We start from the raw sequence: 89,336 nt of genomic DNA on the forward strand, positions 1-89,336 counted from the left end.
GTGATTACAGAAGAGGACTTCCTGCCGATCAGCCTGGTGCTGCACACCGCATACTGTGAGCGTCGCACCTGGCTCGAGGCAAACGGGGAAACTACGTTTACTCAGCAGATGCAGGCAGGCGACGTGGCTCATCAGGCGGTAGATAACGCAGCGAACTCTCGGTCGCAGCGCCTCACGTCGTATCCGCTTCGATGCGAAGCGCTCGGACTCGTTGGGAAGGCAGATGCTGTCGAGTTTCTTGACGAGCACGAGGTGGCTTTGGTGGAGCACAAAGCCACACCAGTGCGCAGGCGAGCGGTTGTGACGCCAGCGAACCGACTGCAGCTTACGTTACAGAGGGAGTGCCTGCGCGAGGCGGGCTTCTCCGTCGTTGATCAGGCGATTTACTTCACTGATCATCGGCGACGCGTGAGCGTGGAGCTCACCGAGGACGATGTGGACAACGCAGCTCGCATGGTTGCAAGGACGCGGGACATCGTTGACTCTTCGCATGCTCCGGTGCCACTTGTGAACGACGAACGCTGCGCGCGTTGCTCCCACTTTTCCGTTTGTCTGCCGGATGAATATAACGGAGGAAACCCCCGACGCAGAATCCACGCCGCGGACCCCGATGGGCAGGTGCTTCACCTCACCACACAGGGTTCTCGTGCGAGCATTCGGCGGGGCAGAGTGGTCGTCGAAAAGGAAGGAGAAAAGCTTGCCGACGCCCCGCTAGCGCGCATTCAAGGCGTAGTAGTCCACGGCAACATCGACCTATCCAGCGCGTTGCATCGAAACTTGCTCTGGAACGACGTTCCGGTTGTTTGGTGCTCATCTACCGGGCGGGTCTACGGAATGTCGCAGCCCGCCGACGGCCCTAATGGAGCAGCGCGCGTGGAGCAACACGTCCGGAGCCACAACGGGGATCTCACCATCGCGCGCGGGATGATCACAGCAAAGATCGCCAACCAAGCAACGCTGCTTCGACGCAACGGCGATGCACCCGATGCAGTGCAGTTTCTCCTGAACGAGGCAGAGCGCGCATCAACTGCGGGTGACATTCCCGAGCTCTTCGGTATTGAAGGCGACGCAGCTGCTGCGTACTTCAAGAGCTTTCCAACAATGCTCAGTAGCAAGCGCATGGAGGCACTCGAGTGGGAGTGGCCCGGAAGGCATGGCAGAGGAGCTGCCGACCCCATCAATATCTTGCTGAACTACGCCTACGGGCTGCTCCGTACGGAAGTGATCCGAGCGATCCTCACCTGCGGGTTAGACCCACACGCGGGGTTTTTGCACAGCAGTGGGCGAAACAAACCGGCGCTCGCCCTAGATCTGATGGAGGAGTTCCGTGCTCCTATCGCGGACTCGGTGGTGATCTCAATGATCAACCGCCGAGAGATTAAAGCAACGGATTTCACTTACATTCAGGACGTTGCTCGGTTACGCGACAGCGCGAGGAAGAAGGTGATCGCCGCGTTCGAACGCCGAGTGCAGACCAGTATTCAGCACCCACTGTTCGGTTATGACGTGACGTGGCGCCGAGTCATTGAGATCCAAGCCCGGATGATTCTCGGGGTGCTCACTGGTGTGCAGCCTTCCTACGTTGGAGTGACAGTCCGATGAGCAGAGACGACGCACGCAGAACGCTTATCTGCTACGACATCATCCACGATCGTCGCCGCGGCCGCGTTGCGACCACCCTGCAGGAATACGGCGATCGAGTGCAGTACAGTGTATTCATCGTGGACATCTCACCCGCCCGATTGTTGCAGCTCAAGTCCGAACTGGAACAGCTCATTGATTCGGACGAGGACTCCATCCTCTTCTGCGATCTCGGAAGAGTTGCCGAACTCAATGAGCAACGCTTCGGGTACCTTGGGAAGTCGCGGGAGGTGACCGACAACGATGTCCTAATTTTGTAGGTCATGCTTGTCCTGCGAGCGCTCCGGTGTAACGAAAACCCCAGGGTACGCTCGCAGAAGGAAACCGCATGTCAAAGGTGAGAACTCAATAGTGAAGGCAAAAGATCAACCTCAAAACTGCTATTATTCCTATTGCGCTCGGAACCTCCAGCAAACCCGCTGTATATGGCCCTATTTTTCCGGGGTCTCCGCCGCTCTTTCGGGAGCGGCCTTTCATTGAGGGGTGCCAACTCAAAACCGGGAACGTCCTCAAAAGCCGCGTCCGCCGCTCTTTCGGGAGCGGCCTTTCATTGAGGGTGCCCAACGGCAAATCATTGGCGACACGTTCTTCGAGCCGCCGCTCTTTCGGGAGCGGCCTTTCATTGAGGGGAGCTGCAAACTGCCCTGGACGCCAAGGCCAACAAGCCGCCGCTCTTTCGGGAGCGGCCTTTCATTGAGGGTGGACGCTGACGATGCTGCGATTAAGATCCGCGAACCCGCCGCTCTTTCGGGAGCGGCCTTTCATTGAGGGTCGCTGAACCCGACGAGCTGCGTGACCTATGGGCGCCCGCCGCTCTTTCGGGAGCGGCCTTTCATTGAGGGGAAGACGCATGAGCGCCGTGAGGTGGCTGTGCCCCGTCCGCCGCTCTTTCGGGAGCGGCCTTTCATTGAGGGGTGCGCGGCGGTTTCATGGAAGCGGTACGACACGCCAACCGCCGCTCTTTCGGGAGCGGCCTTTCATTGAGGGTCGAGTGGCCCCCACTGGGAGCGCGGGTAGTAGTGCACCGCCGCTCTTTCGGGAGCGGCCTTTCATTGAGGGACCACCACCACCGAGCACACCGCCGGAAGCGAAGACCGCCGCTCTTTCGGGAGCGGCCTTTCATTGAGGGTTCGATCCCGTCTTCGACTACGCCGCCGCATAAGAAGTCGCCGCTCTTTCGGGAGCGGCCTTTCATTGAGGGACGCAAACCATCAACCGACGAATCCTCAAAGTCTCTGGGTCGCCGCTCTTTCGGGAGCGGCCTTTCATTGAGGGTGCGCATCAATGGCAAGGTTGCCAGCTTCGACCTTGGCGTCGCCGCTCTTTCGGGAGCGGCCTTTCATTGAGGGACGCTTGACCACGCGCGGGGTATGCCACACCCCGTAGGGTCGCCGCTCTTTCGGGAGCGGCCTTTCATTGAGGGCCATTGCGTTCACTCCATTCGTTCAAGATGTCGATCGTCGCCGCTCTTTCGGGAGCGGCCTTTCATTGAGGGGCGTGTTGGCACGTTTGCTGATGGTGGCATCGTGTCTGGTCGCCGCTCTTTCGGGAGCGGCCTTTCATTGAGGGTTCTTCCATTTGCTGAACCCCGCGACCAGGCTAGCGGTCGCCGCTCTTTCGGGAGCGGCCTTTCATTGAGGGAGGGCGTGCTCGATGTGCTTCTCCCACGACACCCGGGGTCGCCGCTCTTTCGGGAGCGGCCTTTCATTGAGGGATCGAGGGTGACATTTACCCCAGCGAGTAGGTAGGTCGCCGCTCTTTCGGGAGCGGCCTTTCATTGAGGGTGGAAGAACGGCGTGAAAAGCGCGACCAGTTGTTCTGGGTCGCCGCTCTTTCGGGAGCGGCCTTTCATTGAGGGCCGACATTGCGCCGGAGCAGTCGCCCCAGTTGCCGAGGTCGCCGCTCTTTCGGGAGCGGCCTTTCATTGAGGGCCCTCATACGTCGACAAGACAGCGAACCTCACACTAGAGTCGCCGCTCTTTCGGGAGCGGCCTTTCATTGAGGGGTGAAGCCGCGCGCCGAGCTCGCCATCGCCGGTGGTCGCCGCTCTTTCGGGAGCGGCCTTTCATTGAGGGGAGTGGGAGGACTTGGACGCCTGGCGTTACCGCTAATGTCGCCGCTCTTTCGGGAGCGGCCTTTCATTGAGGGGCCAGAGACCACCCCGGATGGTGATGCGACGGGTGGAGTCGCCGCTCTTTCGGGAGCGGCCTTTCATTGAGGGTCCGTTGGGGGTGGGGCGCATGATGACCCCGGAGGTCGCCGCTCTTTCGGGAGCGGCCTTTCATTGAGGGGCCGAGACGGTAGCCGCCAGCGAGGCGGTACCCGCCGTCGCCGCTCTTTCGGGAGCGGCCTTTCATTGAGGGGTGAAGCCGCGCGCCGAGCTCGCCATCGCCGGTGGTCGCCGCTCTTTCGGGAGCGGCCTTTCATTGAGGGGAGTGGGAGGACTTGGACGCCTGGCGTTACCGCTAATGTCGCCGCTCTTTCGGGAGCGGCCTTTCATTGAGGGGCGAAAGCCATCGATGGGGTGTGGGATTTTTCGACGGTCGCCGCTCTTTCGGGAGCGGCCTTTCATTGAGGGTGCAAGCGTGGTGTTTCTCACTACGATCTCTGCGTAGTCGCCGCTCTTTCGGGAGCGGCCTTTCATTGAGGGATCCCGTATGTGAAGCGGGGAGTGAGCGTTTGGGCGTCGCCGCTCTTTCGGGAGCGGCCTTTCATTGAGGGGAATGGAAACTCAAACCCGGCGCAGACGAAGACATCTACGTCGCCGCTCTTTCGGGAGCGGCCTTTCATTGAGGGAGTCGACGCACCTTCTCAAGCTCGTCCGTCGGATCGTCGCCGCTCTTTCGGGAGCGGCCTTTCATTGAGGGTGCCCGCGCACGCGAAGCGATTCAGCGATAGCCGGTCGCCGCTCTTTCGGGAGCGGCCTTTCATTGAGGGGAGTGTGACGGTGCGGGGTGAGTCCCCACGTGGGGAGGTCGCCGCTCTTTCGGGAGCGGCCTTTCATTGAGGGGATTCAGTTCGATTCAGCGCCCCGGTTCACATTCAGCATGTCGCCGCTCTTTCGGGAGCGGCCTTTCATTGAGGGGAAGTCCGCGCCGTGGACCTGTTAGAGGTCTCCGTGTCGTCGCTCTTTCGAGAGCGGCCTTTCATTGAGCGAAATCCACGCTGGCCCACGAGCTGGCGCACGCGACGTCGCCGCTCTTTCGGGAGCAGCCTTTCATTGAGGAGTCGCCAAAAAGGAGGATTGCAATGCCTGACTATTCGGTCGCCGCTCTTACGGGAGCGGCCTTTCATTGAGGAGGGGGCACTCCGCCGTACTGCCGCACCGCCCCAGGTCGCCGCTCTTTCGAGAGCGGCCTTTCATTGAGGGACCGGCGCGTGGTACTGGGAGCACATGCCAGGCGGGTCGCTGCTCTTACGGGAGCGGCCTTTCATTGAGGGGACCAGATGCGCAATGGCTCCGGCCAAACCGCCGCAAGTCGCCGCTCTTTCGGAAGCGGCCTTTCATTGAGGAGTCTTGAGCTTGTCGCCGTCGACGGCCTTGAGCACGTGGTCGCCGCTCTTTCGGGAGCGGCCTTTCATTGAGGGACGAGCTCAGGGAGCGTCTGGTTGGCAAAGGTATTGGTTGCCACTCTTTCGGGAGTGGCCTTTCATTGAGGACAGGGAGATTGGGAACTTAACCCAAGCCTAGGTCGGCAGGGTCGGCACTCGGTTTTCCGGGTGCCGACCCCTTTCTCTTAGCAGTACTTCACTGCCTTAGCCTAAGCTTCAGCCCCCACCTCCCCATCGGCAGCCCCGGTCCCAGCCGCCCTACGCACCTGCAACGCGCCGACGAACCCGAGGGCGAGGAAGGCGGTGGCGGCGAGGAGGGACCAGCGGGCGGCGTCGGCCATGCCCTCGCTGAGGGCCTGCACAACGACTGCGGTTTGGTCGCCGAATGCGCTGGCTGTGCCCTCCATGCGGAGTTGGGTGATGGCGGAGCCGGCGGATTGGCGGGTGGTGGAGGAGGTGGCGTCGGCAAGGGGGCCGGTGATGCCGGCGGCCGTGAGGGTCTTGGGGAGGGTGATGGCGAGGGCCATCGAGAAGACGGAGCCGGAGACCGCGGTGCCCAGGGCTGAGCCGACTTGGCGGACGGTGCTTTGGGTGGCGGAGCCCTGGCCGGAGCGCTGTACCGGAATATCCCGGAGCACGGTGCCGGTGAGCTGCGCCGATGCCAAGCCCAGGCCGAGGCCGTAGAGGGTGAGTGGGGCGGCGATGAGCCAGCCGCTGGTGTCGGCGCCCATGATAAGGGCGAGGATGACGACGCCCACAACCTCGAGGGCGAGGCCGATCAGGACGGTGCCCGGCGCGCCGAAGCGGGCGGCGACGTGGCGGGCGGCCGCGCCGGAGAGGAACGCGCCGACGGCCATCGCGGCCAGGACCAGGCCGGCGGACATGACGGACAGGCCCAGCGCATTAATAAGGTAGAGCGGCAAGATGAAGATGATGGCGAACTCGCCGATGGCGACGGCTCCGGCGGTGATGTTGCCCCAGGAGAAGGTGGAGTAGGAGAACAGACCCAAGTCGAGGAGCGCGGAGCGTTCCACGCGTTTGCGGTGCTGCTCCCAGCGGATGAAGAGGAAGAAGGCCACGGCGGAGATCGCAAGTGCCACGGGGACGGGGGAGACCGGGGCGGTGGTGGGCCAGGTCCAGCCGAACACGGTCAGGGGCTCCTTGGGGGTCCACCAGCCAAGGTCGGGTGCCTCGATGATGGCGAAGACGAGGGTGCCGAACGCGATGGCGCTGAGCTGGGCGCCGTCGACATCGATGCCGGGGAGCTTGTCGGGGCTGCGGGTCTCGCGGACGGTGAGCACCGCGCCGATGGCGACGATCACGCCGATTGGCACGTTGACCAGGAAGATCCAGTGCCAGGACACCCACTGCGTCAGCGCACCGCCGGCCAGGGGACCGACCGCGGCCGCGCCTGAGATCACGGCGCCCCACACGCCGAAGGCGGCAGCGCGGTACTTGCCGCGGAAGACCGCGTTTACCGTCGAAAGCGTTGACGGCATGATGAGGGCCGCGCCCACGGCTTGCACTGCACGGGCGGAAATGAGGGTCGAGGCGGACGTCGAAAAGCCGGCGAGGACGCTGCCCGCGACGAACACCCCGAGGCCCGCGAGGAAGGCGCGCTTGCGGCCCCACGAGTCCGCAATCTTGCCCGTGGACAGCAACAACGCGGCGAGCAGCACCGCGTACAGGCTGTTCACCCACTGTGCCTGAGTGAGGTCCAGGCCGAGGTCAGTAATTATCGACGGCAACGCCACGCCAACGATCGTGCCGTCGAGAACGATGACCCCGAGCCCCACCGAGAGGACGGCGAGGCTGATCCAATCGCGACGCGTTGGCGTGGTGACCTCTACTTCGCTCATCACTAACGCCTTACTGATTCTGGCTCAACAGACTTGAGTGCACGACCGAGCGCCGCCATGAACAGACCCAACGCAACCGTGATCGCAATGTGGCCCAAGCCCGCGATACCTGCGATCATCGCCGTGGACTCCTTGCCCTGCACCGTGAGAATGCCGTGCCAGACCATCATGCCCGAGGTCATGAGCACGCCGACGTTGTACACCCAGAAGAACCACGTGAACAGCTTGCCGGACCGCGAAACCCGGAACAGTTTCTCCAACACCAAGAAAATCAACGACATGACGAACCCGAGCACCAGCAAGTGCGTGTGCGTCACGCCGAGCTGCGTGAACTGGCCCTCCGGGAAATCATTCGCGCGGGTGAACTCGCGGTAGAACAACCCCGCGCCCAGACCAAGCACCAAGTACAACACTGCTGCCCTGTACAACTTCTGCACCTTGCACACTCCTTCTGCAACCGCCAACACGGGCGGGAAATCCATTGACACCATCAATGGTGCTGGAGCGGGCGCAGAAAGTAATCGCGCAGCAGGTTGAACATTGCGTCAACCGAACGGTTGAGTGGGGTTAGCGCTTGAGCCCATCCACGAACTGCGCGATCATGGGCTCGCCCAGCAGGTAGGCACCGTAGAGGCCCAGCCCTGCGATGCCGATCACGATCGACAGCGTGAGCCCAAGGACCATGTCCTCCTGCTGTCGGCTCAGGGGTTCCCCGGCCTTGATCTTCGAGGACAACACCTCGAACTCGGTGGCTACTCGCTTCATCCAGGGCTGGCCGGGTGGGCGCATTCTGGTGACGGGTGCGAGGAGACCGGGGGCGTCGTCGTGAATCCCGCACGACTCGGGCTGCGTGCGCGTGTAGGAGGGAACTTCCGTGCTGGCACGGCAGGACTTCGCGGTTACGGAGGTGAGTTTCCACTCGTACCAGGGCTTACCCTGCGGAGTTTCGGTAGTGCTGGTCTGCGAGATCACGCCAACGAATGAGAGGGGGTTGCCGGAGTCATCGACGAGCCAGGCGGGCCCGCCGGAGTCGCCCTGAATGAGGGTGTCATCGGATTCGACCTTAATTACGCCGTCGCCGGCGCCCTGGATATGTCCACAGACGACCTTGCGTTGCTTCACCGAGTTGGCGCACACCTTCATGTCAGACTCCAGGGTGCCGTAATCCACGACGGCATCGCCTGAAAACACATTCTGGCCTGCGATGACATCCTCGTAGAGCCTGACGGCCATGACGTCGTCGTTTTTGAAGCGGGCGTCGATAAGCCCGGCGCGAGTGCTGTAGCCCACCGCTTGACTGTTCTTATACAGGACCTCTCCTGGGCTCTGGGTGAAGCAGTGGCGCGCGACGTACACCGTTTTCGACGCCGCATCGACGTAGCCAACCTGGCACTTCGTGATACCGACCTCAACAATGTCGCCTTGGTTCACCACGACGCCGGCGGTGTAGCGCACGGAGCTGAGGTCCGCAGCAGCGTTGGGAGCGGCGGCGCCCGCTAGCGCCAGCGTTACTGCTAGCGCTGCAGCTCCGAGTTTAGTTGCGCGTCGCACCTGCGCTCCTTTTGGGTGAAAAACAACATAGTTAAAGACATCTTAGTCTAGTCCACCGCCACGTTTCCCATGTTTCACGTGAAACACACCGGGGTTAACCCATAGACCCGGGCGCACCACAGCTGTACTATGGGGTCAATCTTTAGGATGATGAAAGGAAAATCGTGCAGGGACAGCCAACAACCGAGGAAATCTTCGCAGCTCACGAGGGCGGCAAGCTCGCCATCCAATCGCGGATGGAGGTGAACACCATGCGCGATCTTGCCATCTGCTACACGCCGGGGGTAGCGGAAGTGTGCGAGGCGATCGCGCAGGACCCCGCCCAGGCGCGCCGCTACACGGGCGCGGGGAACACCGTCGCCGTCGTCACCGACGGCACCGCGGTCCTCGGGCTCGGGGACATCGGCCCCCAAGCATCGCTGCCCGTCATGGAAGGCAAAGCCCAGCTCTTCCAGCAGTTCGCCGGGCTGAACTCCTTCCCGATCGTCCTCGACACCCAGGACGTCGACGAAATCGTCGACACCGTCGTGCGCATCGCGCCCTCCTTCGCGGCCATCAACCTCGAAGACATCGCCGCGCCACGCTGCTTCGACATCGAACGGCGCCTCGACGAACGCGTCAACATCCCCGTCATGCACGACGACCAGCACGGCACCGCCGTCGTCATCTATGCAGCACTGCGCAACGCCGCGCGCGTCCTCGACCGCACCCTCACCGACCTGCGCGTTGTCATCTCCGGCGCCGGCGCCGCGGGCATCGCATGCGTCGACATGCTTCTCGACGCCGGCATCCGCGACATCATCGTCCTCGACTCCCAAGGCCCCATCCACGCCGACCGCGCCGGCCTCACCCCCATCAAACAATCCCTCGCCGCGCGCACCAACCCCCGCAACATCCACACCACCGTCGACGACGCCCTCCGCGGCGCCGACACCTTCATCGGCCTCTCGCGCGGCCACATCACCGAAGAGCAAGTCCTCCTCATGGCCGAGGCACCAATCCTGTTTTCGCTGGCCAACCCCACCCCGGAAATCGACCCGGAAGTCGCGCGCAGGCACGGAGGGGTCGTCGCAACGGGGCGCTCAGACATGCCCAACCAGATCAACAACGTCCTCGCGTTCCCCGGCATCTTCCGCGGCGCCATCGACGCCGGCGCCACCCGCATCACCCGCCCCATGCTGCTCGCCGCCTCCGAGGCCATCGCCTCACTTATCGACGCCCCCACCGCCCACAACATCGTCCCCCAAGCACTCGACCCCCGCGTGGCACCGGCCGTCGCGAAGGCGGTCGCGGAAGCGGTGTAACAGAACAGGCCAATCAAGCAGTCCCTCCTGCAGGAACTGAACAAGCACGCCAACCTGGTGACCGGTGCCGGCGTCTACGCCAAGGACCAAGCCGTCTTCGATCCGAACGCCAACCTGGTCACCTTCCCCCTCGACGTCGCTGACACCCGCCTCGACGCCAACGGCAACGGCGTCCTCCACTTCGACGGCGAACTGAAACTGCACGGCACCGTCGCCCCCAAGGTCGACATCGACGACATCAAAATCACCATCACCGGCACCAACGCCACCATCACCGGCGATATCGAATCCGGAACGGTCATCGAACGCGAACACAACGACGTAGTCCTGGGCACCTTCCAACTCGACAACGCCATCGACCCTTCGCAGCCCAACTTTGCCGCCAAGGCCCGCCCTGTCACCTACGGCGTCGGCATCACGCCACTCGGCCTCAAAGCCGGCGACACCCCGTCCGACGCCAAGGCTGACCTCAACCTGACCTTCGGCAAGGCGGACCTAAGCCCCCGCCTCGACATCGACACCGAGGACAAGCTCAAAGCCGCAGGCATCGCCCTCGGCGTACTGGCTGCCCTCGGTGCCATCGTGGCCGTCGTAGCAGGGCCACTCAAGGACCTACTGCCGTTCGACCTGCCTGTGAAGCTGCCGTTCTAAAACAGTGGTTCACCCACCGGGTGCATCTCACCGCCACCCTGCAACGGCCACGGGAAGAACCCAACGTGGCCGTAAAACAGGGTCAGGCCGAGGAACACCCACATCATGCCGATGATGAACGTCACCGGCACAAACACCTTCCGGGCAACCGGGCTGGTCAGCACGAACGGGGAAAGCAACGCCGAAAGCCCCGTACCCACATACAAGGTAAACACCATAAACGGCTCAAGCATCGAGCCCGCCAACAAACGCGCAATCGGCTCAACCTCTGGTGGACGCCACTGACCAAAATGCATCCCGGCGATACCAAACATGATCAGGCCAAACCCACCGACCGCAGCCACATACAGAATCGGGCGGAGCGTAGCCACCCAGTCCAAATCGCGGATACCACGGTCAGCGCGATCCTCTGCGCGAAGCACGGCAACACCAACGATGAGTGTCATCACACCGTAAAATGCGGCCGGTTCACCAAACGTCACATTATCGACCGCACAACAGAACACACCCTCGATCTGTTCCAGCGGCCACGTGAGCATCATATGCACACCCGTCATCCCGAGAAACGCACCGAGGAACACGAACGCCCAGCCAAACCCAGACACTGAGCGGTCTCCGGCTTTCTGCAACGCACGCATGAACAGCGGCACCATCAGCATAATTACACCGACGACCAGCCCCATCGTCGTGTTGTACGTAATACCTTGCATCAACATGGCCCTAGCTCCTCTCCGCCAACAAGTACTGACGAATCGTCATCAACGCAATCATCGAGCAAAAGGCAATCGTCCACGTCAGCGCGCCAAGGTCCTCACCCTTCACGCCGCCCATGACCCAGAAAAACAGCCCACCGACGACCAAAAAGATCGTCAATAGCACCCAACTCGCCGTGAGAAGTTTCGACGCCCACCCCTGCGTCTGATCATCAACCGGCACCAGCTCTTTGCCTACATGCATAGTTGTCCTACTTTCACTCAAGAACTGCAGTACGCACGTACTGCTAAAAAATGAGGATATCCTAATTATGGCGTTTACCTTGGAATATTTGCTCCTTTTCCCGCGGGCTTTACAAGGGAGAAAACTTGGCTATAATAAATGTCGAGCCTCCTGCCCACGGATTCCCCCCGAGTCCGGTTGAGCACTCAACACCCCCCCATTTTCGAGTGCGAGAGCGCAGGGGGTTCACTCTTTGCGTTTTTATGTTTGAGGCCCTTGCAGGCAGGCCCCGGCCCCGCACCAAATTCCTGGATTTTCCCTAGGTGGGAAGTGGCGTTGGCAAAAGCCCAGGTCGGGGGTCGGCCAGGTGGGAATGTGGTGCGTACACAGAGGCCTCAGTGCCAAGAGACGCATGTTTGAATTCCGGCCTCCGCATTTCCGCAGTTCATAAATGTGCTAGAGGTTATCGGTTGCGTTGTTTGGCACTGGCACGCCGAGATACGACACCACATTCCTGGATTTTGGGAAGCGGCGTTGGCAAAAGCCCAGGTCGCTGAGACTGTGTGAGGGAATGTGGTGCGCACCAAGCACGGACTGACACCAAATTCCTGGATTTTGGGAAGCGGCTTTGACAAAAGCCCAGGTCGGAGGTCGGCCAGGTGGGAATGTGGTGCGTACACAGAGGCCTCAGTGCCAAGAGACGCATGTTTGAATTCCGGCCTCCACATTTCCGCAGTTCATAAATGTGCTAGAGGTTATCGGTTGCGTTGTTTGGCACTGGCACGCCGAGATACGACACCACATTCCTGGATTTTGGGAAGCGGCGTTGGCAAAAGCCCAGGTCGCTGAGACTGTGTGAGGGAATGTGGTGCGCACCAAGCACGGACTGACACCAAATTCCTGGATTTTGGGAAGTGGCGTTGGCAAAAGCCCAGGTCGGGGGTCGGCCAGGTGGGAATGTGGTGCGTACCAGAGGCCTCAGTGCCAAGAGACGCATGTTTGAATTCCGGCCTCCACATTTCCGCAGTTCATAAATGTGCTAGATGTTATAGGTTGCGTCTTCTGGCACTGGCACGCCGAGATACGACACCAAATTCCTGGATTTTGGGAAGTGGCGTCGATAAAAGCTTAGGTCGTTGAACCTGCGTGAGGGAATTTGGTGCGCGGGGAGGGGCGGGTTCGGGCATGGGGGTGTCGGTGGGTACACTGCTGGCGTAATCGCAACCCCTAAGAAGGAGTCTTTTCCTATGCGTCACCACGCCGTAGCCGCAACGTTGTTGACCGCAACACTGCTGGTCACCGGGTGCACCGCCGAAAACTCAGCAGAAAACACAGCCAAGACTGCAACAGAGACCACAGCGACCACCACCCAGGAGGACACGACCCGCCTGCTCACAGACATCGACGGCACAGACGTGCGGGTGCCGAAGCAGGTGACCCGGTTGGCGGACACGTGGGACGTCAATAATCAGTTTGTGCTGATGCTTGGTGGCGGGGACACCCTGGTGGCCACCACTGAGGAAGCGAAGCGGCTGCCATGGCTGACGAAGATCTACCCGCACGTCACGGAACTGCCGACGCCGGCCTCCGGGACGCGCCTCAACGTCGAAGAGCTGAAGGAAATCAACCCAGAAATGCTCCTAACCTCCTCGAAGGAACAGGTCGAGGCGGCACGTGCGCAGGGGATCCCGGCGGCGAGGGTCGACTTTGATGACTTTGAGCAGCTGATGAAGTCCGTGCGCATTACGGCGAACGCGCTGGGCACCGAGGAGGCCGACCAGAAGGCGACCGAGTACGTGACCTACATGGAGCGCAACCTGAAGATGGTCGCGGACCGCCTGGGCGGCATGCCGGGGGAGAAGAAGCCGAAGGTGCTGCATATCGTTGGCGGGGAGGACGTCACGCAGGCGGACGGGCCGGACTCCCTGGTGGGGGAGTGGATTGCAGCGACGGGGGCTCGCAATGTGATCGAGGAGGTTGTGGACGTCACGACCGTCACCCCGCAAGACATTGTCGACGCCGCTCCGGACTTCATCATCGTGGGCGGTATGGAGGCGCAGCTGGGCGTCGATAAGCTGGTGAATGATCCTGCACTGGCGAACGTGCCTGCGGTGAAGCAGGGCAACGTGGTGAAGAACCCGGTGGGGACGTCGAACTGGGGCCGCTACTCGGCGGAGGAAGCGCTGCAGCTGCTGTGGGCAGCGAAGCTGTTCCACCCGGAGAAGTTTGAGGACGTCGACCTGGTTGCTGAGACGCAACAATTCTACTCAACGTTCTACGGATACGAGCTGAGCACCGAGGACGCGCAGCGGATCCTGGACGGCGAGGGCCCGGCGGCTTAAAAAAATTCTAAGAAGGCAAAGAAAAACCCGGCACCTCGTGTTCTAGGTGCCGGGTCTCTGCTTCGAATTTCTCTACTTGGGACTATACGGAACCAGCTGCGAAAAGGGGAATACCCGTGAGAAAATCGGCCTAAACTTTAAAGACAGGGGACAACGAAGGTTTCTTAACTTTCTCTTAATTTCGCGCTGACCTTGGGGTATTCCAAATAGAAAAAAGTTTGAAAAACGGGGACACGTCACGCAGTTCAGCCCCGTACGGGGGGAGGATGTAACGGGGGTAGCGGGAGTGTGACTCGCGACATAGCGAGTATGGGCTTGTGATTCCAGATGGTAGGTTAAGGGAGTACCTTATCCCCACTACGGAACGTTCGGCACGTACCTGCCGATGGAGGACCACATGGCATCAGTAACTTACGACAACGCAACGCGCATCTACCCGGGTGCGACCACACCGAGTGTCGACAAACTCAACCTTGAAATCGCGGACGGGGAGTTCCTCGTCCTCGTCGGCCCGTCCGGCTCCGGTAAGTCGACCGCGCTGCGCATGCTCGCCGGTCTCGAGGACACCAACGAAGGCCACATCCGCATCGGCGACCGCGACGTCACCCACGTCAGCCCGAAGGACCGCGACATCGCGATGGTCTTCCAGAACTACGCCCTGTACCCGCACATGACCGTGCGCGAGAACATGGGCTTCGCGCTGAAGATCGCCGGCATGGACAAGGCCGAGATCGACAAGCGAGTGGAAGAGGCTGCAAAGACCCTCGACCTGACCCAGTACCTCGACCGCAAGCCGAAGGCACTGTCCGGTGGTCAGCGCCAGCGCGTGGCTATGGGCCGCGCCATCGTGCGCAAGCCACAGGTCTTCCTTATGGACGAGCCACTGTCCAACCTGGACGCGAAGCTGCGTGTGCAGACCCGTACCCAGATCGCGAACCTGCAGCGCCGCATGGGCGTAACCACGCTGTACGTCACCCACGACCAGACGGAAGCCCTCACCATGGGCGACCGCATCGCCGTCCTGAACTTCGGCGTCCTGCAGCAGGTAGGCACCCCGCGTGAGCTCTACGATCACCCGAACAACGTCTTCGTCGCAGGCTTCATCGGCTCCCCGGCCATGAACCTGTCTACCTTCGACGTCGACCTGACCGAGAAGGTGGCCAAGCTCGGCCGCGCCTCCATCCCACTTTCCGACGAGCACATCTCCCACCTCACCGTGGAAGACGACGGCCAGGTCATCCTCGGCTTCCGCCCAGAGTCCCTGCAGGTCGTCGACGAGACCGCGAAGCACTCCATCCCGGTCGAGATCGACTTCGTGGAAGAGCTCGGCTCCGACTCCTACCTGTACGGCCACCTCGCAGGCGGCGGGTGGAAGGAAGAGGGCCTCGAGGAGGAGACCTCCGGCCAGATCGTGGTGCGCACCGCGCCGCTGTCCGGCATCATGAAGGGCGACGTCGTCCACGTCCAGATCGTTGACGGTGGGCTCCACGTATTTAGCAAGGCAACCGGCCAGCGGATCTAAGGACACACATTGCGCGAGAAACTCAGCGTTGTCTCGCCCGTCTACGCACCGACGTTGCTGAAAATGCCGTGGGCGCAGCCACTCGAGGACTGGTCCTCCGACCTCCTCGCGGCGCTGCCCCGCGGCATTTCGCGACACACGGTGCGCCTCATCGAAGCCGACGGGCTAGTTTTCGCAGTCAAGGAAATCGGCGGGGAAGTCGCCTACCACGAGTACAACATGCTCCGGAGGCTCCAAGAGCTCGACGCCCCCTGCGTCGTCCCCGTGGCCGTCATCACGCACCGCGTCGACGAAAACGGAGAGGAACTCACCCCCTGCCTGGTCACAGAGCACCTGCGGTTCTCACTCCCGTACCGCGACGTGTTCTCCCGCGACATCACCGTCGACACCATCAACAAGCTAGTGCGCGCCCTGGCGGTGCTGCTGGTGCGCCTGCACCTGCTCCACTTCTACTGGGGCGACGTCTCACTGTCCAACACCCTGTTCCGCCGCGACGCCGACCAGTTCTCCGCCTACCTCGTCGACGCCGAAACCGGCGAATTCCACGACCCCATCTCCGACGGACGACGCCTCTACGACGTCGACGTCGCCCGTGTCAACATCATCGGCGAGATGATGGACCTGCAGGCAGGCGGCTACCTCAGCGAGGACGTCGACGTGATCACCCTTGGCAACGATATCGCCTCCACCTACAACGAACTGTGGGACCTGATGACAGGGGAGCTCATCGTCGAAGGTGATGCGTTCGGGGCGATCGCTGGGCGCGTCGCAAAGATTAATGAGCTGGGCTTCGACGTCGGCGAAGTCGAGATCGAACACGACGGGGAAGACACCTACCGGGTGATCATCGAGCCCGCCGTGTTCTCCACAGGCTTCTACCAGAAAAAGCTGCTGCGACTCACCGGGCTGGAGGTGCAGGACCGGCAGGCACAGCGCCTCCTCGGCGAGATGGAGGTCTACCGCGCCGTGCGCTACGGCGGCAAGCTCCCCCTCGAAGCCGTCGCGCACCGCTGGATGGTGAAGAACTACGAACCCATCGTGGAACTCATCCCGCCGCAGCTGCGCGAGAAGCTCGAACCCGCGCAGATTTTCCACGAAATCCTGGATCACCGCTGGTTCATGAGCCAAAACGACCAACGCTACGTCACCTTGGCCGAGGCGGCGCAGTCCTATTTCGATCATGTGCTGCCGGGGCATCCGGACGAAGCAATCGTCTATAAATTACCCCCGGAGATGTGACGCGGGCCATAATGTTTGCCGTGCTCCATAAATGGTCACTATGCTGAGGTAGTACCTTATAACGCGCCGTGAACCGCATCGGGTAACGCTGGCAAGGAGCACGGCTACACATGAAGGATGGCCCATGAAGAAATTCACGCGAGCTTTTGCCTCAACCGCTGTCGCAGCACTGGCAGCATCCGCCCTCGTCGCCTGTGGCGGCGGTGGCGACACCGAAGGTCCGAACGTCTACTTCCTCAACTTCAAGCCTGAGCAGGACGCGACCTACCAAGCAATCGCCGAAGAGTACACCGCAGAAACTGGCGTCCCAGTCAAGGTCGTCACCGCGGCATCCGGCAACTACGAGCAGACCCTGCGCACCGAGGTCGGCAAGTCCGACGCTCCGACGCTCTTCCAGATGAACGGCCCAACCGGCTTCAAGACCTGGAAGGACTACACCGCAGACCTGTCCGACTTCTCCCTCGCGCAGGACCTCAACGAGGACGTCACCCCGCTCACCGCGGAAGACGGCACCGTGCGCGGCATCCCGTTCGCAGTTGAAGGCTTCGGCATCATCTACAACGAGGACATCACCGATAAGTACTTCGCACTGCCAAACCCGGCAGTCGCCTCCATGGACGAAGTCAAGAACTTCGAATCCCTGAAGAAGCTCGCCGAAGACATGCAGTCGAAGAAGGACGAGCTTGGCATCGACGGCACCTTCGCCTCCACCTCCCTCACCAGCGGTGAGGACTGGCGCTGGCAGACGCACCTGGCCAACGGCCCAATGCACTACGAGTTCGAGGACCTCGGCACCACCGACGCAGAGGACGTCACCTTCAAGTACAACAAGGAGTTCAAGAACCTCTTTGACCTGTACCTGAACAACTCCACCATCGCGCCGACCCTGGCACCGTCCAAGGCAGTCTCCGACTCCATGGCAGAGTTCGCACTCGGCCAGGCAGCCTTCGTCCAGAACGGTAACTGGGCATGGTCGCAGATCGCCGACGTGAACGGCAACGTCGTGAAGGAAGACAAGATCAAGTTCCTCCCGATGTACATGGGCCTCCCAGATGAGGAGAAGACCGGCATCAACGTCGGCACCGAGAACTACCTCGCCATCAACGCCAAGGCTCCAGAAGAGGACCAGCAGGCCACCAAGGACTTCCTGAACTGGCTGTTCACCTCCGAGGCAGGCAAGAAGCACGTCATCGAGGACCTCGGCTTCATCGCGCCGTTCAAGAACTACACGGAGACCGACGTCCCGGCAGACCCACTGGCACGCCAGGTGCAGGAGGCAATCTCCAACACCGAGCTGACCACCCTGCCATGGGACTTCCAGTTCTTCCCATCCCAGCAGTTCAAGGATGACTTCGGCGGCAACCTCGCCCAGTACGCATCCGGCAACATGGAGTGGGCAGACGTCGTCGCTAAGTTCAGCGAGGACTGGAAGGCCGAAAAGGGCTCCAACTAAGCACTGAACATGTTGTAAACCAGAGCGCGGGGTGTGCGAACAGCGCACTCCGCGCTTTTTATTCCCCAGATAGGCACCACAAATGCAGCAATCACTGAAGAAATATTTCCCAATCTTCGTACTGCCGACGCTGCTTGCGTTCTTGATCGCCTTCCTTGCCCCATTCGTCATTGGTTTCCTGCTGTCATTCACCAGCTTCCACACCATCACCGACGCTACCTGGGTAGGAGTCGACAACTACGTCCAAGCGTTCCAAGCACGAGAAGGCTTCGTCCGAGCGTTCGGATTCACCGCCCTCGTTTCCATCGTTTCCATCATCACCGTCAACGTCTTCGCGTTTGCAATCGCTTGGACACTGACACGGAAACTCAAAGGCACCAACTTCTTCCGTACCGTATTCTTCATGCCGAACCTCATCGGCGGCATCGTCCTCGGCTACACATGGCAGTCCATGATCAACGCCGTGCTCGCCCAATACGGCACCACGATCGTCTCCGACTGGAAGTACGGCTACCTCGGCCTGGTCATCCTCATTAACTGGCAGCTCGTCGGCTACATGATGATCATCTACATCGCCGGCCTGCAGAACGTGCCACCAGAGCTCATCGAAGCAGCAGAACTCGACGGCGTCTCCAAGTGGGAAATGCTCCGCCACGTGACCATCCCAATGATCATGCCGTCCATCACCATCTGCCTCTTCCTGACCCTGTCCAACACCTTCAAACTCTTCGACCAGAACCTCGCGCTCACCAACGGTGCACCAGGCGGCGCAACCGAAATGGTCGCCCTGAACATTGTCAACACGATGTTCCTGCGCAACAACGTCGAGGGCGTCGGCCAAGCAAAGGCCGTCATCTTCGTCGTAGTGGTCGTCGTCATCGCAATGTTCCAGCTGCGCGCAACACGCAGCAAGGAAGTGGAGGCATAACCCATGGCAACCAAAACAAAGGCACCCGTCACCGCCTCCGAGGCGAGCGTCAGCGGCCCAGCCAAAATACTCATCTACGCGGTGCTGGTATTCCTCACCGTGGTCTTCCTCGGACCAATCGTGTTCATCTTCCTGAACTCCTTCAAACAGAAGTTCGCAATCTCCAACAACCCATTCGCCATCCCACTCGGCGACATGTGGGCCGGACTCGAAAACTACATCACCGGCGTCCAAGGTGAAGGCTTCGCGTGGGCCATCGTGTGGTCATTTACCATCACGATCCTCTCCGTCGCCTCCATCGTCTTCTTCTCCTCGATGACCGCCTACTACATCACCCGCGTGAAAACGTGGTGGACGTCCACGCTGTACTACCTGTTCGTGTTCTCCATGGTCATCCCGTTCCAGATGGTGATGTTCCCAACCGTCACCATCGCCGACCGCCTCGGCCTGGCCAACCCGCTCGGCATGGTAGTGCTCTACACCGGTTTCGGTGCAGGCCTGTCCGTCTTCATGTTCGCCGGCTTCGTCAAGTCGATCCCGCTCGAGATTGAAGAAGCAGCAACCATCGACGGCTGCAGCCCACTGCAAACGTTCTTCCGCGTCGTCCTCCCGATGCTCAAGCCAACCGCAGTGACCGTCGCCATCCTCAACGCAATGTGGGTCTGGAACGACTACCTGCTGCCATACCTCGTCATCGGCCTATCCACCCCATACCGCACCATCCCAGTGGTCATCCAGCAGTTCGTTGGGTCCCAGGGCAACCGCGACATGGGCGCAATGATGGCAATGCTCGTGCTCGCCATCGTCCCGATCATCATCTTCTACATGTCTTCCCAGAAGCACATCGTAGAAGGTGTCGCAGCTGGCGCCGTGAAGGGATAACATTCTGGCGTGAGCCTTTTCAATCCCGATTCCCGATTTATGTCCGCCTTCACCTTGATGGCGGACATTGTCATTGTCAACATGCTTTTCGTCCTATCCAGCCTGCCAATCGTGACGGGCGGCATGGCGATCCGCGCGGCGAACGTCGTCACCGGTTACATGGTCGAAGGCCGCGGCTCCCGCTACGGGCTGCACTACCTCCGCGAGTTCCGCTACGGCGGCGGCAAATTCGGCGGCGCCTCCACGCAGTGGTGGGGGATCCTCGTCGCCATCGCCCTCGGAGTCATCTACCAACAGTGGGTCATCTTCCAAGCAAGTATCGACGGCCACCTCCTCAACCTCACGCAAGGGCTCACCCTGTCCGGCATCCTCATCATCGCCGGCATCAGCGTGTGGTTCTTCGCCCTCCAGGCGCAGCTGGACCTCCAGACAACCCCAGAAGGGCAGCAAAAAGCGCCCCTGGGCGAAACCCTGGGGCGCTCCGTGATCCTCACGTTCCAGCAACTGCCACGCACCCTCGGCGCACTCCTGTGCATCGGGGCGGCGGCATCCCTGCCGCTGTGGACCTCAGTTGCCGTGTGGATCCCCGCCTACTTCTTTTTGGTGCCGGCGCTCACGCTGTTTCTTGTACAGCTGCTCGTCGCGGCACCGCTCGGGCGGGGACTCGCTAGCGACTAGGCGTCCTGCGCCTGAATCTCCTTGGCGCGTTCCATATCCTGCGTGACGATCTTGCCCTTCGCGAAACGGTTCACAATCATCGCGATCGCGCCGTCACCCGTCACGTTCGCCGCAGTGCCGAAGGAGTCAACCACAATGTAAGCGGCGATCATCAGGGAGATCATCGACTCGTCGAAGCCCAGGTTCGCCTGCAGCAGGCCAACCGCGGCCATGATCGCGCCACCAGGCACGCCCGGCGCAGCGATCATCATGATGCCAAGCAGCAGCACGAAGCCGACGACAGCGCCGCCCGAGATCGGCAGCTGCGCCATGAACACAATCGCCAGGGCGTAGAGCGTAATCTTCATCATCGAACCAGACAGGTGAATCGTCGCGCACAGCGGCACGATGAAGCCCGCCACGTTCTCGTCCACCTTGTTCTTCAGGGTGGACTGGTAGGTGACCGGAATCGTCGCCGCGGAGGACGACGTACCCAGCGCCGTGAAGTACGCCGGCAACATGTTCTTCAGCGCCGTGAACGGGTTCTGACCAGCCACCGCACCCGCGATCAAGTACTGGCCCAGCACGATCACGATCGTCATGCCGACCGAGAGCAGCAACACCACGCCGAACGCGGCCATCGTCGAACCGAAGTTCTCGTTCATAGCCAGGTTCAGGAACGTACCGAAAATGAACAACGGCAGCAGCGGAATGACGAAGCTCTGAACCACCTTCATGATCACGTCACGCAGCTCGTTGAGCACCTCGTGCATCGTGCGGGACTTCACCGTGGTCATCGCGATACCAATCACGAACGCGAGCAGCAGCGCCGACATCACCTCAAACGGTGCAGGCATCTCCACCTCGAAGAACGGCGACAGGCCGCCCTCGGAGGGGTCGTCGATATCTGTACGCAGCTGCGTACCAGCCAGCAACGTTGGGTAGAGTGCTGAAGCCACACCCCAGGCAATCAGGCCGGAAATGATCGTGGATCCGTAGGCGACCCCGGCCGTGATACCCAACCACTTACCCGCGCCCTTGCCCAGGCCCGCAATCGCGGGGGCGATCAGGGAGAAGATGAGGATTGGGACGAAGAATCCCAGGAAGTTCGAGAACAGGCCGTTGAACGTCACGAAGACGCGCGCGAGCCAGTCAGGAAAGAAAAAACTGCACAGAAAGCCGGCGACGATCGCCACGACAATCCAGAAGAGCAGCGAGCTCAACACTTTCGATTTCATTGTTGCACCTTTAATACGAGGCGATGGACAGATCCACAGGTGAAAAACCTGTGATGGTTATGCTATACGGTATGTTGCTTGCACAGAGCCCCAATGGGCCATTTTCTGACACAAGTTCCATAAATACTATCATTGGGATACTCCTTATAGTATTCACTGTGGCGCTTCTCATACCGGGCATCCTCGCGACTGCCGGGAAGCTCCCCGGCAACGGCGTCATCGGGCTGCGTGTCCCAGAAGTTCGCAAGCACGAGTCCACTTGGCGCCAGGCCCACCGCGTCACCGGCCCCTTCTGGGTGCTCGCCGCAGTCGCCTTCGCCATCGGCGCCGCCTTTGCATTTATTGCATACGGGTGGATGTGGATACTCGTGGCCGTGGCAGTCATCGCCGGGTTCGTGAGCATCTCCGTCGGCGGCAACTTCGGGGCCCGAGCCGCCGCGCTTGTCGACGCCGCCCTGGACGCCTCAGACTCAGACTCCTCAGACGAGCCCGCCGTGGACCTTGGCGCACTACGCAAGGCTGCCGGGAAGGCGGACGAACAGCAGTAGCCGTTTTATATTCACGCTGTACGCAGGGAGTTTGGTGGTTCCGCGTACAGCGTTCGATCTCTCCGCTACCTTTACACCTATGACTTTCACGACTCAGAAGAACTGGTGGTGGCTCCCGAACACGGCGAGCCGCCTCTTCTAGTACGTTCTAGAGTCCCAACAACGGCCCGCCGGCTTGTAACCACAAGCACCGCGGGCCGTTTGCTTTGGCTCACACGCCCTCGGTGTACCAACACACGAAGGACGACCATGAGCACACACACCACCCGCCGCGTGAAGTACCACGCGGACGCCGCCAGCCTCTTCGCGCATCTCGGCGGCACCACGACCCGGGACACCGTCCTGCTGGAATCCGCCGACATCACCACCCGCTCCGGTATCCAATCGGTCGCGGTGCTGCGGGCCGCGGTGCGCGTCACCTGCTCGGGCAGCCATGTACACGTCGAGCCGCTGACCTCCTTCGGGCGCACGGTGGCCGATCGCGTACGGGAGCAGCTGGGGGAGTACCACGTTGGAGAGAACGTCTACGCGTTTCCGCCTGTTGCCGCTGCTGTTGTTGCGGACGAGCGCGAGCGCCTCACCGCCACCTCCACCGTCGAGGTACTGCGCGCGCTCAGCCGCTTCGGGTTCCTCGCCGGCGGGTTCGCCTACGACTACCTCGAAACCTTCGAGGAGCTCCCGGCCGTCGCCGACGGCGCCAACACCTACCCCGACTACCAGTTCGTCCTCGCCGAAGTGCTCCTGCGCATCGATCACCAATCACAGACCGCGACGCTCAGCGGAGTTGGGATTGACGCGCTCGCCGAGCGTATCGACGCCGCTTCGCCCACACCATTACGTTCCTCGGAGGAGGCCGGCGGCACCCTGGTTGCTCGCGCCGACATCCCCGATGCCACGTTCTGCGCCGACGTGGAGCGACTCAAGGAGCACATCTACAACGGGGACATCTACCAAGTCGTGCCCGCCCGCAGCTTCATCGCCGACTGCCCGGACGCGTTCGCCGCGTACCTCCAACTGCGCGCGACTAATCCTTCGCCGTACATGTTTTACCAAAGGGGCGTCGATAAGCATGGTGACTCTTTCGAGCTGTTCGGCGCCTCGCCCGAGTCCAACCTGAAGTACACCAACGCCGACCGCGAGGTGCAGCTGTACCCGATCGCGGGGACGCGGCCGCGCGGGCTCGCCGAGGACGGGACGGTCGACCACGAGCTGGACACGCGGATGGAGCTGCAGCTGCGCACCGACGCCAAAGAAGTCGCCGAGCACACCATGCTCGTGGACCTCGCGCGCAACGACGTCACCCGCGTTGCGGAGCCCGGCACGCGGCGAGTTGCCGAGTTGCTGCAGGTAGACCGGTATTCGCGCGTCATGCACCTCGTGTCCCGGGTCACCGCGCGGCTGGCTGGGGACCTCGACGCGCTCGACGCGTACCGGGCGTGCATGAACATGGGCACGCTCACCGGGGCGCCGAAGCTGCGCGCGACCTCGCTCATCCGCTCGCTCGAGGGCGCGCGGCGCGGGTCTTACGGCGGAGCAGTCGGCTACCTGGACAGCAACGGCGACTTTGACACCTGCATCGTGATCCGTTCTGCGTACGTCACCGGCGGGAAGGCGATCGTGCAGGCAGGCGCTGGAGTCGTGCGCGACTCCAACCCGCAGTCCGAAGCCGACGAGACGCTGCACAAGGCGTACGCGGTACTCAACGCGATCGCGCTGGCCGCTGGCGCAGAACTGGAGGTCATCAAATGATTGTGCTGCTGGATAACCAGGACTCGTTCGTTTACAACTTGGTGGACGCGCTTGCTGAGTATGAGTCAGTAGTGTTCCGTAACACTGTTGACGCAGACTCAATACTGGCGCTAGATCCTTCTCTGATCGTGCTCTCACCCGGCCCCGGATACCCGGCCGACGCCGGCTGCATGCCCGAGCTGATCCGCCGGGCGCAGGGCAGCGTGCCAATGCTCGGCATCTGCCTCGGGTACCAGGCCCTCGTGGAACACTTCGGCGGCACCGTCCAGCCCTGCGGTCCCGTACATGGGGTCTCGGACACCATGAGACTAACCTCGGAGGGCCTTGCGTCCGGACTATTCGACGGCATGACCGGCCAGCTCAGGCGCGACGTGCCGGTCGCGCGCTACCACTCGCTCGGGGCAGTGTCGCTGCCTGCAGAGATGCACGCGCTGGCCCGGACCGGGGACATCGTCATGGCCGCCGCAACCGACGACGGCATGTCCATCGGACTGCAATTCCACCCCGAATCGATCCTCACACCCGCAGGCCCGACGATGCTGCGCCGGTGCGTCAATAAGCTGAAGAAAGGAAACTAACCATGGCAACCGAACGATCCCTCACCATCCTCAAGCGATTCCTGGACAACCGGGAGCCGACCCTCGAGGAAGCCATCGAGGCATTCACCCCGCTCACCGTCGGCGACTACGACGACGTCCACATCGCAGCACTCCTGGCCACGATCCGCACCCGCGGCGAAACCTTCGCCGACATCGCCGGCGCGGCACGCGCGTTCCTCGCCGCAGGCCGACCGTTCCCGGTGACGGGGGAGGGGCTGATGGACACCGCCGGCACTGGCGGCGACGGCGCCAACACCATCAACATCACCACCGCGGCATCGTTGGTGGCTGCCGCAGGCGGGGTGCCGATGGTCAAATGCGGCAACCGCTCGGTGTCCTCGAAGTCCGGCTCCGCCGACGTCCTCGAGGCCCTGAACATCCCACTCGACCTCGACCCTTCGCGCGCGGTGCGACAGTTCGAATCCTCCAACTTCACGTTCCTCTTCGCGCCGGCGTACAACCCGGCCATCGCGCACGTGCAGCCGGTGCGCAAGGCGCTCGGCGTGTCCACGCTGTTTAACACGATGGGACCGCTGCTCTCGCCGGCGCGGCCGGAATACCAGATCATGGGCATCGCCAACCCGGCGCAGGGACGCGTCATCGCTGAGACGATGCGCGAGCTGGGGCGGGGGCGCGCGCTCGTCGTCCACGGCGCAGGAACCGATGAGCTGGCGGTCCACGGCCAATCGCAGGTCTGGGAACTGGGCCGGGACGGTTCCATCACCGAGTACGTGCTTACGCCGGAGGAGCTCGGCCTCAAGCGCTGCTCACTCGAGGGCCTGCGCGGCGGCGACGGCGTGGAGAATGCCGCCGCCATCCGCGCGACGTTCGCGGGGGAGGGGCCGGAGGCGCACCGCTCGGCCGTCGCTGCTGGTGCGGGTGCCATGTTCTACCTGAACGGCACAGCGCCGACCATCGCCGACGGCGTCACCCACGCCCTGAACCTGCTTGCCGACGGCACCGTCCACGCATGGTTGCAGCAACACGAGGAGGCTGATTACAGTGCCTAAGCAATTACCCACCGTGCTCGAAGGGATCGTGGCAAGCCGACGCGGCGATTTGGCAGCGATCCGCGAGCGTCTTGCCCACGTGAATGTCGCTGCACTCCCACGCTCGGAGCGTTCACTCTACGACAACCTGAAGCGCGAGGGCACCAGCTTCATCATGGAGTGCAAGTCCTCCTCGCCGTCCCTCGGCCTGATCCGCGCCGACTACAAGCCCGGCCAAATCGCCTCGGTGTACTCGCGCTACGCCGCCGGCATCTCCGTGCTGTGCGAGCCCTCCCGCTTCGGCGGCGACTACGACCACCTGGCCACGGTCGCCTCAAGCACGCACCTGCCCGTGCTCTGCAAGGACTTCATCATCGACGAGGCCCAGGTCTACGCCGCGCGCTACTTCGGCGCCGACGCCATCCTGCTCATGCTCTCGATTCTTGACGACGCCAGCTACGCCTACCTCTCCGGCCTCGCCGAGTCCCTCGGGATGGACGTGCTCACCGAAGTGATTAGCGAGGAGGAGGCCGTGCGGGCTGGTCGACTCGGCGCGCGGATCTTCGGCGTGAACCACCGGAACCTCCACGACCTGTCGATTGACCTAACGCGCTCCGCCCGGTTGGCGCGACTCGCTCCTGCCGAAGCGGCGGTGGTGTCGGAGTCCGGCATCCGGTCCGTGGAGACTGTGCGTCAGCTCGGCGGGCACTCGGACGGGTTACTGGTCGGGTCGCAGCTGACCGGCCAGCCGGACATCGACCTGGCCGCCCGGAAACTGGTGTACGGGCCAAACAAGGTGTGCGGGCTGGCGTCGTGGAGCGCCGCGCAGGCCGCCAAGGCGGCGGGCGCCGTGTACGGCGGGCTCATCTTCGAGGAGTCGAGTCCGCGCAATGTTTCACGTGAAACATCGGCGGACATCATCGCACACGAGCCGGGGCTGCGGTACGTCGCGGTTTCCCGCCGCACGTCCGGGTACGGCGAACTGATCCAGCCCGGCATCCACGCCGTGCAGGTGCACGCGCCGTATCAGGGATCGCTCGAGGCCGAGCGCTCCCTGGTCGAGCGGGTGCGCGCAGAGATCGGGGAGGGCGTCGAGCTCTGGCGGGCGGTCTCCATGACTGCGGATTCTGGCGTGGATGTTGCGCTCGGGATCCGAGGGGGCGTCGACAAGCTGGTGCTCGACGCGCGCGACGGCGGCTCCGGCGAGACCTTCCGCTGGGCCGACATCCCGGACGAGGTGCGCGGCGACTCGCTCCTCGCCGGCGGGCTGCACCCCGACAACCTCCGGGAGGCGCTCGGCGTCGGCTGCGCGGGCGTCGATCTCAACTCGGGCGTCGAATACCCTGCTCAGGCCGGGCGTAAGGACGCGGGCGCGCTGCGGCGGGCCTTCGAGATCATCGGCAACTACCACTACCCAAGGACAGAAAATGACTGATTACACCCACGGCGGCAGCACCATCCTGCCCGCATACTACGGCGAATTCGGCGGGCAATTCGTCCCCGAATCGCTCCTGACGGCGCTTGACCAGCTCGAGCGAGCGTTTGTCGACGCCCTCGCCGACGAAACCTTCATGGCCGAATACCGCGCCCTCCTTCGCGACTACCTCGGACGCCCAACCCCGCTCACCGAATGCCGCAACCTTCCCCTCAACGGCGCGAACGCGCGCATCTTCCTCAAGCGCGAGGACCTCGTGCACGGCGGCGCACACAAGACGAACCAGGTGATCGGACAGGCGCTGCTAGCGAAGAAGATGGGGAAGACGCGGATCATTGCCGAGACCGGCGCCGGCCAGCACGGCACCGCGACCTCGCTCGCCTGCGCTTTGCTGGGTTTGGATTGCGTCATTTACATGGGCAAGACCGACATGGCGCGGCAGGAGCCAAACGTTTACCGCATGCGGCTGATGGGTGCTGAGGTAGTGGGCGTCGACTCCGGCGCCGGCACCCTGAAAGACGCCGTCAACGAGGCACTCCGCGACTGGACCGCCACCTTCCACGAATCCCATTACTTGCTCGGCACCGCGGCGGGGCCGCACCCGTTCCCCAAGATCGTCAAGGAGTTCCACCGCGTGATCTCCACCGAGGCGAAAGCCCAGATGCTTGAGCGCACCGGATGCCTGCCGGACGTCGTCTGCGCCTGCGTCGGCGGCGGCTCCAACGCTATCGGGATGTTCGCTGAGTTTATCGACGAGGAGGGCGTCGAACTCGTCGGCGTCGAACCCGGGGGAGAGGGCGTGGGCGTCGGCAAGCATGGCGCTGCCATTGCTGCCGGGACCGTCGGCATCCTGCACGGGACGCGCTCCTACCTGATGCGCGACAGCGACGGCCAGGTCGCTGAGTCTTACTCAATATCCGCCGGCCTGGACTACCCCGCGGTTGGACCCGAGCACGCACACCTTGCCAAGACGGGCCGAGCGAAGTACGTTCCCGTCACCGACGAATCCGCCCTGCGTGCGTTCCAGTTGCTGTCACGGCACGAGGGCATCATCCCGGCGCTCGAGTCCTCGCATGCGTTGGCGTACGCGCTGCAGCGCGCGGCGTCCCACCCGGCTGACACGGAGGCGCTCACAATCCTCGTTTCATTGTCCGGCCGCGGCGACAAAGACGTCGCACACGTCCGCGCGACACTCGCCGAACACCCGGAGTGGGTCGAAAATTCACCGAAGGAGACCAACTAACATGTCCGCCCCTACAACGTCACGTTACGCAAGACTCTTCGCCTCGCTGCATGAGAGGGGAGAGGGAGCCTTCGTCCCATTCATCATGCTTTCCGACCCAACTCCCGACGACGCCCTCCAAATCATCGACGCCGCCGTCACCGCCGGAGCCGACGCCCTCGAACTCGGCGTCCCGTTCTCCGACCCCGTCGCCGACGGCCCCGCCATCCAGACGGCTCACGTGCGGGCACTCGATGGCGGAGCGACCGTCGATAAGGCACTGGCACAAGTTCGGACGATCCGCGAGCGATACCCCGACCTGCCGATCGGCATGCTGATCTACGCCAACGTCGCCTACGTACGCGGTCTTTCCTCGTTCTACGAGGCGTTCCGAGAGGCGGGCGCAGACAGCGTGCTGCTCCCGGACGTCCCTGTGCGCGAATCGGCGCCGTTCAGCGAAGCTGCTCTTGCCGCGGGTGTCGACCCGATCTACATCGCCCCTGCCAAAGCCAGCCCGCAGACTTTGGAGGGCGTCGCCGCGCAATCCCGCGGCTACATTTACGCCATCTCCCGTGACGGCGTGACCGGCGCCGACAAGGAAGCCTCCGTCGACGGCCTTCGCGAGGTAGTGGACAACGTGCAAGCATACGGCGGCGCCCCGGTGCTGCTCGGGTTCGGGATCTCCACACCGCAGCACGTCGCGGACGCAATCGCAGCCGGGGCAGCAGGCGCCATCACCGGCTCCGCGATTGCGAACATCGTGGCTAAATACACCGAACACACGCACCCGAATCCCGCGCGCATCACGGACATCGACGCGCTGACCGCCGAGCTGTCCTCCTACGTCGCGGCAATGAAACAGGCTACTATCAGGGCATGACTTGTTCACGACGCATGTTCCTCCTCGGCACCGCCACCACTTTCGCCGGCGCGTTCCTCGCCGCCTGCGGATCTGAACCAACCGCCGAGGTAGCCAAGACCCAAGTACCCGTCGGCAGCGCCGTCATCCTCGACGGCTTCATCATCGCCCAACCGACCGCCGGCGAGTACGTCGCCTACTCCCAAACCTGCCCGCATCAGGGCCAGAAGATCACCAAGGTCGATGGGGACACTGTTCGCTGCACCGGCCACGGCTCCGTCTTCAGCATTATCGACGGCTCCGCAGTCTCCGGCCCAACACAGAATCCACTGACCCCAGCGCAGCTGACAGAAGCGGGCGAGACGCTGAACGCGTCGATGTAAGGCTGCTGATTTCTCAGCCTGCCTGGCGTGGCCCGCGTGGCTATCATGTGTGCATGCCAGGTTTTCTTCGCCGTATTGACCCCTTGCTCCTCGGCATCATCCTCGCCGCGGTACTCGCGTTCATTGCGCCCGCCCGAGGCTCGTTTGCCGAGGGCTTTTCCATTGCTGTCAAACTTGCAATCGGTCTGCTGTTTTTCCTCTATGGTGCGCGTCTTTCCACCCGCGAGGCGCTGCAAGGTTTGACGAATTGGCGCCTGCATTCGGTCATCCTCGCCTTCACGTTCATCGCGTATCCTTTGATCGGCCTGGCCATGCGCCCCACAACCGCGTTCATTTCCGCCTCGGTGTACCAGGGGATCCTCTATCTTTGCCTGGTGCCGTCGACTGTCCAGTCCTCGGTTGCACTGACAGGCATCGCGCGTGGCAATGTGCCGGGAGCGGTGGTGGCGGCGAGCCTGTCGTCGATAGTTGGTGTCGTCGCGACCCCGGTCCTCGTCATGGTGCTGATGGGTGCCGACAGTGACATTCATATTGATGCATCTGTGTTCCGGAATGTTGCATTACAGTTGCTCCTTCCTTTCGTGCTGGGTCAGGTCGCTCGGGCGATGGTGCCTGGTGTTGCTGGCTTCGCTGCGCGGAAAGCTACCAAGCTTGTTGACCGCGGGTCCATTTGGATGGTCGTGTACTCGGCATTCTCAGCCGGTGTTGTTTCTGGCGTGTGGTCGAATGTTTCTGCGCTCGAGTTGGTCTTCCTCTCTGCGTTCGCTCTGGTTCTGGTTTGCGTCATGCTGTGGGTGACGCGGGTTGTCCCGGAGGCCTTGAGGTTCTCGAGGGCGGACACGGTAGCGATCCAGATGTGCGGTACGCAGAAGTCGTTGGCTGCTGGGTTGCCGATGGCGTCGGTTATTTTTGGTGGCTCGCAGCTCGGTGTGCTGATCGTGCCGTTGATGATCTACCATCTGATTCAGTTGATGACGTGCTCCGCGTACGTCTCGCGCCTTGCCCAAACCACAGCTTCGAAGGAGTAGTTTCACGTGAAACATTACGTCCGCATTCATTACAGCGCCCCGGATCTTGGGGGAGAGCTTCTCAATATTGCCGAGCTTGAGGAACTGAACTCTCGCGAATGTACGATGGTTCGGATGATCGAGCTGGACCCGAGCGAGACCATTACTGGCATTTATGCCGACGGCAAAGTGGTTGGTCAGGCGAATGAGCCGATGTCTATCGTTCCGCACCCAGACCTGTACGCACAGTTCGAGGGCATTTCTGCGACAGCCATTGCGGTAGAGGAGTTCGAGGCGCTGTGGGCTGAGGCTTGTAGTCTGCTGGGGCATGCTTAAACCTTGGGTGTGTCCCAATCCCACGTCGGTGCGGCTTCATCCGCAAACGAATCCACACCCCACCCATCCAACTCAATCTCGGCAGCATCATCGCGATACCCCACCCGACCAGGCTCACACACCCACTGCTCACCACTGGCAAACCGGAAATACAACACAGGTCCCGGCTTGACCACCCGAATAAACCCATCCGTGACCAACGAATGACACCTCGAGCACAACGGCACCAAATTCTCCAAATCCGTCGCACCACCTTCAGCCCAATCCCTAATATGATGCATCTGCAAAAACCTGGTATGCCCACACCCCGGCACCGCACACTTATGCCCCCACATCCCCAACAACACCTGCACCTGCTTGCTACTTGCCAAACGGCGTTTGCGCCCAAACCTAATCACCTGCCCCTGGGCGTCATAGAGCACACCCATCAAATCTGCATGATCTACCAAGTTGGCAAGCCGTGCGGCAGGCGCCGCCATGTGATTCGGTAAAAACGCTCGCCCATCTGATGTCATATGCACCATCACCTGTGCCGCCGGCGCCATCGTGGCGTGTGTGGCAGCCCCGGTGCGCACCATGTGCACCATCCCCATGAGTGATTGCAGCATTAATCGTGCCGGTGGCAGCCCGAAGGTCGAGCGCATCATCTGCGCATCAGCCTCATCCACCGCGTTATCATCCGCATAGGCGTGTGCGCCTGCACGCAGGGCTGCTTGAAAGGCCACACCGTCGGTAGCGTTCATGCAAAACCAGCCGCGTACGTATTGGCCATCTTCGCGGATGGTCAGCCCGCAGTGTGCACCAGCATCCTGAGGTTGTTTCTCGGTGGGGGTTGCGCCTGCCAGGGCATGTACGAGGCCTTGGTAGCCGGATTCGGCGGCTATCTCTACGAGTTCGTGTTGGTTTGTGTCGGTGGCGTAGTCGAGCATGTAGCGCACACTGGTGTAGTCGATGCTTCCTTGTCGCAGCGCGTCGAGGATGGTGGGAAAGGCGGTGAGTTTGCGTGCGACGGCGGCGTATTCGTAGGCGCGGGTGCGTTTCATTTTTAACACTCTGGCAAGCCATGCCCCGGTTGAGGCACACCCGTAGGCTTCGGCAAGGTTGTGGGTGTCGAATTCGGCGATCGCGGTCAGTATTTCCGCGTGCGAGTATGCGAACAGGCGTGCGCTTTCTACGATGGTGTTGATGATGGTGTCGGCGTCGATGGTGGTGTGCATGGTTCCCCCTGGTGTTTTGGTTGTTGTTTAGTATACGTGTTCGAATGGTGGTGTCAAGAGGTTTATTCAAATATTTGTTGGTGGGTGTCCGCGCGGCGGACACCTTGATGCAATCGTTGGGGTCTTGAGCTGAACTCGCTCTGTCCGCGCCGCGGAATGCGTGCTTCGCCGATGCAATTCGCGAAGTGGTGTCCGCCCCGCGGAAAGTGAACAATACTGGGTTGCAACAACGGCGAGTTGTCCGCCCCGCGGAATATCGAAACACGCAATCACCTGTCCGCCCCGCGGACAATCGGAGCCGTTCGACGGCCCCATGGGAGTAGCAAGTTCTCAACCCACTCTGACCTATTGGTCCGAGCCCGCGCAGGGCAGGGGAGCGCTGTTCCCAAATCACCTCTCGGAATCATTTGATCTCCGAAGTAACGCACAGGACGTTCCGATCGATGTTAGTTGCAGACATGCCAAAACTTTGGCGAGTCCCTAACTTTAACCGATCCCACAAAGGAGCTACCCATGAAGCGTTTTACCTCCGTAGCAGCTGCTGCAACTCTGTCCCTGTCCCTGGTCACTGGCCCTGCATTCGCGGCTGAGGCTCAGCCTTCCGACAAGGATGCCAAGGTTGGCTCCTCGGTTGCCTACGCGCAGTGCAAGGTCAAGGCTGAGGCCGCAGAGAAGGAAAAGGAGGCTAAGGCAAAGAAGAAGGCAGCTGAGGCACAGACTGCTGGTGACATCGCTAAGAACAAGGCTGATCAGACTCGTCAGGAGATCCGCGAGGAGCTGACCTCTTCTTCTGACGAGCTGGATTGTGTCAAGGAGCTGATCAACGACAAGGATTACAAGGCAGGCATTCTCGGTCTCCTGATCGGCGTTCCGGCTGCGCTCGTTGCACTTCTTGGTGTCGTTGCTGCAGTCTCCGGCGTCATTCCGGGCATTCAGCTTCCAGCGCTGCCGTTCTAATTCACTTATCGACGCCACATTCTGACCCAGCCTCTCGTATAAGGCTGGGTTTTTCAATTTGATTGGCGCCTATTAATTCCCAGTCAATAGCTCGGCCCCATCAACCCGCTCATGGATCATCTCAGCCCCACACCACACTGTTGAGTGACTATAAATATAGGCACAACATCCCCTGGGGACGCTTCAGACCTGGCAAGTAAGTGGCAGAAATTGAAGCTTCGCCCCTACCAAGACTATGGACCAGTCTAACGTATGTGACGTTATTAAACCCTGTGGCATATACGCGAAAGCGCCCGGCCCGAAACCCGAGCCGAGCGCAAAATCTTGAAATCTACTTTGCGTTCAGTGCCAGAAACGCAAGACCACCAAGAGCCGCAACACCGAGCAAGGAACCCCAGATGATGTCGAAGGTGCGGCCGATAGGCCAATCCTTTTCACGGTCATTGTCGAAAGAGCTTTGCAGTGCAGCGAGACCGAACTCAGCCTCGGCGATTGCCTTCTTGGCGTCAGCTTCGTTCTCGGCAGCGCCAATCTTACCGATCTGCAGAAGGGTCAACGCTGCGACAGACGAAGTGACCTCGTCTCCGCTCGAAGTCTCCCCAGCCTGTGCCGGTACAACAGCGAGCGAGAAGGCAGTGGTGGCTGCGATGGCAGCGGTAGCGAAACGCTTCATGGGAATCTCCTGAATAAATGTTAGAACGGAAGCTGAATGAGGCCTTGCTGAGCAGCGATGCCGCCCACCAAGGCAAGAATGGCGGCAGCAATACCGGTACCGACTAGGATGTCGTAGGTAGTCCCGAGCTTGTAGCCGTTGTTCGCGTCATTCTTATAGGACGACAAGATAATGGCATCGGACTTTTTATTGTTCTCCCCAGCCTTGGTCTTGAATACGCCTGCTTCGGAGGAGCCCTTGAATGGCGCTGACATGCCGATGCCCGGCTTAGCAAACTCAGCTACAGCCAGCAAAACTGCGTAACCGACTGCCTCATCTTCAGAAACCTTCGAAGAAGAGTCATATCCAAAACCCGGAGGGGTCTTATCACCTGCGTTAACAGCACCCGCCGGAACAACAGCGAGCGAAAGGGCAGTGGTGGCTGCGATGGCAGCGGTAGCGAAACGCTTCATGGGAATCTCCTGAATACAGAGGGCGATATTGCCAGGCTTTTAACAACAACCGCTAATGTATCAGGCAGTTTCTAACTCAGCAACACTTCTATTCACAAGACAAGGTTGACGAGCGCCACGTACAACCCCGTGCCGACCAGGATGGAGAGGGCGGGGGAGCGTCGCCAAGCGTGGAGGGCGAGCGTCACGAAGCCGACGAGCACCCCGGTCCACACGGGCTGGTCGGAGCTGGTGAAGGTGTACAGCACGAGGACGATCATGACACCGACGGGCATGTAGAGGCGGAGGAAGTCGAGAAGGGGGCTGCCGTCTAGCCACCCGAGGAAGGCGAAGGGCAGGGCACGCAGAAGCACGGTGACCACGGCGATCGGCAAGATGACGGCCCACACCATGGGCAGATCAACGCCGGCGGGAAGTCCGTTCATCGCTTCCACTCCAATCGCTTATCGACGCCAGGTACCCAGAACCGAACCAGCAGGACCAGGAAGTACGCGATGAGCGCTACCATCAGCATCTGTCCGGGGACGACGAAGGCTGCAACGAGCGCGATCCCAGCGGCGATGAGCACGGCGCTCATGTCGCGGGATGCCTGGAACGCCTCGTAGGCTAGGACGATGAAGAGGGCGGTGAGTGCGAAGTCCATGCCCTCGATTGTGCCGGGAAGGCGTTCGCCGGCGAGCGCGCCGACGAGACCAGACACGACCCAGAGCGCCTGGCACATCACGTGGATGGCGATGAGGCGCGGGCCGGTGTAGCGCGTGGTCTGCTGTCGGGCGCTGATGACGGCGTAGGCTTCGTCGGTTAGTGAATACATCGAATAGAGGCGGCCGAACGTCGAGCGGATCGCGTCCCGCGGGTAGGTGAGGCCGTAGAAGAGGTGTCGGAAGTTCACCATGAAACCGGTCATCGCGGCGGAGGCGGGGCCGACGCCGCCGAGTACCATCGGGATTGCGAGGAACTCGGTGGAGCCGGCGTAGATAAGCATCGAGAAGACCGGTGTCCACCACCAAGCGAACCCGGATTGCACCATGAGCAGCCCAAACGCTAGCCCGAGGGGCACAACGCCGAGCCCGACGAGCCACATGTCGCGCACTCCGAGGCCGAATTCTCGCAATGTTTCACGTGAAACATTCATCTAGTTGTCCTCGATGTCGGATGGGAAGGTGGCGAACAGGGGTAGGGGCATGGGTTGGCGGCGTAGGACGTCGGCCCACAAATCGACACTCGCGGGTGTGATGACGTCGGAGGGGAGGGCCGGGGCGACGTACCAGTCGCCGCGTTCGATCTCCTCGTCGAGCTGACCCGCGTCCCAGGACGAGAACCCGGCGAACAGGCGGAAGCCCTCCAGCAGCCCAGTGAACTGCTCAGCCGACGCATGCATGTTCACATGCACAAGCTTGTTCGCGAGGCGCGTCAGAGTAGGGTGCTCGGCGATATCAACATCGTTGCGCGTGACGCCCAGGCCAACGGCAGCGTTCGGGCTGACGGGTCCGCCGTAATACATCACCGCCGGCTCGCTGGCGAGCGACTCCCACTCGGGCAGCACGTTTACAACGGCGGCGTCGGAACGCCGGTTCAAGATGACGCCGAGCGTGCCCTGCTCGCCGTGCTCAATCACGAGCACAACCGTCCGAGCAAACTCAGGCGAGTACATCCCCGGAGCGGCGACGAGCAGCATACCGCTGTCGGGTTCCGTGCGCTCGAGTGACGTAAACAGGCGGTCACCGAAGAAATACTCAGGCATTACGTTCCTCCCACCAAGACTTCAGCGCAGCGACGGCCTCGTCGTGCTCGAGTTCGCCGCGCTCCAGACGTAGTTCCTTCATATACTTCCAGGCCTCGCCGACCTCCGGGCCGGGCTTAAGATCCAGGATCTGCATGATTTCGTTGCCGTCCAGGTCAGGGCGGATGCGCGCAAGATCCTCCTGCTCGGCGAGCGTCGCGATTCGCTCCTCGAGGTTCTGGTACGCACGCTGCAGGCGGCGCGCCTTGCGTGGGTTTCGCGTGGTGCAATCGGCGCGGACGAGTTTGTTCAAGCGGCCGAGGAGGTCGCCGGCGTCGGTGACGTAGCGACGCACCGCCGAATCGGTCCACTTGCCTTCGCCGAAACCGTAGAAACGCATGTGCAGGAAAACCAACTGGCCGACGTCGCTGATCACGTGCTTCGGGTACTTCAGCGCACGGAGGCGCTTGCGCACCAGCTTCGCGCCAACGACCTCGTGGTGGTGGAAGCTCACGCCGCCGCCTTCTTTGACGGCGCGGGTGGCGGGCTTGCCGACGTCGTGAAGCAGCGCGGCGAGCCGCAACTTGAGGTCGGGGCCGTCGTCCTCGAGCTCGGTCGCCTGGCGCAGCACCGTCAGCGAGTGTGCGTAGACGTCCTTGTGCTGCATGTGCTCGTCCTGCTCAAGCTGCAGCGCGGGCACCTCAGGCAGCACGAACTCGGCGATGCCGGTGCGAACCAGCAGGTCAATGCCCTCCCAGGGGGCGATGCCACACATCAGCTTGTCCAGCTCGGCTTGGATCCGCTCGACGGTGATGCGCTGAATCTCACCTGCCATGTCGCGCATCGCGTCGAAGACGCGCGGGGCAACCTCGAAGCCGAGTTGAGAGGCGAAGCGAGCAGCGCGCAGCATGCGCAGCGGGTCGTCGCGGAAGGAAATCTCGGGGGCCTGCGGGGTGTCAAGGCGGCGTTGGAGCAGGTCACTGATGCCATCCACGGGGTCGTGGAAGATTGGGCGAAGTGCGCCGTCGACCACATCGAGCTCGATGGCCATCGCGTTGCAGGCGAAGTCGCGCCGAATGAGGTCGCCGTCGAGGGTGTCGCCGAAGGTCACCTCGGGGTTGCGTGTCACGCCGTCGTACAGGTCGGAGCGGAACGTCGTGATCTCCACCTGCTGGCCCTCGCGCACGGCGGCCACGGTGCCGAACTCAATGCCGGTGTCCCAGGTGGTTTCGCCCCACTCGTCGAGAATTTCCTGCACAGTTGGGGGCAGGGCGGACGTCGTGAAGTCGAGGTCGTGCCCGAGCTTGCCCAGCATCGCGTCGCGCACGGGCCCGCCGACAAGGTAGAGGTGCTCGCCGCGCTCCACGAAGCGCTGGGCGAGGGGCGTCAGCAAGCCACTGAGCTTTTCGACGCCCTCTTCAGCCCGAACCTGCAACGCCGCGACGGCGTTCGGGTCGGAGGGGTCGGGGAGGTCGAACGGGCACCGGTGTGTTTCTTCAGTCTTTGTCACCTCTCACACGATACTTTGCTTCCCTGGTGCTGTTAAGTACCACAAAGGTGGCCAGTACGGATACCATGAATTGAATGACTGAGAACACTCGGCCGAAGCCGGTTCCTCCGTCGGAGCGGAAGTCTTCGCACTCTGGCGGGAAGGGGCGCGGGGACGGCGCTAACTCGAAGGCGGGGGGTGACTCCCCGAAGCGGCGGCGTGGCCGTCGGCGTGGTTCGCACGCCAAAAAGCGGGGGTCGCAGCAGCAGCGTCGCCGCGGGTCGAACCGGCGGGGGCGGGGCGCGTCGGCACGGAAGAGGCAGCAGCGGCCGGTGGATTCGTCGCTGGAGACCCGGAACGAGACGAGCGCGGGCGGCCTGGTGGTGTCGGGTATGGCGGAGGCTGTGGACCGGCACGACAAGGTGGACTTGTCGAAGATTTACGTCGCGCTAATTGGGCGGCTGGACCGTCGGGGGCGTCTGTTGTGGTCGATGCCGAAGGGCCACGTTGAGGAAGGCGAGGAGCAGTGGCGCACCGCGGAGCGTGAGGTGTGGGAGGAGACCGGGATTACCGGCGAGGCCTTCAACACGCTCGGTGTGATTGATTATTGGTTCATTTCTGAGGGTGTCCGTATTCATAAGACAGTGCACCACAACTTGTTGCGCTACGTCGACGGGGTGTTTAACGACGAAGACCCGGAAGTCACGGAAGTCGCGTGGGTGCCGATGAACCAGCTGATTGAGCGCCTGGCGTACGCGGACGAGCGCAAGCTCGCGCGGATCGCGGTGAACAGGATGCCGGACTTGGCGCGCAAGGAGGCCGCGGCCGGAAGGTTGACACCGCGATGAGCAGCGTGCGTAGCGGAGCCGCGGCGATTGCGGTGGCGGCGCTGGGTCTGCTCCCGGTCACGGCGGGCGCCCTACCAGCGCCAACGTCGCCCGAGGACCCGGCGGTGGCGTCGCAGTGGGTGAACCCGGCAGTTCGTCCGGGGGAGGGCACCCGCGCGTCCATCACGCTTGTCGACGCCCCCTCGGCACTCAACGCCGGCGAAATGTTTCACGTGAAACTTCGCATCCACAACAACACGGACGCGCCGCTGGCGAACCTGCGCGTGGTCCCACGGCGTGGCCCGGCCACGGGTTCCGTGCTGGACCAGCGCGCGGCGGCGGTCGCCTCGGTGAGCGAGTACGGCCCGGTGGGGCGCGGAGTGGACGTCGATAAGGAGTTGGGCGCGGGGGAGTCGGCAGAGGTCGAGCTGGATGTTGAGCTGCCGGGCGCGGGGACGTACCCGCTGCTGTTCGAACTCAAACAGAACCTGACCTCGCTGGACACTGAGCGCTTCCACATCTCGGTGCGCGGCGAGCCGTCGGAGGACCCGGCGCCGGCTATGACCGCGCTGTACCCGATCACCGCGCCGATTGACATCGTGCCTGGCGAGACTGGGGAAGCCCCGGAGCGCTCCCCGCTGCTGCTGAAGTCGGAGACGTTGGCGAGCCAGCTCGCGCCCGGCGGGAGACTCGAGCGGCTGCTCAGCCAGTACGAGGACGCCGTGGAGGAGCCGGGCGTCGGCTTCGCCACGTGCGTGGGGCTGGACCCGGCGCTCGTGGACACGGTGGCGCGGATGGCAGAAGGCTATCGCGTCACCACCACGCGCCCGCCGGTTGCTGAGGAGCCCAAGCGACTCCGCGACAGCTGGAACACCGACGACACCACCGCCCAGGGCGAGATAGGCAAGGGACAAGCGGACGCGCAGGCGTGGCTGGCTCAGCTGCGCAGCGTCGCAGCGAAGGGCTGCACCGTGGCGCTGCCGTGGCAGAATGTAGACGTCAACACGCTGGCCCGCACCGGGGATCCGTGGCTGATGCGTGAGGCGTTGGAGCGTGGCCCGTTCGTGCTCGAGCGGGAGCTCGGCACGGCGGGAACGCTCAACGCCGTCATCCCCGGCGCCGGCTACATCACGCCGGACGCGGCCCCCGCCTTCGGCTGGGCCAACCACATCGACTCCGCGATCCCGGAGCACGGGCTGCAGGGGGAGTGGGAGGCGGCTCGGGCGGAGCGGGCGTCGACAAGTGGGGACGGGCAGGCTGCGCTCGACCGCAACGAACTGCCGGACCCCGCGGACGTGTTCCCGGCGGCGCCCGCGCACCCGGTGCACGTGCTGGCGGCGCGAAGCAGCGTCGACCACCCGGGCCCCGGCAACGCCGCGTGGGTGGCGCCGGGGGTGATGGCGGTACAGTTCCAGGACTCGCTGGCCTCGGTCTTAGCGACGGTCGGCTCCGCCCCCGCCACCGTCGGCTACTCGAATGACGCGCTGCGGTACCGCTACGAGATGGACTCCCAACGGGCGCGCGCGATCAACGCGGCGTCCGCGCTGCGGCTGGCGGTGCAGGAGGCGACGCCGGAGGAGCCGGTGTTCGTGAACCCTCCGGCGAGCTGGGACGCGGACTCGGCGGCGATGCTGCTGGGGACGGTCGCCGAGCTGGTCCGGGATGGCAAGGCGACGCCGATGAGTTTCGGAGACTTCCTGAACACGCCCGACCCGGCGGAGGTGCCGGCGGCGACGCGCGTGGGCACGCTGTTTCCGGATCCGACGGTGGTCTCGGACGCGGAGGTGCTGACGGCCTCCCAGCAGGCCGAGTTCACAGATGACTTGACGCAGTTGCTCGCGAACGACCCACAGGTGGCGCTGACGCGTTATGGGTTCACGCTGCCGCTGCGCCGCGATGTGCTGGCGGCCCTGAGTATGCAGGAGCGGCAGTCGCTGTCGCGGTACGACGCCGCCGTGCGCACCACGGCCGAGCGGTTGCGGGGCAGCCGCGACGTACTGCAGGCGCTGCGGGCGTCGGTGACGCTGATTCCACCGGGCAACGTGTACACGCGGACCTCCCCGTCAAGCCCGCTGCTGATCGTGGCGCAGAACGGGATGCCGCTGCCGGTACAGACGACCATCCGGTTCCAGGCGGCGAGCGGCCCAATCACGCTGCACGTGCCAACCACGATGCGGATCCCGGCCCGCGGCTCGCAGACGGTACAGATGACGGCGGACTACCCGGAGGACCAGCGCAGTATTGACCTGCAGCTGTACCTGGCGGGTTCCGATGGCAGCCCGATCTCGCAGCCGGTGAACATTTCTGTGCGCACGGCGGGCGCCGCCGTGGAGGGCTGGGCGCTGGTCACCGGGCTCGGCGTGCTGGTGGTGCTGATGCTGATGTATTCGGTGGGCCGCCGCCGCCGGGCGCGGGCAGCGCCACGCAGCCCAACAACACCGCAACGTTTGGACAATGAACACCCACCTTTGATTGGAGACTGACGTGGTTGAGCAACCTCGGGCTGGTACGCGTGGCCGAATCGTGCCCCCTGCGCCGCCGGCGCCGGTGCCCACCCCGCGAGAGAACCCAGAGCTTATCGACGCCACCGAGGCCGAGGCCCCGGACCGTTCGACGCTGACCGCGGACCCTTCGGCGGCGGTGCCAGATCCCGCCCCGGAGAGCAATTCCGTGGTGCGGGCGACGGGGTCGATGGCGATCGCGACGCTGATTTCGCGCATCACGGGGTTCATCCGCACGGTGCTGATCGGCGCCGCGTTGGGCCCGGCGGTGGCGTCGGCATTTAATACGGCGAATACGCTGCCGAACATTATTACGGAGATCGTGCTGGGGTCCGTGTTGACGGCCCTGGTGGTGCCGGTGTTGGTGCGCGCGGAGAAGGAGGACCCGGACCGCGGGGAGCGCTTTATCCGCCAGCTGTTCACGCTGACGCTGACGCTCCTGACGGTGGTGACCATCATCGCGGTGGCCGCCGCGCCGTTGCTGACGCGCATCTTCCTCGACGATGAGGGCAAGGTGAACGTCGCGCAGTCGACGTCGTTTGCGTATTTGGTGTTGCCGCAGATTTTCTTCTACGGCATGTTCTCGCTGTTCATGGCGGTGCTGAATACGAAGGAGCATTTCCGGCCGGGTGCGTGGGCGCCGGTGGCGAACAACGTGGTGTCGATTGCGGTGCTGCTGGGGTACATGATGTTGCCGGGCAGTTTGAATCCCGCGGCGCCGGCGTCGATAGCGAATCCGCATGTGCTGCTGCTGGGCGTCGGCACGACGTTGGGTGTGGCGGTGCAGTGCCTGATTATGCTGCCGGCGCTGCGGAAGCTCGGCATTAATCTGCGGCCGCTGTGGGGTATCGACGACCGCCTCAAGGTGTTCGGCGGGATGGCCCTGGCGATCGTGACTTATGTGGGCATCAGCCAGGTCGGCTACATCGTGACCACGCGTATCGCGTCGATGGCGAGCGACGCCGCCCCGATTATTTACCAGCAGCACTGGATGCTGCTGCAGGTGCCCTACGGCATCATTGGCGTCACGTTGCTGACGGCGATCATGCCGCGCCTGTCTCGCAACGCCGCCGATGGTGATGACGCCGCGGTGGTCCGGGACCTGACGTTGGGCACGAAGCTGACGTTCATCGCCCTGATCCCGATCATTGTCTTTATGACGGCGCTCGGCCCGGACATCGGGCACGCGCTGTTCGCCTACGGCAACTTCGACGGCGGCACGGCCCGCACGCTGGGCCTGACGGTGAGTTTCTCCGCGTTTACGCTGATCCCGTACGCCCTGGTGATGTTGCACCTGCGCGTGTTCTACGCGCGGGAGGAGGCGTGGACGCCGACGTTCATCATCGCCGGCATCACGATTACGAAGGTGGTGCTGTCGTACCTTGCGCCGCTGGTTGCGGATTCGACGCAGTCCGTCGTGGTGCTGTTGGGCGCTGCGAACGGCTTCGGTTTCGTCGCCGGCGCGGTGATCGGCGCGCTGCTGTTGCGTCGGAAGTTGGGCACGCTGGAGGCGCGTTCGGTGCTGCACACGTCGCTGTGGGCGACGGCCTCGGCACTGATCGGTATCGCGGTGATGTTCCTGGTGCGCTGGCTCGTGCGCGATGTCGCGGGTATCGACGCCCCATCCTTCCTCGGCGGCCTCATCGGCTTGCCGTCGCTGGGCTTCCTGCTTGAGGTGATGGTCCTCGGCGTGCTGTTCGTGGTGGCGACGGGTCTGGTCCTGTCGCGCTCCGGGCTGCCGGAGGTGCAGAACTTGGGTCGTGCGTTGGCGCGCATCCCGGGCGTGGGCCGCTTCATCCGCCCGGACGAGGACGCCGCGATCGAGGTCGGCGAGGTGGATCTGCGGGATGTGTCGCAGCAGTTCCTCGCCGCCGATACGTTCAATGCGTCGCCGGTGCCACCGCCGATGTCGGCTGGTGTCGTGCGTGGTCCGCGTTTGGTACCGGGTGCGTCGGTGTCGGATGGCCGCTTCCGCCTCATCCGCGATCACGGCTCTACCACGGGTGCGCAGTTCTGGCAGGCCCGCGAGGTGTCGACGGGCCGGCCCGTGGCGCTGACGTTCGTCGATACGACGGGCATGGCCCCGATGGCTCCGGCGACGCCGCGCCAGGCCGCTATCGACGCGGCGGGTGTGTCGCGTCGCACGCGCAAGCTCGCGATGCTGCGCCACCCGGCGCTGCCGGAAAACATCGAGATCGTGTCGTATCGCACGGGTGCCCTCGTGGTCGCTGACTGGGTGGAGGGCTCCTCGGTCCGCGCCGTCGCCGAGTCGGGCCAGACGTTGCACACGGATGCGGTGGCGAACGCGCTTGCCCCGTTGGCGGGCGCGATCGCCGCAGCCCACGAGGCTGGGGTACCGCTCGGGTTGGATAACCGCCAGCGCCTCCGTATCGACCGCGAGGGCCACGTGCGCCTCGCGTTCCCGGCAGTCCTGCCGGACGCCTCCGCAGCCGACGACGCCGACGCCTTCGCCTCCGCGCTGCAGCTGCTGACCACCAACGTCGACTCCGATGACCTCGCGGATGTCGCCAGCACCACCCGCGCCCTCGTCGACGCTGACGCCATCGAGTCCCACGACTTCCGCGAGCTCGAGCGCCAACTCACCCGCGACGAAGCCGAGGACGCCCCCGCCGAAGCTATCGATCCCGTCGAGCCGGTGGAGGAGGAGCCGGAGGAGCCGAAGGACCTGCGCGGCGGTTTCGGATCCCGCCGTTACGGCCCGGTCACACTCGCGGTGTTGCTGTCGCTCGCGGTTGGCGCGGTGATCATCATCGCGGCGCTCACCGCGTACCTGGTCGGCTTCCTCTCCGGCGACGACACGAACGCGCCCGTCACGGTGGACTCGGTCCAGACTGGGGTAGAGGAGGTCGAGGAGGAGGTCACGGGCCTGCCCGTGTTGCTCACCCCGATGCGCGCGACCATCGAAGGTGCTTCCGCGCCCGAGCTTGTCGACGCCGACCGCTCCACCACCTGGACCGGCTCAGACAACGTGAGCGTCGAGCTCCGACCCGCCAAGGGCGCGACCGCCCGCAAAGGGTTCACCCTGGAGCACGTGATCGTCGACACCCCGTCCAACGGCGATACCTTCCGGATCTACGGCCTGCCCGCCGGCGCCTCGTGGAACGGCGACGTCGCAGACCTGCCGCTGCTTAAGGAGGGCACGTTCCTCAACGGCGAAAACGGCATCGACGTGGAGGACTCACCGGAACTCACCGGCCTGGTCCTCAACGTCTCCGGCCAGGACATCATCCTCCGGGACGTCACCCTCATCGGGCGCACTAGCCTCCGATGATGTCCACCATGGTGGACAAGAAACGCTTCCTCTTCCGGCGCTGATGCATCACACTGGATGCATCAGCAATGGGAGGGTGCATCATGCGCAGAAAAACGGACCACCAACTCGTCCACGAATACATCGCAGGCGACATCCACGCCTTCAACCTCATCGTCCGGCGCCACGAACGCAACATGCTCGGCGTCGCCCTTCGCTACTCACGCAATGAGTGCGACGCCGAAGACATCGTCCAAGACGCCCTGCTTAAGGCGTCCCGCCACCTGCACGGCTTCCGCTTCGAGTCGAAGGTGTCTACCTGGCTATACCGGCTGGTCGCCAACGCAAGCTTGGACCACCAGCGCCGACGCAAGGCCGAGTACACCGTGTCCCTCGACGACAACGATGAGCTCTCCCAGGACAAGGATCCCCGCCTGGCCCACGACCCGACCGCTCACCTCGACCGCCTTATCGCCGTCAAGGACGCGCTGCGCGTCGTACCGGAGGCGCACCGGAAGGCTGTCTTCCTCATCGATATCATGGGCATGTCCCTGCAGTCCGCCGCCGACACCTGCGGCGTCCAGCCCGGCACCATGAAGTCCCGCCGCGCCCGGGCACGCGCCATGATGCTCGAGCACATGGAAGGGGTCTGTTAGCTCCTCGCTGGGGACTCGCACCACATTCCAGGATTTTGACCATCCCCGAGGCGTTTCCCCAGGTCGCGTGCTTCGCGTGGGGGAATTTGGTGTCCAGGAAACGGGGCGAGTGACAAAAGACGCAATTCGAAAAAACGCGACCTACATACCTGCAGGTCGCAAAAGGGCTAGGCAACAAGGGGTGTGTCTTTTGGCACTGGGTCCCATCAAGGAGACACCAAATTCCTGCTTTCCCCTTAGTGCCAGGATGGTTGTGAACGTCAATCCATAGGAGGTTTTGTTCATGACCGACCCACAGTTGCCTGAGTTGGTGCCGTCAGCGTTGACGTCACCACCGACCGTTGCAACCCCGGTAAGGACCCACGGGGGCAAGACTAACTCCCTGATGAATCGCAGGGCGGACGCGAAGACTTCGTGCGTCATACAGATCTGAGATCGCGTTCTTAATATTGCTGAAATCCATTATTCGCTCCTACTATTCGTTTCTGCTTGCGCTGCGGCGGTGAGAAGGGCGTTCCACACTTCCACGTTCGCATTCGACTTCTTGGTTCGTTTTTGGACGGCGGCATCGTTAAAGAGAAGGTACAACAGCGTCTTGACAATCGGCGCGTCATTGAGCGAGCCCCTGCCAGGATTGATGAGTTTGCGGTACTTCGCGTTGATGTAGATGCAGTGGTTGGGCTGATCGATTTCGACGAAATCGTTGCCCGGAAGCTGCTTGTATTTGATGTCGATTGGGTCGGTGAAGCGGAGGCGCGCATGCTCCTCAACTGCGCGTTTCACCTCCGGGGCGATGCCGACGCCTGCCTCTGAGATCTGATCGGCGTTTCCTGACTTCTGGTTGGACTCCCGGAGGACGTCGCGCGCGTCGGCGCAGACGTCATCGAACGTATGTTCCGAATCTTCGACGTCCCGGAGGGAATCGATGAACCTGTGGAAGCCCTCACTCAGGCGCACGGAACGCTTCTGTGGGCTCACCATGACGTACTCGTTGATCACTTGTGGGTCGTCGATAATGATGCGAAGCAGCTTCGTGTCCTTGCTGTTGCGGCGGAAGCCGCTCCAGCCGCCGCTGGTGAGGAGGCGGTCGGCGTCGTAAAAGTAGAAGCCCTGGTGGCCCATCGCATCTTTGCCTTCGAGGATGAACTCGTCCTTCGTGGAGCGGTTGGTCCAGATGTGGGCGGTCACACCCGGGGCGCCTGGCTTCCCGCCGACGGTGAGTGTGCGCGGGTAGTCTTTGCGCGCTGGGCGGCTGTAGCCGACGGGGTTGATCGGCTTTACTGCGGGGTTCGGCGCCCAGTCTGCGTCGTCCCAGCGGGTGAACATGGACACGTTGAGGTCGCCGCGCTCGAGGAAGCGGTGGTACCGGATACCGATGTGGCGGCGTACCTTCTCCAGCGTGCTGGAGATGAAGCCGAGGCCTTGCGCTTCGTCCTCACCCCGGTACACGTCGGTGAGGCTGTTCCACACGATGCTGGTTCCGTGCTTGAGCGTGAGCATGTCTGCGCGGAGGTTCCAGACGTCCATGATGGAGCGCTCGCCCAAGACGCCGGCATCGAAACTTCCTTTGCGCAGCTCGTAGCCGGCCGAGTGCTGGCCGCGTTGGCGCGACACCACGGTGACGATCTCCGCGTTACTGAACGAGCCCTCTTTCATGCCCATCCCGTACCGGCCGATGTTCTTTTTGTTGCGTGCCTGGTGCCCGCCGAGACGCAGGATCTCCTGCATCTCCTGCAAGGACATGCCGGTGCCGTCGTCGTGGATGCCGATCTGCACCAGGCGGAACCCGTCGACGTGGAAGTGCAGCACCACGTTTTGGGCGTGCGCGTCGATGGCATTATCGATCAGCTCATCGAGGCCCGTCACCAGGTCATGGTTCGCCCCGAGGGCGTGGTGGATTCCCTCGGTGGGTGGGAGGGCAACGACGTGTTCAATGTCGTTCGAGATCTCTCGGGAACGCATCCGTGAACTACCTCAGCCCCTCCACGATCCGTACAGTTTCCACCGCGACGCGCGTGACCTTACCAATCAGGTCAACGATGTAGCGCGGGTTGCCCACCTCATCGGACCAATCATTCGGGTCATTCACAATCCCGGACGCCTTATCCCGCTTCACCTGGTAGCGGTCAATCAACCACGCCAGCGCAGAGCGCGACCCAAGCATGTACTCGTCAGCCTCAGCTGGAATACCGGTGATGGTCACGCGCTTGTTGTAGATCAGCTTGGTTACGTCGTTGACGTTCTTGCCCGTCTCCGGGTCCTTCTTGCGCGCCCACTTCATCTTCAACACACGCCAGGTATCCGGGTCGGACTCGTCGCCCTGGACCGCGATGTCCAGCGGGTACGGCTCCACATCCTCATACCCAACGTGCAGGTCCATCAGTTCCTTGCCGACGCGCGCAAACTTGTCGAACTCTTCCCGCGAACCTGGCGTCTCGATGTGTGGCAGCATCTTCTTCAAATCCGCCGCGTACGTCTCCCGATAGTTCGGGTCGTGCAGCTTGCCGTAGACAAAGTGGAAGATATCGTCACCAGTGACATCCGCGCCCAGCGCGTCACGGTAGAGCGCCTTGATCTCGTCAGTGATGTTGTCCTTGCGCACATACCCAGCAACAACCTCACCGACCTGCCCATACATCGAGGACTCACCCTCGCTTATCGACGCCCCTTCGCCAAACAACCCGCCATCTTCAGCAGCCACGGGTTCCCAGGTGAACCGGGGGAAGAACTGCACTGGATCCACGAAAACACTTAGATTAGGCAGCAAGTCTGACGCAATCAGAGAAAACGGAGTCCTTGTGGAGGCGGTACACACTCCAAAACCAATGTTTTGATGCGCTGGGGTCGGGAACATCGACGGCATCTGTGATCGCTCGTGGTTGAGTACCGCATCAAAGTACAGGAATTGTGATGAAAATGGGCGATACAAGGAAGGAATGATCTGTTCTTGATGGACTTCCACGGATACGCCCTTGGACGCAGCGTTTCGCAAACTCCTGCTCCACTTCACAAATGAAGGGTCAGAGTACTGAGGATTCTGCTTCAAGAACTCGGCAACCCGTGCCTCACCACGACCCGCGTAATTTGAAGAAACTGAAGAAAATGCTTCGACAACTTCGTTGTAATTCTTGCTGAGCTTCGTAACCTGATCATTTAGTTTGTTCTTCGCATGCGAGTACATCCAAGCATCTCTTGAAGTTTCTAGGCCACGGGAATGAACTGAAAAGAACTTAGCCGAAGTTCCCTTCTTCTCACCGATGACAGGCCAGGTTGCAAAATCATCACTGCGCTGGTTCAACCAATCACCGTGCTTGTTCGGGGTAATTGAACGCCATTCAATATTCCCAATCGTCGACGAATCGACAATTGCAAGCTTTTCCTCTGCCGACAGGTAATCTCCAATGTCGCGGTAATGCAACTCGAACCCCGACTTCTTCGGATCCTTGACCCCGATGGTGATCGCAACGGTATTGCGCGACCCAGAACCGAATACCTTGCCGCCCTCCTTGCGCGACTGTTCACCTGCTGTACGCTGATTCCCCCTCAGGTTGAATACGTACACGTCGTTGAAGTCTTCAGCGAGCGACAGACGGATTCCGTCACCAGTATTGGCATCTACCCAGCCACCGTTCGACACAAACGCCACAACACCTTGATCCCCAATCCGATCCGTCGCCCACCGGAACGCGCGCAAATACGAGTCGTACAGGGAGTTCTTATTCGTCGCCGTTGACTTCGCTGCGTACGTCTCCGCGATGCGTGCATCCAGCGTCGGATATTTCACATTCGCGTTGTTATCGTTCGCACTCGTCTGACCTACCGAGTACGGCGGGTTGCCCAAGATGACATTGATGGGGGCTTCCTTCTGCCGGACGATGCGCTCGTTGTTGTTCTTAAATACCGTCAGATCCAGGATGTCGCCTTCCTCGTGGATCTGGAACGTATCTGCAAGCGCGATGCCCTCAAACGGCACATACTCCGGCTCCGGCAGGCCTTCGCGTTGTGCGGCCTCGGCCTGCAACGCGTTAAACGTCGTCTCGATATTCACCGCCGCCACGTAGTAGGCAAGCAGCATGATCTCGGTGGCGTGCAACTCGTTGGCGTACTTGCGCGCCAGATCCTTCGGATCAATCAACCCGGATTGCAACAGGCGCACCATAAACGTGCCCGTGCCTGTAAACGGATCCAAAATATGCACGCTCTCATCGCTCAAGCCGCGGCCGAAGTGTTGCTTCGACACATCGTCGGCGGCGCGCAGGATAAAGTCCACGATCTCTACCGGGGTGTAGACAATGCCCAGCTTGTCGGCGTCGCGCTTGAACGCTTTTTGGAAGAAGCGCTCGTAGAGCTCCTTGATCACCTGCTGCTTCCCGGACGCGCTCGTGACCTCGGAGGCGCGCACACGCACCGAGGCGTAGAACTTCTCCAGCGAATCAGTCTCAGCATCCAGGTCACTATCGTCGAGCGCGTCGACCATGCGCTGCATGACCTGGGAGACCGGGTTGTGGGCGGCGAAGTTGTGCTCGCTGAACAGCGCGTCGAACACCGGGGCGGTAATCAGGTGCTGCGAGAGCATGCTGATTGCCTCGTCCTCAGAGATTGAGTCGTTGAGGTTGCCGCGCAGTCCCTCCACGAACGTGTCGAACTCACCGCGCAGTTTCGGGCTCGCGTTTTCCAGTAATTTGTTGATGCGAGTGATCTGGTTCTCCGCGATCACGGCGACATCGTCGGCCCAATCCTCCCAGTAGGTGCGGGTGCCCACCTTGTCCACCAGCTTGGTGTAGATCGCCTCCTGCCACTGCTCAAGCGAGAACAACGCGATCTGCTCCACAACGTTCGAGCTGTCGTCATACGGCTGGGCGTCATTCTCGTCGAGTTCTTTGACCTTGTCGTTCGGCTTTGTCACGTGATCAACGTCGAGGGGAAGCTCCGAAATGTTGCCCTCGTTGAAGCCAATCGAGTTCACCTTGGCGTTGAAACGATCATCGTGCGCACGCAAGGCGTTCAGGATCTGCCACACGACCTTGAAACGCTGGTTATCGTTCAGCGCCTCCGACGGCGACACCCCCGGCGGCACAGCCACCGGCAAAATCACGTAGCCGTAGTCCTTGCCCTCCGACTTCCGCATGACGCGGCCCACGGACTGCACCACGTCCACCATCGAATTACGCGGGTTGAAGAACACCACCGAGTCGAGGGCGGGGACGTCGACACCCTCGGAAAGGCACCGAGCGTTCGTCAGCACACGGGTCTCATTCGCCGGAATATCCGCCTCTAGCCACGAAATCTTATTGCCCCGCTCCAGCGCATTCATGCTGCCATCCACATGCTGCGCCGCAACCTCCAAATCCACATTGTGCAGCGAAACATCATTCAACACTGCGTGCTCCCGAAGCAGCTGCTGATGCGAGGACACCAACGCCGGGAAACTCTCCGCAATCAACTTCGACGTTTTAATATCCTTCGCGAACGCCACCGTACGACGCATCGGCTCCGCATCCTCATCAAAGCCGCCCTTCTTGCCCTGCAAACCCCCCGAACGCTTCGCCAAACCATTCCACGCGCCGATCATCGCAGAGGCCGTCGTCAAGTTCATGCCCTCATGCGTGCGCAACGCCATCGCCTCAGCCGCGACATCCTCATCCACCGTCATCACAAGCACGCGATAATCCGTGAGCAACCCCTTCTCGACGGCCTCCCCGAACCCCAAACGGTGCAACTCAGGGCCATACACAGCTTCATCGTCCATCGACGCCAACTCCGCCGAATGCTGCACCGCCTTATCCTTCACGCTCTCATCGAACAAGCGCGGCGTCGCCGTCATATACAAACGCTTCGACGCACGAATGAACTCCGGATCATGCACCTTCACAAAGTTCGACTCGTCCTCGCCGGCCAGCGTCACACCCGTCGTGCGGTGCGCCTCATCGCAAATAATAAGGTCAAAATCCTCCAACCCCAGCTGCTGCGCATCATGCACCGCCTGAATCGACTGGTACGTAGAAAACACCACATTCAGCGCCTTCGCACGCTTCCCCCGCTCATACCGCGCCGCAATATCCGCCCCAGAAGTAGACACCTGCACTTCCAAATCATGCGCCGCAATATCCTCCGCCTGCTTCCCCGCCTTACTATCGGAGCACACCGCGAATGCCTTCAAATCCATCGTCGCCTGCGCCGTCCACTCCTTCAACGACTGCGACAACAACGCAATCGACGGCACCAAGAACAAGATCCGTGCCTTACCGTTATTCTCCTGCGCAACACGCTCCGCCAAGCGCAACGCCGTAAACGTCTTCCCCGTACCACACGCCATAATCAGCTTGCCGCGATCATGCGTCTTGAACCCCTCCAGCGTCTTCTCAATCGCTGTCGCTTGATGCGGACGCGGCTCAAACGTCTCCCGGCGCGTCAAATGCACCTCAATCTCCGAACCAGGAAACACCACATCCCAATTCACCGGAGAATGCTGAATATCCGAAAACCCAATACGGCTCACCGGAATCTGCTGATTCCGCAACGCCTCCTCAGCATGACTCGACCACAAATCCGTCGTCGAGATAATGTAACGCTGAGCAAAAAACTCAACGCCCTTCTCCGTAGAAAACGAACGCCCCGACGCCTCAAAAAACGAATCCAGCTGCCCCTTCTGAATATGCGTCGTAGGCAGGTAAAACTTACACTGAATAGCCACCCACCGGCCGTCCTCCACCCGGCGCGCAACCAAATCAATCCCCGTATCCGCCTTGCCCCCATTAAACGGCCAATCAACCCAGCGGTACACCTGATCAAACTCCGGCGCCAACGTCGGATCCGTCCGGAAGAAATTCACCATCAACTTCTCAAACGCAAGCCCATACTTGCCCTGCGGCTGATTCTCACGGAGCTGATCAAGAACGTCGCTAAAGGTTGCCATTAGGAATAACCTGCCAAATCTGAACGGGAACGTGGGAACTAGGTGGACGGCCTGGGAGCAGAGCCCGTGGGGCGGAGCCCTCTGCAGGAGGGGTCCGCGTATTAATCTAGCTGGTTTGGTGGGGAGATATAGGCATCAAGACAAGAGTCGGGATTTTGTGAACAGAATTGCAGATGGGAGTGGTGGGGTGGGTCGTCAAAAAGCTGAGGCCCTAGACATTGGCAACGTGATTATTGGCGGTGCCCGTACTCGTATTCAAATCTCCCAAGAACTTGGATCAGCGACAGCGCGAGACGCTTCGCGGTCAAGGACCCACCGATTGCCAGAAACCCCTCCGTTTCCAACTGCAGGGCTGAGACCCAGTCCAGAGTTACCGGGGCCAGTTCCGGGGAAATCTCTTCGCGCATCAATTTCAGAAGTGCAAGGAATTCTTCATCTGACGGGTATTTGGAGGAATCCACAAGAAACACCTTTCGAATCATGCTCAACAGGCAACGTGCGCCGAAAACGTTCGCTGCTTTGGTAGCGGTCCCGGTACCGACAAGTTTTGTTTGAAGCCGAGAATCCGTGGCTCACACTGAGTTTCTTCCGTGAGCAGTAAGGTCCATGCCGTTCGTCGCCTCGATGCGAAGAAGCTGGACGCTTAACTCAACTCACCTGCATTTGAATGCTAGCATCGGGTCTGCAAATGGGAATCACGTAACTGCTCATGCCCGGTGCTCTCACCGAAACATACTTTTACCTGTACTCCCATTCCTCTTTTAAAGGCGTTCCCTCCGAGGTATATCGAAGGGAGCGTCCTTTTCCCATGGCGCCCACCGCATGGCCTATACTCATCACGACAGAAACCCCCTCCGAGCTTCCCGTCAGAACAGCGTCATATGAGAGGGGGGCTTTGATTTTTGGGCGAAGCCGGCGCCGAAAAGCAGTCCACCGTTGATCTGCAGAACGTTGGCAAGCAATGCAGCACCGCCCCACCAACCCAAGAAGGGCGACACCCAATCCCTTGGGTGTCGCCCGTCGAGGTTCTGGCTGTTAGTCGAAGTCCGTTAGTCGAAGTAGTGCTCGACGTCGATGGAGCCGCCTGCAGCTTCGAATTCGTCTTTCACTGCCTTGCGCAGGTCAGCGTCAGTAAGGAAGTCCAGCGCGACTTGAGCCAGCCCGTAGGCGCCGTCGACTGCACCGCGGTCGCCCTTCTCGGTGCCGACGGATGCCTCGAACTCGCGGGTGTGCAGCGCCTGGTCCTCGTTCGCGACCTTGATCAGCGGGTGGATGCCCGGCACGCGGTACGAGACGTTGCCGAAGTCCGTCGATGCGGCCAGGATCTCGGACACGACGCCACGAGGCAGTGGCTCGCGGCCACGGCGACGCTGTGCCTCGACCCAGCGGGAAACCAGTTGGTCGTTCGCACGAACGCCGAGGGTTGCGGGGCTGTAGTCCCATTCGATGTCGACGCCACAATCGGTCATCTGCGCGGCACCCTTCACCACGTTTTCGACGCGTCGCGAAAGGTCCTTCAGCGTGTCTGGGTACTTGGAGCGGACGTAGAACTTCATCTCCGCTTCCTCAGTGATGATGGATTGGCGGGTGCCGCCCTTCGTGATGATCGCGTGGATCCTATCTGATGGCGGAACCTGCTGGCGCAGCACCGCGAGGCCTTGGTACGTCATTGCTGCAGCGTCAAGCGCATTTCGGCCCATGAACGGCTGCGAGGAAGCGTGGGCGGCAACGCCATGGAAGGTGACGTTCAGTACGCGGCGTCCGAGCCAGACCTGGTCCGCCAAGTCGTAGCCGTAGGAGTGGACCATGATGCACGCATCCATATCTTCTGGTTTGAATGCGCCGCCGCGGGCCATGACTTCCTTGCCCGACGAGCCTTCCTCAGCTGGGGTGCCGATGTACTTCACGGTGCCCTTGAACGCATCCGGGTTCTCCCGGACGAGGGCTGCCAGGGCAAGGTAGGCGCCCAGGCCGGTCGCAGCCATCACGTTGTGGCCGCAAGCGTGCCCGATCTCGGGGAGTGCGTCGTACTCGGACAGGATCGCGATTGTTGGGCCATCCCCGTTGACGAGGTGGGACTCGAACGCGGTCTCTACTCCGTAGACGCCGACCTCGACGTCGAGGTCGTGCTCCTTGAGGATCTCAGCGATGCGCTTCACCGAACCGTATTCCTCAAATGCGGTTTCTGGGTTCGCGTGAAGATATTGAGACAGACCGATGATGGTGTCGGAGTGGGCGTCGACAAGCTCTTCGAGCCGATCGCACAGCTCCTTCGGCGCACCTTCAGCCGTCGGCGCATGGTAGCGCATTGTCTCCTTAGCGATCTGCGTCTCTGCAGCGAGATGCTGCGTAAATGCCGGGTTCGGGGGAGTTGGTTCGTGCATATCGCACATAATGATTCCTTTCTTTTAACCAAATATGGAGCCAAGTGCCATGCCTGTAGCGACAGCGGCGACGATCGCCACTACGCCCGGCAGCATGAACGAGTGATTGAATACAAATTTTCCGATTCGGGTAGTACCAGTCCGGTCGAAGTTGATCGCCGCAACGATCGTGCCGTACGTCGGCAGGAAGAATGCGCCGTTGACGGCCGGCCACATACCAGCCAACAGACCCGGCGCGAGCCCAAGGGAAAGACCAAGCGGCATCAACGTGCGTGTTGTCGACGCCTGCGAGAACAGCACAATCGAGCACGCAAACAGGGCAATAGCGAACATCCATGGGTACTGCGAAACAAGACCCTCAAGACCGCCGACGATAAAGTCTTCATTCGCCTCAATAACTGTGAGGCCCAGCCACGCGAGGCCGAAAATACCCACAATCGCGATCAAACCGGTCCTCGCAATAGAAGAGGTAGCAACCGCGCCGACCTTCACGTGCGTCACCGCAACCATGATCGCTGCTGCCGAGAGCATCAGAATCTGCAACAGCACCGCAATACTCAACGGCTTTCCTTCCTCCCCTGGAGGACGAAGTGCTGGAATTGCGCCAAAGAGCACGACAAGCACGACTGTTACCAGGAAGATCGCAGCAGTGATCCGCGGGGAACCCGGCCGTGCACCATTCTTCTCAGCGGTGACGTCCTCCTCGAGACGGCCGTCGGCACCAATACTTGCCGACGCCCCTTCGGTCTCCTCAAGCACCGCCACGGAGCCCTTTGAGGAAGCCAGGATCTGATCCTTCGCCTGCTCAACCGAGATCTTCTCCCGCTTTGCCTTACGCTGCGCCTTCACGAGAAGCGGGATGTCCTCAACCTCACCAGCTGCCACACGGCGTTGGAACTCCGGATCATCCTCCAACTCCTTGCCGTACCGCAACATCACAAGCGAAGCGACCAGCACACCGACGATCGTCGCCGGCACCGCGATCAGCATAATCTTCGGAAGTGAATAGCCCGCGCCCTCAACCACCACAATGAACGCAGCCATCGCAGCCGACACCGGGGACGCAGTAATGCCCTGCAAACTTGCAACAACACTGACTGAAATTGGACGCTCGGGGCGGATACCGTTGCGAAGCGCCGTATCGTGAATAACCGGCAACAGTGGGTACAAAATGTGGCCGGTACCAGCAGCGAACGTGAAAATATACGCCACCATCGGAGCAATAAACGTGATGCGCTCCGGGTAACGCTTAATGATCTTCTCCGCCATCCGGACGAAGAAATCAATACCACCAGCAGCTTGCATCGTCGCTGTCGCGCACGTGACTGCCAGGATGATCAGCATCACGTCCACAGGCGGCTTTGCCGGTGTCTCTCGAAAAACAAATGTCAGAATGAGAAGGCCGATGCCTCCCCAGAAGCCGAGGGCGATGCCACCGTGCCGTGAACCCAACCAGATGCACGCCAGCATTACCGCAAGTTCGGCAAGTAAAATCCATGCCATAAGAATCTCCTTAGCGGTATGTCATATATTTATCTATCTTAAGTTTGAAATAGGCAAAATAAATATTTATTCAGAAACTAATTACATGAGAAAAGTCACACCAATGAATGGCTGGAGAGTGGTATTTTGCGCGCGCGGGCGGGGCTGACGGCGATCTTTAGGCTCGGCCGCTGACCGGCCCAAACTTGACAAATGATTGGGGGGTTAAATAAAGGCGATCTGTATTTTTCCCACTAATTCACTGAGGAGTTCCTATGAACGTGAAGCGCACTATCGCCGTTGCGGCCGCCGCAGCGTCCATTGCCGGAGGCATCTCCGCTGCGCCAGCAAACGCCGAGATTTTCATCCCAGACACTGAAGGCGCAATTGCATCGTCCCTAAAAACGATCAACGGCTCGACGAACGCGGGCTCAAGCGTTGAGGACGCCTACAACTGGACTCAGTTCGGCTGGTTCGTGCTTTGGGCAACAGTCGCCGCAAGTGGCCTGGGCATCATCGGCCTGGTTGCACAGGCTGCGGGTGTCCTCCCTGCCGGCACCATCCCGCTGCCACGCTAAACCCACAAACTGCCCACAAGTAATTCACGACACCAACTAGGAGAACGCAATGAAGCGCATCACCGCAGCAACCCTCGCTGCCGCAACCGCCATGTCCCTCGCAGCAGCGCCAGCACAGGCGGAAGAACAGGACGTTGCGTATGAAGTAGGTAAACTCATTGGCCTTTGGGCCGTCAATGGAACTGGCCCCGTCCCTAACACGGAAGGTGCTGGCAAGATGGCTGCCGGCTCACTCAAGGCCGGATCCTCAGGCGAGGAAGCATATAAGGCTACGTAGGCAGGCTGGATCATCACCTGGATCGCCGTCGCGGCAACCGGCCTGGGCGCACTGGCCTTCGGCGCGAAGCAGGTAGGCCTGCTGAAGTTCTAATACACTTCACAAACTCCCCTCCAGGGTGCTGGTAGGGGAGTTTTTCGTGTTCCGGCTTGGGTTTGGCCGGTGGCGCACCAAAATCCGGGTTTCCTGTTTGCCGACGTTCTATTTGCCCAGGTCACTGCCGTCACGTCGGGGATTGTGGTGCACAGCTAATGTTCAGGAAGCCCTCTTAGCCACTCTGGTACTTCGGGTGCCCTCTCGAGCCGGGTTAAAAGCGTGGGCTTTAAGGAGTGCGACGCTGGTCGGCGAAAATCGGCCGGGCTGGGTGAGAAAGCACGACCTGCATCGCACGCTTCTAATCGAACGCTTTGAATGCACAGAGGTCGTGCCGTTCGTGTTTGTGGGGTTGCCGTGGTGAGCTGCCAGGGGTGAGCTACCCCTTGAACGCCCGCACCGCGTCGGCGAGTACGGCTGCCGACCAGGCGCGGATGCGGGCAGTCAGGCTCAGGCTGATGTCCGGGGTGAGCTCGCGACGAAACACTTCCAGGTTCCGTGGACCAGGACGACCAGATGGCTGCGCATACGTACAAGCCACGATGTATTCGGGGCGATCGGTGGCCTGCGGGTTGGCGAACACGCTAAAGTTCGCGGTCACCTGGGAGCCGGAAGATGAGGTTGGCGTGAGGGAGAAGGAAAAGCCGTCAGCGTCGGTCCAGGTTGGGGTGGTGCAGGTGCGGGCGATGGTGGCGTCGAAAAGAGGGTGCTGGAGTGCACCGAACTGGCGCTCGAGCTCCGTGAACACCATGTCCGCGAGGCGGAGCGCGGAGGCATCGCCGAGGTCAGCGAGGGCGGAATCGACGTCATCCGTGCCGCCGAGTTCGACCATCGCGACGTTCATCGTGTCAATCGCCCGCTGCTCAATGAAGTCAATGAACGGGCGGAACACACCCGCATCGGCGCTCTCGAGGGCGTCGTAGTAGTGGTGCTTTTGGTCGTCGAAAATGACGAGGGGGATGCCGGGATCCCGGTACAAAAACACCGACGCCAACGCCCGCGCCACACGCCCATTGCCATCAGCAAACGGGTGCACGCACACAAACGCATAATGCGCATACGACGCCTGCACCACCGGATGCGCCGCCACAAACTCATCCGAACGACACTGCTCCACCAGCCGCCGCATCTCACTCGGCGTCTCCTCCGGGGACGCATACACATGCTGCGAACCATCCGGGCGCACCGGGGAATTCTGCTGGGACTTATACACGCCACGCTGCAGTGGCTGCTTCTGGCGACGAAGCTCACCAGCAACCAGCACCCTGACCTCATATTCGTCCTGGCTCGCCATGATCGTTTCGTGCAGGCGACGGATCAACGACTCCGTCAACGGCCAACGGCCCGTAGCCACATCAAGCGCCAGGTTGTAGCCGTCCATCGCCGCTTCAAACGACGGCCGCACATGGACACCGCGCTCCTCCATCGCCGATTCCCAACCATGCGCCTGCTTCGCCACGGAATACGTAAAACCACGATCCGAACGAAACACCCCCTCAATCGCATTCGTATCGACGGCAGCAAAGCGCGTCGACTCACGCGAATAGCGAGCACGCTGCTCCGCCCCAAAACGCCGAAACTCGGCAGCAAGTCGCTCAAACGCCCCATGCCCATTCGCCTGGTTGGACCACTCAGCAAACGTCGGAAAAGGAGCGTACGCAGCAGATTCGTCCACTATGCGCCTCCCCAAACTCGGCGTGTCCTCATTGGCACAGACTCTAACACGAACACACCCCCACGCCAGCCCCCAGAAGGTGAACAACCGGCGGACGGGCTGGGAAAAGGCCTGGTGGGAGGTGAACAATAGGTAAAAAGTGGAAAAGAGTTTCATTCCCGGCGGGGGAGGAGAATAATGCCAGGTTGTGAGTATCACTATCCTTCTGATTCTGATTATCGCCGTGGCACTGTTCTTCGACTTCACGAACGGTTTTCACGACACGGCGAACGCGATGGCCACATCCATCGCGACGGGGGCGCTCAAGCCGAAAACGGCGGTGGCGCTCGCGGGCGTCCTTAATTTAATAGGTGCGTTCCTGTCGGTGGCGGTGGCGAAGACGGTGGCGAGTGGCATCGTGAAGTTGGACGGGTTCGACCTGACCGACACCATCGAATCCGAAAAGCTGCTGCTCGTGGTGTTCGCCGGGCTGACCGGCGCCATCATGTGGAACCTGTTCACGTGGCTATACGGGATCCCGTCCTCGTCCTCGCACGCGCTGTTCGGCGGACTGATCGGCGCGGCGATCGCGGCAATCGGGTGGGGAGGCGTCGTCTGGGAAGGCGTCCTGGACAAAATCATCCTGCCGGCCGTGTTCGCGCCGTTCGTCGCGGGGATCATCGCGGCCGTCGCGACGTGGCTGGTCTACCGACTCACCGCCAACGCCGAACACGAACACCGCGACACCTACTTCCGCTGGGGGCAGGTCGGCACCGCGTCGCTCGTCGCGCTCGCACACGGCACGTCCGACGCCCAGAAAACCATGGGCGTCATCTTCCTCGCCATGGTCGCCGCCGGGCAATTCGACGCCGACCACACCATGCCCTTCTGGATCCAAGCAGCGTGCGCCCTGGCCATCGCCATCGGCACCTACTCGGGCGGGTTCCGCGTCATCCGCACGCTGGGCAAAGGGCTCGTCGAAATCCACCCGCCACAGGGCCTCGCCGCCGAAACATCCTCCGCGGCAATCATCCTGACCTCCTCCCACCTCGGCATGGCACTATCGACGACCCACGTCGCCACCGGATCCATCATGGGCTCAGGCCTGACGGGCCCGAAAGGTGAAGTGCGCTGGGGAGTCGCCGGAAGGATGGCACTCGCCTGGATCACCACACTGCCGATCGCGGCAGCCATCTCCTTCGTCACGTGGTGGGTGGCGAAGTGGGCGTCGACAATTGGAGGCGACCTCGTCTGGGGAGGCATCCTCCTCACCGTCATCCTCGCAATTGGCGGCGGCTACATGTTCTACCGCGCGCAACTGCAGCCTGTGCACCGCGACAACGTCAACGACGACTGGGACCCAATCGACGGCCCCGAAGGCCCCCAAACCGGACCGACCGGGCCCGCGCACATCGTCGACACCACCCACGGACTCAACCACCACCTGGGCAAATAGGAGACACCAATGCTGAAATCACTACTCATGGTCCTCGGCGTAGGCATGCTCCTCGGCGCCGGACTGCCGACTCTGTTCTCCATGGCCATCCACTTCCTCTCCCCGGACGAAGACGGCACGGCGGCGAGCGGGGTGCGGCGTTTCGTTGGGTGGGCCTTTTTGGCCGTTGTGCTCGTGGCCGTGGTGGCCGCCATTTTGCTGATCGCGCGCGAACGGATCGAATACTTCACCGGGTGGGACCCGTACCCGTTCCTGTAGGTTTTCGTTCCGGTCGAGGTGTTAAAGGGCAGGGCCATGCTGGTAGCCAGAAACCGTCCTTGGCCAGTGCGAATGCGCGACCTGCATCGCACGCTTCTAATCCCACGCTTTAAATGGGTTGGGAGGTACTTCTGCGGTTCAGCCGTAGATCCTGACTGCACGAGAATGAGGGAAGGTCCGGAAAGCAATCGGTGCGATTACGATCCGGACCTTTATGGCGTTAGTGGCCAACTCGCTAGTCTCACGAAGCCCTTCACTTTGCTTGCCGGCGGGTGAGGGGCTTCGCCTTTACGCTGACATGGAGGCGTTGGGCGACTTCATGTCATACCCCATTATAGACGAGTTGTTGCCCTTCGGTTCAAGCCTGGGGAAATGAGTGTGCTGGCCACCGGGACTCGTTCCAGAAATACCTGCGACACGCCAATAGTGGGTGTTGACAAACTAATTGTGTGGCCCTAGAGTTACCTCAACGTGAACAGAAGGTTAACAACCTTCACACTTTGAAAGGAGGGACCCACATGATGCAGTTGATCAACCAAATCCGCACGTGGTTCCGCGACGAGAACAACGGCGTTGCCACCGGCATCGACGTGCTACCGCTCGCAGTCCTTCCACGGGCATAATTGCAAATGGGTTTGAGCCCGCACCCCTAGGTCTTTATGGCTGGGGGTGCGGGTTTTTGTGTTGGTGAGGGAGTGCGCACCAGATTCCAGGATTTTGGGAGGGCACCTGGGCAAAAGACCAGGTCGCAGGTTGGGCGGGAGGGAATGTGGTGTCCCCCAACCGAGTGAGTGCCAAAGGACGCAACCCCTTTTTCGCGACCTGGGCTTTTGCCGGATCTGGCAGATGGAATTGCGTCCTTTGGCACTGCCGCGAGGAGGCGCGCACCAGATTCCAGGGTTTTAGGAGGGGCCGCGTGGAAAAGCCCAGGTCGCCGCAATGGCCAAAACCGAAAGTGGTGCACGGGGAACGCACAGGCAACTCACAGGCGCGCCGAAAGCAAAGAAAAAGGCCCCCACGCTAGCAGCGAAGGGGCCCAAACGTCACAGCAAACAGCCCAAAACTAGTGGGCGACGGTGTGGCCGGCCTCGCGTTCGTTGGAGGAGCTGGTCATGGAGGCGAGGACCTCGCTGATGTGGAGGTCGCCGATGGGGGCTTGCTCGGGGTCGTCGAAGAGTTGGTCGCCGAGGATGTTGTAGACGTAGTCGAGGTCCTTGTCGCCGCGGCCGGACAGGTTGACCAGCAGGTTGAGCTCGTGGCCGTCGGCGTCGGCGACTTCGGCCAGCTTGAGGGCGTAGGCCAGGGCGTGGGAGGACTCGAGGGCGGGGATGATGCCCTCGTAGCGGGAGAGCAGGCGGAAGGCCTGGAGGGCGTCTTCGTCGGTGACGGCGACGTATTGGGCGCGGCCGATCTCGCGGAGGTAGGCGTGCTCGGGGCCGACGCCTGGGTAGTCCAGGCCGGCGGAGACGGAGAAGGACTCTGGGAGGACTTCGCCGTCCTGACCTGTGACGATGTAGGAGCGGGAGCCGTGCAGGATGCCCAGCTTGCCGTGGTTGAGCGGCGCGCCGTGGCGGTCGGTGTCCAGGCCTTCGCCGGCGGGTTCGACGCCGATGAGTTTGACGTCGGCGTTGCCGGGCTCGTCCTTGAGGTATTCGGCGAAGGCGCCGATGGCGTTGGAGCCGCCGCCGACGGCGGCGATGACGGCGTCGGGGAGTCGGCCGGTGTCCTCGAGCATCTGCTGGCGGGACTCGCGGGAGATGACGGACTGGAACTCCTTGACCAGGGTCGGGAATGGGTGGGGGCCGCAAGCGGAGCCGAGGACGTAGTGGGTGGAGTCGATGTGCTCGACCCAGTCCTGCAGGGCGATGTCGATGGCGTTGGACATGGAGCCGCCGGTGTCGTTGGTGACGGGGACGACGGTCGCACCCATCAGGCGCATGCGGCGCACGTTCGGCTGCTGGCGAGCGACGTCCTGCGCGCCCATGTAAATCGTGCACTCCATACCCATCAGCGCTGCGACCATGGCAGTGGCGGTGCCGTGCTGGCCGGCGCCGGTCTCCGCGATGAGACGGTTCTTGCCCAGCCGCTTCGCGATCAGCGCCTGCGCCAGCACCTGGTTGCCCTTGTGGGCGCCGCCGTGCGCGAGGTCCTCACGCTTCAGGAAAATTTTCGACGACCCAACCCTCGGCAGGTTGGCACATTCATAGACCGGAGTCGGTCGGCCGAGGAACTTCGCTTGGAAGCGCGAGAGCTCGTCGAGAAACTCCTTGTCCTCGCGGGCCTCGACGAAGGCGCGCTCCAACTGATCGAGCACCGGGTAGAGCGGCTCGGGAACGTACTGCCCGCCGAACTCTCCGAAATATGCAGGTAGAAGCGTGTCGCGCTCAATCTTTTCCACATCGGTCATGGTGAATTTCCTCCGCGTTTGTGAACCTTTGTTGTGCGACACTCTACCTCCAAAACAGGTAGTGTGGGGGCTTTCTGAACCCGAACGAAGGAGCAATCATGAAACGCACACTGACAGTCTTGGCCGCGGCGGCACTGCTCGCTGGCTGCTCGAACGGCGGCACTGAGGCGCCAGCAACGAAGACCGTGACGGAGGCTCCGGAGACCACGGTGGCGACGACGACCACGGCTGCGGCGTCGGAAAGCGCGGGCGAGGCCACCAACGACGCCGCGTACGAGGCAATCGAGGCCGCGCGCCCATTCGGCACCGTCATCTCCATCGACCGCGAGGACAACACCAACGCCTTCGAGGTCAAGGTCGCGGCAGAGGACAAGATCGTCGAGCTGCATGTCGACGGCAACCACGTCATGGAAAAGGAATCCGAAACCGACGCTGAGGACGTCGCGAAGGCGGACCAGGCAACCGTGGCGATCGAGGACGCGATCAAGGAGGCGCTGGGCCAGCACGACGGCATCCTGGATTCCGCGGAGCTCGACGAGGACAACGGCGTGCTGCAGTGGGAAGTCAGCATCGATAACCCGGACGGCTCCGACCTGGCCGAAGTGAACGTGCCGGCGAAGTAAGGATTACCGCTACCGGGGTCAAACCCGGGTGGGTGCAGCAACGCACCCGCCCGGGTTTTTGCGTTGGTGGGGGAGGGGTGGCGTCGATAATTAGTTGGATTTTGTAGCTACAGCAACATGCAGCGCGTAATGTGTGCCGCGTCACTAATTGGAGTTGAAGGGAGTGAACATGGGCATCGTTGCGTTGATAGTGTTCATCGCGATCACGGTTGTGTTCAATGTTTTGCTAAAGCGCAATATTGCAGAAGCGCTGCTGATCGGCCTGGTCGGCGTGGCGCTCGTCGGCGGAACGAGGGCGCCAGAGCTGCTATGGCTGGGAATTAAAAAGGCCGTCTCCTCGGAGGTCACGTTCGCCGGTATGGCGTTCGTGTTCATGGGGATCATTGTGCAGTCGACGGGCTTGATTGACAGGCTGATTACCATCCTGAACTCGATCTTCGGCCGGCTGCGCGGCGGGGCGGGCTACGTGTCCACCCTGGCCTCGGCGATGATGGGCCTCATCGCGGGATCGACCGCTGGCAACTCCGCCACGGTCGGCTCCGTGACCATCCCGTGGATGAAGCAGACCGGCTTCTCCTCCAACAGGGCAGCGACCCTTGTCGCAGGTAACTCCGGCCTGGGCGTGGCGCTGCCGCCGAACTCCACCATGTTCATCATTCTGGCGATGCCGGCGGCTGCGGCGTCGTCGGCAAGCCAGGTGTACGTGGCGCTGGCCTGTGCCGGTGCGTATGCGGTGCTCTACCGCCTGGCGGTCGTGTTCTTCTGGACCAAGAAGGACCGCATCCCCAAGACCCCGAAGGACCAGATCGTGCCGTTCGGGCAGGCGTGGGCGCAGGGGTGGCGCTCGCCGTCGATCTTCCTCGGCATCATCATCCCGGTGCTGCTCACCATCGGCCCGCTGGCCAACTGGTTCAAAAACTCCACCGGCGTCGGCGAGGACGGCATCAAGGCCATCTCCATCATCGTGTGGGTTCCGGTGTTGATCACGCTCATCGCCCTCATCGAGGGCGCCGGCCGCATCCGCCGCAACAACGCCCAGTTCAGGGCGCAAATCGTCCGTGACCTACCGAGCTTCGCCACCGTCGGCATCTCGCTGTTCGCAGCGCTCGCGGCCGCGTCCATCATGGAGGAACTCGGCGTGGGCGACCAGCTCTCCAACACGCTCGGGGCGATGGACCTGCCGAAGTGGGTCATGATCCTCGTCGTCGGCGTGCTCGCCGTCGTCGTGGCAACCCCGCTGTCTTCCACTGCGACGGCAGCCGCCATCGGTGCCCCGGCAGTCGCGGCGCTCACCGCGGTGGGCATCGACCCGACGGTGGCGATCGTCGTCACCCTGCTGTGCACATCGACGGAGGGGGCGTCGCCACCCGTGGGCGCGCCGATCTACCTCTCGGCCGCGATGGCGGAAGCCAACCCGACCAAGATGTTCATCCCGCTCATCATCTACTTCGTCCTGCCGATGATCCTGCTGGCGTGGCTCGTCGGCATGGGCATGGTCCCCGTCTACGTACCAGGAGCGTAAACCCATGAACCCAATCTTCAAGCTCTTCTACATCCTGTTCTACCTCTTCCTCGCCGCGTTCCTCCTCGGCGGACTCGCACTCGTCGGCATTCAGGCAGTCGGTCTTGTCACCGGCAGCGGCGACACCATCACCGGCGCCAAAGCGGCGCTCGCGCCATGGGTCTTCGGCGCAGCTACACTTTGTGCAGTATCCGCATTCGTGCTCGGCTACCGCCCAGAAGCGCTCCGAGCACAACGCGAACAACGCAAACGCGACAAAGAAGTGCAGTTCCACGAGCACCGCGACCACGACCGCGACCGCAACGAAAACAGCGCAGAATAATAGAGGACACGCATGAACACCACGCCACACGCCATCCGGGCCAAGCTCCGCAAAGACATGCCAACCCGGGCCGCCTACTCCTCTGACGCATCACTCTTCCGACGCGTCCCGGCGGCAGTACTCGAACCCAGCAGCGCACAAGACGTGCTCGGCGGCATCGCCTACGCACGCGAACGCGGCTGGTCCATCGTGGGGCGTGGTGGTGGATCCTCCGTGGCGGGCAACGCCATCGGCGACGGCCTGGTCATCGACACCTCCCGCTACTTCAACCGCATCCTCAACATCGACCCGGAGGCCAAAACGGCCACCGTGGAACCCGGCGTCATCTGCGACCAACTCCGCGACGCCGCCGCACCATACGGCCTGACCTACGGCCCCGACCCATCCACCCACTCCCGCTGCACCATCGGCGGCATGGTGGCCAACAACGCCTGCGGCTCCCACTCGGTGGCCTACGGTACCTCCGCCGACAACCTCGTCGACATCACACTCGCGCTCGCCGACGGCAGGGAAGTCACCTTCAGCGCCGACGGCTGCGACGACCCCACACTTCACGACGCCCTCTCCGACCTCTACACCCGAAACCAGGAACTGATCCAGCGGGAACTCGGGCGCTTCCCGCGCCAAGTCTCCGGGTACGGGTTGCACTACCTGGGCACCGACATGGCCAAAGCCATCGCCGGGTCCGAAGGCACCCTCGGGGTGATTACGCGGATGACCGTGAGGCTCGTCGATAAGCCGAAGTACACCGCACTGGCCGTGCTCTCCTTCGCGGACGTCTTCGCCGCCGCCGACGCCGCCCCCAAACTGCGCCAACCCGGTGTGGCCACCATCGAAGGCATGGGCGGCGACCTCCTCGACGCGCTACGCAGCAAAAACGGGCAAGAACACGCCGGCGAGAACCTCCCCGGCCAACCCCACGCCGGCGGCTGGCTCTACTGCGAAACCGAAGGCGACACCCTCGAGGAAGCCATCGCCGCCGCCGAAGCGCTCACCACCACCGTCGAACACACCGGCGCCGTCGTCGTCAGCGACCACGCCGAAGCCCGCGCGCTGTGGCGCATCCGCGAAGCCTCCGCAGGCACCGTCACCCGCCTCCCGGACGGCGGCGAAGCCTGGCCCAACTGGGAAGACTCCGCCGTACCGCCCGAAAACCTGGCCAGCTACCTGCGCGGACTCTACGCCCTCATGGACACCTACGGCTACCGCGGCATCCCATTTGGCCACTTCGGCGAAGGCTGCGTCCACGTCCGCATCAGTTTTGACTTCCACTCAACAGAGGGCATCACCAACTTCAACAACTTCATGAACGACGCCGCCACACTCGTCACCAAGCATGGCGGGTCCCTGTCCGGCGAACACGGCGACGGCCGCGCACGCTCATCCCTGCTGCACACCATGTACAGCCCCGAAATGCGCGCCATCTTCGAAGAATTCAAACTGCTCTTCGACCCGCAACGCATCATGAACCCCGGCGTCCTCGTCTGGGCCGACGCCGTCACCGACGGCCTGCGCATGGAACCCGCCCAACGCACCCACGAAATCACACCCGTCCAACTCTTCCCACGCGACAACGGCAGCTTCACCGACGCCGTCAACCGCTGCGTCGGCGTCTCCGCCTGCCGCTCCATGGACGGCTCCATGTGCCCCTCCTTCCAAATCACCCACGACGAAATCCACTCCACCCGCGGCCGCGCCCGCATCCTCTCCGAACTCTTCCGCGGCGAAACCATCACAGGTGACGACGCCACCACTGCCCTCGACCTGTGCCTCTCCTGCAAAGCGTGCGCCTCCGAATGCCCCGTCAACGTGGACATGGCCACCTACAAAGCAGAGTTCCTCAACGACCACTACGCCGGCCGCGTCCGCCCACGCGTGCACTACCTCATGGGCTGGCTGCCAATCCTCAGCCACATCGCCCACAAACTCCCGCTCGTGCCACGCATCACCAACTGGGCCCTCCACGCCCCCGGCGTCTCGACGGCCGTCGCGAAACTCGGCGGCGTGGACACCGGGCGGCCGCTCATCAGCTTCGCGCCGGAGTCGCTGCAGAAGTGGGCGCGGAAGCGTTCGGGGGCTGCTGGTTCGGGAACTTCGCGTGAGCGGATTGTGCTGTGGCCAGACAGCTTCAACAACAAACTCAACACCGGCCCGGCGCGAGCGGCCGTCGAAACGCTGGAGATGCTCGGCTACGAGGTCATCATCCCCGACGGCTTCGTCTGCTGCGGCCTGACCTGGCACTCCACCGGCCAACTCGCGATGACGCGGCGCGTGCTCGAACACTCCGCGCACGTGCTTAAGCCGTACCTGGACCAAGGGCTGCAAGTTGTCGCGCTGGAGCCGTCGTGTACCGTCATGCTGCAACACGACGCCACCACCCAAACCGCCGACCCCGCCGTCCGCGAACTCGCCGAAGCCACCCACACCTTCGCCGAAATCGTCGCGCCGAAAATCCAGGAGCTCGTCGCCGAGGGCAAGGTGCGCAAGCACAGCGGCAGCATCCTCACCCAGGTCCACTGCCACGAGAAGTCACTCGGCGACCCGCAGCAGTCCTCCCTGATCCTGGCGGCGCTCGGCTACGACGAGGAACAGATCCAAACCGGGTGCTGCGGTCTCGTCGGCAACTGGGGCTTCGAAGACGGCCACGCCGAAATGTCGCTGGAGCTGGGAGAACGCGAACTGTTCCCGCGCGTGAGGGAACACGACGGCCCCGTCGTCGCCGACGGCTTCTCCTGCCGCACCCAAGTCGAGCAGGGCACCGGCACCCAGGCGCAGCACGTCGCCGAAATCGTGCGCGATGTGCTGCGGGAGGAGCTCGGGTAGCCGATTTCAAGTAGCGTGTGGGCATGAACCACACCATCGAACACCAGCTACAGCACAGGACGATCCGCGAGTTTGAGCGGAGGGGCGTCGATAAGGAGGTGCTGGACCAACTGTTCGAGGTCGCGATGCGCACCGCCAGCTCGCGTGGCCTGCAACAGGCCAGCATCATCCACGTCACCGACGCCGACCTGCAGCGAAGGCTGGCGGAGATCGGGCAGCAGGAATATGTCGGGCGCGCACCCGTCTACCTGCTGTTCATCGTGGACACTGCGCGCAACGCGGCACTGCTGGAGGAGCCTTCGGCGGCCGGGCACACCCGTCCATTCGTCGAAGGGTTTACCGACGCCTGCCTCATGGCTCAAAACGTTGTCAACGCGGCGGAATCGCTCGGGATGGGAGCCAACTACCTCGGCAACATCCACAACGACCTCCAAGCCGTCGTTGACCTGCTGGAACTGCCACGCTTTACCTTCCCAGTCGTCGGGCTGACCCTGGGCTGGCCCGCCCAAGAACCGCAGCTCAAGCCACGCATCCCGGCGCGGCTTCGCGTCATGGAAAACACCTACCAGGCCCCCGCGAGCTGGGAGGAGGCGCTGGGGGAGTACGACCAGGAGATGACCACCTACTACGACCTCCGCGACCAAAACCGCAGGTCAGACAACTTCTTCCGCCAAGTCCGCGCAGGGCTACCCACGCACGCCGTGCCGCAGGACGGGTCCCTGGATGTCGCGCGGCGGCAGGGGTTCGAGATCTAGTTTTTTGGGAGCGAGTGCCAATAGACGCAATTCCTGTTGGGTGAGGGGGTAAAAGCCCAGGTCGTGAAGAGGGGGTTGCGTCCTTTGGCACTGAGGTGAGGGAGAGTGCACCAAATTCCCTCACTTGGAGTTGACGACCTGGGGAAACGCCGAGGGGGTCTGGCGGAAAACGGGAATGTGGTGTCCCATCGGGAGGGAGTGAGTGAGGCTAGAGGCCTGTTTGTGCGCTGAGGATCTCCTCACGCAGACGCTCGAAGGACTCGCACCCCTCCAAAAAGCTCACATCGGTAAGTGCCTCCACCCAGCGGGACCGGTCCGTCGTGAAGCGGGAATCGTGCTTTCGCTTTCGGCGCCCGCGGGTGGCGAAGTGGGCGTCGTGAAGCTGTTTTAGCCGATCCTTCGCCGCGATATTCGGGATAGTTTTCCTGGCTGGCAGATCCTTCGCAGGAATGTTGATCCCCAGCTGTGCCTGATACTGCGGACTGTGCAGTGCGTGGAGCACCCACGCCTCAGTCATTTTCACCGGCACAACGGGAACAACCGCGAACTCCGGGCTGACCTCTTCGGACGCCTGGTGGACTTCAAGCTCACGGCGCTCATAGCCGTCATTGTCTGCATCCCGATGAACAAAAACAATGTCTGGTGTTTGACCCTGATCCACGATGAGCTGAAGGACATCAGCCGTGCGCTTCGACCCCGCGAAAGGCTGAGCAACAATTTGGGAGTCAGCCCCGAATCCGAGATCGATGAGGAGCGCCTTGAGCGGGCTCATCAAGCCATCGTCGCTGGTGCCCTCGCGAACGAGCAAACAGTACAGCGGCCTACTCATCGATCCCCCTCATCGTCTGCCACAAAGAGCTCACGGAAGCTGAGCTCCGGGAACGACTCGCGAAGAAGCTCCTCAACGTTCGCAGCCGAAGCCTTCACCTTCGACTTCCTCCAGCTCCCCTCCGCCACCACCGGGGTGAGGACCAGCGAGCCATTCATCGGATCCTTCGACCCCAGCAGTAGCTCATCGAAATTGTCTTTGTGCAGCGCTAAAAATGCTGGTGAATGGGTATTCACGATGACCTGACGAAGCGGATTCTCCGACCCGATTGCTTCCTCAGGGTCCACGCTCAAATCGTGCAACAGCCAATACATCGCCTGGATCTTTAACGGGTGAATGCCGTTCTCGGGCTCTTCGAAGCAGATCAGGCGACTCCCACCGGAGTCAAGCAAGATCGTGCCTAGGACCAGAAAGCGCAGCGTCCCGTCAGAAAGAGAACGGGCAGACACCACACCGCCATTACCGACCTGCGCCTGCAGCGTAAACACCTGGCGTGCCTCGTCAAAGTCCACCGTAACGCTGCGCACATCGACAAGATCTCCGACGATGTCAGCAAGCTCCGCAAGCACATCATGATCCGGCGACTGTCCCACAAGACGATCCAACGTCTTCGGCAGGTTCCCGCCCTTCGCACTAATAAAGTCGGGAGCCAACGCCTCGCTCGGCGCGCGCATGGCACTCGGCTCAAGGGAAAGGTACATCCACGCATCCAGCTCCCGGCGCGCCGCCATAATCACCGGATACTGGTCCTGCTGCCCATACACCGACAGCGCAGTACGGGCCGGCGCATCCCCGCTCAGCGACACCAACGACGGCCTTCCCTGACTTCCATGCCGCACATGGATTTGTCGTTCCTGCTCACTCGTCTCAATAAACGCTTTTCGACGTCCGCCCATGATCGCAGACTCAACAAAGCTTTTCTTTGCCCAACCCAGCTGATCTCGAGCATCCGCCTTCGTGAGCGGTTTTAGCTCCTCACGGGTGACAACAATGCTGGAAACGTTCCTATTGTTGCCAACAGTCACGTCCCGCAGCTCAAGATCAACCTCATACCGGAGATACGTCTGATCAGCAGTAATCGACTTGCCGAAGGAATCCTCAAACTCCTTCTCCGTAATCATCTCCGCAGCAAACGACATCTTGCCACCCGGCGCGAAAATATCGCGCACGTCGCCGCCATTGCCCCGGATCTTGATGGCAGCCTCATTCAACGTCCGCGACCCAGTGAGCGCTAGGAACTGGAGGGCGTCGAAAAGATTAGATTTACCAATAGCATTCGCCCCGGCGACACACGTGTAAGGGCCGAGGTCGATAGCAAGGTTGCGCAGGTTCTTAAACCCATCAACTTCAAAGTGGGTAAGCATACCGAAATACTAACCCACGCCTACCGAGTCAAAGACGCGATGGAACCAAAGCGCGCGACGCAGCGTCAAACTCTTGAAGAACCTGAACCATCAGGTTCCCCGACAGGAAAGGACACCACATGAAGCGAATCATTACTTCCGCAACCGCCGTAGCCCTGTTGGCTACGACCGCAACACCAGCACACGCAGCGAACGTTGAGTACCGGAATGGCACCTGCACGTTCACCCTGTTCGACGACGAACTTCCCAGCCTCAAAGCAAGCACCATCGCACCCAAGAAAGCACTTTCGGAGGATGGGTTACGCGAGGCATTCGCGCTGGTAACGCCACAAGAAGCATCCGAAAAGCTGGCGCTCCTCGATCAGGAGGTCACCGCACTCACCAAGCAGCGCTCCGAACTTCTCGACGCCACCACCATCGGCACAGCCGACGAACAACAACTTAAACAGCTCAACTCCCAGCTCAAGTTCCTTCGCGCTTTCGAGCCTGCCCTGAAAGCCTGCTCTCAGCGCGAAAATCACGGGAAATGGACAGTTAAGACCACAAGCCCACGGCCAAAGCAAACTGCACCAAAGCAGACCGGGTCAATCGGCAACAGCGAAGGAAGTAGCATTAAAGATGTGAGCCCAGCAGAGATGCGCGATTGGCTCAGCGTCGCTGGCCCACTCGCCGGGATCTTCCTCGCAGTAGTGCTCGGCGCGGCCGCACTCGTGACCGTGGTATTCCCAACATTGGCGCCGAAGCTGCCGTTCTAGGCGCACCTATTTCGGGGGTAGTTAGGGGATGAACTCCAAACATTTATCGAAAAACTGTTTCCCGAATAGTGGGGATTCAATATATTTTCGAGCTAGGTAGTTCACCTAAAGCCCCTTATTTCTTACCCCTGAAAAGAGGTTCACATGAAGAAGATCATCACCGCCGCAGTTGCTTCGGCAGTCATCGCTGGTGGCCTGGCCGCTCCAGCACAGGCAGCTGACAACCAGCCACAGGAGACCAAGTGCAAGATCACCTACCCGGTTGCCAAGGAAGGCGACAAGGCCGAAACGAAGGAATTCACCAAGGCTGAGGCTGACGCACGGCTGAAGAAGGACATCGAGGCTTCGGCCAAACTGGTCAAGGAGCGCGCTGAGGTCGAGGCACAGCTCAAGGACAAGAAGATCAAGCAGAAAGACGCCGACAAGAAGTTCAAGGAGATCGACGCAAAGCTCGCCACCCTGAACGCCACCGCCCCAGCACTTCGCGCTTGCGCAGCTGGCAAGGACCTCTCCCCATCCAGCTCCAAGATCGAGTCCACCCTCAGCTCCATTGACGGCAAGCTGAACAACTACGGCATCGGTGCCGTAGCTGGTGGCTCCGTTCTCGCGCTGATCGCCCTGATCGCAGTGGCCCTGCCACAGGTTGCACCGATGCTGCCACCAGCAGTGCGCGACGCGCTTCCTTTCTAAGAAGCATCTCACCGATAGATGTGGGCGACCCATGTGGGTCGCCCATTTTTTATGCGCTTGGGCTAGAAGCCTAGGGGGCGCGCACCAAATTCCAGGATTTTCGCAGGCGGGTTTGGAAAAGACCAGGTCAGCTAGGGCGCGGGAGGGAATGTGGTGTCCCATCGGGGGTGCCAGTGCCAAAGGACGCAATTCCTGGTGGGGGTGAGGGCAAAAGCCCAGGTCGTGAAAAGGGGGTTGCGTGCTTTGGCACTGGGGTGAGGGGGAGCGCACCAAATTCCCCCTCGTGGAGTTGGCGACCTGGGGAAACGCCGAGGGGGTCTGGCGGAAAACGGGAATGTGGTGTCTGGGCGGGGGACACGCGCACCAGATTCCTGGTTTTTCGGCGGCCAGGTTTGGAAAAGCCTAGGTCGGCGGGGGTACGGGAGGGAATGTGGTGCGCGCGACAGGGGAGTGAGTGCCAAAGGACGCAATTCCTCGTGGGGGTGAGATCAAAAGCTCAGGTCGGCTGCGAACCGGAAGGGAAGTAGGCGCGCAGTTCAGGCAGTGGGGGTGAACTTTCGGGCGAAAAGCACCCGAGAACTATACAAAGTGTGGGCCAGGCCACTAACCTGCCCGATATGACACACAGCACATTCACTGCCCAGAGTGGGTCGGGCAATAGCTCCAGTGAAGCCATGATTGACCTAGCGGGCGTACAGAAGCACTTCGGCGACTACCACGCGCTTCGAGACATCAACCTTACTGTGCCGAAGGGCCAGGTAGTGGTGGTGCTCGGGCCGTCGGGGTCGGGGAAGTCGACGCTGTGCCGCACGATCAACAGGCTCGAAACGATTGACGAAGGCACCATCACCATCGACGGGGTCCCGCTGCCAGAGGAGGGCAAGGCCCTTGCGAAGTTGCGGGCGGACGTCGGGATGGTGTTCCAGTCCTTCAACTTGTTCCCGCACCTGACCATCAAGGACAACGTGACGCTTGGTCCGTTGAAGGTGCGGAAGCAGGGGAAGGGGGACGTCGAGAAGCGGGCGATTGAGCTGCTGGACCGCGTGGGCATCGCGAATCAGGCGGACAAGTACCCGGCGCAACTGTCGGGTGGGCAGCAGCAGCGCGTCGCGATTGCGCGGGCGCTCGCCATGTCACCCAAAGTCATGCTTTTCGACGAGCCCACCTCCGCCCTCGACCCCGAAATGGTCAATGAAGTGCTTGATGTCATGGCCAACCTCGCCAACGAGGGGATGACGATGCTCGTGGTCACACACGAAATGGGCTTCGCCCGGCGCGTCGCAGACCGCATCATCTTCATGGCAGACGGCGCGATCATCGAAGACGCCACACCCGAAGAGTTCTTCACCAACCCGAAGACCGACAGGGCGAAAGACTTCCTGGCCAAAATCCTGGCCCACTAACCGAAAGGACAACACCATGAACATCCGTTACGCCGCACTCACCGCCGCGCTCTCCGCTGCTGCCGCAACCCTCGTCGCCTGTGGCGGCGGTGCCGGCGAAGGCACCGACCTCCTCGGCCAGATCGAATCCGGCCAGGTCACCCTGGGTACCAAGTATGACCAGCCGGGCCTCGGCCTGCGTAACCCGGACGGCACCATGTCCGGCCTCGACGTCGACGTGGCGACGTACGTGGTCAACCACATCGCGAAGGCGAACGGCTGGGCAGAACCGACCATCACCTGGCGCGAAAGCCCATCCGCACAGCGCGAAACCCTCATCCAGAACGGCGAGGTCGGCGCCATCGCGGCGACCTACTCCATCAACAAGGGCCGCTCCGAATCCGTCAACTTCGGCGGACCATACCTGGTCACGCACCAGGCGCTCCTCGTCAGCAACGACAACACCGACATCAAGGGCCTCGAGGACCTCGACGGCAAGATCCTCTGCTCCGTCACCGGCTCCACCCCAGCCCAGAAAGTCAAGGACGCCTTGCCAGGCGTGCAGCTCCAGGAGTACGACACCTACTCCTCCTGCGTTGAAGCACTCCGCCAGGGCAACATCGACGCCATGACCACCGACGCCACCATCCTGCTCGGCTACTCCGCCCAAACCCCAGGCGACTTCAAGGTCGTCGAAATGACCAAGGATGGCAAGCCATTCACCGACGAGTACTACGGCATCGGCCTGGCAAAGGGCGACACCGCAGGCACCGACGCCATCAACAACGCACTCAAGGAACTGCAAACGTCCGGAGAGTTCGACGCCCTCGTCGATAAGAATCTTGGCGGCGACGACGCAGTCTCCGCAGGCACCCCCGGCGACCTCTCCTTCATCGAACAGTAAGACCCCCTAAGGCAGGAACATCATGTCCACACTCTGGTCCGACCTGGGCCCGCAGCTCTGGGCGGCCTTCTGGCTGACCATCAAGCTCACCATCTACTCCGCAATCGGCTCCATGATTGTGGGCACGATCCTCACCGCGATGCGAGTCGCACCCATCCCCGTGCTGCGCGCGATGTCGACGTTCTACATCAACGTCGTGCGCAACACACCGCTGACCCTCATCATCATCTTCTGCTCCTTCGGGCTCTACCAAAACCTCGGCATCACGCTTGCCGATAGAGAATCCGCGACGTTCCTGGTAGATAACAACTTCCGCCTCGCCGTACTCGGGTTCATCATTTACACCTCGGCATTCGTCGCGGAATCGCTGCGCTCCGGCATCAACACCGTCCACTTCGGGCAAGCCGAAGCCGCCCGATCCCTCGGCCTCAGCTTCGGCCAAACATTCAGCAACATCATCTTCCCCCAAGCCGTCCGCGCAGCCATCGTGCCACTCGGCAACACGCTCATCGCGCTGACGAAAAACACCACCATCGCATCCGCAATCGGTGTCGCCGAAGCATCCCTCCTGATGAAATCCACCATCGAAAACCACGCCAACATGCTCTTCCCCATCTTCGGGATCTTCGCACTCGGCTTCATCATCCTCACCCTGCCAACCGGCCTCGCCCTTGGCGCCCTCTCCGAACGCATGGCGGTGAAAAAATAATGAGCGTCCGCGCAACAGTACTTTACGACGTCCCCGGCCCCAACGGCCGCCGCACCAACCGCATCCTCACCGGCATCAGCCTTGCCGTCTGCCTCGGCATTGCCGCATGGGTCTTCTGGAAGCTGCAGGCCAACGGACAACTCGCCGCGGCGAAATGGACCCCGTTCCTCAACTCCCAAACCTGGACCACCTACATCCTCCCCGGCCTCATGGGCACCCTCAAAGCAGCAGTGGCATCCATCCTGCTCGCGCTGGCCGTCGGCATCCTCCTCGGCCTAGGCAGGCTCTCCCGCAATCGTTTTGTTCGTTGGGTATGTGGCGTCATCGTCGAGATCTTCCGAGCCATCCCAGTGCTCCTCCTCATGATCTTCGCCTACCAGCTCTTCGCCATCTACCACCTCGCCCCGCCAAAGCACCTGGCGTTCGCCGCCGTCGTCTTCGGACTCACCATGTACAACGGGTCCGTCATCGCCGAAATCCTCCGCTCCGGCATCAAAAGCCTCCCCAAAGGCCAAACCGAAGCCGCCGAAGCACTCGGCCTCACCTACGGGCAAACCATGCGGACCATCCTGCTGCCCCAAGCCATCGCAGCGATGCTGCCAGCCCTGATCGCCCAAATGATCATCGCGCTCAAGGACTCCGCACTCGGCTACCAGATCGGCTACGTCGAAGTGGTCCGCTCCGGCATCCAAAGCGCATCCGCCAACCAGAACTTCCTCGCCTCGCTGGCCGTCGTGGCCATCATCATGATCCTCATCAACTGGGGACTCACGGTGCTTGCCCAACGCGTCGAACGCCAACTGCGCGCCGGCCGCGCCCGCCGCAACATCTTCGCCAAGGTGCCCGAGGAAGCCGACCAAGGGTTGGACACCAAGGACAACGTCAACGTCGACTGGCACGACCCCGACTACGTGGAGATCCGGAACCCGGACGAATAGTTGCTGAGGACTCCAGTGCCAAAGGACGCAATTCCTGTTGGGGGGAGGGGGTAAAAGCCCAGGTCGTGAAAAGGGGGATGCGTCCTTTGGCACTGGGGTGAGGGGGAGTGCACCAGATTCCCCCTCGTGGAGTTGACGACCTGGGGAAACGCGGAGGCGCCCTCTCAAAAACGGGAATGTGGTGCGCGCCTAGGCGAGGAGGGCGTCAACCAGGTCGAGGGCGTCCTCGACGGAAAACTCCTCGGGGCGGTTCGCTTTGTGGGTGGAGTAGGCGTCGATAATCTGGCGCCACCTGCGAGGAATCCCCTCCTCCTCGTACACCGCGCCCAGGAACGCGCCGGCGATCGCGGCGTTTGTGTCCGTGTCGCCGCCCATCCCGACAATCGCGACGAGGTCCTCCTCGAAAGAGGTACCGTTCGCGACGAAATAGCACACAATATTCCAGGCGAACTGCACGTACCCCATGCGATGGCTATAAACATCCACGGGAAGGTACTGCATGAACTCCCTAATTGTCGACGCCTCATCCCCAGCCGCCGCGAGCAGCGCCTCGCGAGGATCCTCACCACTGATCGTGCGTGCGAGCGCCTCACAATACATACCGTTGATGGCCACCGGGTACTCGTTGGGGTGAGTGAGGCGAGCGTCGGCGCGGGCGTGGTCGCCGGCGAGCTGCGGGTCGTGCGCGTACGCGATGGCAATCGGGCTGACCCGCATCAACGCACCGTTCGACTTGCTAGCTGAGTTCGGCTCAAACGGTGGCCGAAGCGCAGCCGCACACGTATTGCCGATATCCGGCGGGAACGACGCCGCCCACCGCACATACGACTCGAACACGTCCTTTTCTTCATACCCGCCGCAGCGCACCATGCTGCGGGCAAGCGCCAGCGCCAGCTCAGAGTCGTCGGTGGCCTGGCCCGGCGCGACATTGAACGGGCCGCCACCAGTCAGCTCGCGGACACCATCCGGGAAATTGCGCCGAATCTGCGCGGGGGAAGAGAACTCGACGATCGCGCCGAGGTTATCGCCAATGATCTGGCCGTACATAGCGCCGCGGGCCCGCGCGCGTAATGACTGATCCATGATGGGTTCCTTTCTCTGGTGGTTGCTGGGGGTCATTGGGGGTTGCAAGTATCAGGATACGAACGGGACCGACACGGCAGGCGTATGAGGCGAAATTATGTTCGGGGTGGGGGTGCCAGTGCCAAAGGACGCAATTCCTGTTGGGAGAGGGGGTAAAGGCCCAGGTCGTGAAAAGGGGGTTGCGTCCTTTGGCACTGAGGCGAGGGGGAGTGCACCAAATTCCCTCACTTGGAGTTGACGACCTGGGGAAACGCTGAGGCGCCCTCTCAAAAAACAGGAATGTGGTGTCTGGGCGGGGGACACGCGCACCAAATTCCTGGTTTTTCGGCAGCCGGGTTTGGAAAAGCCCAGGTCGGCGGGGGACAGGGAGGGAATGTGGTGCGCGAGGGGCCTCAGCGGGCCCACCGAGGAGGCTAATCCTCGGAGAAACCGGCCTGGTTGAGCTCCCAGTAGGCGCCACGGCGGGCGAGGAGGGAAGCGTGATCGCCCTGCTCGACGATGTGGCCGTCCTGCATGACCAGGATGAGGTCGGCGTCGCGGATGGTGGAGAGCCGGTGGGCGATGACGAAGCTGGTGCGGTCGGCTTGGAGGGCGGCCATGGCGTGCTGCACCATCAGCTCGGTGCGGGTGTCCACGCTGGAGGTGGCTTCGTCGAGGATGAGCAGCGACGGCTTCGAGACGAAGGCGCGCGCGATGGTAATCAGTTGGCGCTCACCGGCGGAGAGGGCGCCGCCGTCCTGGTCGATGACGGTGTGGTAGCCGTCGGGGAGGGTGTGCACGAAGCGGTCGACAAGGGTGGCTTTGGCGGCGGCGATCACGTCCTCGTCGGTGGCGTCGAGACGGCCGTAGCGGATGTTTTCCAGGATGGTGCCTTCGAAGAGGGTGGCGTCCTGAAGCACCATGCCGACCTGGCTGCGCAAGTCCTGGCGCGACATCGACTGCGTATCGACGCCATCAAGGAGAATCTGACCCGAGTCGATGTCGTAGAAGCGCATCAACAGGTTGACCAGGGTGGTTTTGCCCGCGCCGGTGGGCCCGACGATGGCGACCTTCTGGCCCGGTTGCACCTCGAGGTTGAGGTCCTGGATGAGGGGAGTGTCGGTGTAGGAGAAGTGGACGTCGATAAATTGGACGTGTCCGGAGGCGCGCTCGGGGGTGGGGTGTGACTCGCGGGGTTCTTCGGGGGCGTCGAGGAACTCGAAGACGCGCTCGGCGGAGGCGACGCCGCTTTGCACCATCTGGGCCATGCCGCCGAGCTCCCCGAGCGGCTGGTTGAACTGGCGCGAGTACTGGATGAACGCCGTCGCCGCGCCGAGCGTCAGCGAACCATTCGCGACCTTCAGGCCGCCGAAGACCGCGATGAGGACGTAGGACAGGTAGGAGATGAACTGCATGACCGGCATCATGAGCCCGGAGAGGAACTGCGCGGAGGCGGAGGCGGTGTAGAGGTCGTGGTTGCGGGCGTCGAAAATTTCTTGGGAGGCGTCCTGGCGGCCGAAGAGCGTGATCACCTCATGGCCCGAAAAGGACTCCTCGATGTGCCCGTTGAGCTGGCCCGTTGCGCGCCACTGCTGCTTGAAGTGCCGCTGCGAACGCTTACCGATCACCCCAACCACCAGCGCCGTCAGCGGAATCGAGACGAGGGCGAGGAGGGTGAGTTGCCACGACACCGTAAACATCATCGCCATGATGCCCAACACCATCAGCACTGACTGCAACGCCTGCGACAACGCCTGCTGCAACGTCTGCTGCACATTATCGACGTCGTTCGTGGTGCGCGACAGGATATCACCGCGCTGGCCGCGGTCGAAGTAACTCAGCGGCACCCGGTTCAGCTTCGCCTCCACCTGGGCGCGCAGGCGGTAAATCTCGCGCATGACCATGCGGTTGAGCAGGAAACCCTGCAACCACATCAGCAGGCTGGCACCGACGTAGAGCGCCAACACCGCCAGGATCAGCTCGCCGAGGCGCGAGAAATCGACGCCCACACCAGGAGTCACATCCATCCCGGACAGCATGTCCGCGAACGTGTCCTGGCCGCCCGCGCGCAACCCCTCAATCACCTGCTCCTGGGTGGCGCCGGCGGGCAGGTGCGCGCCGATCGCGCCCGAAAAGATGACGTCCATCGCGTGGCCCATCACGCGCGGGGCGTACACATTCAGCCCGACCGACACGCACACCAGCGCCACCACCAGGGCAAACAACGCCTTGTGCGGGGCCAGCAGACCGACCAGCCGCTTCGCGGACGGCCAGAAGTTCTTCGCGGAGCGCGGGGCGCCGCCGAAGTGGCCGTCCATGGAGCCCTCGAGCTGTTGGATTTCCTCGTCTGTGAGTTCGACTTGGTCTTTGGCTTGGTTGTTAGCCATTATTTTGCCTCCACAGTCTGCTGGGACCGGACAATTTCCTGATACGTCGGCGAGGACTGCAGCAGCTCATCGTGGGTGCCGCGGGCCACGATGCGGCCGGCGTCGAGCACCAGGATCTGGTCCGCGTTCTGGATCGAGCTGACACGCTGCGCCACCACGATCACCGTCGCCTCGGCGACGTGCTCGGCGAGCGCTGCGCGCAGCCGGGCGTCCGTGGTCATGTCGAGGGCGGAGAAAGAGTCGTCGAACAGGAGGACGCCACGCCGCTCCACGATCGCACGCGCGATGCAGAGGCGCTGGCGCTGCCCGCCGGACACGTTCGTGCCGCCCTGGGAAATCGGCATCTCGAGGTCATCCACGAAGGTGGCCTGCGCGATCTCGAGCGCCCGCCACAGCTGCTCATCCGTCGCATCCGGGCTGGCCACGCGCAAATTCGACGCCACCGTCCCCGAGAACAAATACGGCTTCTGCGGCACCATCGCCACCGCATCCACCAGCTGCCCACGGCGTAACGACGCCACATCCCGACCACCAACCAGCACCCGACCGCCCGTCGGCGCGTAGAGGCGCGGAATCAACCCCAACAACGTCGACTTGCCCGAACCCGTCGAACCGATAATCGCGGTCGTCTCACCAGGATTGGCCTGGAAGGAGACGCCGTCCAGCACCGGTTCCTCTGCGCCCGGGTACGTGAAGGTCACGTCCTCGAAGGTGACGGTGCTGTTTGCCGGGTCGCTGGCTGCGCTGGCTGTGCTGGCGTGCGGCTCGGTCAGCGACGGCTCGTGCTTCAGCACCTCCGTGATACGGGTGGCGCACACCAGGGCACGCGGGAGCATCATCGCCATGAACGCGCCCATCATCACCGCGGCGAGGATTTGTAGGAGGTACTGCAGGAACGCCGTCAACGACCCGACCTGCACCTCACCCGCATCCACACGGTGGCCGCCAAACCACAGGACCGCCGCCGTCGCCAAGTTCAGGATGAGCATGATCACCGGGAACATCATCACAAACAAATTGCCGATCCGCAGACTCAACCGCGTGAGGTCGGCGTTGGCGGCGTCGAAACGCTCGGACTCGAACTCCTCCCGCGTAAACGCGCGGACCACGCGCACGCCCGCGATCTGCTCGCGGAGCACGCCATTAATACGGTCAATCTTCGACTGCATCGTGCGGAACAACGGAAGCAGCAGGCCGATCAGCGCCGCCACAACCACCGCCAACACAAGCACAGAGACCGCGACCAGCCAGCTCATGCCCGGATCCTCCCGAACCGCCATGACCACGCCGCCAACCATCATAATCGGCACCGCAACCATAAAGTTCAAGAACATCAAGAACACCTGCTGGACCTGCTGCACGTCATTCGTCCCGCGCGTAATCAGCGTCGCCGAACCGAAGTGCGACATATCCTCCGCCGAGAACCGCGACACCCGACCAAACACCTCCTCGCGGATATCGCGGCCCGTGCCCATCGCGGCCCTCGACCCAAACCAGACCGCCGCGCACGCCGCGATCACCTGCACAAACGCCACGGCAAGCATCACGCCGCCGGTACGCCAGATGAAGGGGACGTCACCTTGGGAGACGCCTTCGTCGATAATTTTTGCGTTCAGGCTGGGCAGGTAGAGCGTCGCCGCAGTCGTGATTGCCTGCAGCAACACCACCGCGAGCATCGCGCCGCGGTACGGGCGCGCGTGCCTGCGCAGGAGCCTTACGAGGTCCATGGGCGGTCCTTTACAGATTGTGGAATTGGAAAGTTTGATTGTAGGCGTCATTTTTTGGGGGGACAGGTAGTGATGATGAGTTTGCTCGAGATTTTGTGAACAGAATTGCGTTTTTGCTTGCGCCCCACTTTTCCCTTTCCGACGCCCACTTCGCCCCCACCGCGCCAACCGGGTACCATGGAACGCGGTCAGTCACCATTGCCTGTCACATTGCTAGTCTCTGCTGACAGCAACAGCGTGACGACCTCCTTTCGGGTCTGGTGGGGCCCGAACCTAAAGGGCCTGGTGGGGCCCATGGTGGGGCAGCCCGCGCGGTACTACGGTACGGCGCGGGCTGTTTTGGTTGGGGGTGGGGCGGTTGCCCCCAGACCGAGCCGACGAGAAAGTTCCCAATGTTTTTTGAAAACCGGGAACGTTCTTTGTGGACAGGCGTCTCCACCTGGGGAAATACCGCGGCTGGTCGACCGGAACAGGCCCGAAACCCAAAATGGTTCCCGGGCGCGGGAACAATTTGTGTTGGGGCGGTAGTGCGTATTGGATATGAAACGGATAGGCCGTATACTGACGGGAGTGAAACGGGAAAACGCCCGTACTATACAGGTCCCAGGCCCTCACCGTCGTGAGGGCCTGCCCTTTTTGTTGGGGTGGTCGTACTCACCCCCAACCCTTCCTTCCTGGGCTTAAGGGACATTTTGTGTGTTTTTACGGCGTGTCGCGATAAGGGACATTTTGTGTGTAACTAGCCGCGTCCAGCCCACCCTCTTCTCACGCCTAAGCTGGGTTCCACTGATGATCAATGCCGGTATCGAATTCTTTCGGCCCGTCGACCTCTTCCCGTCGACCTACTCCGGTTTACCAACGCAGGTCAGCGCAAAATCGGCAAAATAGCCCCAAAATCATCCAAATCACCGCTGACCTGGGTTGGTCGACGCAATGAGGTCGACCGGAACCCCCGATACCTCTATGCGACCAGAATTGTGCACGTCAAGGGCTTTGCTCGTCCCCTTGGCTATATGCGACCGCCCAACGCACAGGCGGCTGGTTCTAGTCCCCCCTAGAGCACTCGATCTCGCTGGGGTCCCTGCGCTACCCGCAGACTTCATACCACACACCAGACGTCATTTGGTGTTGGTTTCTCGAAACGGGCGAATGGAACTGTTTTGAAAACCATATCTGGTTGTTGTCCGAGGTCATCCCAGGAAACCAGATAGATTTATACACACAAAATGTCCCTTAAGCCCCTTCCTGATGGATACGAATAGCTATCAACTAGCGCGAGTTAATTCTTGACCTCTGGAAGCCTCCAGATGCGATTGCCCAGGGGCGTGACTTTGACCCCCCGTCGAATCTTCATCATGAAGTCTTCGTCCTCTTCTGTTCTTGGTATGTAGGCAAAACCAGGTGTGCTGGTCAAGCCCATGATGGGTGGGTACTCGGGGTTGTAGTCGAGCACCACGTTGAACGTGCGAAGCCGGTTAAGGAAACTTTCAGCACCCGACATTAGTTTAATTTCTCCCAGAAACCGCTTGGAAATCCTGCTGACAATGCATTCACTTAAATATACTCGCTGTACAACGCACTCCAATACAAAACCGTCTATTTAGCTTCTTGATACAAGCATCACGAGGAGTAACGCCGACTCCGCATTCTCTCCTCCTTCATCTTTCACGATTGGGTGGGGTAGCCTTGGAGTTCGTCACGCGGCCTTTCATTGAGGATCTCTCTCCGCTTGGTGAAGTGAAAACACTCGTACTCCGCCGCGTGGCTTACCCCAATTAACTCTACTCTCTGTCTGCTTGGTGCAGTAGCTCTTGGGGATCATATTTCTGATATGCTTGCAATCAGCCGACAAACGTTGGTTTCCAAAGTGCTTTCCCAAAGCATAGAAATGCCTCCGGACATTAGAAGCGCGGGTTTGCACATATTTTCGAAAGGATCACTTATGTTGAATCTAGAAGAGCTTCTCGAAGCATGTAAGCCTGGCGGCCCATCAGTTTGGTCATCCGTCACAGAGCTCTCTGCAGCGGCTGGGTCGCACGCATCCATCACTCCAGCAAAGTACGTGCAGGGGAGCTCGCCTTGCTTCGCATTCGAAACCAGGTACATCAATGGCGAACCAACAGAAGTTGTGGTTATTGACAGCACTGCGTCGTCAACCAACCGCGGCGAGCAAGGCATCAGCAACTCTATTCTCGATGGCGACCCACTGATCTCCCGCATTCCACGCATTGCTTTGTCGTACGGCGACGAGACATTCACCGATATTGACCTGCCACACCGTTTCGCTGATGGACACATCCGCGCCGGCAGCTACGAGGGTGAGCCCGTTACACAGGCCGATTGGTACCGCGAGATTCGAGACTCGAAGCCACGTAACTACCGAGCACTCCTCAACACCGCGCCAATTGCAATCCTTTGCGGTGGTTGGGATTCCGTCCGTCCAGAGAACCAAGTTCGAATTCGACGCTCGATCACCGGAGAGACCATCGGCGTCCTCGCCGATCAGGCCCGTCCAGGCTCCGAGCAGCAGGGGGCTCGCAGTGGCGCACGCGTCGACCCAGTCGGGGCATCGGTGCAGCTGGACCCGGCTGCCTTCAAGAAGATCATCGATAACCAGGCCGATGAGATTTCTGCAAGCAGGCTCAAGAGCATCCATGACAAAGTGAAGAAGGCCAAGAAAGATGAGACGTTCTCGGGTTCCGCAGTCGGTGTAGGTGCACTGGCCCCTTCACTCGATCCGCTCGGAGGAGTGTCCTGCTCCCGCGTGATTCGCTCCTGGGTACTCAGCTTCACGGCGTTGCGCCAGATCAGCTTCGGTGGCACCCCTGAAGAAAACGTTGCTGGCCGTGCACTCATCGCTGCCCTCGGCTTTGCGCTCATCGCCCGTGCAGAGCAAGAACTGTACTACCGCTCCAACTGTGATCTCGTTGAGGTTGCAGCGCCCGTCGTCAAGCTTGACCAGCGTTACGGTGAGCACAAAGAGCTACCACCGCTGTCCATTGAGGCTGCTGACGCGCTACTCAAGGAGGCGCTCGACCACGCTGAGGCCCTTGGAGTCGCTGACTGGCACGGTCAGATCCGCGAAGTCATCGGCAACCCCGATATCTACGCCGGAGCGGCCGAACCAAGCGAAAAGGATGAGTAATCATGGCCCAATTGACGTTGAAAGCGTCGCTTCCTTTGGGCACCTACTACGGGCATCGGAATGACGGGTCCGTCGAAAACTCGCCGTCACCCCTACGACTACATGCTGCGCTTCTCGCTGCTGCTGGTCAGGGGCCTACGTCCGAGGATGGTCAGCCGTCTGATGCGTCGCTCAAAGCACTGCGATGGCTTGAAAAACACCCACCAAACGGGCTGTACCAGCCTGAGACACTGCTCCTCAATCGAGGTCCCCACCGGATTGGGTATAGAGATGTAGGAACATTCGACGCTACGAAGAACTCGATTCGCAAAAAGGTGGAAGCACGCCCGATTTCTGACGGCGTCGCAGTACGTGACTACTACGGCTTCATGTGGCATGACGTGCCAGAGGATGTTGCTAAGACACTCACAGTTCTTGCTGAGGATGTGCCGTACCTCGGCGAGAGCCACAGCGTAGTCACGATTAGCGCCGAGCGCTTTGAACCGAACCTGTTGCTTTCTCCGACGGCGAACTGCTTCACGCGCGAGGCTCACTCGCGCTCTGTGCCAGCCGAAGGCCGAACTGATGCGCTGATCGCTGCGTTTAACGCGCGGTTTAAAGCCAAACCACCATCGCTGAGCCGTGACAAGTTCTCAAAGGGGCAGAAGCCGGCGAGTGAAAAGCCGTCAGAGGCTTCAACCGGTGAAACTTGGTACGAGCCCGTTGAAGGCGAGCCAGAAACAGCGCCGTGGGCGACGGCGTATTTGTTCAATCTCGATCGAGAAGTCGACAAACGCGACCGCGTCGCACTGTGTCTCAGCATGCATAAGGCACTGATTTCGCGGATTGGTTTTGGCGCTGCCCCCCTGATTACCGGGAAATACAACAAAGGTGTGTTGCCCCCAGCAAACCGGCTTTCCATCCAGTACATCCCGACAGAGCTTGCCCAACTGCTTGGAGAAAATGGCCCTCTACTAACGCTTTTTGTACCCAACGGTGCTTCACCAGAAGAACTGCAGCAAGTACAGGAAGCGGTACATATCCAGCATCTATGGTCAAGCAGCTTAGGGAAAATCGGTGTATCCTTTGCAAACACCACCAGATCTGGAACCCGGTTCTGGCCGGCACCGGCAGCTGGCAAGCACCGTCTCTGGGCGACCGAGATGCCCATCGTTCCTGAGCTGCGGCGGATCCGCGATAAGGACTCGGAATGGACTCTCGCGGATTCAGCGCTGGTCTCTACAGGATTCGTATGGCGTGACAGGTTCAGCATAGAAGGGAAGGGGCCGAAGCGGTACATCTCTCTTCGTGACCAGGTTGCACAACACAACGTCGTTGTAGCCAAGACGCAACTCGTCACCCGCTCCGTGCGTAAGTTCGCGCACCATTCGCCGGAGGGCGTCCCCGTACAGCCGTACGATGCTGTTCTCGACTTGGGGCGGTTGCACCATCCGCAAGCAGCGATAATGCTCGGCCAGTCACGTCACCTTGGTGGGGGACTGCTGTATCCCCTCGACATCGAGCTTCCCGTTCCGGAACAGACAGAGGAGTCATGATGGAACCAATACAGTTACATGATTTCGACGAGTTTTTTGCCGCAATGAATGGCGGGCACAAACCATTCAGTTGGCAACGTGCACTCGTCGGCCACGTCGCGCAACACGGAGTGTGGCCAGACCAAATCGTCGCCCCAACAGGCGCCGGTAAGTCTTCGGTCGTCGATGTTCACGTTTTCCTCAACGCGCTGAGTGCGTGTGGGAATGCGCCCAGGATTCCACGTCGACTACATACCGTTGTGAACCGGCGCGGCCTTGTGGACAACCAGTACCAGCGGGCACTCTCTATCCAATCAATGCTCAAAGAGGCGCTGCGGGACCCTGCAGCAGCATCGGATGTTGTTCTTCGAGTGGCATCTGCACTCCAGACATTCAGCGGCAACCGGCAAGGGCATCCTTTTGTTGCGTCAGTGCTTCGTGGCGGTCTGACCTCACGTTCACTGCCTGTTAGCGACTTCTCGAGCTGCGCCGTCATTGCCTCAACGCCGGATATGTGGGGTTCACGCGCGCTCTTCCAGGGTTACGGTTCAACGCTGTATGCGCGTCCACGTGAAACCGCGCTCATGACGATGGACTCCGTTGTGGTACTCGATGAAGCACACCTCAATAGGCAGCTGCTGGTAACGGCGCGACGTATTCGAGATATCCAACAAGCAGGAGCTAAAACGGGGATTCCGGAACTCCAGGTAGTCGAGACGACAGCGACGCCGTCTACGCACAATACCGAGTACTCCTCTATCGGAGTAGATCCCAATGACCTTGAGTTTCCCCGCGACGACGCTCTTCATCAGCGCCTTCACGCCACGAAGCGCATCACCCATGAGCAGCTTCCGAAGTGGAATGGCAAGATGGGGAATCGCGCCGTCGTCGATAGTTCGATAGCCCGCATTGAGCAGTGGCTCGACGACGAAACCCGGACGGGAACCATTGGTTGCATCGTGAACCACGTGGACACAGCAATCAAGATCTCCGCTGCGCTGAAGAAAGCAGAGGTTCGTGCAGTACTTCTGGTCGGTCGTTTGCGGCCGCACGACCTAGAAGGCATCGAGAAGAAATACCCGGGGATCTTCACCCCCCAAGGCCATCCTGACGTTGATGTTGTCGTAGCAACGCAGACGCTCGAGGTAGGCGTTGATGTTGACTTCCAGTACATGGTGACAGAGCTTGCCCCAGCAACAGCAGTTCAGCAGCGTATTGGCCGACTCAACCGGCTCGGAAAGTACGATGACGCTGAGCTGGTCATTCTGCAACCAACAGAGGATGCAGCCCCGAAGCGGGACTGTCCCCCATATACAGCAGAAGATTTACGTAATGGGCTTGCATGGATCAACCAGTTCAAGGACGGACAGGACATCAATCCAGCTAAGGTAGGCGAGCACCCTGCACCCGCAACGGATCCGCGGCGCCTGCTATACCAGCGTCTCGAGTTCCGCGATGTAGAGCTCCTGGCAAAGTCCTCCGAGCGTCTCGCCCACCCAATGGAACTCGAGTTTTGGCTGCGTGACGATCTCTCCGACGAAACTCCGCAGGCCGGGGTAGTGGTTCGTCACACTGTCGCCCAGACGGCGGAGGCCACCATCGAGCTTCTTCGAACAATCCCTCCGACTGCTGATGAGGTCTTTCCTGGAAGCATCACTACGGTCAGGGAGGTCGCTTCAAAGGTAGCCGAAGCATTGGGCCCCGACCCTACAATTCCCCAGCTTGTCTATCGTGCCGGCGAGATTGAAGTACTGGAGGAGGTCAAGGACCTCAAGCCTGGCGACGTCCTCATTGTCACCGCTGATATCCCAATCACTACTGAGCAGGTCTTATCGGTCCCTGCAGGAGATAAGAGGACACCCGAGGAAGCAGGTATCGATGGGGTTACAGTGTATCTACCAAAGGATCAGGGAGAACTCGACCTCGAGTTATTCCGTGCCGCGCACGAGCTGACGCCGGCGGAGTTCACAGAGCTGTGGTATTCCCGGTTCCCTGACGACGAAGCACAGGCACCGAGTATCGAAATCTCTACCTCTATCGTCGAGGATCCGCGCGGCGACATGGCTGCCTGGATCATCCGGCGCGAGTCGAAGATACTGCGAGCAGACTCCGAAACGATTCAGGAGTGGACACCTCGCGTGCAACCAGGCGGCAAAGTGCCTCCGACGCTTGCGGATCATCAACGTGACGTCGCCCAACGCGCGCGTGAGATCTGCGATGGTCTCGGGGTGGAGAGCTCCTTTGCTCAACACATTATCACCGCTGCTGAACTGCATGATGAAGGAAAACGGGATCCTCGATTCCAGCGCATGCTGAAGAACCCTGATGTCACACACCCCTGGGCAAAGAGCCTCACTCGGAGCCGTCAGGAAATCCTTCGTTCGAAGGCAGGCTCAGGGCTGCCTGTCGGTTGGCGTCACGAACAACTTTCAGCAGTGATTGCTGAGGAGAAGCGGCTGTCCGGCGATGAGCGCATCAACAAGCTTGTCGTCCACATTGTTGGGGCAAGCCACGGCAGAGGACGCGACCTCTTCCCGCAAACCGCCGAAGAGCTCGCTCCAGGGTCTGAAACTGCTCACCGACTGTTTACAGAAGGGCAGTGGGAGAGCAACGTCAGAACCCTCACGCGGAAGTTCGGCGCTTACACCCTCGCGCTGTGCGAGTCCCTTGAGCGGGCTGCAGATGCTCAGATTTCAGGAGAAGGACGATGAAACACTCAATCACAGTCGCAGGCGATATCTACTCGGGGTTGACGCACTTCGCTCTTGCAGGTCTTAGCCTCATTGCAAGGTCGCTCACTGATGGAACAGTAACCACCCATTGGAATAACGACCCAACTCCGAAAGGCGTCCTCGAAATGGAGGACGTCACTCCGCTTGAGCTTGCCGAAGCAGCAGCGCAGATCAGCCAGAGCTGGCATGACGGTTGGGCTACAACCCAAGTCCAGTACGGCGAAGGGACATTCTCTCCTTTCAGTCCACGCTTTAAAGCGATCAATCCCACCAAGTTCCCCGAGGACTGGACTCGCCACCAGGAGGCTCGATCGAAGGATCTCGACCAGCTGCAAGAACAGTCAGACATGTTGGGACTACAGTTCATTCAGGCTCTCGGTGAGGCTGCCTACTGGAGGTTCAACGGCAAGGACCCTCGTCCTGATAACGGGGCGTCCCGCTGGGAAATGAAGACCCGCAATGCTGGCGAGGAATTCGTTTCCCAGAAACTGTCGAAGTTCGTGGAAGAGCTCGCAGCATGGGATCCGGAACGTGTGTTGGCAGGTTGGCAAGGGGACAAGATCGAAGATCCCTTTGGCGCCGACGCCTCCCGAACACCATCGGGGTTCACCCCTCCCGGAGAAACTGATCTGGCGCTCGCATTTGCTGCGCTCGTAGGCATCGGTCAGTACCCAGTTGTTCCCCGGATTTCGCACGTGACGTTCACACCAGGGGCCTACCCGGATACCGCCCATCATCCGCAGTTGGCTGTATTACCAGTACCAACTACGCCGATAAGTCCAGAGCGGTTCGAAAGCATCGTGTTGTCTTCTTCGTGGAGTGGCATAGTCAACGCCTTCGGCGCCCAGGCTGAAGGGAAGACGGAGGAAGGCATCCTCCCGGAGCAAGCGATCGCGTCCTTGCGCGCATACGGTGTGCCAGCAGCTGCAACATTCCGCATCTATGTAAGTCCGGCAAAGGCCCCCGAACGCTACTTCGAGCGAGGAAGGGTCCAACTACT

71 protein-coding genes and 1 CRISPR repeat array are annotated in these 89,336 nt (G+C 61.5%); of the genes, 45 read left to right on the forward strand and 26 right to left on the reverse strand.

Annotated features, from left to right (window positions below):
• Together cas1 and cas2 are read left to right on the forward strand one after the other, a co-directional pair.
• Positions 1 to 1,602, forward strand: a 1,602-nt coding sequence (gene cas1, locus ACXIUA_RS10565) for a CRISPR-associated endonuclease Cas1 (protein ID WP_457976804.1), incomplete at its 5' end; no start/stop codon positions are given.
• Positions 1,599 to 1,901, forward strand: coding sequence for a CRISPR-associated endonuclease Cas2 (gene cas2, locus ACXIUA_RS10570; RefSeq protein ID WP_457976805.1), 303 nt, complete (start codon positions 1,599 to 1,601; stop codon positions 1,899 to 1,901). The genes cas1 and cas2, both read left to right, overlap by 4 nt.
• A 187-nt stretch (positions 1,902 to 2,088) precedes the next feature.
• A CRISPR array of direct repeats spans positions 2,089 to 5,082; the repeat unit is 36 nt; unit sequence GTCGCCGCTCTTTCGGGAGCGGCCTTTCATTGAGGG.
• A 320-nt stretch (positions 5,083 to 5,402) separates the two neighbouring features.
• Here the strand turns inward: cas2 and ACXIUA_RS10575 are convergent.
• The 3 genes from ACXIUA_RS10575 to ACXIUA_RS10585 form a co-directional block, all read right to left on the reverse strand.
• Entirely contained in the window at positions 5,403 to 7,052 is a 1,650-nt protein-coding gene (locus ACXIUA_RS10575) for an MFS transporter (protein WP_457976807.1), read from the reverse strand.
• 2 nt (positions 7,053 to 7,054) lie between these two features.
• Complete coding sequence (locus ACXIUA_RS10580; RefSeq protein ID WP_070478651.1) at positions 7,055 to 7,489, reverse strand: DUF2871 domain-containing protein; 435 nt, start codon at positions 7,487 to 7,489, stop codon at positions 7,055 to 7,057.
• A 130-nt stretch (positions 7,490 to 7,619) separates the two neighbouring features.
• Positions 7,620 to 8,603: a hypothetical protein gene (locus tag ACXIUA_RS10585; RefSeq protein WP_457976808.1), complete on the reverse strand. Its 984-nt coding sequence runs from the start codon at positions 8,601 to 8,603 to the stop codon at positions 7,620 to 7,622.
• A gap of 164 nt (positions 8,604 to 8,767) precedes the next feature.
• Here ACXIUA_RS10585 and ACXIUA_RS10590 point away from each other — a divergent pair, with 164 nt between their 5' ends.
• Positions 8,768 to 9,907, forward strand: coding sequence for an NAD(P)-dependent malic enzyme (locus tag ACXIUA_RS10590; protein WP_457976809.1), 1,140 nt, complete (start codon positions 8,768 to 8,770; stop codon positions 9,905 to 9,907).
• A 57-nt stretch (positions 9,908 to 9,964) separates the two neighbouring features.
• Positions 9,965 to 10,558 (forward strand): hypothetical protein, encoded by a 594-nt coding sequence (locus ACXIUA_RS10595; protein ID WP_457976810.1) that lies wholly within the window; start codon positions 9,965 to 9,967, stop codon positions 10,556 to 10,558.
• On the opposite strand, the gene ACXIUA_RS10600 is transcribed toward ACXIUA_RS10595, so the two are convergent.
• Entirely contained in the window at positions 10,555 to 11,274 is a 720-nt protein-coding gene (locus ACXIUA_RS10600; protein WP_256005789.1) for a DUF981 family protein, read from the reverse strand. The genes ACXIUA_RS10595 and ACXIUA_RS10600 overlap by 4 nt on opposite strands.
• Positions 11,275 to 11,278: 4 nt before the next feature.
• Entirely contained in the window at positions 11,279 to 11,515 is a 237-nt protein-coding gene (locus tag ACXIUA_RS10605; RefSeq protein ID WP_457976811.1) for a hypothetical protein, read from the reverse strand.
• Between the two features lie 1,226 nt (positions 11,516 to 12,741).
• On the opposite strand from ACXIUA_RS10605, the gene ACXIUA_RS10610 reads away from it, so the two are divergent.
• The 7 genes from ACXIUA_RS10610 (at position 12,742) to ACXIUA_RS10640 (ending at position 20,538) form a co-directional block, all read left to right on the forward strand.
• Complete coding sequence (locus ACXIUA_RS10610) at positions 12,742 to 13,836, forward strand: ABC transporter substrate-binding protein (RefSeq protein ID WP_457976812.1); 1,095 nt, start codon at positions 12,742 to 12,744, stop codon at positions 13,834 to 13,836.
• Positions 13,837 to 14,233: 397 nt separating this feature from the next.
• Positions 14,234 to 15,358, forward strand: coding sequence for an ABC transporter ATP-binding protein (locus ACXIUA_RS10615; protein WP_256060237.1), 1,125 nt, complete (start codon positions 14,234 to 14,236; stop codon positions 15,356 to 15,358).
• Positions 15,359 to 15,367: 9 nt separating this feature from the next.
• On the forward strand, positions 15,368 to 16,597 hold the full coding sequence (locus ACXIUA_RS10620; RefSeq protein ID WP_070478637.1) for a DUF4032 domain-containing protein: 1,230 nt from the start codon (positions 15,368 to 15,370) through the stop codon (positions 16,595 to 16,597).
• 124 nt (positions 16,598 to 16,721) lie between these two features.
• Entirely contained in the window at positions 16,722 to 18,050 is a 1,329-nt protein-coding gene (locus tag ACXIUA_RS10625; RefSeq protein ID WP_256008432.1) for an ABC transporter substrate-binding protein, read from the forward strand.
• Between the two features lie 82 nt (positions 18,051 to 18,132).
• Positions 18,133 to 18,978, forward strand: a complete 846-nt coding sequence (locus ACXIUA_RS10630; RefSeq protein WP_070361626.1) for a carbohydrate ABC transporter permease — start codon at positions 18,133 to 18,135, stop codon at positions 18,976 to 18,978.
• Positions 18,979 to 18,981: 3 nt separating this feature from the next.
• Positions 18,982 to 19,860, forward strand: a complete 879-nt coding sequence (locus ACXIUA_RS10635; protein WP_457976813.1) for a carbohydrate ABC transporter permease — start codon at positions 18,982 to 18,984, stop codon at positions 19,858 to 19,860.
• 9 nt (positions 19,861 to 19,869) lie between these two features.
• The gene (locus tag ACXIUA_RS10640; RefSeq protein WP_457976814.1) at positions 19,870 to 20,538 is read left to right on the forward strand and encodes a MusI family membrane protein; all 669 of its coding nucleotides are present in this window, start codon (positions 19,870 to 19,872) and stop codon (positions 20,536 to 20,538) included.
• Here ACXIUA_RS10640 and ACXIUA_RS10645 read toward each other — a convergent pair.
• A complete protein-coding gene (locus ACXIUA_RS10645; protein WP_256001278.1) occupies positions 20,535 to 21,755 on the reverse strand; it encodes a dicarboxylate/amino acid:cation symporter in 1,221 nt (406 codons plus the stop codon). The two genes, ACXIUA_RS10640 and ACXIUA_RS10645, sit on opposite strands and share 4 nt — an antisense overlap.
• A 158-nt stretch (positions 21,756 to 21,913) precedes the next feature.
• On the opposite strand from ACXIUA_RS10645, the gene ACXIUA_RS10650 reads away from it, so the two are divergent.
• From ACXIUA_RS10650 to ACXIUA_RS10695, 10 genes are all read left to right on the forward strand, one after another.
• Complete coding sequence (locus tag ACXIUA_RS10650) at positions 21,914 to 22,303, forward strand: SdpI family protein (RefSeq protein WP_457976815.1); 390 nt, start codon at positions 21,914 to 21,916, stop codon at positions 22,301 to 22,303.
• Between the two features lie 249 nt (positions 22,304 to 22,552).
• On the forward strand, positions 22,553 to 24,052 hold the full coding sequence (locus ACXIUA_RS10655) for an anthranilate synthase component 1 (RefSeq protein WP_457976817.1): 1,500 nt from the start codon (positions 22,553 to 22,555) through the stop codon (positions 24,050 to 24,052).
• A complete protein-coding gene (locus ACXIUA_RS10660) occupies positions 24,049 to 24,630 on the forward strand; it encodes a glutamine amidotransferase-related protein (RefSeq protein ID WP_256042361.1) in 582 nt (193 codons plus the stop codon). Before ACXIUA_RS10655 ends, ACXIUA_RS10660 begins: the two co-directional genes overlap by 4 nt.
• A 2-nt stretch (positions 24,631 to 24,632) precedes the next feature.
• Positions 24,633 to 25,661, forward strand: coding sequence for an anthranilate phosphoribosyltransferase (gene trpD / locus ACXIUA_RS10665; RefSeq protein WP_457976818.1), 1,029 nt, complete (start codon positions 24,633 to 24,635; stop codon positions 25,659 to 25,661).
• Entirely contained in the window at positions 25,654 to 27,075 is a 1,422-nt protein-coding gene (gene trpCF, locus ACXIUA_RS10670) for a bifunctional indole-3-glycerol-phosphate synthase TrpC/phosphoribosylanthranilate isomerase TrpF (protein ID WP_457976819.1), read from the forward strand. The genes trpD and trpCF overlap by 8 nt, the downstream gene beginning before the upstream one ends.
• A complete protein-coding gene (gene trpB / locus ACXIUA_RS10675; protein ID WP_457976820.1) occupies positions 27,068 to 28,318 on the forward strand; it encodes a tryptophan synthase subunit beta in 1,251 nt (416 codons plus the stop codon). The genes trpCF and trpB (ACXIUA_RS10675) overlap by 8 nt, the downstream gene beginning before the upstream one ends.
• A gap of 1 nt (position 28,319) precedes the next feature.
• Entirely contained in the window at positions 28,320 to 29,177 is an 858-nt protein-coding gene (gene trpA, locus ACXIUA_RS10680; RefSeq protein ID WP_457976821.1) for a tryptophan synthase subunit alpha, read from the forward strand.
• 14 nt (positions 29,178 to 29,191) lie between these two features.
• Complete coding sequence (locus tag ACXIUA_RS10685; RefSeq protein ID WP_256008439.1) at positions 29,192 to 29,539, forward strand: Rieske (2Fe-2S) protein; 348 nt, start codon at positions 29,192 to 29,194, stop codon at positions 29,537 to 29,539.
• Positions 29,540 to 29,592: 53 nt separating this feature from the next.
• Positions 29,593 to 30,567 carry a bile acid:sodium symporter family protein gene (locus tag ACXIUA_RS10690; RefSeq protein ID WP_457976822.1) on the forward strand — a complete coding sequence of 325 codons (975 nt, stop codon included), beginning with the start codon at positions 29,593 to 29,595 and terminating at the stop codon, positions 30,565 to 30,567.
• A gap of 6 nt (positions 30,568 to 30,573) precedes the next feature.
• A complete protein-coding gene (locus tag ACXIUA_RS10695; protein WP_457976823.1) occupies positions 30,574 to 30,882 on the forward strand; it encodes a hypothetical protein in 309 nt (102 codons plus the stop codon).
• Here ACXIUA_RS10695 and ACXIUA_RS10700 read toward each other — a convergent pair.
• Complete coding sequence (locus ACXIUA_RS10700; RefSeq protein ID WP_457976824.1) at positions 30,879 to 32,099, reverse strand: HNH endonuclease signature motif containing protein; 1,221 nt, start codon at positions 32,097 to 32,099, stop codon at positions 30,879 to 30,881. The two genes, ACXIUA_RS10695 and ACXIUA_RS10700, sit on opposite strands and share 4 nt — an antisense overlap.
• A gap of 513 nt (positions 32,100 to 32,612) precedes the next feature.
• On the opposite strand from ACXIUA_RS10700, the gene ACXIUA_RS10705 reads away from it, so the two are divergent.
• Complete coding sequence (locus tag ACXIUA_RS10705; protein ID WP_457976825.1) at positions 32,613 to 33,056, forward strand: hypothetical protein; 444 nt, start codon at positions 32,613 to 32,615, stop codon at positions 33,054 to 33,056.
• A 331-nt stretch (positions 33,057 to 33,387) separates the two neighbouring features.
• Here the strand turns inward: ACXIUA_RS10705 and ACXIUA_RS10710 are convergent, their stop codons facing one another.
• The 6 genes from ACXIUA_RS10710 to ACXIUA_RS10735 all read right to left on the reverse strand — a co-directional run bounded on the left by ACXIUA_RS10710 (position 33,388) and on the right by ACXIUA_RS10735 (position 37,339).
• Complete coding sequence (locus ACXIUA_RS10710; RefSeq protein ID WP_070478334.1) at positions 33,388 to 33,729, reverse strand: hypothetical protein; 342 nt, start codon at positions 33,727 to 33,729, stop codon at positions 33,388 to 33,390.
• A gap of 20 nt (positions 33,730 to 33,749) precedes the next feature.
• A complete protein-coding gene (locus ACXIUA_RS10715; RefSeq protein ID WP_070478332.1) occupies positions 33,750 to 34,181 on the reverse strand; it encodes a hypothetical protein in 432 nt (143 codons plus the stop codon).
• 92 nt (positions 34,182 to 34,273) lie between these two features.
• Entirely contained in the window at positions 34,274 to 34,606 is a 333-nt protein-coding gene (locus ACXIUA_RS10720) for a branched-chain amino acid transporter permease (RefSeq protein ID WP_457976826.1), read from the reverse strand.
• Complete coding sequence (locus ACXIUA_RS10725) at positions 34,603 to 35,316, reverse strand: AzlC family ABC transporter permease (protein WP_256005813.1); 714 nt, start codon at positions 35,314 to 35,316, stop codon at positions 34,603 to 34,605. The genes ACXIUA_RS10720 and ACXIUA_RS10725 overlap by 4 nt, the downstream gene beginning before the upstream one ends.
• Positions 35,317 to 35,925 (reverse strand): YqgE/AlgH family protein, encoded by a 609-nt coding sequence (locus ACXIUA_RS10730; RefSeq protein WP_256008417.1) that lies wholly within the window; start codon positions 35,923 to 35,925, stop codon positions 35,317 to 35,319.
• Positions 35,918 to 37,339, reverse strand: coding sequence for a CCA tRNA nucleotidyltransferase (locus ACXIUA_RS10735; RefSeq protein WP_457976848.1), 1,422 nt, complete (start codon positions 37,337 to 37,339; stop codon positions 35,918 to 35,920). The genes ACXIUA_RS10730 and ACXIUA_RS10735 overlap by 8 nt, the downstream gene beginning before the upstream one ends.
• Before the next feature lie 149 nt (positions 37,340 to 37,488).
• Here ACXIUA_RS10735 and ACXIUA_RS10740 point away from each other — a divergent pair, with 149 nt between their 5' ends.
• The 4 genes from ACXIUA_RS10740 (at position 37,489) to ACXIUA_RS10755 (ending at position 44,648) form a co-directional block, all read left to right on the forward strand.
• Complete coding sequence (locus tag ACXIUA_RS10740; RefSeq protein WP_083433288.1) at positions 37,489 to 38,241, forward strand: NUDIX hydrolase; 753 nt, start codon at positions 37,489 to 37,491, stop codon at positions 38,239 to 38,241.
• Entirely contained in the window at positions 38,238 to 40,703 is a 2,466-nt protein-coding gene (locus tag ACXIUA_RS10745) for a DUF6049 family protein (protein WP_457976827.1), read from the forward strand. The genes ACXIUA_RS10740 and ACXIUA_RS10745 overlap by 4 nt, the downstream gene beginning before the upstream one ends.
• 1 nt (position 40,704) lies before the next feature.
• Positions 40,705 to 44,013 carry a murein biosynthesis integral membrane protein MurJ gene (locus tag ACXIUA_RS10750; RefSeq protein WP_457976828.1) on the forward strand — a complete coding sequence of 1,103 codons (3,309 nt, stop codon included), beginning with the start codon at positions 40,705 to 40,707 and terminating at the stop codon, positions 44,011 to 44,013.
• A gap of 83 nt (positions 44,014 to 44,096) precedes the next feature.
• Positions 44,097 to 44,648: a sigma-70 family RNA polymerase sigma factor gene (locus ACXIUA_RS10755; RefSeq protein WP_457976830.1), complete on the forward strand. Its 552-nt coding sequence runs from the start codon at positions 44,097 to 44,099 to the stop codon at positions 44,646 to 44,648.
• A gap of 462 nt (positions 44,649 to 45,110) precedes the next feature.
• Here ACXIUA_RS10755 and ACXIUA_RS10760 read toward each other — a convergent pair whose 3' ends face one another.
• From ACXIUA_RS10760 to ACXIUA_RS10780, 5 genes are all read right to left on the reverse strand, one after another.
• A complete protein-coding gene (locus ACXIUA_RS10760; protein ID WP_457976831.1) occupies positions 45,111 to 46,610 on the reverse strand; it encodes an ATP-binding protein in 1,500 nt (499 codons plus the stop codon).
• A 7-nt stretch (positions 46,611 to 46,617) separates the two neighbouring features.
• On the reverse strand, positions 46,618 to 51,564 hold the full coding sequence (locus ACXIUA_RS10765) for a DEAD/DEAH box helicase (protein WP_457976832.1): 4,947 nt from the start codon (positions 51,562 to 51,564) through the stop codon (positions 46,618 to 46,620).
• A 230-nt stretch (positions 51,565 to 51,794) separates the two neighbouring features.
• On the reverse strand, positions 51,795 to 52,025 hold the full coding sequence (locus ACXIUA_RS10770) for a hypothetical protein (RefSeq protein WP_457976833.1): 231 nt from the start codon (positions 52,023 to 52,025) through the stop codon (positions 51,795 to 51,797).
• A 588-nt stretch (positions 52,026 to 52,613) separates the two neighbouring features.
• Positions 52,614 to 53,957 (reverse strand): M20 family metallopeptidase, encoded by a 1,344-nt coding sequence (locus ACXIUA_RS10775; RefSeq protein ID WP_457976834.1) that lies wholly within the window; start codon positions 53,955 to 53,957, stop codon positions 52,614 to 52,616.
• Between the two features lie 15 nt (positions 53,958 to 53,972).
• On the reverse strand, positions 53,973 to 55,451 hold the full coding sequence (locus tag ACXIUA_RS10780; protein WP_457976835.1) for an anaerobic C4-dicarboxylate transporter family protein: 1,479 nt from the start codon (positions 55,449 to 55,451) through the stop codon (positions 53,973 to 53,975).
• Between the two features lie 254 nt (positions 55,452 to 55,705).
• Here ACXIUA_RS10780 and ACXIUA_RS10785 point away from each other — a divergent pair, with 254 nt between their 5' ends.
• Positions 55,706 to 56,008, forward strand: coding sequence for a hypothetical protein (locus ACXIUA_RS10785; protein WP_457976836.1), 303 nt, complete (start codon positions 55,706 to 55,708; stop codon positions 56,006 to 56,008).
• 49 nt (positions 56,009 to 56,057) lie between these two features.
• The gene (locus tag ACXIUA_RS10790) at positions 56,058 to 56,285 is read left to right on the forward strand and encodes a hypothetical protein (protein ID WP_256042061.1); all 228 of its coding nucleotides are present in this window, start codon (positions 56,058 to 56,060) and stop codon (positions 56,283 to 56,285) included.
• A 472-nt stretch (positions 56,286 to 56,757) separates the two neighbouring features.
• On the opposite strand, the gene ACXIUA_RS10795 is transcribed toward ACXIUA_RS10790, so the two are convergent.
• Positions 56,758 to 58,053, reverse strand: a complete 1,296-nt coding sequence (locus ACXIUA_RS10795; RefSeq protein WP_457976837.1) for a Fic family protein — start codon at positions 58,051 to 58,053, stop codon at positions 56,758 to 56,760.
• Between the two features lie 187 nt (positions 58,054 to 58,240).
• Here ACXIUA_RS10795 and ACXIUA_RS10800 point away from each other — a divergent pair, with 187 nt between their 5' ends.
• Positions 58,241 to 59,488, forward strand: coding sequence for an inorganic phosphate transporter (locus tag ACXIUA_RS10800; protein WP_284818149.1), 1,248 nt, complete (start codon positions 58,241 to 58,243; stop codon positions 59,486 to 59,488).
• Positions 59,489 to 59,497: 9 nt separating this feature from the next.
• Positions 59,498 to 59,746, forward strand: coding sequence for a hypothetical protein (locus ACXIUA_RS10805; RefSeq protein WP_256021861.1), 249 nt, complete (start codon positions 59,498 to 59,500; stop codon positions 59,744 to 59,746).
• Between the two features lie 1,063 nt (positions 59,747 to 60,809).
• On the opposite strand, the gene trpB (ACXIUA_RS10810) is transcribed toward ACXIUA_RS10805, so the two are convergent.
• Entirely contained in the window at positions 60,810 to 62,153 is a 1,344-nt protein-coding gene (gene trpB, locus ACXIUA_RS10810) for a tryptophan synthase subunit beta (protein ID WP_457976838.1), read from the reverse strand.
• Positions 62,154 to 62,251: 98 nt separating this feature from the next.
• Between trpB (ACXIUA_RS10810) and ACXIUA_RS10815 the strand changes: the two genes are divergently transcribed.
• The 5 genes from ACXIUA_RS10815 to ACXIUA_RS10835 all read left to right on the forward strand — a co-directional run bounded on the left by ACXIUA_RS10815 (position 62,252) and on the right by ACXIUA_RS10835 (position 68,198).
• The gene (locus ACXIUA_RS10815) at positions 62,252 to 62,776 is read left to right on the forward strand and encodes a PepSY domain-containing protein (RefSeq protein ID WP_256008601.1); all 525 of its coding nucleotides are present in this window, start codon (positions 62,252 to 62,254) and stop codon (positions 62,774 to 62,776) included.
• A 169-nt stretch (positions 62,777 to 62,945) separates the two neighbouring features.
• On the forward strand, positions 62,946 to 64,298 hold the full coding sequence (locus ACXIUA_RS10820; RefSeq protein ID WP_256005759.1) for a TRAP transporter large permease subunit: 1,353 nt from the start codon (positions 62,946 to 62,948) through the stop codon (positions 64,296 to 64,298).
• Positions 64,299 to 64,302: 4 nt separating this feature from the next.
• Positions 64,303 to 64,620, forward strand: coding sequence for a hypothetical protein (locus ACXIUA_RS10825; RefSeq protein WP_457976839.1), 318 nt, complete (start codon positions 64,303 to 64,305; stop codon positions 64,618 to 64,620).
• A 12-nt stretch (positions 64,621 to 64,632) separates the two neighbouring features.
• Positions 64,633 to 67,443 (forward strand): FAD-binding and (Fe-S)-binding domain-containing protein, encoded by a 2,811-nt coding sequence (locus ACXIUA_RS10830; RefSeq protein ID WP_457976840.1) that lies wholly within the window; start codon positions 64,633 to 64,635, stop codon positions 67,441 to 67,443.
• A gap of 23 nt (positions 67,444 to 67,466) precedes the next feature.
• Positions 67,467 to 68,198, forward strand: coding sequence for a nitroreductase family protein (locus ACXIUA_RS10835; RefSeq protein ID WP_457976841.1), 732 nt, complete (start codon positions 67,467 to 67,469; stop codon positions 68,196 to 68,198).
• 208 nt (positions 68,199 to 68,406) lie between these two features.
• On the opposite strand, the gene ACXIUA_RS10840 is transcribed toward ACXIUA_RS10835, so the two are convergent.
• Both ACXIUA_RS10840 and ACXIUA_RS10845 read right to left on the reverse strand, forming a co-directional pair.
• Entirely contained in the window at positions 68,407 to 69,027 is a 621-nt protein-coding gene (locus ACXIUA_RS10840) for a hypothetical protein (protein WP_288857762.1), read from the reverse strand.
• Complete coding sequence (locus ACXIUA_RS10845; RefSeq protein ID WP_457976842.1) at positions 69,024 to 70,391, reverse strand: AAA family ATPase; 1,368 nt, start codon at positions 70,389 to 70,391, stop codon at positions 69,024 to 69,026. Before ACXIUA_RS10845 ends, ACXIUA_RS10840 begins: the two co-directional genes overlap by 4 nt.
• A gap of 119 nt (positions 70,392 to 70,510) precedes the next feature.
• On the opposite strand from ACXIUA_RS10845, the gene ACXIUA_RS10850 reads away from it, so the two are divergent.
• The 6 genes from ACXIUA_RS10850 to ACXIUA_RS10875 all read left to right on the forward strand — a co-directional run bounded on the left by ACXIUA_RS10850 (position 70,511) and on the right by ACXIUA_RS10875 (position 75,769).
• On the forward strand, positions 70,511 to 71,146 hold the full coding sequence (locus tag ACXIUA_RS10850) for a hypothetical protein (protein ID WP_284818166.1): 636 nt from the start codon (positions 70,511 to 70,513) through the stop codon (positions 71,144 to 71,146).
• Between the two features lie 144 nt (positions 71,147 to 71,290).
• A complete protein-coding gene (locus tag ACXIUA_RS10855) occupies positions 71,291 to 71,836 on the forward strand; it encodes a hypothetical protein (protein WP_457976843.1) in 546 nt (181 codons plus the stop codon).
• A 674-nt stretch (positions 71,837 to 72,510) separates the two neighbouring features.
• Positions 72,511 to 73,239, forward strand: a complete 729-nt coding sequence (gluA, locus tag ACXIUA_RS10860; RefSeq protein WP_070361658.1) for a glutamate ABC transporter ATP-binding protein GluA — start codon at positions 72,511 to 72,513, stop codon at positions 73,237 to 73,239.
• 16 nt (positions 73,240 to 73,255) lie between these two features.
• Positions 73,256 to 74,122: a glutamate ABC transporter substrate-binding protein gene (locus ACXIUA_RS10865; protein WP_256060219.1), complete on the forward strand. Its 867-nt coding sequence runs from the start codon at positions 73,256 to 73,258 to the stop codon at positions 74,120 to 74,122.
• 22 nt (positions 74,123 to 74,144) lie between these two features.
• On the forward strand, positions 74,145 to 74,831 hold the full coding sequence (gluC, locus tag ACXIUA_RS10870; RefSeq protein ID WP_070478673.1) for a glutamate ABC transporter permease GluC: 687 nt from the start codon (positions 74,145 to 74,147) through the stop codon (positions 74,829 to 74,831).
• Entirely contained in the window at positions 74,831 to 75,769 is a 939-nt protein-coding gene (locus ACXIUA_RS10875) for an amino acid ABC transporter permease (protein WP_457976844.1), read from the forward strand. The genes gluC and ACXIUA_RS10875 overlap by 1 nt, the downstream gene beginning before the upstream one ends.
• Before the next feature lie 189 nt (positions 75,770 to 75,958).
• Here the strand turns inward: ACXIUA_RS10875 and ACXIUA_RS10880 are convergent, their stop codons facing one another.
• From ACXIUA_RS10880 to ACXIUA_RS10895, 4 genes are all read right to left on the reverse strand, one after another.
• Positions 75,959 to 76,852, reverse strand: coding sequence for an ADP-ribosylglycohydrolase family protein (locus tag ACXIUA_RS10880; protein WP_457976845.1), 894 nt, complete (start codon positions 76,850 to 76,852; stop codon positions 75,959 to 75,961).
• A 413-nt stretch (positions 76,853 to 77,265) separates the two neighbouring features.
• Complete coding sequence (locus ACXIUA_RS10885; protein WP_457976846.1) at positions 77,266 to 79,218, reverse strand: ABC transporter ATP-binding protein; 1,953 nt, start codon at positions 79,216 to 79,218, stop codon at positions 77,266 to 77,268.
• Positions 79,218 to 80,945, reverse strand: a complete 1,728-nt coding sequence (locus tag ACXIUA_RS10890) for an ABC transporter ATP-binding protein (protein ID WP_457976847.1) — start codon at positions 80,943 to 80,945, stop codon at positions 79,218 to 79,220. The genes ACXIUA_RS10885 and ACXIUA_RS10890 overlap by 1 nt, the downstream gene beginning before the upstream one ends.
• Before the next feature lie 1,279 nt (positions 80,946 to 82,224).
• Entirely contained in the window at positions 82,225 to 82,446 is a 222-nt protein-coding gene (locus ACXIUA_RS10895) for a hypothetical protein (RefSeq protein WP_284818769.1), read from the reverse strand.
• A 441-nt stretch (positions 82,447 to 82,887) separates the two neighbouring features.
• On the opposite strand from ACXIUA_RS10895, the gene cas7g reads away from it, so the two are divergent.
• The 4 genes from cas7g to ACXIUA_RS10915 all read left to right on the forward strand — a co-directional run.
• Positions 82,888 to 84,090 carry a type I-G CRISPR-associated RAMP protein Csb1/Cas7g gene (cas7g, locus tag ACXIUA_RS10900; RefSeq protein WP_284818772.1) on the forward strand — a complete coding sequence of 401 codons (1,203 nt, stop codon included), beginning with the start codon at positions 82,888 to 82,890 and terminating at the stop codon, positions 84,088 to 84,090.
• Positions 84,091 to 84,092: 2 nt separating this feature from the next.
• Positions 84,093 to 85,625 carry a type I-G CRISPR-associated protein Csb2 gene (gene csb2, locus ACXIUA_RS10905; protein WP_284818774.1) on the forward strand — a complete coding sequence of 511 codons (1,533 nt, stop codon included), beginning with the start codon at positions 84,093 to 84,095 and terminating at the stop codon, positions 85,623 to 85,625.
• On the forward strand, positions 85,622 to 88,315 hold the full coding sequence (cas3g, locus tag ACXIUA_RS10910; protein WP_284818776.1) for a type I-G CRISPR-associated helicase/endonuclease Cas3g: 2,694 nt from the start codon (positions 85,622 to 85,624) through the stop codon (positions 88,313 to 88,315). Before csb2 ends, cas3g begins: the two co-directional genes overlap by 4 nt.
• Positions 88,312 to 89,336: hypothetical protein (locus tag ACXIUA_RS10915; RefSeq protein ID WP_284818778.1), on the forward strand; the 1,025-nt coding region annotated here is incomplete at its 3' end. The genes cas3g and ACXIUA_RS10915, both read left to right, overlap by 4 nt.

This window comes from Corynebacterium sp. UMB8791 (assembly GCF_054166365.1).

What these genes read in the sequence shown, in the direction of transcription:
- trpD (WP_457976818.1), top strand. Translation starts at nt 24,633, where the DNA reads ATGGCAACCGAACGATCCCTCACCATCCTCAAGCGATTCCTGGACAAC.
- ACXIUA_RS10815 (WP_256008601.1), top strand. Translation starts at nt 62,252, where the DNA reads ATGAAACGCACACTGACAGTCTTGGCCGCGGCGGCACTGCTCGCTGGC.
- ACXIUA_RS10605 (WP_457976811.1), bottom strand. Translation starts at nt 11,515, where the DNA reads ATGCATGTAGGCAAAGAGCTGGTGCCGGTTGATGATCAGACGCAGGGG.
- gluC (WP_070478673.1), top strand. Translation starts at nt 74,145, where the DNA reads ATGTCCACACTCTGGTCCGACCTGGGCCCGCAGCTCTGGGCGGCCTTC.
- gluA (WP_070361658.1), top strand. Translation starts at nt 72,511, where the DNA reads ATGATTGACCTAGCGGGCGTACAGAAGCACTTCGGCGACTACCACGCG.
- ACXIUA_RS10775 (WP_457976834.1), bottom strand. Translation starts at nt 53,957, where the DNA reads ATGTGCGATATGCACGAACCAACTCCCCCGAACCCGGCATTTACGCAG.
- ACXIUA_RS10875 (WP_457976844.1), top strand. Translation starts at nt 74,831, where the DNA reads ATGAGCGTCCGCGCAACAGTACTTTACGACGTCCCCGGCCCCAACGGC.
- ACXIUA_RS10885 (WP_457976846.1), bottom strand. Translation starts at nt 79,218, where the DNA reads ATGGCTAACAACCAAGCCAAAGACCAAGTCGAACTCACAGACGAGGAA.
- ACXIUA_RS10720 (WP_457976826.1), bottom strand. Translation starts at nt 34,606, where the DNA reads ATGAACGGACTTCCCGCCGGCGTTGATCTGCCCATGGTGTGGGCCGTC.
- ACXIUA_RS10685 (WP_256008439.1), top strand. Translation starts at nt 29,192, where the DNA reads ATGTTCCTCCTCGGCACCGCCACCACTTTCGCCGGCGCGTTCCTCGCC.
- ACXIUA_RS10700 (WP_457976824.1), bottom strand. Translation starts at nt 32,099, where the DNA reads ATGCACACCACCATCGACGCCGACACCATCATCAACACCATCGTAGAA.
- ACXIUA_RS10690 (WP_457976822.1), top strand. Translation starts at nt 29,593, where the DNA reads ATGCCAGGTTTTCTTCGCCGTATTGACCCCTTGCTCCTCGGCATCATC.
- csb2 (WP_284818774.1), top strand. Translation starts at nt 84,093, where the DNA reads ATGGCCCAATTGACGTTGAAAGCGTCGCTTCCTTTGGGCACCTACTAC.
- ACXIUA_RS10805 (WP_256021861.1), top strand. Translation starts at nt 59,498, where the DNA reads ATGCTGAAATCACTACTCATGGTCCTCGGCGTAGGCATGCTCCTCGGC.
- ACXIUA_RS10895 (WP_284818769.1), bottom strand. Translation starts at nt 82,446, where the DNA reads ATGTCGGGTGCTGAAAGTTTCCTTAACCGGCTTCGCACGTTCAACGTG.
- cas3g (WP_284818776.1), top strand. Translation starts at nt 85,622, where the DNA reads ATGATGGAACCAATACAGTTACATGATTTCGACGAGTTTTTTGCCGCA.
- cas2 (WP_457976805.1), top strand. Translation starts at nt 1,599, where the DNA reads ATGAGCAGAGACGACGCACGCAGAACGCTTATCTGCTACGACATCATC.
- ACXIUA_RS10730 (WP_256008417.1), bottom strand. Translation starts at nt 35,925, where the DNA reads ATGCCTGAGTATTTCTTCGGTGACCGCCTGTTTACGTCACTCGAGCGC.
- cas7g (WP_284818772.1), top strand. Translation starts at nt 82,888, where the DNA reads ATGTTGAATCTAGAAGAGCTTCTCGAAGCATGTAAGCCTGGCGGCCCA.
- ACXIUA_RS10785 (WP_457976836.1), top strand. Translation starts at nt 55,706, where the DNA reads ATGAACGTGAAGCGCACTATCGCCGTTGCGGCCGCCGCAGCGTCCATT.
- ACXIUA_RS10890 (WP_457976847.1), bottom strand. Translation starts at nt 80,945, where the DNA reads ATGGACCTCGTAAGGCTCCTGCGCAGGCACGCGCGCCCGTACCGCGGC.
- ACXIUA_RS10845 (WP_457976842.1), bottom strand. Translation starts at nt 70,391, where the DNA reads ATGCTTACCCACTTTGAAGTTGATGGGTTTAAGAACCTGCGCAACCTT.
- ACXIUA_RS10840 (WP_288857762.1), bottom strand. Translation starts at nt 69,027, where the DNA reads ATGAGTAGGCCGCTGTACTGTTTGCTCGTTCGCGAGGGCACCAGCGAC.
- ACXIUA_RS10715 (WP_070478332.1), bottom strand. Translation starts at nt 34,181, where the DNA reads ATGAAGCGTTTCGCTACCGCTGCCATCGCAGCCACCACTGCCCTTTCG.
- ACXIUA_RS10745 (WP_457976827.1), top strand. Translation starts at nt 38,238, where the DNA reads ATGAGCAGCGTGCGTAGCGGAGCCGCGGCGATTGCGGTGGCGGCGCTG.
- ACXIUA_RS10755 (WP_457976830.1), top strand. Translation starts at nt 44,097, where the DNA reads ATGCGCAGAAAAACGGACCACCAACTCGTCCACGAATACATCGCAGGC.
- ACXIUA_RS10760 (WP_457976831.1), bottom strand. Translation starts at nt 46,610, where the DNA reads ATGCGTTCCCGAGAGATCTCGAACGACATTGAACACGTCGTTGCCCTC.
- ACXIUA_RS10645 (WP_256001278.1), bottom strand. Translation starts at nt 21,755, where the DNA reads ATGAAATCGAAAGTGTTGAGCTCGCTGCTCTTCTGGATTGTCGTGGCG.
- ACXIUA_RS10880 (WP_457976845.1), bottom strand. Translation starts at nt 76,852, where the DNA reads ATGGATCAGTCATTACGCGCGCGGGCCCGCGGCGCTATGTACGGCCAG.
- ACXIUA_RS10825 (WP_457976839.1), top strand. Translation starts at nt 64,303, where the DNA reads ATGAACCCAATCTTCAAGCTCTTCTACATCCTGTTCTACCTCTTCCTC.
- ACXIUA_RS10850 (WP_284818166.1), top strand. Translation starts at nt 70,511, where the DNA reads ATGAAGCGAATCATTACTTCCGCAACCGCCGTAGCCCTGTTGGCTACG.
- ACXIUA_RS10630 (WP_070361626.1), top strand. Translation starts at nt 18,133, where the DNA reads ATGCAGCAATCACTGAAGAAATATTTCCCAATCTTCGTACTGCCGACG.
- ACXIUA_RS10790 (WP_256042061.1), top strand. Translation starts at nt 56,058, where the DNA reads ATGAAGCGCATCACCGCAGCAACCCTCGCTGCCGCAACCGCCATGTCC.
- ACXIUA_RS10855 (WP_457976843.1), top strand. Translation starts at nt 71,291, where the DNA reads ATGAAGAAGATCATCACCGCCGCAGTTGCTTCGGCAGTCATCGCTGGT.
- ACXIUA_RS10865 (WP_256060219.1), top strand. Translation starts at nt 73,256, where the DNA reads ATGAACATCCGTTACGCCGCACTCACCGCCGCGCTCTCCGCTGCTGCC.
- ACXIUA_RS10820 (WP_256005759.1), top strand. Translation starts at nt 62,946, where the DNA reads ATGGGCATCGTTGCGTTGATAGTGTTCATCGCGATCACGGTTGTGTTC.
- ACXIUA_RS10725 (WP_256005813.1), bottom strand. Translation starts at nt 35,316, where the DNA reads ATGAATGTTTCACGTGAAACATTGCGAGAATTCGGCCTCGGAGTGCGC.
- ACXIUA_RS10600 (WP_256005789.1), bottom strand. Translation starts at nt 11,274, where the DNA reads ATGTTGATGCAAGGTATTACGTACAACACGACGATGGGGCTGGTCGTC.
- ACXIUA_RS10705 (WP_457976825.1), top strand. Translation starts at nt 32,613, where the DNA reads ATGAAGCGTTTTACCTCCGTAGCAGCTGCTGCAACTCTGTCCCTGTCC.
- ACXIUA_RS10575 (WP_457976807.1), bottom strand. Translation starts at nt 7,052, where the DNA reads ATGAGCGAAGTAGAGGTCACCACGCCAACGCGTCGCGATTGGATCAGC.
- trpB (WP_457976838.1), bottom strand. Translation starts at nt 62,153, where the DNA reads ATGACCGATGTGGAAAAGATTGAGCGCGACACGCTTCTACCTGCATAT.
- trpA (WP_457976821.1), top strand. Translation starts at nt 28,320, where the DNA reads ATGTCCGCCCCTACAACGTCACGTTACGCAAGACTCTTCGCCTCGCTG.
- ACXIUA_RS10740 (WP_083433288.1), top strand. Translation starts at nt 37,489, where the DNA reads ATGACTGAGAACACTCGGCCGAAGCCGGTTCCTCCGTCGGAGCGGAAG.
- ACXIUA_RS10610 (WP_457976812.1), top strand. Translation starts at nt 12,742, where the DNA reads ATGCGTCACCACGCCGTAGCCGCAACGTTGTTGACCGCAACACTGCTG.
- ACXIUA_RS10710 (WP_070478334.1), bottom strand. Translation starts at nt 33,729, where the DNA reads ATGAAGCGTTTCGCTACCGCTGCCATCGCAGCCACCACTGCCTTCTCG.
- ACXIUA_RS10655 (WP_457976817.1), top strand. Translation starts at nt 22,553, where the DNA reads ATGAGCACACACACCACCCGCCGCGTGAAGTACCACGCGGACGCCGCC.
- ACXIUA_RS10830 (WP_457976840.1), top strand. Translation starts at nt 64,633, where the DNA reads ATGAACACCACGCCACACGCCATCCGGGCCAAGCTCCGCAAAGACATG.
- ACXIUA_RS10765 (WP_457976832.1), bottom strand. Translation starts at nt 51,564, where the DNA reads ATGGCAACCTTTAGCGACGTTCTTGATCAGCTCCGTGAGAATCAGCCG.
- ACXIUA_RS10780 (WP_457976835.1), bottom strand. Translation starts at nt 55,451, where the DNA reads ATGGCATGGATTTTACTTGCCGAACTTGCGGTAATGCTGGCGTGCATC.
- ACXIUA_RS10635 (WP_457976813.1), top strand. Translation starts at nt 18,982, where the DNA reads ATGGCAACCAAAACAAAGGCACCCGTCACCGCCTCCGAGGCGAGCGTC.
- trpB (WP_457976820.1), top strand. Translation starts at nt 27,068, where the DNA reads ATGACTGATTACACCCACGGCGGCAGCACCATCCTGCCCGCATACTAC.
- ACXIUA_RS10615 (WP_256060237.1), top strand. Translation starts at nt 14,234, where the DNA reads ATGGCATCAGTAACTTACGACAACGCAACGCGCATCTACCCGGGTGCG.
- ACXIUA_RS10835 (WP_457976841.1), top strand. Translation starts at nt 67,467, where the DNA reads ATGAACCACACCATCGAACACCAGCTACAGCACAGGACGATCCGCGAG.
- ACXIUA_RS10625 (WP_256008432.1), top strand. Translation starts at nt 16,722, where the DNA reads ATGAAGAAATTCACGCGAGCTTTTGCCTCAACCGCTGTCGCAGCACTG.
- ACXIUA_RS10660 (WP_256042361.1), top strand. Translation starts at nt 24,049, where the DNA reads ATGATTGTGCTGCTGGATAACCAGGACTCGTTCGTTTACAACTTGGTG.